Annotated in this window: 116 protein-coding genes, 1 tRNA gene and 1 riboswitch (2 of these 118 only partly in view); of the genes, 77 read left to right on the top strand and 40 right to left on the bottom strand. The window is 57.9% G+C overall.

Annotation, left to right across the window (positions count from 1 at the left end):
* Positions 1-538, bottom strand: partial view of an FAD-dependent oxidoreductase gene (locus tag H8S11_RS07870; protein WP_186852836.1) — the start only. It extends 890 nt beyond the left edge of the window; 538 of the gene's 1,428 nt are visible here — the first part of the coding sequence; the start codon lies at positions 536-538; the stop codon falls past the left edge of the window.
* A gap of 216 nt (positions 539-754) precedes the next feature.
* Between H8S11_RS07870 and H8S11_RS07865 the strand changes: the two genes are divergently transcribed.
* The 13 genes from H8S11_RS07865 (at position 755) to H8S11_RS07805 (ending at position 11,457) form a co-directional block, all read left to right on the top strand.
* A complete protein-coding gene (locus tag H8S11_RS07865; protein WP_147570749.1) occupies positions 755-985 on the top strand; it encodes an acyl carrier protein in 231 nt (76 codons plus the stop codon).
* A 63-nt stretch (positions 986-1,048) separates the two neighbouring features.
* Entirely contained in the window at positions 1,049-1,480 is a 432-nt protein-coding gene (locus H8S11_RS07860; protein ID WP_186852759.1) for an acetyl-CoA carboxylase biotin carboxyl carrier protein, read from the top strand.
* Positions 1,474-2,865, top strand: a complete 1,392-nt coding sequence (gene accC / locus H8S11_RS07855; RefSeq protein WP_186852758.1) for an acetyl-CoA carboxylase biotin carboxylase subunit — start codon at positions 1,474-1,476, stop codon at positions 2,863-2,865. The genes H8S11_RS07860 and accC overlap by 7 nt, the downstream gene beginning before the upstream one ends.
* A complete protein-coding gene (gene accD / locus H8S11_RS07850; protein WP_240287043.1) occupies positions 2,862-3,716 on the top strand; it encodes an acetyl-CoA carboxylase, carboxyltransferase subunit beta in 855 nt (284 codons plus the stop codon). Before accC ends, accD begins: the two co-directional genes overlap by 4 nt.
* Entirely contained in the window at positions 3,713-4,534 is an 822-nt protein-coding gene (locus tag H8S11_RS07845) for an acetyl-CoA carboxylase carboxyltransferase subunit alpha (protein ID WP_186852757.1), read from the top strand. The genes accD and H8S11_RS07845 overlap by 4 nt, the downstream gene beginning before the upstream one ends.
* Positions 4,531-5,478, top strand: coding sequence for a beta-ketoacyl-ACP synthase III (locus tag H8S11_RS07840; protein WP_186852756.1), 948 nt, complete (start codon positions 4,531-4,533; stop codon positions 5,476-5,478). Before H8S11_RS07845 ends, H8S11_RS07840 begins: the two co-directional genes overlap by 4 nt.
* An 11-nt stretch (positions 5,479-5,489) precedes the next feature.
* Positions 5,490-6,431, top strand: coding sequence for a nitronate monooxygenase (locus H8S11_RS07835; protein ID WP_186852755.1), 942 nt, complete (start codon positions 5,490-5,492; stop codon positions 6,429-6,431).
* Positions 6,422-7,510 (top strand): NAD(P)H-dependent flavin oxidoreductase, encoded by a 1,089-nt coding sequence (locus tag H8S11_RS07830; RefSeq protein WP_147570742.1) that lies wholly within the window; start codon positions 6,422-6,424, stop codon positions 7,508-7,510. Before H8S11_RS07835 ends, H8S11_RS07830 begins: the two co-directional genes overlap by 10 nt.
* The gene (gene fabD, locus H8S11_RS07825) at positions 7,507-8,457 is read left to right on the top strand and encodes an ACP S-malonyltransferase (RefSeq protein ID WP_186852754.1); all 951 of its coding nucleotides are present in this window, start codon (positions 7,507-7,509) and stop codon (positions 8,455-8,457) included. The genes H8S11_RS07830 and fabD overlap by 4 nt, the downstream gene beginning before the upstream one ends.
* Positions 8,454-9,197: a 3-oxoacyl-[acyl-carrier-protein] reductase gene (gene fabG, locus H8S11_RS07820; RefSeq protein ID WP_186852753.1), complete on the top strand. Its 744-nt coding sequence runs from the start codon at positions 8,454-8,456 to the stop codon at positions 9,195-9,197. Before fabD ends, fabG begins: the two co-directional genes overlap by 4 nt.
* Before the next feature lie 14 nt (positions 9,198-9,211).
* A complete protein-coding gene (gene fabF / locus H8S11_RS07815; RefSeq protein ID WP_147570739.1) occupies positions 9,212-10,453 on the top strand; it encodes a beta-ketoacyl-ACP synthase II in 1,242 nt (413 codons plus the stop codon).
* Positions 10,454-10,456: 3 nt separating this feature from the next.
* Positions 10,457-10,894: a 3-hydroxyacyl-ACP dehydratase FabZ gene (gene fabZ / locus H8S11_RS07810; RefSeq protein ID WP_147570738.1), complete on the top strand. Its 438-nt coding sequence runs from the start codon at positions 10,457-10,459 to the stop codon at positions 10,892-10,894.
* 104 nt (positions 10,895-10,998) lie between these two features.
* Positions 10,999-11,457, top strand: a complete 459-nt coding sequence (locus H8S11_RS07805; RefSeq protein WP_186852752.1) for a MarR family transcriptional regulator — start codon at positions 10,999-11,001, stop codon at positions 11,455-11,457.
* Between the two features lie 76 nt (positions 11,458-11,533).
* On the opposite strand, the gene H8S11_RS07800 is transcribed toward H8S11_RS07805, so the two are convergent.
* The 5 genes from H8S11_RS07800 to H8S11_RS07780 form a co-directional block, all read right to left on the bottom strand.
* Positions 11,534-11,878 (bottom strand): GIY-YIG nuclease family protein, encoded by a 345-nt coding sequence (locus H8S11_RS07800; protein ID WP_186852751.1) that lies wholly within the window; start codon positions 11,876-11,878, stop codon positions 11,534-11,536.
* Between the two features lie 46 nt (positions 11,879-11,924).
* Complete coding sequence (locus H8S11_RS07795; protein ID WP_147570737.1) at positions 11,925-12,779, bottom strand: radical SAM/SPASM domain-containing protein; 855 nt, start codon at positions 12,777-12,779, stop codon at positions 11,925-11,927.
* A gap of 221 nt (positions 12,780-13,000) precedes the next feature.
* Positions 13,001-13,510, bottom strand: a complete 510-nt coding sequence (locus tag H8S11_RS07790) for a helix-turn-helix domain-containing protein (RefSeq protein WP_186852750.1) — start codon at positions 13,508-13,510, stop codon at positions 13,001-13,003.
* Positions 13,511-13,986: 476 nt separating this feature from the next.
* Positions 13,987-15,357, bottom strand: a complete 1,371-nt coding sequence (gene murC / locus H8S11_RS07785; RefSeq protein ID WP_186852749.1) for a UDP-N-acetylmuramate--L-alanine ligase — start codon at positions 15,355-15,357, stop codon at positions 13,987-13,989.
* A 172-nt stretch (positions 15,358-15,529) separates the two neighbouring features.
* Complete coding sequence (locus tag H8S11_RS07780) at positions 15,530-16,162, bottom strand: hypothetical protein (protein WP_147570734.1); 633 nt, start codon at positions 16,160-16,162, stop codon at positions 15,530-15,532.
* Between the two features lie 370 nt (positions 16,163-16,532).
* Between H8S11_RS07780 and H8S11_RS07775 the strand changes: the two genes are divergently transcribed.
* The 5 genes from H8S11_RS07775 to H8S11_RS07755 all read left to right on the top strand — a co-directional run bounded on the left by H8S11_RS07775 (position 16,533) and on the right by H8S11_RS07755 (position 25,544).
* On the top strand, positions 16,533-19,106 hold the full coding sequence (locus tag H8S11_RS07775; protein ID WP_186852748.1) for an ATP-dependent helicase: 2,574 nt from the start codon (positions 16,533-16,535) through the stop codon (positions 19,104-19,106).
* Positions 19,107-19,406: 300 nt separating this feature from the next.
* Positions 19,407-21,107 (top strand): RND family efflux transporter, encoded by a 1,701-nt coding sequence (locus H8S11_RS07770; RefSeq protein ID WP_186852747.1) that lies wholly within the window; start codon positions 19,407-19,409, stop codon positions 21,105-21,107.
* A gap of 13 nt (positions 21,108-21,120) precedes the next feature.
* Positions 21,121-21,816 carry an ABC transporter ATP-binding protein gene (locus H8S11_RS07765; protein WP_186852834.1) on the top strand — a complete coding sequence of 232 codons (696 nt, stop codon included), beginning with the start codon at positions 21,121-21,123 and terminating at the stop codon, positions 21,814-21,816.
* Complete coding sequence (locus tag H8S11_RS07760) at positions 21,813-23,072, top strand: ABC transporter permease (RefSeq protein WP_147570731.1); 1,260 nt, start codon at positions 21,813-21,815, stop codon at positions 23,070-23,072. The genes H8S11_RS07765 and H8S11_RS07760 overlap by 4 nt, the downstream gene beginning before the upstream one ends.
* Positions 23,073-23,204: 132 nt before the next feature.
* Positions 23,205-25,544, top strand: a complete 2,340-nt coding sequence (locus H8S11_RS07755) for an S-layer homology domain-containing protein (RefSeq protein ID WP_186852746.1) — start codon at positions 23,205-23,207, stop codon at positions 25,542-25,544.
* A 57-nt stretch (positions 25,545-25,601) separates the two neighbouring features.
* Here the strand turns inward: H8S11_RS07755 and H8S11_RS07750 are convergent, their stop codons facing one another.
* The gene (locus tag H8S11_RS07750) at positions 25,602-26,249 is read right to left on the bottom strand and encodes an HAD family hydrolase (RefSeq protein ID WP_186852745.1); all 648 of its coding nucleotides are present in this window, start codon (positions 26,247-26,249) and stop codon (positions 25,602-25,604) included.
* 198 nt (positions 26,250-26,447) lie between these two features.
* On the opposite strand from H8S11_RS07750, the gene H8S11_RS07745 reads away from it, so the two are divergent.
* The 5 genes from H8S11_RS07745 (at position 26,448) to H8S11_RS07725 (ending at position 30,271) form a co-directional block, all read left to right on the top strand.
* Complete coding sequence (locus H8S11_RS07745) at positions 26,448-27,344, top strand: DMT family transporter (RefSeq protein WP_240287068.1); 897 nt, start codon at positions 26,448-26,450, stop codon at positions 27,342-27,344.
* A 139-nt stretch (positions 27,345-27,483) separates the two neighbouring features.
* Complete coding sequence (locus H8S11_RS07740; protein WP_147570728.1) at positions 27,484-27,789, top strand: DUF2089 family protein; 306 nt, start codon at positions 27,484-27,486, stop codon at positions 27,787-27,789.
* A gap of 26 nt (positions 27,790-27,815) precedes the next feature.
* Positions 27,816-28,340 carry a hypothetical protein gene (locus H8S11_RS07735; RefSeq protein WP_147570727.1) on the top strand — a complete coding sequence of 175 codons (525 nt, stop codon included), beginning with the start codon at positions 27,816-27,818 and terminating at the stop codon, positions 28,338-28,340.
* Positions 28,341-28,440: 100 nt separating this feature from the next.
* Positions 28,441-28,926 (top strand): RNA polymerase sigma factor, encoded by a 486-nt coding sequence (locus tag H8S11_RS07730; RefSeq protein WP_147570726.1) that lies wholly within the window; start codon positions 28,441-28,443, stop codon positions 28,924-28,926.
* Positions 28,919-30,271 (top strand): dihydrofolate reductase family protein, encoded by a 1,353-nt coding sequence (locus H8S11_RS07725; protein ID WP_186852744.1) that lies wholly within the window; start codon positions 28,919-28,921, stop codon positions 30,269-30,271. The genes H8S11_RS07730 and H8S11_RS07725 overlap by 8 nt, the downstream gene beginning before the upstream one ends.
* A 57-nt stretch (positions 30,272-30,328) precedes the next feature.
* Here H8S11_RS07725 and H8S11_RS07720 read toward each other — a convergent pair whose 3' ends face one another.
* A complete protein-coding gene (locus H8S11_RS07720) occupies positions 30,329-30,862 on the bottom strand; it encodes a hypothetical protein (RefSeq protein WP_147570724.1) in 534 nt (177 codons plus the stop codon).
* Positions 30,863-31,116: 254 nt separating this feature from the next.
* Here H8S11_RS07720 and smc point away from each other — a divergent pair, with 254 nt between their 5' ends.
* From smc to H8S11_RS07675, 10 genes are all read left to right on the top strand, one after another.
* The gene (gene smc, locus H8S11_RS07715) at positions 31,117-34,698 is read left to right on the top strand and encodes a chromosome segregation protein SMC (RefSeq protein WP_186852743.1); all 3,582 of its coding nucleotides are present in this window, start codon (positions 31,117-31,119) and stop codon (positions 34,696-34,698) included.
* A gap of 81 nt (positions 34,699-34,779) precedes the next feature.
* Positions 34,780-34,902, top strand: a complete 123-nt coding sequence (locus H8S11_RS14070) for a hypothetical protein (protein WP_279287563.1) — start codon at positions 34,780-34,782, stop codon at positions 34,900-34,902.
* Between the two features lie 156 nt (positions 34,903-35,058).
* Positions 35,059-35,400 carry a transposase gene (locus H8S11_RS07710; protein WP_186852742.1) on the top strand — a complete coding sequence of 114 codons (342 nt, stop codon included), beginning with the start codon at positions 35,059-35,061 and terminating at the stop codon, positions 35,398-35,400.
* Positions 35,397-35,675, top strand: a complete 279-nt coding sequence (locus H8S11_RS07705; RefSeq protein ID WP_186852741.1) for a hypothetical protein — start codon at positions 35,397-35,399, stop codon at positions 35,673-35,675. Before H8S11_RS07710 ends, H8S11_RS07705 begins: the two co-directional genes overlap by 4 nt.
* Position 35,676: 1 nt before the next feature.
* Positions 35,677-35,985 carry a hypothetical protein gene (locus H8S11_RS07700; protein ID WP_147570721.1) on the top strand — a complete coding sequence of 103 codons (309 nt, stop codon included), beginning with the start codon at positions 35,677-35,679 and terminating at the stop codon, positions 35,983-35,985.
* Positions 35,986-36,003: 18 nt separating this feature from the next.
* Complete coding sequence (gene ftsY, locus H8S11_RS07695; RefSeq protein WP_186852740.1) at positions 36,004-36,873, top strand: signal recognition particle-docking protein FtsY; 870 nt, start codon at positions 36,004-36,006, stop codon at positions 36,871-36,873.
* Positions 36,874-36,903: 30 nt separating this feature from the next.
* Positions 36,904-37,104, top strand: coding sequence for a hypothetical protein (locus H8S11_RS07690; RefSeq protein WP_147570719.1), 201 nt, complete (start codon positions 36,904-36,906; stop codon positions 37,102-37,104).
* Between the two features lie 92 nt (positions 37,105-37,196).
* A complete protein-coding gene (gene rph / locus H8S11_RS07685; protein WP_147570718.1) occupies positions 37,197-37,913 on the top strand; it encodes a ribonuclease PH in 717 nt (238 codons plus the stop codon).
* Between the two features lie 18 nt (positions 37,914-37,931).
* Entirely contained in the window at positions 37,932-38,522 is a 591-nt protein-coding gene (locus H8S11_RS07680; protein WP_147570717.1) for an XTP/dITP diphosphatase, read from the top strand.
* Positions 38,523-38,555: 33 nt separating this feature from the next.
* Positions 38,556-38,879 carry a YhbY family RNA-binding protein gene (locus tag H8S11_RS07675; protein WP_186852739.1) on the top strand — a complete coding sequence of 108 codons (324 nt, stop codon included), beginning with the start codon at positions 38,556-38,558 and terminating at the stop codon, positions 38,877-38,879.
* 6 nt (positions 38,880-38,885) lie between these two features.
* On the opposite strand, the gene H8S11_RS07670 is transcribed toward H8S11_RS07675, so the two are convergent.
* Positions 38,886-39,038, bottom strand: coding sequence for a hypothetical protein (locus H8S11_RS07670; RefSeq protein WP_186852738.1), 153 nt, complete (start codon positions 39,036-39,038; stop codon positions 38,886-38,888).
* Between H8S11_RS07670 and nadD the strand changes: the two genes are divergently transcribed.
* The 4 genes from nadD (at position 39,037) to H8S11_RS07650 (ending at position 43,272) form a co-directional block, all read left to right on the top strand.
* Positions 39,037-40,254, top strand: coding sequence for a nicotinate (nicotinamide) nucleotide adenylyltransferase (gene nadD / locus H8S11_RS07665; RefSeq protein WP_186852737.1), 1,218 nt, complete (start codon positions 39,037-39,039; stop codon positions 40,252-40,254). The two genes, H8S11_RS07670 and nadD, sit on opposite strands and share 2 nt — an antisense overlap.
* Positions 40,251-41,801, top strand: a complete 1,551-nt coding sequence (locus H8S11_RS07660; RefSeq protein WP_186852736.1) for an LCP family protein — start codon at positions 40,251-40,253, stop codon at positions 41,799-41,801. Before nadD ends, H8S11_RS07660 begins: the two co-directional genes overlap by 4 nt.
* A 54-nt stretch (positions 41,802-41,855) precedes the next feature.
* Positions 41,856-42,215: a ribosome silencing factor gene (gene rsfS, locus H8S11_RS07655; RefSeq protein ID WP_147570713.1), complete on the top strand. Its 360-nt coding sequence runs from the start codon at positions 41,856-41,858 to the stop codon at positions 42,213-42,215.
* A 124-nt stretch (positions 42,216-42,339) separates the two neighbouring features.
* The gene (locus H8S11_RS07650; protein WP_186852735.1) at positions 42,340-43,272 is read left to right on the top strand and encodes an AEC family transporter; all 933 of its coding nucleotides are present in this window, start codon (positions 42,340-42,342) and stop codon (positions 43,270-43,272) included.
* A 35-nt stretch (positions 43,273-43,307) separates the two neighbouring features.
* Here the strand turns inward: H8S11_RS07650 and H8S11_RS07645 are convergent, their stop codons facing one another.
* Complete coding sequence (locus H8S11_RS07645; protein WP_147570711.1) at positions 43,308-44,198, bottom strand: diacylglycerol/lipid kinase family protein; 891 nt, start codon at positions 44,196-44,198, stop codon at positions 43,308-43,310.
* A 249-nt stretch (positions 44,199-44,447) separates the two neighbouring features.
* Between H8S11_RS07645 and H8S11_RS07640 the strand changes: the two genes are divergently transcribed.
* The 15 genes from H8S11_RS07640 to H8S11_RS07570 all read left to right on the top strand — a co-directional run bounded on the left by H8S11_RS07640 (position 44,448) and on the right by H8S11_RS07570 (position 58,198).
* Positions 44,448-45,173, top strand: coding sequence for an AzlC family ABC transporter permease (locus H8S11_RS07640; RefSeq protein ID WP_147570710.1), 726 nt, complete (start codon positions 44,448-44,450; stop codon positions 45,171-45,173).
* Positions 45,170-45,508, top strand: a complete 339-nt coding sequence (locus H8S11_RS07635; protein WP_186852734.1) for an AzlD domain-containing protein — start codon at positions 45,170-45,172, stop codon at positions 45,506-45,508. Before H8S11_RS07640 ends, H8S11_RS07635 begins: the two co-directional genes overlap by 4 nt.
* A 32-nt stretch (positions 45,509-45,540) precedes the next feature.
* Positions 45,541-46,518 (top strand): prephenate dehydratase, encoded by a 978-nt coding sequence (locus H8S11_RS07630; RefSeq protein ID WP_186852733.1) that lies wholly within the window; start codon positions 45,541-45,543, stop codon positions 46,516-46,518.
* Positions 46,519-46,537: 19 nt separating this feature from the next.
* A complete protein-coding gene (ymfI, locus tag H8S11_RS07625; protein WP_147570708.1) occupies positions 46,538-47,275 on the top strand; it encodes an elongation factor P 5-aminopentanone reductase in 738 nt (245 codons plus the stop codon).
* A 211-nt stretch (positions 47,276-47,486) separates the two neighbouring features.
* A complete protein-coding gene (locus H8S11_RS07620; RefSeq protein WP_186852732.1) occupies positions 47,487-48,548 on the top strand; it encodes a putative glycoside hydrolase in 1,062 nt (353 codons plus the stop codon).
* Between the two features lie 289 nt (positions 48,549-48,837).
* A complete protein-coding gene (locus H8S11_RS07615) occupies positions 48,838-49,152 on the top strand; it encodes a hypothetical protein (protein WP_186852731.1) in 315 nt (104 codons plus the stop codon).
* An 8-nt stretch (positions 49,153-49,160) separates the two neighbouring features.
* Positions 49,161-51,125, top strand: a complete 1,965-nt coding sequence (locus tag H8S11_RS07610; RefSeq protein ID WP_243200983.1) for a V-type ATP synthase subunit I — start codon at positions 49,161-49,163, stop codon at positions 51,123-51,125.
* Between the two features lie 19 nt (positions 51,126-51,144).
* Entirely contained in the window at positions 51,145-51,648 is a 504-nt protein-coding gene (locus tag H8S11_RS07605) for a V-type ATP synthase subunit K (RefSeq protein ID WP_186852729.1), read from the top strand.
* 24 nt (positions 51,649-51,672) lie between these two features.
* Positions 51,673-52,359: a V-type ATP synthase subunit E gene (locus tag H8S11_RS07600; RefSeq protein WP_147570703.1), complete on the top strand. Its 687-nt coding sequence runs from the start codon at positions 51,673-51,675 to the stop codon at positions 52,357-52,359.
* A 110-nt stretch (positions 52,360-52,469) separates the two neighbouring features.
* Positions 52,470-53,462, top strand: coding sequence for a V-type ATPase subunit (locus tag H8S11_RS07595; protein ID WP_147570702.1), 993 nt, complete (start codon positions 52,470-52,472; stop codon positions 53,460-53,462).
* 15 nt (positions 53,463-53,477) lie between these two features.
* Positions 53,478-53,786: a V-type ATP synthase subunit F gene (locus H8S11_RS07590; protein WP_186852727.1), complete on the top strand. Its 309-nt coding sequence runs from the start codon at positions 53,478-53,480 to the stop codon at positions 53,784-53,786.
* Entirely contained in the window at positions 53,783-54,283 is a 501-nt protein-coding gene (locus H8S11_RS07585) for a GNAT family N-acetyltransferase (RefSeq protein WP_186852726.1), read from the top strand. The genes H8S11_RS07590 and H8S11_RS07585 overlap by 4 nt, the downstream gene beginning before the upstream one ends.
* A 40-nt stretch (positions 54,284-54,323) precedes the next feature.
* Complete coding sequence (locus H8S11_RS07580; protein ID WP_186852725.1) at positions 54,324-56,099, top strand: V-type ATP synthase subunit A; 1,776 nt, start codon at positions 54,324-54,326, stop codon at positions 56,097-56,099.
* Positions 56,096-57,472 carry a V-type ATP synthase subunit B gene (locus H8S11_RS07575; RefSeq protein WP_147570698.1) on the top strand — a complete coding sequence of 459 codons (1,377 nt, stop codon included), beginning with the start codon at positions 56,096-56,098 and terminating at the stop codon, positions 57,470-57,472. Before H8S11_RS07580 ends, H8S11_RS07575 begins: the two co-directional genes overlap by 4 nt.
* 12 nt (positions 57,473-57,484) lie before the next feature.
* Positions 57,485-58,198: a V-type ATP synthase subunit D gene (locus tag H8S11_RS07570; protein WP_147570697.1), complete on the top strand. Its 714-nt coding sequence runs from the start codon at positions 57,485-57,487 to the stop codon at positions 58,196-58,198.
* A 130-nt stretch (positions 58,199-58,328) separates the two neighbouring features.
* Here the strand turns inward: H8S11_RS07570 and sstT are convergent, their stop codons facing one another.
* Both sstT and H8S11_RS07560 read right to left on the bottom strand, forming a co-directional pair.
* A complete protein-coding gene (sstT, locus tag H8S11_RS07565; RefSeq protein ID WP_186852724.1) occupies positions 58,329-59,546 on the bottom strand; it encodes a serine/threonine transporter SstT in 1,218 nt (405 codons plus the stop codon).
* Between the two features lie 149 nt (positions 59,547-59,695).
* Positions 59,696-59,771 (bottom strand) — tRNA-Gly (locus H8S11_RS07560).
* A gap of 409 nt (positions 59,772-60,180) precedes the next feature.
* On the opposite strand from H8S11_RS07560, the gene H8S11_RS07555 reads away from it, so the two are divergent.
* The 6 genes from H8S11_RS07555 (at position 60,181) to H8S11_RS07530 (ending at position 65,590) form a co-directional block, all read left to right on the top strand.
* Positions 60,181-60,915, top strand: coding sequence for a GntR family transcriptional regulator (locus tag H8S11_RS07555; protein ID WP_186852723.1), 735 nt, complete (start codon positions 60,181-60,183; stop codon positions 60,913-60,915).
* Between the two features lie 208 nt (positions 60,916-61,123).
* A complete protein-coding gene (locus H8S11_RS07550) occupies positions 61,124-62,143 on the top strand; it encodes a TRAP transporter substrate-binding protein (protein ID WP_186852722.1) in 1,020 nt (339 codons plus the stop codon).
* A 73-nt stretch (positions 62,144-62,216) separates the two neighbouring features.
* A complete protein-coding gene (locus H8S11_RS07545; protein WP_366460922.1) occupies positions 62,217-62,693 on the top strand; it encodes a TRAP transporter small permease in 477 nt (158 codons plus the stop codon).
* A gap of 2 nt (positions 62,694-62,695) precedes the next feature.
* Positions 62,696-63,988 (top strand): TRAP transporter large permease, encoded by a 1,293-nt coding sequence (locus tag H8S11_RS07540; protein ID WP_207721954.1) that lies wholly within the window; start codon positions 62,696-62,698, stop codon positions 63,986-63,988.
* 81 nt (positions 63,989-64,069) lie between these two features.
* The gene (locus H8S11_RS07535) at positions 64,070-64,735 is read left to right on the top strand and encodes an RraA family protein (RefSeq protein WP_186852719.1); all 666 of its coding nucleotides are present in this window, start codon (positions 64,070-64,072) and stop codon (positions 64,733-64,735) included.
* 36 nt (positions 64,736-64,771) lie between these two features.
* Complete coding sequence (locus tag H8S11_RS07530) at positions 64,772-65,590, top strand: carbon-nitrogen hydrolase family protein (protein WP_186852718.1); 819 nt, start codon at positions 64,772-64,774, stop codon at positions 65,588-65,590.
* Positions 65,591-66,689: 1,099 nt separating this feature from the next.
* Here the strand turns inward: H8S11_RS07530 and H8S11_RS07525 are convergent.
* The 8 genes from H8S11_RS07525 to H8S11_RS07490 all read right to left on the bottom strand — a co-directional run bounded on the left by H8S11_RS07525 (position 66,690) and on the right by H8S11_RS07490 (position 75,844).
* The gene (locus tag H8S11_RS07525) at positions 66,690-67,769 is read right to left on the bottom strand and encodes a hypothetical protein (RefSeq protein WP_186852717.1); all 1,080 of its coding nucleotides are present in this window, start codon (positions 67,767-67,769) and stop codon (positions 66,690-66,692) included.
* 30 nt (positions 67,770-67,799) lie between these two features.
* Positions 67,800-68,390 (bottom strand): lactate utilization protein, encoded by a 591-nt coding sequence (locus H8S11_RS07520; protein WP_147570694.1) that lies wholly within the window; start codon positions 68,388-68,390, stop codon positions 67,800-67,802.
* Between the two features lie 20 nt (positions 68,391-68,410).
* Positions 68,411-69,283 (bottom strand): YitT family protein, encoded by an 873-nt coding sequence (locus tag H8S11_RS07515; protein ID WP_186852716.1) that lies wholly within the window; start codon positions 69,281-69,283, stop codon positions 68,411-68,413.
* 33 nt (positions 69,284-69,316) lie between these two features.
* Positions 69,317-71,560 carry a DNA gyrase subunit A gene (locus H8S11_RS07510; protein WP_186852715.1) on the bottom strand — a complete coding sequence of 748 codons (2,244 nt, stop codon included), beginning with the start codon at positions 71,558-71,560 and terminating at the stop codon, positions 69,317-69,319.
* A gap of 11 nt (positions 71,561-71,571) precedes the next feature.
* Positions 71,572-72,000 carry a hypothetical protein gene (locus H8S11_RS07505; RefSeq protein ID WP_186852714.1) on the bottom strand — a complete coding sequence of 143 codons (429 nt, stop codon included), beginning with the start codon at positions 71,998-72,000 and terminating at the stop codon, positions 71,572-71,574.
* Positions 71,997-72,872: an L-serine ammonia-lyase, iron-sulfur-dependent, subunit alpha gene (sdaAA, locus tag H8S11_RS07500; RefSeq protein ID WP_366460984.1), complete on the bottom strand. Its 876-nt coding sequence runs from the start codon at positions 72,870-72,872 to the stop codon at positions 71,997-71,999. Before sdaAA ends, H8S11_RS07505 begins: the two co-directional genes overlap by 4 nt.
* The gene (gene sdaAB, locus H8S11_RS07495; protein ID WP_147570690.1) at positions 72,872-73,546 is read right to left on the bottom strand and encodes an L-serine ammonia-lyase, iron-sulfur-dependent subunit beta; all 675 of its coding nucleotides are present in this window, start codon (positions 73,544-73,546) and stop codon (positions 72,872-72,874) included. The genes sdaAA and sdaAB overlap by 1 nt, the downstream gene beginning before the upstream one ends.
* A 312-nt stretch (positions 73,547-73,858) precedes the next feature.
* Positions 73,859-75,844, bottom strand: a complete 1,986-nt coding sequence (locus H8S11_RS07490; RefSeq protein WP_186852712.1) for a DNA gyrase/topoisomerase IV subunit B — start codon at positions 75,842-75,844, stop codon at positions 73,859-73,861.
* A 202-nt stretch (positions 75,845-76,046) separates the two neighbouring features.
* Here H8S11_RS07490 and H8S11_RS07485 point away from each other — a divergent pair, with 202 nt between their 5' ends.
* A complete protein-coding gene (locus tag H8S11_RS07485; RefSeq protein ID WP_147570688.1) occupies positions 76,047-76,526 on the top strand; it encodes a hypothetical protein in 480 nt (159 codons plus the stop codon).
* Between the two features lie 112 nt (positions 76,527-76,638).
* The gene (locus H8S11_RS07480; protein ID WP_186852711.1) at positions 76,639-77,181 is read left to right on the top strand and encodes a stage V sporulation T C-terminal domain-containing protein; all 543 of its coding nucleotides are present in this window, start codon (positions 76,639-76,641) and stop codon (positions 77,179-77,181) included.
* 59 nt (positions 77,182-77,240) lie between these two features.
* Here H8S11_RS07480 and H8S11_RS07475 read toward each other — a convergent pair whose 3' ends face one another.
* The 4 genes from H8S11_RS07475 to H8S11_RS07460 are packed head-to-tail and all read right to left on the bottom strand — an operon-like array spanning position 77,241 to position 81,057.
* Positions 77,241-78,185, bottom strand: coding sequence for a dipeptidase (locus tag H8S11_RS07475; RefSeq protein WP_186852710.1), 945 nt, complete (start codon positions 78,183-78,185; stop codon positions 77,241-77,243).
* A gap of 27 nt (positions 78,186-78,212) precedes the next feature.
* A complete protein-coding gene (locus H8S11_RS07470; protein ID WP_147570671.1) occupies positions 78,213-78,527 on the bottom strand; it encodes a DUF4491 family protein in 315 nt (104 codons plus the stop codon).
* Positions 78,528-78,537: 10 nt separating this feature from the next.
* Positions 78,538-80,688 carry a Tex family protein gene (locus H8S11_RS07465; RefSeq protein WP_186852709.1) on the bottom strand — a complete coding sequence of 717 codons (2,151 nt, stop codon included), beginning with the start codon at positions 80,686-80,688 and terminating at the stop codon, positions 78,538-78,540.
* Between the two features lie 39 nt (positions 80,689-80,727).
* Positions 80,728-81,057, bottom strand: coding sequence for a winged helix-turn-helix transcriptional regulator (locus H8S11_RS07460; protein ID WP_147570669.1), 330 nt, complete (start codon positions 81,055-81,057; stop codon positions 80,728-80,730).
* 144 nt (positions 81,058-81,201) lie between these two features.
* Here H8S11_RS07460 and H8S11_RS07455 point away from each other — a divergent pair, with 144 nt between their 5' ends.
* From H8S11_RS07455 to H8S11_RS07440, 4 genes are all read left to right on the top strand, one after another.
* Positions 81,202-81,555, top strand: coding sequence for a cupin domain-containing protein (locus H8S11_RS07455; RefSeq protein WP_186852708.1), 354 nt, complete (start codon positions 81,202-81,204; stop codon positions 81,553-81,555).
* Positions 81,556-81,694: 139 nt separating this feature from the next.
* Positions 81,695-81,873, top strand: a riboswitch (cobalamin riboswitch).
* Between the two features lie 37 nt (positions 81,874-81,910).
* On the top strand, positions 81,911-82,300 hold the full coding sequence (locus H8S11_RS07450) for a DUF4430 domain-containing protein (protein ID WP_186852707.1): 390 nt from the start codon (positions 81,911-81,913) through the stop codon (positions 82,298-82,300).
* Between the two features lie 2 nt (positions 82,301-82,302).
* Positions 82,303-82,818 carry a hypothetical protein gene (locus tag H8S11_RS07445; protein ID WP_186852706.1) on the top strand — a complete coding sequence of 172 codons (516 nt, stop codon included), beginning with the start codon at positions 82,303-82,305 and terminating at the stop codon, positions 82,816-82,818.
* A 25-nt stretch (positions 82,819-82,843) separates the two neighbouring features.
* Complete coding sequence (locus tag H8S11_RS07440; protein ID WP_186852705.1) at positions 82,844-83,572, top strand: NAD-dependent protein deacylase; 729 nt, start codon at positions 82,844-82,846, stop codon at positions 83,570-83,572.
* A 41-nt stretch (positions 83,573-83,613) separates the two neighbouring features.
* Here the strand turns inward: H8S11_RS07440 and H8S11_RS07435 are convergent, their stop codons facing one another.
* Complete coding sequence (locus tag H8S11_RS07435) at positions 83,614-83,799, bottom strand: ferredoxin (RefSeq protein WP_147570664.1); 186 nt, start codon at positions 83,797-83,799, stop codon at positions 83,614-83,616.
* Between the two features lie 359 nt (positions 83,800-84,158).
* Here H8S11_RS07435 and H8S11_RS07430 point away from each other — a divergent pair, with 359 nt between their 5' ends.
* The 12 genes from H8S11_RS07430 (at position 84,159) to H8S11_RS07375 (ending at position 94,920) form a co-directional block, all read left to right on the top strand.
* A complete protein-coding gene (locus H8S11_RS07430) occupies positions 84,159-84,398 on the top strand; it encodes a L7Ae/L30e/S12e/Gadd45 family ribosomal protein (RefSeq protein ID WP_147570663.1) in 240 nt (79 codons plus the stop codon).
* 86 nt (positions 84,399-84,484) lie between these two features.
* Positions 84,485-84,907 (top strand): 30S ribosomal protein S12, encoded by a 423-nt coding sequence (gene rpsL / locus H8S11_RS07425; protein WP_147570662.1) that lies wholly within the window; start codon positions 84,485-84,487, stop codon positions 84,905-84,907.
* Positions 84,908-85,078: 171 nt separating this feature from the next.
* On the top strand, positions 85,079-85,549 hold the full coding sequence (rpsG, locus tag H8S11_RS07420; RefSeq protein WP_147570661.1) for a 30S ribosomal protein S7: 471 nt from the start codon (positions 85,079-85,081) through the stop codon (positions 85,547-85,549).
* Between the two features lie 18 nt (positions 85,550-85,567).
* Complete coding sequence (gene fusA, locus H8S11_RS07415) at positions 85,568-87,676, top strand: elongation factor G (protein ID WP_147570660.1); 2,109 nt, start codon at positions 85,568-85,570, stop codon at positions 87,674-87,676.
* Positions 87,677-87,793: 117 nt separating this feature from the next.
* Entirely contained in the window at positions 87,794-88,996 is a 1,203-nt protein-coding gene (tuf, locus tag H8S11_RS07410; protein ID WP_147570659.1) for an elongation factor Tu, read from the top strand.
* Positions 88,997-89,067: 71 nt separating this feature from the next.
* Complete coding sequence (locus H8S11_RS07405; RefSeq protein ID WP_186852704.1) at positions 89,068-89,667, top strand: hypothetical protein; 600 nt, start codon at positions 89,068-89,070, stop codon at positions 89,665-89,667.
* Positions 89,668-90,178: 511 nt separating this feature from the next.
* Complete coding sequence (locus H8S11_RS07400) at positions 90,179-91,288, top strand: ABC transporter substrate-binding protein (RefSeq protein WP_147570657.1); 1,110 nt, start codon at positions 90,179-90,181, stop codon at positions 91,286-91,288.
* A gap of 76 nt (positions 91,289-91,364) precedes the next feature.
* Entirely contained in the window at positions 91,365-92,306 is a 942-nt protein-coding gene (locus H8S11_RS07395) for an ABC transporter permease (protein WP_186852703.1), read from the top strand.
* Positions 92,300-93,085, top strand: coding sequence for an ABC transporter ATP-binding protein (locus H8S11_RS07390; protein ID WP_186852702.1), 786 nt, complete (start codon positions 92,300-92,302; stop codon positions 93,083-93,085). Before H8S11_RS07395 ends, H8S11_RS07390 begins: the two co-directional genes overlap by 7 nt.
* Positions 93,086-93,177: 92 nt before the next feature.
* Entirely contained in the window at positions 93,178-93,609 is a 432-nt protein-coding gene (locus H8S11_RS07385; protein ID WP_243200982.1) for a CBS domain-containing protein, read from the top strand.
* Positions 93,610-93,755: 146 nt separating this feature from the next.
* On the top strand, positions 93,756-94,271 hold the full coding sequence (locus H8S11_RS07380) for an RNA polymerase sigma factor (protein ID WP_186852701.1): 516 nt from the start codon (positions 93,756-93,758) through the stop codon (positions 94,269-94,271).
* Positions 94,246-94,920: a hypothetical protein gene (locus H8S11_RS07375; protein WP_186852700.1), complete on the top strand. Its 675-nt coding sequence runs from the start codon at positions 94,246-94,248 to the stop codon at positions 94,918-94,920. The genes H8S11_RS07380 and H8S11_RS07375 overlap by 26 nt, the downstream gene beginning before the upstream one ends.
* Before the next feature lie 324 nt (positions 94,921-95,244).
* On the opposite strand, the gene H8S11_RS07370 is transcribed toward H8S11_RS07375, so the two are convergent.
* The 6 genes from H8S11_RS07370 to H8S11_RS07345 form a co-directional block, all read right to left on the bottom strand.
* Positions 95,245-96,492 carry an Nramp family divalent metal transporter gene (locus tag H8S11_RS07370; RefSeq protein WP_186852699.1) on the bottom strand — a complete coding sequence of 416 codons (1,248 nt, stop codon included), beginning with the start codon at positions 96,490-96,492 and terminating at the stop codon, positions 95,245-95,247.
* Between the two features lie 47 nt (positions 96,493-96,539).
* Entirely contained in the window at positions 96,540-97,322 is a 783-nt protein-coding gene (locus H8S11_RS07365) for a putative hydro-lyase (RefSeq protein ID WP_186852698.1), read from the bottom strand.
* A gap of 39 nt (positions 97,323-97,361) precedes the next feature.
* On the bottom strand, positions 97,362-98,123 hold the full coding sequence (locus tag H8S11_RS07360; RefSeq protein ID WP_186852697.1) for a LamB/YcsF family protein: 762 nt from the start codon (positions 98,121-98,123) through the stop codon (positions 97,362-97,364).
* 250 nt (positions 98,124-98,373) lie between these two features.
* Positions 98,374-99,387, bottom strand: coding sequence for a 5-oxoprolinase subunit C family protein (locus H8S11_RS07355; RefSeq protein WP_186852696.1), 1,014 nt, complete (start codon positions 99,385-99,387; stop codon positions 98,374-98,376).
* A gap of 1 nt (position 99,388) precedes the next feature.
* On the bottom strand, positions 99,389-100,174 hold the full coding sequence (locus H8S11_RS07350) for a 5-oxoprolinase subunit B family protein (protein ID WP_186852695.1): 786 nt from the start codon (positions 100,172-100,174) through the stop codon (positions 99,389-99,391).
* A 1,350-nt stretch (positions 100,175-101,524) separates the two neighbouring features.
* The gene (locus H8S11_RS07345; RefSeq protein WP_186852694.1) at positions 101,525-102,538 is read right to left on the bottom strand and encodes an aldo/keto reductase; all 1,014 of its coding nucleotides are present in this window, start codon (positions 102,536-102,538) and stop codon (positions 101,525-101,527) included.
* 170 nt (positions 102,539-102,708) lie between these two features.
* Between H8S11_RS07345 and H8S11_RS07340 the strand changes: the two genes are divergently transcribed.
* Positions 102,709-103,020 carry an MGMT family protein gene (locus tag H8S11_RS07340; RefSeq protein ID WP_186852693.1) on the top strand — a complete coding sequence of 104 codons (312 nt, stop codon included), beginning with the start codon at positions 102,709-102,711 and terminating at the stop codon, positions 103,018-103,020.
* A 441-nt stretch (positions 103,021-103,461) separates the two neighbouring features.
* Here the strand turns inward: H8S11_RS07340 and H8S11_RS07335 are convergent, their stop codons facing one another.
* From H8S11_RS07335 to H8S11_RS07295, 9 genes are all read right to left on the bottom strand, one after another.
* A complete protein-coding gene (locus tag H8S11_RS07335) occupies positions 103,462-104,208 on the bottom strand; it encodes a sulfite exporter TauE/SafE family protein (protein WP_186852692.1) in 747 nt (248 codons plus the stop codon).
* A 70-nt stretch (positions 104,209-104,278) separates the two neighbouring features.
* Positions 104,279-105,025 (bottom strand): ABC transporter ATP-binding protein, encoded by a 747-nt coding sequence (locus H8S11_RS07330; RefSeq protein WP_147570649.1) that lies wholly within the window; start codon positions 105,023-105,025, stop codon positions 104,279-104,281.
* A 15-nt stretch (positions 105,026-105,040) separates the two neighbouring features.
* A complete protein-coding gene (locus H8S11_RS07325; protein WP_147570648.1) occupies positions 105,041-105,808 on the bottom strand; it encodes an ABC transporter ATP-binding protein in 768 nt (255 codons plus the stop codon).
* Positions 105,787-106,599: an ABC transporter permease gene (locus tag H8S11_RS07320; RefSeq protein WP_243200981.1), complete on the bottom strand. Its 813-nt coding sequence runs from the start codon at positions 106,597-106,599 to the stop codon at positions 105,787-105,789. Before H8S11_RS07320 ends, H8S11_RS07325 begins: the two co-directional genes overlap by 22 nt.
* 1 nt (position 106,600) lies before the next feature.
* Entirely contained in the window at positions 106,601-107,437 is an 837-nt protein-coding gene (locus tag H8S11_RS07315) for an ABC transporter permease (protein WP_240287136.1), read from the bottom strand.
* Positions 107,438-107,612: 175 nt separating this feature from the next.
* On the bottom strand, positions 107,613-108,821 hold the full coding sequence (locus H8S11_RS07310; RefSeq protein ID WP_186852691.1) for an ABC transporter substrate-binding protein: 1,209 nt from the start codon (positions 108,819-108,821) through the stop codon (positions 107,613-107,615).
* Between the two features lie 97 nt (positions 108,822-108,918).
* Entirely contained in the window at positions 108,919-110,400 is a 1,482-nt protein-coding gene (locus H8S11_RS07305) for a lactate racemase domain-containing protein (RefSeq protein WP_147570645.1), read from the bottom strand.
* A 45-nt stretch (positions 110,401-110,445) separates the two neighbouring features.
* Positions 110,446-111,360: an NAD(P)-dependent oxidoreductase gene (locus H8S11_RS07300; protein ID WP_186852690.1), complete on the bottom strand. Its 915-nt coding sequence runs from the start codon at positions 111,358-111,360 to the stop codon at positions 110,446-110,448.
* A protein-coding gene (locus tag H8S11_RS07295; RefSeq protein WP_147570643.1) for an alkaline phosphatase family protein crosses the window boundary here: on the bottom strand, positions 111,335-113,140 show its 3' portion. Its footprint extends 150 nt past the window's final position; 1,806 of the gene's 1,956 nt are visible here — the last part of the coding sequence; its start codon lies off the right edge, out of view; its stop codon occupies positions 111,335-111,337. Before H8S11_RS07295 ends, H8S11_RS07300 begins: the two co-directional genes overlap by 26 nt.

The raw sequence follows: 113,140 nt of genomic DNA, 5'->3' as shown, positions 1-113,140 counted from the left end.
CGGCGGCCCAGTGGAGAAATTTTAGCGGATGGAACAGGGCCTGCCCCTCCATCCGCAGCGCTGCCTTTACTGGGAAAGGGAGAGTCGTTTGGGTTGTAAATCCCACTGACAGGCCCAGCCGGCGGCAGGCTTCCTCCTCCCGCTCCAGCGGTTCCGCCGCCAAACGGGAGTAGAGATAGGCCGGACAGGTCTGAAAATCACAGAGCACACCTGCCTGCTCTATCATCCCCCGGTATCGCTCCACCGCCCGCTGGTTGGCCAGGGCATACTGCCTAGCCTTTTCCTTTCCAAAATGGAGGATCAGGCCCTGATATATCATGCCATGCTGGGCGGTGATCTTGGCGGTGGTCCTGCCGGTCTGACCGCCGCCCAGCCGTCCAGCCTCCAACACTACGGTGTGCACTCCCCGCCCAGCCAGCTCTTTGGCAGTCAGGATACCTGCCATCCCGCCCCCGATCACTACCGCCTGGACCTGGATATCTCCCGCCAGGGGAGGCCGCTCTTCTCTCCGGACGGTCTGCTCCCAAATGGACGACATCACGCCACCCCTCTCTTTTTGTTTCTTACCCTTGTATAGATGCGCCAAAAAAGCCTTCTTTATCCCCAGATGGATTTTCCGCATAGATGGAAATATTTTTTCCCCGACAAAATTTTGCTTGACAATCGCCCCTTCTCTGCATACAATGTGTTTAAATTATTTTAGTTAAAATTTTTTAAATAAAATAATTGAATTTCAAGAATGAGGAGAATCCGTATGGACTTTGAGCAGGTACGTAATATCATCGCCGAATCTCTGGGCTGCGACGTGGAGCAGGTGACCCTGGAGGCCGCCTTGGTGGATGACCTGGGCGCCGACTCTCTGGCCTCTGTGGAGCTGGCCATGGCGCTGGAGGAGGCCACCGGCGTTTCCATCGACGACGACTCCCTGGCCCAGATGAAGGTCGTCGGCGACATCATGAACTACCTCAAGGACCACAGCAACTGACAGGCTCCCGCCGGAAGACAATCTCTTTTCCGGCGGGACCACTTTCTATGAAAGGGAATTTTCATGACCAACCAAGAAATTTTTGATCTGATCTCCCGGTTTGAGGACAGCTCTCTCCACACCTTAAAGCTGTCCACCCAGGACTTTTCCATAGAGTTGAGCCGGGGAGGGGCACCTGTCTCCACCGCCTCTGCAGTCCCCTCTGCCCCCGCGCCCCGTCCCACCGGGGGGGAGTCTCGCCCCGACCGGAACAGCGGGCCCACTGTCAAGGCCCCCCTGGTGGGCACCTACTACGCCGCGCCGGCTCCCGGCCAGCCCCCCTTTGTATCCGTGGGCGACCGGGTGAAGAAGGGCCAGCCCCTGTGCCTCATCGAGGCTATGAAGATGATGAGCGAGATCCCCGCTCCCTGTGACTGTGTCATTGAGGAGGTGCTGAAGGCCGACGGACAGCTGGCGGCCTTTGACGAGCCCCTCTTCCGCTATCAGCCATGCTGAAGCGGGTGCTCATCGCCAACCGGGGAGAGATCGCCCTGCGCATCCTCCGGGCCTGCCGGGAGGCGGGTATTGAAACCGTAGCCGTCTATTCCAAGGCGGATCAAGAGGCCCTCCATGTCCAGCTGGCCACCCAGTCCCTCTGCATTGGACCGGCTAAGGCCGCGGACAGCTACCTTAACCAGTCCGCCCTGCTCACCGCCGCCAAAGCCACGGGGTGCGATGGCATCCATCCCGGCTATGGCTTCCTGTCAGAAAACGCCGACTTCGCCGACCTGTGTATCAGGGAGGGGATCACCTTTATTGGGCCCTCTGGTGACACCATCCGTAAGGCCGGCTCCAAGTCCGCCGCGCGGGATCTTATGCGGCGGGCCGGCGTGCCGGTGACGCCCGGCTCTGATGGGCCGGTAGATACGGTGGAACAGGCCCTGATCTGGGCGGAGCGGGTTGGCTACCCGGTACTGCTGAAGGCCTCCGCTGGCGGGGGCGGCCGGGGCATCCGCCGATGCAACTCTCCGGAGGAGCTGCCCGCCGCCTTTCAGGCTGCCAAGGCGGAGGCCCGGGCCTGCTTCGGCGACGACCAGATGTATCTGGAAAAGCTGATCCTGCGGCCCCGCCACATTGAGTTCCAGATCCTGGCTGACCGTCAGGGAAATGTGATCCACTTGGGGGACCGGGACTGCTCGGTCCAGCGCCGCAACCAGAAGCTGATCGAGGAGGCCCCCGCCTGGTGCCTCACCCCTGAACTGCGGGCAGAGATGGGAGCCGCCGCCGTCCGGGCCGCCCAGGCGGTGGGCTATGAGAACGCGGGTACGGTGGAATTTCTGCTGGACTCGGACGGGACTCACTTTTATTTTATGGAGATGAACACCCGCATCCAGGTGGAGCACGGCATCACTGAGCTGATCACCGGGGTAGACCTGGTCCGTCAGCAGCTGCGAATCGCCTCCGGCCTGCCCCTGGATGTGAACCAGCGGGAGGTGTGCCTCACCGGGCATTCCATCGAATGCCGCATTAACGCTGAGGACCCTGGGAAAAACTTTCAGCCCTGTCCTGGAACTGTGGAGTTCCTCCACTTCCCCGGCGGGCCGGGCGTCAGGGTGGACTCCTGCCTGTATAACGGATGTACCCTGTCTCCCTACTACGACTCCATGGCGGCCAAGCTGCTGGTCCACGCCCCCACCCGGCTGGAGGCAATCAAGCGGATGCGCCGCTGTCTGGAGGAGTTTGCCCTGGAGGGCTTTGCCACCAACGCGGAGCTGTCCTATCAGATCCTGTACCACCCGGCCTTTGTTCGGGGAAGCTGCACCACAGCGTTTTTAGACGAGAATCTGGCCGAGCTGCTGGACTTCAGCCGCCGGCTGGAAGAAAGTGAGGGGGCCCAGTGAACAACATCTTTGCCCAGCGCCGGTCCCGCCTGCTGGCCATGAAGGCCCTGCGGGAACGCTATGTGCCCAATGAGAAGGCCATGACCTGCCCCAAATGTTCCCAGATCAGCGAGCGGCAGGCCGTGTCCCAGAATCTCTTTGTCTGTCCTCTGTGCGGTTACCACTTCCCCATCGGAGCCTATTACCGCCTCAGCACCATTTTGGACTCCGGCTCCTTTCGGGAGCTGTTTGAAAAGCTGCCCGCCGGCGATCCCTTATCCTTCCCCGGCTACAAGTCCAAGCTGGAGGAGAGCCGGCGCAAAACCGGCCTCAATGAAGCTGCCGTCATCGCCACCGGCACTGTGGATGGCCGCAAGTGCGTGGTAGGGGTGTTGGACAGCCGGTTTCTGATGGGCTCCATGAGCGCCGCTGTGGGAGAAAAAATCACTTTGGGCATCGAGTATGCAACTAAAAACAAGCTGCCCCTCATCCTCTTTGCCGCCAGCGGCGGCGCTCGGATGCAGGAGGGCATCCTGTCTCTGATGCAGATGGCCAAGACTAGCGCGGCTCTGGCTCGCTTTTCACAAAAGGGCCTGCTTTATATCTCCATCCTCACCGACCCCACCACCGGCGGGGTCACCGCCAGCTTTGCCTCCCTGGGGGACATCATTCTGGCGGAGCCCGGAGCCCTCATTGGCTTTGCCGGTCCCCGGGTTATCCAGCAGACCATTGGCCAAACTCTGCCTGAGGGCTTCCAACGGGCGGAGTACCAGGAGGAGCATGGCTTTGTGGACCAGGTGGTCCCCCGGTCGAAGCTGAGGGACACCATCTCCCAACTGCTCCTTCTCCACCAGAAGGGAGGCCGCCCATGAGCGATACCTTGACCGCCGCCCAGCGGGTCGCCATCGCCCGGCACCCCCAGCGGCCCAATATCAACGACTATATCCAGGCTCTGTTCACCGACTTTTTTGAGCAGAAAGGGGACCGGCTGTGCGGTGAGGACCCGGCCATTCTGGGCGGTATCGCCCTGTACCACGGCCGGCCCGTCACGGTCATCGGCACCCGGAAGGGGAAGGACCTGGAGGAAAACCTGAAGTGTAACTTTGGCATGCCCAACCCGGAGGGCTACCGTAAGGCCCTGCGCCTGATGAGGCAGGCGGAAAAATTTGGCCGCCCCATCCTCACCTTTATTGATACCTCCGGGGCCTACCCCGGTTTGGAGGCCGAGGCCAGAGGGCAGGGGGAGGCTATCGCCCGGAACCTGATGGAGATGAGCCAGCTCACTGTCCCGGTCATCGCCCTGATCACCGGCGAGGGGAACAGCGGCGGCGCTCTGGCTTTAGGGGTGGCCGACCGGGTCCTTATGTTGGAGAACGCGGTGTACGCCATCCTGTCCCCTGAGGGATTTGCCTCCATCCTGTGGAAAGACGCCGCCCGCCATGAGGAGGCCTGCCAGCTGATGAAGCTCACCGCCCCGGACCTGCTGGAGCTGGGGGTGGTGGACAGCGTCATCCCCGAGCCCCAGGGCGGCGCCCATCTGGCCCCTGCCATCACTTTTGAGCAGGTGGACCAGGCTATCAGCCGCCATCTGGGGGAGCTTTTGAAGAAAAAGCCCGCCGATCTGGCCGCCAACCGCTATCAGAAATTCAGAAAAATGGGGGCGGCCGCTCCCCAGAAGGAGAGCCAATGAACGGGATCAAGATCAAAGGCATGGGCCGGTGTGTCCCGGCCCATGTAGTGACCAATGATGATCTGTCCAAGATCATGGATACCAACGACGCGTGGATCAGCAGCCGTACCGGCATCCGCCGGCGGCACCACTGTGAGACCGAGAGCCACAACAGCCTGTGCGCCGCCGCCGCCCGGCAGGCGCTGGACAAAGCGGGGGTGGCCCCGGAGGAAATCGGGGCCTGCATCGTGGCCACCGTCAGCCCGGATACCATCGTGCCCTCCGCTGCCTGCGCCCTTCAGCGGGAGCTGGGGCTGCCCAACGACATCATCTGCTTTGACCTGAACGCCGCCTGCACCGGATTCCTCTTTGCCCTGCACACCATGGAGTGCCTGCTCAATTCCTCCCCCAGAAAATACGGCCTGGTGGTGGGAGCCGAGGTACTCAGCCGCATGGTGGACTGGAATGACCGGAGCACCTGTATCCTCTTTGGGGACGGGGCTGGAGCCGCTGTGGTAGAGTGCCGGCAGGACTGGCCCTCTATCAGCGCAGTTTTGGGCTGCCACGGGGATGAGCATATCCTGCGTATCGCCGGCCCAGGTACTGGGGAGCCCTCGGTTATCCAAATGGAGGGGACCCGAGTCTTTAAATTCGCCGTGGAGGCGGTGCCCTGGTGCGTGGACCAGGTACTAGCCAGGACTGGAAAGACTATGGACTATGTGGATTTCTTCGTCTTTCACCAGGCCAACGCCCGGATCATCGACCTGGTGGTCCGGAAATACCATATTCCGCCGAAAAAATACTATAAAAATATCGCCGAATACGGCAACACCTCCGCGGCCAGCATCCCCCTGGTCCTCAGCGAGCTGGAGGAGGCGGGCACCGTCGGCCCCGGCAGCCGGGTCCTGGTGGTCGGCTTCGGCGGCGGACTTACCTGGGGCGGAGCCCTGGTGGAATTTGCTTGAGGAGAAGGACTATGAAAAAGCTGAACGAGATCCTGGGAACGGAGTTTCCCTTTATCCAGGGGGGTATGGCCAACATCGCCACTCCCCAGTTCGCCGCCGCCTGCTCCAACGCGGGCGCCCTGGGCGTCATCGCCGCCGGCGGCATCCGGGAGCCGGAGGAATTGCGGGAGCAGATCCGCCTGTGCCGCTCCCTCACGGACAAGCCCTTCGGCGTCAACCTGATGCTGATGAATCCTGCCGCCGATCAGATGGCTCAGATCATCGCCCAGGAGAAGGTACAGGTAGTGACCACCGGAGCGGGCAACCCCGGCAAGTATATCCCCGCCTGGAAGGAGGCCGGGGTCAAGGTGTTCCCCGTGGTAGCGGCCACCATCCTGGCCCGACGGCTGTCCCGGTACGGGGTGGACGGCATCATCGCCGAGGGCACGGAATCCGGCGGCCATGTGGGAGAGATGACCACCATGGCCCTGGTCCCCCAGGTGATCGACGCGGTGGACGTGCCTGTGATCGCCGCCGGCGGCGTGGCCGACGGCCGCCAGTTGGCCGCCGCCTTCGCCCTTGGGGCCTGCGGCGTCCAGATCGGCACCTGCCTTCTGGTCAGCGAGGAGTGTCCCATTCACGACAACTACAAGCAGGCTCTGCTCAAGGCCAAGGACAGCGACACCACCGTCACCGGCCGGTCCATCGGAGGCCCGGTCCGGGTGCTGAAGAACAAGATGGCCAGACAGTATCTGCTTCTGGAAAAGAGGGGAGCCTCTCTGGAGGAGCTGGAGAAGGTTACCCTGGGCGGCCTGCGCCGGGCGGTCTTTGACGGCGACGTAGAGACCGGCAGCGTCATGTCCGGCCAAGTGGCGGGTATGCTCCATGAGATCCGGCCCCTGCGCCAGATCTTTGAGGAGCTGTATGCCGGCGGAAAGGCCGTTCTGGAAGCGACAGGTCAGCAATGGCGGTAACGATCCGAGGGAGGACCCTCTCTCTACCCATCCTTCAAGGCGGGATGGGCATTGGAGTCAGCCTGGACCGGCTGGCCGGGGCGGTGGCCGCCAAAGGCGGGATGGGCACTATCTCTACAGCGGCCTGCGGCTTCCAGGAGCCTGATTTTTACCGCAATACCCAGGAGGCCAATCTTCGGGCCCTGGCACGCCAGGTCAAGCGGGCCAAAGAGCTGGCCCGCGGAGCCGGCATGGTGGCTATCAACGCCATGGTCGCTACTACCCAGTACGCCGACAGCGTCCGCACCGCCCTGAAGGCCGGGGTGGACGCTGTGGTCTGCGGGGCCGGCCTGCCCAGGGACCTGCCAGCCATCGCCGCCGAGGTTCCGGAGAGCGACGCCGCCCTGGCCCCTGTGGTCAGCGGCGGGCGTTCAGCCTCGGTCATCAGCCGGCTCTGGGACCGCCACTTCCAGCGTATTCCCGACTTCGTGGTGCTGGAGGGCCCCCTCGCCGGCGGGCATCTGGGCTTCACCAAGGAGGAGGCCCTTCAGGCACAGGAGGGAAGCCCCAGGCCGCTCTCCGAGCTGCTTCGGGAGGTGCTGGAGGCGCTGGCCCCCTTCCGGGAGAAATACCAGCGGGACATCCCGGTCTTTGTGGCCGGCGGGGTGAAGGACGGGGCAGAGATGGCCCGCTATATGAGAGAGGGGGCCGCCGGGGCCCAGTTCGCCACCCGTTTTATCGCCACCCAGGAATGTGATGCCAGTCAGGGCTATAAGGAGGCCCTCCTGCGGGCCAGACCGGAGGACATCACCATCGTCCAGAGCCCTGTGGGGATGCCGGGCCGCGCCCTGCACAGTCCTTTGATCCGCCGGGTGGAGGCAGGGCTTCAGCCCAGCCCAAAGCGGTGTATCGACTGCCTGGTGCCCTGCAACCCCAAGACCACCCCTTACTGTATCTCCGGAGCCCTGATCGCCGCCGTCCAGGGGGATTGGGAAAACGGGCTGTTTTTTTGCGGCTCCAACGCCGGAGAAATCACACAACTGTCCACTGTCAGTCAGCAGATGGACCAAATCATGGAAGAATGGAGGGCCGCTCAATGAAGCTTGGCTTTCTTTACGCCGGACAGGGCAGCCAGCACCCAGGAATGGGTGCTGACCTCTATGAGGCATATCCCGCCTTTCGCGCTGTCTTTGACAGCGCCCCCGTAGAATTTGACTTAAAGCAGGTCTGCTTTCAGGACCCCGACGGAGTGCTGAACCAGACCCAGTACACCCAGCCCTGCATGGTGGCCTTCGCGGCCGGTCTGACGGCGGTATTGCGGGAGCGGGGTATCCTCCCCGAACTGGCCGCCGGCCTCTCACTGGGAGAATACTCCGCCCTCCACGCCGCCGGAGTCTTTGATGCCGCTGCCGCCATCCGGCTGGTGGCCTTCCGGGGCAAGGCCATGGAGCGGGCGGCAGGCGGTCGAGAGAGCGCCATGGTCGCGGTCCTGGGCCTGGACCGCGCGCCCCTCCAGGATGCCTGCCAGCGGGCCTCCGCCCTGGGCACGGTGGTCATCGCCAACTACAACTGTCCCGGCCAGATGGTCATCGGCGGCAACCGGGCCGCAGTGGAACAGGCAGCCCTCATTGCCAAGGAGTTGGGGGCCAAGCGGACCATGCCTCTCAAGGTAAGCGGTCCCTTCCACACCCCCCTGATGGCCCCCGCCGGGGAGGAGCTGGCAGACTATTTCCAAACGATCACCTTCGGCCAGCCCCAGTTCCCAGTTCTGTTCAACTGTCTGGGCCGGGCCCGCCGGGAGGACGATCCCTCTATCCCCGAACTGCTGGTCCGACAGGTCCAGAGCAGCGTTTGGATGGAGGATTCCATCCGATCCATGGCCGACCAGGGCGTGGATGCCATCGTGGAGATCGGTCCGGGCAAAGCCCTCAGCGGCTTTGTCCGCAAGACAGTACCTGGACTCCCTGTCTGCGCCGTAGAGAGTACAGCGGACGTGGAAGGACTGAAAAACACTCTGGAACAGCTGATGAAGGAGAAAGATCAATGAATTTTACCGGAAAGACCGCCGTCGTCACAGGCGGCAGCCGCGGCATCGGCCGGGCCATTTGTCTGGAGCTGGCCCGGGGCGGGGCCAATGTCATGCTGTGCTACGCCGGCAACGAGGAGGCCGCCCTGGATACGGCAGCCGCCTGCGAGGCTCTGGGCGCTAAGGCGGCCGCCATGCGCTGCGACGTATCTAAGACGGATGAGGTCAAGGCCCTTGTGGATGCCGCCCTACAGCAATTTGGAGCTGTCCACATCCTGGTCAACAACGCCGGCATCACCCGGGACGGCCTGCTCATGACTATGAAGGAGGACGCCTGGGACCAGGTGCTGGATACCAATTTGAAGGGAGCCTTCCTGACCATGAAGGCGGTGGCCAGGACCATGATGAAGCAGCGCTATGGGCGCATTGTCAACCTCAGCTCGGTGGTGGGGCTCCACGGCAACGCCGGACAGGTAAACTACGCTGCCAGCAAAGCCGGCGTGATCGGCATGACCAAATCCCTGGCCAAGGAGTTGGCCTCTAGAGGCGTCACAGTCAACGCCGTTGCCCCCGGATTTATTGACACGGATATGACCGCCGCCCTGCCCCAGGCGGCCCGCGACGCTCTGCTGTCCACCATTCCTACCCAGCGTCTGGGCGCGGCGGAGGAAGTGGCTCAGGCGGTCGCCTTCCTGGCCAGCGACCAGGCCGCCTATATCACCGGCCAGGTCCTGGCGGTGGACGGCGGCATGTCCATGTGAGAGGGGGAGATAACATGGAACGACGTAGAGTAGTCATCACTGGAATGGGGGCCGTTACCCCCTTGGGCCTTACCTGTCCCGACAGCTGGCAGGCGGTCCGGGAGGGCGTGTGCGGCATCGCCCCCATCACACAATTCGACGCCTCGGAGCTGAAGGTGAAGCTGGCCGCCGAGGTCAAGGGCTTCGCCCCGGAGGAGCTGCTGGGAAAGGCGGACGCCAAACGGATGGGCCGCTTTACCCAGTTTGCCGCCGTGGCGGCCCAGGAGGCGCTGGCCGATGCTGGCTTTGATGTCTCCTCCGCCGACCCGGACCGCTGCGGCGTCAGTGTGTCCAGCGGTATCGGCGGGCTGTCCATCACCGAGGCGGAGCACAGCCGCGGGCTGGAGCGGGGGTGGGACCGCGTGTCCCCCTTCTACATTCCCACCGGCATCTGCAACATGGCCGCCGGCCAGGTAGCTATCCGATCCGGCTTCCGGGGGATGTGCACCTGTCCCGTCACCGCCTGCGCGGGCGGCACCAATGCTGTGGGCGACGCCTTCCACTATATCCGGGACGGCTACGCCGAGGTCATGCTCTGCGGCGGCACAGAGGCGTCCATCACCCCCCTGGCCGTAGGCGGCTTTACCTCTATGAAGGCCCTGAGCCAGAACGGAGACCCCAACCGGGCCTCCATCCCCTTTGACCAGGAGAGGGGCGGTTTCGTTATGGGGGAGGGCTGCGGCATCCTCCTGCTGGAGGAGCTGGACCACGCCTTAGCGCGGGGCGCTAAGATCTACGCTGAAGTATTGGGCTATGGAGCCACCTGTGACGCCTATCACATGACTGCCCCCCGGCCCGACGGCTCTGGCGGGGCCAGGGCCATGGCGCTGGCCCTGGCCGATGGAGGGGTATCCCCGGAACAGGTAGACTATATCAATGCCCACGGCACCTCTACCCATCTCAATGACTCCGGTGAGACCACCGCCGTCAAGACGGTGTTTGGGGACCACGCCTACCATCTGATGATGAGTTCTACCAAGTCGATGACCGGCCATACCTTGGGGGCGGCGGGGGCTATCGAGGCCATCTTCACCGCCCTGTCCCTCCATCATGGCTTCGTCCCCGCCACCATCAACTACCAGGTCCCCGATCCCGAGTGTGACCTGGATGTAGTGCCCAATACCGGCCGGACGGCAGACATTCGGTACGCCCTGTCCAACTCTCTGGGCTTCGGCGGGCACAACGGCAGCATTCTCTTCAAAAAGTGGGAGGAATAAGAGATGGAACTTAATTCTGATCAGATCGCCCAGCTTCTGCCCCACAGGTACCCTTTCGCCCTGGTAGACCGCATCCTGGACTGTGAGCCGGGCCAGTGGGCCAAAGGCCGCAAGTGCGTCAGCGTAGGGGAGCCCTATTTTTGCGGCCACTTCCCCCAGGAGCATGTGATGCCCGGTGTCCTCATTCTGGAGGCTATGGCCCAGGTGGGGGCGGTGGCCATCCTCGCTCTGCCGGAGAACCGAGGCAAGCTGGCCCTCTTCGGCGGGATCAAAAACGCCCGCTTTAAGCGGAAGGTGGTCCCCGGCGATGTGCTGGAGATGGAGTGTGTTCTGACCAAGCGGCGGGGGCCTGTTGGCATCGGGGAATGTAAAGCACTGGTGGATGGACAGGTGGCCTGTGTGGCGGAGCTCACCTTTGCCATCACCGATGCGGCGCGATAGATCAGCGAAACTGTTGCCCTTTTCTCCTATCTGGTATATAGTAATAGTGGTTTTTAGAGCCCAAAAATGATTGATACGCTCATTGCGGGAAAGCGGGCGATGTTGTGCTGGACCAAGCTTTTTTTAACGTGTATACCAAATTCAAGCTCCATTTTTACCAGGAGATCTTTCGGCGCTTTCAGGACCGGGAGGCCAGTTTGACCACGGTGGAGACCTTCGCCATGGAGACTATCCAGGCCCTGGGCCGTCCCACCATCAACGAGTTTGCTACCTTTATGCGCATCTCGCCTCCAAATGCGGCCTATAAGATTAACAGCCTGGTCAAGAAGGGGTATATCCGCAAGGTTCAGTCCCCCGAGGACCGGCGGGAGTATCACCTGGAGGTCACCCAGAAGTATATCGACTATTACAACATCAGCTCCGCCTATATCACGGAGGTTATGGACCGCATCCGGCATCGGTTCTCTCCCGAGGACTGCTCCAAGCTGGAGGAGATGATCTCTATTGTCAGCCGGGAACTGATGCCCGAGGTCCAGATTCCCGAACTTCAAGGGCCAGTCTGACCTCCTCTCAATGCGGCAAAACGCGGCAGCACTCTGACAGTGCTGCCGCGTTTTTTATCTCTCTCCGCCCCGGCCGCTACTTCCACAGCTTGGCGGCTCCGGGGACCTCCTCCAGGCACAGCTCCCGAAGCAGCTCTAGCTCCTCTGTATGGTCCTCCCCAGGGTCTTCATAGTCCAGCGTCCTCAGGACTGATATCTCAAATTCCTCTGGCCCGTGGAGCTTCCACAGCTCTTGAAGGCGGCGGTTTGGATACAGTCCGCCGTTCAGCTTGACCCGGATGCCGTTCATGGTGGCCCTGGTATCAGAGGAGGTCCCCAGAAAGGACTCCCCAGTGGCCAGACAGCGGACAGACACCACCCCCATCTCCGGGCGGCGGTTCTTATATGCCTCCATCAGTTCTTTTTTCCTGTTTATGTCCATGTTTTCACCTCAATCTATGCTCCTGCCCCGTAGAGGCCCAATCCCCTCACCGGAAGCGGCGCATGTAGCCGCACCGGCGGCATAGCGCCTCCCTGACCCTGCCCTGGGAAAATCCCTGGTAGATGGCCTGGGCTCTGGGACTGCTCAAGATCTCCTCTAGGGGCTGATCGTACAAATTCCCCAGAGAGATATCCCCCTCATGGTCCAGACAGCAGGGGACCACGGTCCCGTCCCATAGCACACCCACCTGGTCCCGCAGGCCATAGCAGAAGCCGGCGCCGTCCCCCTCCGGGGCGCCTAGGTCCGGCCAGTCAAATTTTTCTCCCCACTCCAGAAAAACGCCAGGAGCTAGGGTAGTCCCCCGACGCCCCTCTCTCCAGGGACGCGGAAAGTCCCTCTCCAGAGCGGCTAAAATGTCTCCATTCCGGGCGTTCGCTCCTCTGGTGTCCTCCCCGTCCAGATTCCACAGCCGCAAGGCACACTTCTTTCCAGCTCCGGCGCTCCGCCGGGCGAAGGCAAGGCACCCGGCCAGATAGTCCTCCAGCGTTCCCACGCCCTCGTTCCCCTCAAAGGAGTGAAGAGAAATGCTGACCTTCTCCACCGCCGGACTGGAACAGAGCAGGTCCTCCCGCTCCCCCAACAGGGTGCCGTTGGTGGTGATCATCACCCGAAACTTCAGCTTTTCCGCCCGCTCCAGTATCTCCGCCAAGTGGGGGTGGAGGAGGGGCTCCCCCATCAGATGAAGATAGAGATAGTCGGTGTGAGGACGTAGACGCTCTCCCAATGTCTGGAATCCCTCCGGCGAGAGAACGCCCTTAGTCCGTCTGGTGCCTGGACAGAATTGGCAGTCCAAGTTGCACATGTTGGTGATCTCAAGATAGGCCTTCTTCAAACGCCGCACGGCTACCCCTCCTCTGACGTTTCCTCCTCATTGTACAGGCGGACAGTGTAAAACGCAACCGTTTCTTTTCCCTGTCCCCTCCTGCGTGGTGGGTGATGAGTCATGAGATAAACTCCGCCGGTTCCAACAAAGGGAGATAACCCGGAGTGCTGGTCTTGCAATGGTTAGACAGATATTGCGCTATAAAAATAGCTGTACTGTGTTCCAAAAGCGGAGCGGACCTATCCTTTCTTCCGTGTTAAAAAAACTCCCGCGATTGCTCCCACCAGGATAATCGGTGCCACTCTAACAAACAGCCATTCAAACGAATGAAATGCCACTCCGAGAACAGCGGTTTCAGGATCGCTATAATCCCAGTCCAAGTAAAGGCTTTTTTGCATCAATAAGAATGCAAAGACCACTGCTATAACCGCACACAACGAGATGAGAAGCCCGTGCAGGACCCTTCGCCTTGTGGTTTTTCTCTGTGCGAGCTGTAAGTTTATCACCTCCAGCTTTGCGGAAATCGCCTTTAAGTCATCTGCTTCTGCCGCGATAACCTTTTCTCCAAGCAACGTACTTACAGGTGTTTCCAGCACCTCTGATATGGCGATCAACATATCAGAGTCGGGAACCGACAATCCCTGCTCCCATTTTGAAATAGTTTGCCGCACCACATTCAGCTTGATAGCGAGCTCTTGTTGCGAAAGCCCTTTTGATTTCCTGATTGCTTTCATATTTTCATTGAGCATTCGAAATGATCTCCTTCCTTGCGGTATTTGTGAAAATTATAGGAGGAATTGCCCGTTGCTGCAAGCAACGCATTTTAACATTCATTGAAAGAGGCTGTTTTTGCTTCGTTATCTGATCATTACCCGGAAAAATATCCAAGCCCTTCTAGTTAGAAACGTAAAAGAGAATCGGAAGATATATAAATTGTGCGGGGGTAGGTGAATTGGCCTGTGCCTGACGGGACCGGTCATTTTAAAATAAAGCATTAGCAAGTCTGTACCAAGAAACTATAATAGCGCCAAATCGGAATTTAAATGCTGACAAAGAGAAGTAACTTTGGGCCAGTCCACTTCAGAGGACCATAGGTGGTGGGATCACGGCGGGCATGCGCCGGATGAGCTTTGATTCTCTGCCTGATATCCCGCAAAACTAGGCGTATGTGAGGCAAATAGCAGTAAAATATGCCCCGGACACCGTCAGATGTCCGGGGCATATTTTATTGCAGCAGGGCCTCTCCTGCCAGATAGATGTCCCCCGCCCCCACGGTGAGGAGCAGGTCTCCAGGCTGGGCCAGCTCCCGAAGCTTTGCGGTGACCTCATCCAACGTGGGACAGTATACCGCTCCCGGAATTTGGTCCGCCAGGTCTTTGGAGGAGATGCCCAAGTCATTTTTCTCCCGGGCGGCATAGATCTCTGCCAAAATGGCCACATCTGCCAGCTTTAGCTCCTGGACGAACCGTTGGAACAGGGCGGCGGTACGGGTATAAGTGTGAGGCTGGAAGGCACACACCACACGGGCGTAGCCCAGGCTCTTTGCCATGGTGAGCAGGGCGTGGAGCTCATCGGGGTGGTGGGCGTAGTCGTCGTACACCATGGCGCCGTGGAACTCTCCCTTCTTCTCGAAGCGGCGTCCGGCCCCGGTAAAGGAGGCAAGGCCCTCCTCCACGGCACTGCCAGGAACACCAAGCACATAGGCGGCACAGGCGGCGGCCAGAGCATTGGAGATATTATGGCTTCCCCCCACGTTGAGAGCGGCGTGGGCATACTTCACGCCGTGGACCACAATATCAAATTCGGGAAGCCCCTTGTTCCAGAAGATATGATCCGCGCGGCAGTCAGCGGAGCTGTCCCGAAGGCTGAATCGCATGGTCTGGCGGCCGCAGTTCTGGATGGCCTGGAGGGCGTTGGGATTATCCCCGTTGACCACCACCCAGCCCCGGTCGGGGACCAGCTGGGCGAAGGAGCGGAAGGAGTGCTGGATGTCCGCCAGGTCCCGGAAAAAATCCAGGTGGTCCTCTTCCACATTCAGAATCACTGCTACCGTGGGGCAGAAGGAGAGAAAAGAGTTGCAGTACTCGCAGGCCTCGGCGATAATGGTGTCGCCGTGACCGACCCGGTGGCCCGCCCCCAGGATGGGCAGCACGCCGCCGACCATAACGGAGGGGTCCCGACCGGCGGCGAGAAAGATGTGGGCGCACATAGAGGTGGTGGTGGTCTTGCCGTGGGTGCCGGAGACGCACAGGGCATTCTGGTAGTGGGTCATGATGGCCCCCCAGGCCTGGGCACGCTCAAAGACTGGAATACCGGCCTGCAGGGCCGCGGCAATCTCCGGATTATCGTCGTGGACGGCGGCGGTGCGAATGACGCAGTCGGCTCCCTCCACGCTCTGGGGCAGATGGCCGATGGTCACCGGAATGGACAGGGAGCGCAGATGGTCTACCGCCTCGCCTTCACGCATGTCGGAGCCGGTGACCAGGACGCCCCGCCCCTTCAGGACCTCTGCCAGCGGGGCCATGGATACCCCGCCGATACCTACCAGATGGGCCCGGCGGCCGGGCTTGATGTAGTCTTGTATGTTCTGTTCCATGGGATGACACCTCAAACTTAGATTCTTCTCTATTCACCATATTATAAACATTGGGCGGGAGAAGTGCAAGGTTTCCTGAAAAATATGGACGGAAGAGAAGAAAAATATACTGGAAGAGAAAAAAGAAAGGCACATCGTTTCCGATGTGCCTTCTTAAGGAGGAATATGGGTTTTACCCCAGAGTCAGATTAGTGATAACATAGCCGAACATATTGTCCTGCCGCGCGAATTGAGCGTGGAACTGGGCTAGGGAAGAACCGTCTACCAGATAGACTAGGGAGCCATCCACAGAGAGGGAACCGCCTAATTCTCGAATGGAGGTGAGCTGGATCTCGGCCAGGCTGTCGTCGCCGCAGGTAAGCAGATAGCTGTCCAGCTTTCCATCGTAGCGAATCCGGTCGGAAAGAGCCTCGGGGATGGGGCTCAAAGGGGCTGTGCCGGTAAAGAGGGCGGAGGCATAGTCCATCACCGTTTCAGAAGGGAGGACCAGTTCCTCGTCCAGATACTCAGAGCGGTCATCCATCTGCCCGTACAGACTGAGCATATTATATAAGGTTTCCCAAGCGGCCACCGGGTCGGAGAGATCCAACTCCCTTTGGCCCAGATTGACCATGGCCAGGATGGCCGCGTGGAGAGCGGGGGTCATGGAATCCAGAGCGCCGGTCTCGGCGGGGACGTTGCCGGGGGCGTAGTCCAGCTGCTCTGCCTGGGTGTCAGGGGCCTCCGTCATGTCGGCCATAGCCACAGTTCCAAAGGGCAGGATGAGCAGGGAAGCGATTATTGTGGTCAACAGCAGTTTTTTCATGGGAAGACCTCCTTTCCTATTCTTGTTTTAAGTATAGCACTGAGAGCTGTTACCATCGTATCGAAGGTGTTACGAGAAGGTGAAAAAATGGTTACAGAACGGTTGCAATTTCTTTGGAGTCAACACAAAATAGAGGGAAAAGAGAGGGACGAAGGGACAATATCTTGCTTTTGCACGAAGGAGCGGGACGGGCCTGGGGCTGTCCCACGGGGTATCTTATGCGGGGCGGCGGGACAGTATGCCAGGAAGCTGGGAAAGGGGACAGGCTGAGAATATTTTGAAGGAGCGGGGGCGTCTTCTGGTTGACCACCAGACCAGTTTGGGCTACAATGAAAAAGATAATTTTAAAGAGAAAAAGGATGTTTGCCCCATGCTGAATCACGACCTGGAACTGAGATTTTGTAAGGCCCGCCGGGGGGCTATTGCCCGGGAATTTTCACATTTGAACCCAGAGCAGCAAAAGGCCGCCCTGACCACGGAGGGTCCGCTCCTGCTGCTGGCCGGAGCGGGCAGCGGCAAGACCACCGTGCTCATCCACCGCGTCGCCAACCTGATGAAGTATGGCCGCGGCTCGGACAGCACAGAGGTGCCGGAGTGGGTGACAGAGGATGATCTGACCTTCCTGGAGGAGTATGTCCGGACCGGGGCGGGGGACAAGGCCCGGCAGGAGCGGCTGTGTGCCCTGGACCCGGCGGCCCCTTGGACCATTTTGGCCATCACCTTTACCAATAAGGCGGCGGGTGAGCTGAAGGACCGTCTGGCCAGAATGCTGGGCCCGGCTGCCAACGATATCTGGGCCAGCACCTTTCACTCCGCCTGTGTTCGCATCCTCCGCCGGGATATTGAGAAGCTGGGCTTCGCCTCCTCCTTTACCATCTATGACACTGACGACTCCCTGCGGGTGGTGAAGGATATTCTGAAGGACCTGGGAATCGATGATAAGCAGTTTCCGCCCCGGTCGGTGCTGGGCTACATCTCTAGGGCAAAGGATGCCATGAAGCTGGCCGACCAGTATCTGGCCGAGTGCGAGAGGTCTGGGGACTTCCGGCTAACCAAGATCGCCAAGATATACGCAGAGTACCAGCGCCGGCTGTGGGAGGCAAGCGCCCTGGACTTTGACGACATCATTTTCCACACCGTCCGTCTGCTCCAGCAGTTTGACGAGGTGCGGGAGTTCTATCAGCGGAAGTTCCGCTATGTGCTCATCGACGAGTACCAGGACACCAACAACCTGCAGTATCTGCTGGCCTCCACCCTGGCCGGAGGCTATGAGAACTTCTGCGTGGTGGGGGACGACGACCAGTCCATCTACCGCTTCCGGGGAGCGACCATTGAGAACATCCTCTCCTTTGAAAAACAGTACAAGGGCTGCCGGGTCATCCGCCTGGAGGAGAACTACCGCTCCACCAAACATATTTTGGAGGCGTCCAACGCCGTGATCCGCAACAACCAGGGAAGAAAGGGCAAGGAGCTGTGGACGAAGGCGGGGGAGGGGGACAAGCTGACCCTTTACGCCGCCATGAATGAGAACGATGAGGCCCAATATGTAGCTGCCCGTATTCTGGAGGGGTACAGCCAGGGCAGAAAGTGGAAGGACCACGCCATCCTCTACCGGATGAACGCCCAGTCTAACCAGATAGAGAACGCCTGCAAGCGCAACGGGATTCCCTACCGCATCATCGGGGGTACTCGGTTCTTTGACCGGGCGGAGGTGAAGGACATGGTGGCCTATCTGGCCGTCCTCAACAACCCGGAGGACGACCTGCGCCTCACCCGCATCATCAACAATCCGCCACGGGGCATCGGTGCCAAGACGATTGAGACCGCCCAGGAGATCGCCCGGCGGGAGGAGAGCTCACTCTACGCCGTCATCGACAATGCCCGGATGTACCCGGAGCTGGAGCGGTCGGCGGCCAAGCTGGCCGGCTTCACCGCCCTGATGGGGGAGCTGGCCGGGCTGCTGGACGAGCTGCCCCTGGATCAGTTTTATGAGGAGCTGATCCTCCGCACCGGGTATGCCACCATGCTGGAGAGCAAGAACACCGTGGAGGACCGCACCCGGCTGGAGAACGTGCGGGAGCTGCTCACCTCCATTCACGGCTATCTGGAGAACGCCGGGGAGGAGCCCTCGCTGGCGGGTTTTCTGGACGAGATAGCCCTGTACACCGACTTAGACAGCCACGACCCGGACCAGGACTGCGTGGTGATGATGACCATGCACTCGGCCAAGGGGCTGGAGTTCCCTGTGGTCTTTGTGGTGGGGGCCGAGGAGGGCATCTTCCCCGGCATCCGGGCCATTGGGGAAACGGAGGAGATGGAGGAGGAGCGGCGGCTGTGCTATGTGGCCATGACACGGGCCAAGGAGAAGCTGTACCTCACCTGCGCCAATCAGCGGATGCTCTTTGGACGGACCAGCTCCAACCGCCCCTCCCGCTTTGTGGAGGAGATCCCCCCGGAGCACCTGGAGCGGCTAGGCAGGAGCTGCCTGCCCAATCTGGGCGGGGGAGAGGAGGGCTGGAGCGGTATGCCCAGCCGCTCCTCCGGCTATGGGGGCTACGGCTCCTATCAGCGCCCGACTTACGGAGGTGGCCGCTCCGCCCAGGCTGGACAGGGCGGGAGCCGGACGGATCGAGACCCACGGCCCCAACCCTCCTATGGAGGCTTTGTCCGGGCCATGTCGGGCGCTGGTGGCGGTGCCACCGGCAGCGCCCGGACCAGACAGCCTCTGGCCTCCTCCCCTGTGGGGGCTGGAGCGCCGGGGGGAGGCGGCAGCCTCCCTGCCTTCCAGAAGGGGGATACGGTCCGGCACAAGGCATTCGGACAGGGAATGGTCCTGTCCGTCCAGAAGATGGGGGGCGACGCCCTGTTGGAGATTGCCTTTGACCAGGTGGGGACCAAGCGTCTGATGCTGAAGTCCGCGGCGGCGCACATGGAAAAACTGTAAAGCGGCAGAAAAGAGGCATGTCGGGGATGGCGATGTGCCTCTTTTTTACAAACAGGAAAAAAGTATGAGAGGAAAGGCAACATTTACGGAGAAAATACGTCTAACATTATATAGGGATTTACCGGAGCGGGAGAGAGCCTTAATAGAATTTTAAGGATTTGTAATCGCCTTGTAATTGCTTCCGGCGGAGACAGCCCCTATAATGGGGATGATATCTGCGGACTGGTCTATCCCGTCCCCGGGCCTTTGGCCCGCCGACATTTCACTTTATCATTACCGCTTACAGGAGGAAAAGCTGCCATGTCAGAAGTCATAACTCCCCAGCCTGCCGTACCAACCCAGACACCCCCCGCGCCCCCAGAGATGAAACCGGTGAAAAAAGGAAAAAAGAAAGCGGTCAAAAATGCTATCATACTGGCTATCGTGGCTGGGGTGCTGGCGATTGGAGGCTTTTTGCTCTACAAATTCCTCCACTCCGGCGGGGAAGAGCAGGGAGAGATCATGGCCCAGCCCGCCCAGATTGGTACTATCCAGAGCAAGGTGTCCGGCTCAGGTACGGCCAAGGCCAAGGAATCGGCTGCCATTACCCTGACCCAGAGCGGTACGGTGCAGGAGGTCTTTGTCACTGGCGGCCAGACTGTCATGGCCGGCGATCCCTTGTACACCATTTACAGTCAGGCAGCCCAGGATGCTGTGACGGACGCCAAGGAGGAACTGAATAATCTGCTGGAGGATATGGCCGACCTGCAGGAAGAGGCCGCCAACTTGACGGTGCGGGCCCCCTTCGCCGGGAAGCTTCAGGAGGTCAAGGAGTTCCATATCGACGACGAGGTGAGTAAGTCCGCCCCAGTGGCTACTCTGGTGAACGATAAGAAGCTGAAGCTGTCCCTTTACTTCAGCTACGCCTATGAGAAAGAGATCCACACCGGCCAGTCGGTCCAGGTGTCCATCCCCGCTGTTATGGGCTCCTTTGAGGGACGGGTGGAGAAGATCAACAAGGTCAGCTACATATCCCCGGAAGGAGCCGTCCACTTTGAGGCGGTCATCGTCTTTGACAACCCCGGTACTCTGACTGCCGAAATGGACGCCTCCGCTGTCCTGACTGCCGCTGACGGCACCGCGATTTATCCCTACGAGAACGGAAAGACCGAATACTACGAGTCACGGGACATCATTGCCAAGGCCAGCGGCCCAGTGACCGCCATCGGCAATCTGCTCGACCACGCCAACGTCCAGGCCGGGGAGGCCCTGCTCTATCTGGGCTCCTCCACCATTGATTCCCAGATCCGCTCCAAGCAGGAGGAAATCAACAGCGCCCAGACCAAGCTGGACGAGGCCCAGAAAGCCCTCAATGACTTTAACGCCGTAGCTCCCATCGACGGGACCGTCACCTCCTGCAACCTGACTCCCGGCCAGGAGGTCAAGAGCGGCGACACCGTTGTTATGATCTCCAATAACGTGACCATGCTGGTCACCATTACCGTAGATGACCGGAACATCTCCTTTATCAAGCCGGGCAACTATGTGGACCTGGATTGGAACGGACAGGTATATCAGGGATTAGTCACCTCCATTGACATGGGCGGCGCCCAGGCCGGTCAAGGCATGACCAGCTACCCCGTCACTTTGACGGTGGACAACGTGGATGGAAGCCTGATGGACGGTGCCTGGCTCCAATACTCCTTTGTCACCAGCGAGTCAGCCGACTGTATTCTGGTCCCCACTACCTCGGTCAAGTATTTCAGCGACATGGACGGCACCCGCCAGAGTGTGGTCTTTGTCAAGCGGGACAGCCGGCCGGACGACGTGCCCGAACTGGAGCTGCCTGAAGTGGCACCGGGCGAGAAGCGCACCTTCCCCAGCGAGGAGGAGGGCTACTACCCAGTCATCGTGGAGACCGGCATCTCTGACACCCAGAATGTGGAGATTGTCTCCGGCATTCAGGATGGGGACGAGGTGTTCGTCAACTATACCGTGACAGACGGCAGCTATGGCTATTAAGCGGGGTGGAAAGATGCTCATTGACATCAGAAACCTCTATAAAATATACAACGAGGGCAAGGAGAGCGAGGTCCGGGCCCTGGACGGGGTATCCCTCCAAATCGACAAGGGGGAGTTTGTGGCCATTGTGGGTCAGTCTGGTTCCGGCAAGTCCACGCTGATGAATGTGCTGGGCTGTCTGGATATCCCTACCTACGGAGAATACTACCTGGAGGGGACCGACGTGACTGCTCTGTCCGACAAGCAGTTGGCCCATATCCGGAATAAGGAGATCGGCTTTATCTTTCAGGGCTACAACCTGATTCAGGAGCTGGACGCTCTGGAGAATGTGACCCTGCCCCTGATTTACCGGGGGGTGTCTATCTTTGACCGGGAGGATCTGGCCATGGAGGCCCTGGCCAAGGTGGGCATGGATTCTCGAGCCCACCACCGCCCTTCCGAGATGTCCGGCGGCCAGCAGCAGCGGGTGGCCATCGCCAGGGCGATTGCCACCAAGCCCCCCATCATCATGGCCGACGAGCCCACGGGCGCCCTAGACTCCAAGACGGGCCGCCACGTGCTGGAGATCCTGCGGGACCTGTACCGGGGAGGCACCACTGTCATCCTCATCACCCACGACGACGGCATCGCCGCCACCGCCAAGCGGGTGGTTCGTCTGTCCGACGGCAGGATCACCTCGGACCATCCTCAGGAGGTGGACTGGGAATGAATCTTTGGCAGGCATTCAAAATGGCCTTTAAATCCATCGCCATGAAAAAGGGCCGCTCCTTCCTGACCATGCTGGGCATCATTATTGGTGTGGCCTCAGTGGTCATTATGGTGTCCGTGGTCCAGGGGCAGAATAAAAAGAACATGGAATACTTCGAGAAGATGGGGGACAACAAGATCACAGTCCAGGCCTACTCCTGGTATGACACGAACAACGAAACCGGGCAGAAGCTCTATGACTACTGCCTGTCCCTCAGTAACCTGGTGGATGGCATTACCCCGGATGTAGAGCTTGGGGATAAAATCACTGTCCAGTACGGGGCCAAGACCCTGTCGATCAACGACTGGGAGAACGGCAATATGGACTGGGAAAAGATGATGCATATTAAGCTGGGCTCTGATCAGTATGGTGTGTGCAACAATTACCAGCTGGCAAATGGCCGAGAGATCTCCTATCTGGATGTGGAAAAGACCAATGCCGTCTGTGTTTTGGGCTCCGGAGCCAAGGAGGCTCTGTTTGACTACACCGACCCGGTGGGGGAGACCATCACTCTCAACGGGCAGCCCTTCCTGGTGGTTGGCTACTACAAGCCCATGGACATCCAATATTGGCCGGAGATGGACAATGTCATTATCATCCCCTACACCTTCAACCGGACCATGAACAAGAACAATACCATCGACTCCTACGTGGTCAAGGCAAAGAGTGCCGCTGCTACCACCCAGGCCATGACCCTGCTGGACGCCTATCTGTCCGGGATGTTCCCCAAGGACGAGAACGGCAACATGGCAAACGGGAGTTACTATATCAACAGCGACAACAGCTCGGCCGAGGAGATGGAAAACGCCAGCCTGATGCAGTCCCTGGTGCTGGGGGCCATCGCCGGCATCTCCCTGCTGGTGGGCGGCATCGGCATCATGAACATCATGCTGGTTACGGTCACAGAACGTACCAGGGAAATCGGTATCCGAAAGGCCATCGGTGCCGAGCGCAGCAGTATCATCACCCAATTCCTTATTGAAGCGGCGGTGATCTGCGGCATCGGAGGCCTCATTGGTATTGGCATTGGCTATGTGGGTACTATGATCGCGGGAAAACTGATGGAGAACGTGTTTGAGGGGATGATCCTGACTCCGGACCCCATGATCGCCATTGGGGCCTTCCTGTTCTCCGTGGTGCTGGGCATCCTCTTTGGTATGTTCCCAGCCATTAAGGCCTCTGGCCTGCAGCCTGTGGAGGCTCTGCGGGCGGACTAGCCTGCGGCAAAGTCCGCTTTATTTGGGAACCCCGGCCGGGCCGGGCCCTCATTACACGTCCTGCCTCTCGTTTCTGACCGTGCCCTCTCAGCTGAGACCACGGCCGGGGGGCGGATGAAAAGGAGAGATAACATGAAATTCAAACGACTGATTTCTTGGCTGCTAGCCTCTGCCCTGGCCGCCTCTCTGGCAGTTATGCCCATCGGGGCGGCCGGCACCTCCTCCTTCGGCGATATCTCCGACCGGGAGACCGCCGTCAACGCTGACATCCTGCGCCTGATGGGCGTGGTCAGCGGCACTGGAGGCAACCAGTTCAATCCAAACGGCACCCTGACCAGGGCTGAGTTTTGCACCATGGTAGTCAAGTTTATGCAGCAGGGGGATCAGGTCCCCATCCACGCCACCCGCACTATCTTCTCCGACGTTACCTCCAAGCACTGGGCCCAGGGCTATGTGAACCTGGCCGCCAGCCTGACGGTCAAGGACGGGGAGCGGGAGGTCCCCCTGATCTCCGGTGTGGGTGATGGACGCTTTCAGCCGGACGAGAAGATCACCCAGGCCCAGGCGGCCACCATTTTGATTCGGGTGCTGGGCTACTCCAGCGAGCAGGCGGGAGCCGTCTGGCCCCAGAGCTATATGAACCTGGCTGAGTCCATCGGGTTGAGCGACGGCCTGCCCAGCGACTATAACGCCGCTCTGACCCGTGGCCAGGCCGCCCAGTTGTTTGTCAACGCCCTGAGCTGCAAGAATGGAGAGGGCAGCGACTACTATACGACACTGGGCAAGGCCCAGGAGGACACCATCATCCTGGCGGTCAATGTGGAAACGGACGACGGAACCTCGGACGGGGCCATCCGGACCACAGCCAACAAGGAGTCTGAGGCATACCTGCCCGCCGAGGGAGAGGGCAACCCCTACGCCCTCCAGGGCAAGCGGGGGGCCCTGGTGCTCAATGACAAGGATGAGATCGTCACCTTTGTCCCTGACGACAGCAGCGCCACCACCATCATCCTGTCTGGCGACGCCCAGCCCAGCTATGTGAAAGCCAGCGGCGGCAGCCAGTACACCATGTCCAAGGATACCCTGCTCTATACCGCCGACGCCACAGAGGGAAAGAGCTATATGGAGGGCTACTCCGTCCTGAAGTCGGGCACCCAGATTACCATGTATTCCGAGCGGGGCAAGATCGTGGCGGTTTACGCCAGCGGCAGCGCCTCCTCCATCGACTCCGACGCCGTGGTGGTCATGGGCAGCCCCAGCACCGCCATGTTCCACCAGCTCACCGGCGGCGCCACTAACTTCAACATCCAAAAGGGCCGTCAAACCATCACCATGTCCCAGATCCAGCCCTACGATGTGGTGACCTATGACAGCATGAGCAATACCCTGATCGTATCTGACCTGAGGCTGACCTGCATCTATGAGAACGCCAGTCCCAACTCCAAGGCGCCTACGGAGATCGAGGTGCTGGGCCATACCTTCGAGGTGCTGGACAGCGCCTGGGAGATGACCGGGGATTACAAGGTGGGCGACCAGGTCACCCTGCTCCTCACCGCCGACGGCAAGGTGGCTGGTATGGCTGCCCCCAGCGGAAAGACACGCTCTACCGCCATCGGCATGGTGGACAGCGGCAAGGCCACGGTGTTCCTCCCCAACGGCGGCACCCTGGAGCTGTCCGGCACCATCAGCAACGCCGACAACTTGGCCGACCAGCTGGTCACCATCTCCTCTGGCGCCAAGGGTAAGATCAGCGCCAGCAAACTGTCCTCCAAGTCCACCTCCGGCCAGTTCCTGGTGGAGGAGGGGAAGCTGGGCAGCTATACCGTCAGCGCCGGCGTCCAGATTTATGAGCAGGTCAACGGCGGCGCTATGGTAAAGCTGGACCCCACCAGCCTGAATATGGCCTCCATCCCCGGAGAAAAGATTGCCACCTATCACCTGAATACCTCCAACTATGTGGACTACATCGTGCTGGACCGGGTGACGGGCAACGCCTATGAGTATGGTATCCTTATCTCCACGACCACGTCTACCCCTGTCTTGGATGGCGATGGAGAAGATACTGGAGAGGAAAAGGAATCCAAGAAGTGGAACCTGGTCAACGGAAGTGGAACGATTGACCTGAAAAACACTGGATTTGCCGGAAAGAACGGCACTATGGCCGGTGTAGCTGTGGGTTCCAATGGTCGGATTGTGTCCATCATCGAACTGGAGGAGATCAAGAGCGTGTCCCCCAGCGACTTCTTCGAGAGCCAGGGGGTCCAGTACGTCAACGCGGGTGGCCGCACCTATCGGGTGGCCGATGATGTGGAGTGCTGCCGGGATACCGGGAGCATCCGGGACGCGAAAGACAGTTGGTTCAGCCAGGACAGCGGCGAGGAGCGTCTGGCGGCCATCAAGGCATTCTCCAGCGACCTGACCATCTATGTGGACCCCATCGGGGACCAGGTCCGGGTCATCTCCGCCAAGTGAGCTTCAATTCCCTCTTTTGAAACAGGAGGCCGGCACCCTTTGGGCGCCGGCCTCCTGTCATAGATGAAGGGGCAGAGGAGAACGCAGGTCAAAGGGAAAGCGGCCTGGCCCGCACACCTCCCGCATCTCCTCCGCCCGGTCGTCAAAGACCGGGTCAGATACTCCATAGACCTGCCAGCCCGCCTCTCTGGCGGCCCGGCAGTAGACGGGGGAATCGTCAAAGAGGACGCAATCTCCCGCTTCCAGGCGGCACAGCCGGGCCACCAGGCGGTATAGTTCCGGGTCACGCTTCTCCAGCCCCAGCTCTGCGGCCGTAAAGACCCGGTCCAGCAGAGGGAGGAGGCAGTGGTGTTCCAGAGCGGCCGAGCACAGGCTGGGGATGCAGGAGGTGAGGAGGGCGCGGGGGATGCCGGACGCCCTGGCCCGCTCCAGAAATCCGCGTGCCCCCGGCTTCAGCTCCAACTGGCCGGCATAGGCCGACCGGGCCATCTCCCGCCAGGCAGAAATGATTTCCTCCGGAGTCAGGGGCAGGCGGAAATAGTCCCGGGTGTATCGGGCCGAGTCATCAAAGCCGTGGTGGGTCACATAGTCGGTGTAGTCCTCCGGCACCGAGCCGATGCCGAAGCGGCCCAGAAATTCCACGTCGATGTCGAGCCACACTCCGTTGGAGTCCAGTAGGGTGCCGTCCAGATCAAAAAAGTACATAAGAGACCTCCAGAAGCGGAAATGGGGAAAAAGGATGCGATTTGACAGGTTGGCGGCCTACACAGGGGCGCTCATCTTTTTTACTTGCGCCCGGCGGGGTTTTTTGCTATAATATCCCCGTTTTTGACCCGCTTCGGCGGCCCATCCCGCCTATGATACCACAGCGGGCCCTGATCCTGCAATTGGGAGTTGATATCCATGTCCCCAAAGACAATGAAACTGCTGGCCAAGCCCATGCTCTTTGCCGCCGCCATCATCTGGGGCACCTCCTTCTTCATCATGAAGAACGCCCTGGACGCCCTGCCTCCCTTCTATCTGCTGGCCATCCGCTTTACCGCCGGGGCAGTGCTGCTGGCCCTGATTGCCTGGAAAAAGTGGCAGATCTTCACCTGGGACCACCTGTGGCGGGGGGCGGTGATGGGCGCCTTCCTCTTTTTGGCCTACTCTATCCAGACCTTCGGCCTGACTTTGACCACTCCCTCAAAAAACGCCTTTCTCACCGCCGTCTACTGCGTCCTGGTCCCCTTCCTCTCCTGGGCGGTGATTCGGGTCCGGCCAGACCGGTTCAACATTGCGGCGGCCCTGCTGTGCGTGACCGGAGTTGGCTTTGTCTCGCTGACAGAGGAGCTGACCATTAACGCCGGCGACCTGCTGACCCTGGTGGCCGCCTTTTTTTATGCCAGCCATATTGTGGCGGTGGCCAAGGTCTCACCGGGAAAGGATATCACTTTGCTCACTGTATTCCAGTTCGCCTTCGCCGGGCTGTATGCCTGGATTGGCGGCCTGCTGACCGAGACATTTCCCGCCCAGGCGCTGACTGACCCGGCGGTAGTCCTGCCTATGGCCTATCTCTGTGTCATGGCCACCACCGTGGCCCTCCTGTTTCAGAACGTGGGCCAGGTCTGGTCCGACCCCGCCTCCGCCTCGGTCATTTTATCCCTGGAGTCGGTGTTCGGCGTGCTGTTCTCCGTGCTGTTTTATGGCGACCCGGTGACCGGCCGGCTCCTGATCGGATTTGGACTGATATTCGTGGCCGTGGTGTGCTCGGAAACCAAGTTTTCATTTCTGAGTAAGAAAGAAGAGAATACAATCTGACGGGACCGTGCCCCGTCTCATTCCCCCGCCCTATGGCGGGGGATTTTACTATTATAAAAGAAAATAAAAAATTAAATTAAAGATTGACTTTAATAAAATTAAAGTATATAATGAGAACACAGAGAAAGGAGGTGGCCCCGTGGCCATAGAACTGCTGCCCGACTGGATGACCGGCTTGGAAGAGGAGGATGTGTCCTTTATCAAAAAGTTCATCCTCGCCTCCGGTTCCTTGAAGGAGGTGGCCGCCCAGTACGGGGTGACTTATCCAACGGTCCGGCTCCGTCTGGACCGCCTGATCCAGAAAATCAGGATCGGGGAGGATACCGCCGCCGACCCCTATATCGCCACCATCAAGCGGCTGGTGGTCAATGATAAGCTGGACTTTGACACCGCCAAACTGCTCATCGCTGAATATAAGAGAACGAAGGGAACGGACCTCGGATAGCCGAGGGCGTGAAAGGAGATAATATTATGATGATTGCGTCTGTAATGGGGATATTTGGGCTGCTCATATGGCTGGCGTTTCTGCTGGTGCCCATCGCCCTGTTGATTGTACTCCAGGTCTGGCTGTGTAAAAAGAGCTTAAAGCTGGGGCTCATTCTGCCAGCGCTGTCCCTGTGCCTGTCCCTGCTGATGGTGTTCAGTCTGGCCTCTTTTACTAGTTTCTCTGGCGGCGGGTCCCTCGTATTGGAGGGAGGGACCAACGCTGGACTGGAGAGCGGCCAGGACAGGGAAACGGTCCAGCGATGGGAAAGCAGGGGCGGCACTGTCACCGTCTATGACGGGGAGGGGAATATCATCGACCAGTACCCGGACCCCAACTATGACCCGGACCGGGCCAGGGCGGACGCCGTCCAGACCGTCGTCACCTTAGTAGTCATGCTTCTGGTATCCAACATCCCCACCGTGGTCTTCGGCGGCATCTGGCTCCACTATAAGGGCCGTCGGGATACCCAGGACGACCTGAAGCGGATGAGGGTGGAGGACCTGGGATAAGATAAAAAGAGGGCGGCAGCCCTCTTTTTATTTTGTCTGTAACCTTTTTGGAAGCTGGACCGTGTACTGGATAGAAAGAACGAGAGAAGGGGGGAGGACCATGGAACGGGAGGAGGCGGAATGGGTGGTTCAACGCCACGGGCAGACCGTGTACCGGCTGGCCTATGCCCGGACCGGGAATCGGGAGGACGCGGAAGACGTGACCCAGGAGACATTCCTCCGTCTGGTCCGGGCCGCCCCGAAGTTCCGGGACGAGGACCACTGCCGGGCCTGGCTGCTGCGGGTGGCGGCCAACTGTGCCCAGGACCTGTTCCGCGCCCCGTGGAGGAAGCGGGAGCGGCCCATAGAGGAGGCGGAGCGCGTCCCTGCCCCCGGCCAGGTCCCGGAGCCGGGCGGGGTGCTGGAGGCGGTGCTGTCCCTTCCGGAGAGCTACCGGCTGCCGGTCCACCTGTTTTACTACGAGGGGCTGTCCATTCGGGAGATCGCCGGGGTGCTGGGCAAGAGAGAGGGAGCCGTGCGGACCAGCCTCACCCGGGCCCGGGCCCTGCTGCGGGACAAGTTGAAAGAGGAGGGGGACTATGTTTGAGCGGGAATACCGGCGGGAGATGGACCAGGTGAAACTGTCACAGGTGGAGCTGGACCGCTTGGTGAACGCCATGGCCGAGGAGAAACGGCGTCATAAGAGAGGAAATCTGGGGGTTCGGGTGCTCCTGACCGCGGCGGCGGTGTTTCTTTTGACCGCCTCGGCCCTGGCCCTGTCCCCGACCTTGCGGTCCCAGCTGACCCAGGTCCTTGGGAACTTTGGGCCGTACAGCCAAAGGATAGAGGCCGGGACGGCTGCCGACCAGGGGTATGAGGTCCAGGTCCTGTCGGCGGTGACCGACCAGTACCGCCTGAAGCTCTATGTCCAGGTGCGGGACTTGACCGGACAGCGGATGACCGATGGGGAGATCCGGCTTGTATGCAGGATCGGGCGGGAAACACAGACTCTGACCACACACGGCCGCTGTGTGGGATACGATCCGGATTCCCACACGGCCCTGTTTGAGGTGAGCGAATTTTGGGAGGAGGCCAGCGGCCTGGAGGAGGAGCTGACCCTGGAGGTGATCTCCATGTGGCCCAGATACTATTCTTTCGGCGGTGAGCCCCTGCCCCTGGAGGAGGTTACCGGGCGGACCCTGGACTGCATGACCCTGGAGAACGGCCAGGTGGTGGTGGCCCCCGGGCAGACGCCGGCGCCGCTGGAGGACTTTGAATGGGCGGAGCTGTCCTCCATGGGCTTTGCGGAAGACGGCACCTTCCAGGTGCTGTTCCGTCTGGCGGAGGGGGCGGACCCGGAGGAGTCGGACATCCTGGCAGACATTCTTGTGGACGGAGAGCCCCCGTGCAGACATCTGGGTGATATCAACTACACATTGGATGGGCGGACTTATGTGGGGGTTTCCTATGAGAATATCAGCCCGGCGGACCTGGGGCATTTCACCAGGGCCACGGCGGGGGGAGATGTGGTCATGGGCCGGAAGACCAAGGGGGATTGGGCACTGTCCTTCCGGGTGGACAACCTGCCGGTGCGGGAATATGTCCTCTCCGGGCTGACGGACCAATATCAACTCCCCTGCAAATTGACGCTCACCCCCCTGGGGGCCATGCTCACCGGGGATTATGAGGCGGGCTGGAGGGGGATGCACCCCTTCTCCCTGATCCTGGAGGACGGCAGCCGGCTGGAGGAGGTATACATCCGGCATGGGTGCATGACACCCGGCAAGGAGAGCGTCTTGGGCAACTGGGACTTTGGACAGTTTTTGGATTTGGACCAGGCTGTGGGCCTGGAGCTGGGCAGCTGGTATATCTCCCTGTCCGGGGAAGACACCGGCACGGTCTATCCCGTGGAGGGAAGGGAAGCGTGGGAACAGGGGATGATGGCCCCTTAACAAATCAAAAGAGCGGGGAGCGGCCATCGCCGCTCCCCACTCTTTTGCCATTCTTTTTTACAGGGCGGGCTGGACCAGAATGCCCTCCAACAGGCCCCGGTGGACGGGCCGGAGCCCCTTGAGGGAGCAGAAGTCGGCGGGCCGGAGCAGGGTGGGTGGCTTGGGCAGTTCCACCGCCCCGCAATCCGCCAGAAGCCCAGCCACAAACTGGGAGCAGAAAAAGTGGTGCCGCCGCTGGAGGGACAGGTTAAAATAGCAGGCGAACGCCCCAAGCACACTGTAATGGTACTCCTCCCGCTGGGCGTACATGGCCTGAAGCTGGCGGCGGAGGGCTATGTAGGTGTCCTGGCTCACCCTCAGCTCATAGAGGCAGCAGGGTACTGCCCGCCGGCGGCCGGTGACCTGCTCCTCCACCAGTCCGGCGGGGAGGGCAAAGTGTTCGTATTTTCTGGCAAAGCTGTAAAAGGGTCCAGCGGGCCCATCCAGCCCAATCGAGGCGTGGGTATAGTCGTCCTGGGTGGCCAGGTGGATCAGCCGGGAGAACCAGGTGCCTGACCGGGTCAGCAGAATATGGATGGCGCGCTCCTCCATGACAGAGCCCTCCTTTGTTTCTTTTCTGGCCCTATCTTACCAGAATAGTTCTAAATCCCGCTGAAGGAAAGATTAAGATTTCCCTAAAATACAGAAAAAACGGCTCTGGGCGAATGAGGCCCGGAGAGGCCCGCCGGACCTGGAAATGGCGTTGCAATCTAGTGCGGATTTTGCTATAATATAACATCTATTGGTCTGTCCCTTTTTCAGAGCTTAGGAAGGATGGGAGCGGTCCCGCCTTCGAAAGATATGAGGTGGCCTTTTTGTACTTAAAAGCGCTTGAGATCCAGGGCTTCAAGTCCTTTCCCGACAAGACCGTGCTCACCTTCGGTGAGGATATCACCGCCATCGTGGGCCCCAATGGTTCGGGCAAATCCAATATCTCCGACGCCATCCGCTGGGTCATGGGGGAGCAGTCCACACGGGCCCTACGGGGAGGCAAGATGGAGGACGTCATCTTCGGCGGTACCGCCAAGCGCAAGCAGACGGGATATGCCGAGGTGTCTCTAGTGCTGGACAACACCTCACACATTTTCGACATGGAGGAGTCCGAGGTGATGGTCACCCGGCGGTACTACCGCTCCGGGGAGAGCGAGTATTACATCAACCGCCGCTCCGTCCGATTGAAGGATGTCAACGAGCTGTTCATGGACACGGGTCTGGGCCGGGAGGGCTACTCCATCATCGGTCAGGGTAAGATCGACGAGATTCTGTCTGTCAAATCCGCTGACCGCCGGGAGGTCTTTGAGGAGGCGGCCGGCATCTCCCGCTACCGCCACCGGAAGGAGGAGGCCGAGCGCCGCCTAGAGCGGACGGACGAGAACCTGGTGCGCATCAACGACAAGATATCGGAGCTGGAGCTTCAGGTGGAGCCGCTCCGGGAGCAGAGCGAGAAGGCCAAGAAGTATCTGGTCCTGCGGGATGAGCTGCGGGGGCTGGAGATCTCCGTGTGGCTGGACACGTTGGAACGTATTCGGGCCAGCAATATCAAGCTGGAGGCTGACTATCAGGAGACCGCCCGCCAGCGGGAGGAGGCTAGAACGGCCCAGGAGAAAGCCTATGCCGCCGCCGAGACCTATTCGGCCCAGATGCGGGAGAAGGACGTGGAGGCGGACCGCCTCCGCTTTGAGATGCAGGGCCGGGAGGCCCAGGCCAACGAGCTGGAGTCGGCCATCGCCGTACTGAAGAGCAGCATCCAGCACAACCTGGAGTCCGCCGCCCGGTTGAAGGCCGATCTGGAGCAGCAGGAGGGCCGGGAGGGCTCCCTGTCCGCCCAGATCGAGCAGCGCCGGGAGCGGCTGGAGGAGATCGAGGGCCAGTTGGCCCGAACCCAGTCAGACCTGAAGGTCAAGGGTCAGGAGGCGGAGGAGACCGCTCGCTCGGCGGGCACTCTGGCCCGGGAGCTGGAGGAGCTGCGGAACCGGGCTGACCTGGGCACCGCCGGCGCTGCCGAGGCCAAGGCTCTGCTGTCCGCCCTGGCCGCCGCGGCCCAGGAAGTGCTGGACCGGGATGAGACCGTCCGCCGGGAGGCCAATGAGCTGGAGGAACGCCTGGAGGAGGGACAGAAGGAAGTGCGCTCCGCCAAGCGCAGATATGATGACGCGGTGGAGGAGCGGGACGGGGTCCAAAACGTCATCAACGGCTATCAACTGCGGATGGAGGCCCGCCGGAAAAAGGCCGAGGGCGCGAAGGACGCCCACATGAAGCTCCAGATGGAGGAGAGCGCCCTCACCTCCCGGATCAAGCTGCTCACAGAGATGGAACAGATGCATGAGGGCTACTCCAAGGCGGTCAAGCTGGTGATGGGAGAGGCCCAGCGGGGGGCGCTGAAGAATATCCACGGTCCGGTGGCCGACCTGCTGAAGGTGCCCGACCGATATACCGTGGCCATTGAGACCGCCCTGGGCGGGGCCATGCAGAACCTCGTGGTGGACCGGGAGGAGGACGGCAAGGCCGTCATCAACTACTTAAAGCGGAGAGATGGGGGCCGGGCCACCATTCTGCCCATCAGCTCCATCCGACCGGGAGAGCTCCGGGAGGGAGCGAGCCTGAGCAAAGAGCCCGGCTTCGTGGGAGTGGGGGACCAGTTGGTCCGCTTCGACCCCAAATATCAAAATGTATTTTCCAACCTGCTGGGACGGGTGGCGGTCATGGAGGATCTGGACGCCGCTATCGCCGCGGCCCGAAAATACGGCTATAAATTTCGTATCGTCACCCTGGACGGCCAGGTGCTCAACCCCGGCGGCTCTATGACGGGCGGCTCCGCCAGCCGAAGCGCCGGTATCTTGAGCAGGGCCAACGAGCTGGAGCGGCTGAACCAACAGCTGGCTGACATCCGGGCACGGGTAGCCGATGGGGCCAAGGCACTGGCAGAGGCGGAGCGGGAGCAAACTGCCGCCGCCTATGAGCTGGACGCCGCCCAGAGCCAGCTGCGTCAGTGGGAGGACGCTATTTTGAAGGCGGAGGGAGAGCTGTCCCATGCCCGCAGCGTGGTCTCCGAGCTGGAGCGCCAACGGGAGAGCCAGGAGAGTGAGCTGGAGGGCTTGAAGAACCGCTCTGTCCAGATTGAAACAGACACTGCGGCGGCCCGTGTCCGCATCCAGGAGCTGGAGGGGGAGACCGCCGCTCTAAAGAGCGAGGCCGAAGGCAAGGCCAAGGGGCAGACCGACCTGCAGGAGCGCACTGCCCGCATCGCCCAGGAGGTGGCCCAGCTCACTGCCGCCCAGGCCGCTCTGGAGGCGGAGCGGGAGGCCACCCGCTCCGGCCTGGAGGAGCTGGAGCGCCTGAAGGCATCCATGGCCGGGGACCGGGACCAGGGCCGGGCCCTGATGGCGGACTATGAGGAGAAAAACCAGGGCTTTGCCCAGGAGATCGCCCAGAAGGAGGAGACTTTGACTTCCCTCCGCCTGGAGAACCAGAGCCGGACCGACGCCATCGACCGCATGAACCAGGAGAAGCTGGAGCTGGAGGGGGAGCGTATCAAGGCCACCCGGGAGAGCCAGAGCAAAAACGAGGAGCTGCTCCGTCTGGAGGGAGAAGTGTCCCGCCTGGAGCAGAAGAAGGTTTCCGCCTCCATGGAGGAGAAGCAGCTTCTGGACAAGCTGTGGGAGAACTATGAGCTGTCCCACGAGGCCGCCCGCCAGCAGCGGGTGGAGATTGAGTCTGTTCCCAGGGCCAGCCGCCGCATTGGAGAGCTGAAGCGGGCCATTTCCGGCTTGGGGAACGTCAATGTAGGCGCCATCGAGGAGTTCCAGCGGGTCAATGAACGGTATACCTATCTCACAGACCAGCGGGACGACGTGGACCGGGCGAAAAGGGAACTGGAGGAGATTATCGCCAATATTACTGGCGAGATGAAGACCATCTTCGAACGGGAGTTTAAGACCATCAACGAGGCATTCGGCCAGACCTTCCTGGAGCTTTTTGGCGGGGGTAAGGCCACCCTGGAGCTGGAGGACCCGGAGGATATCCTCAACTGCGGCATCGAGATCAAGGTTCAGCCCCCTGGTAAGGCGCTGAAGATCATCACCCTGCTGTCCGGCGGGGAGAAGGCCTTTGTGGCCATCGCCCTGTACTTTGCCATTTTGAAGGTCCGGCCCACCCCCTTTGTGGTGATGGACGAGATCGAGGCCGCTCTGGACGACAACAATGTGGTACGGTTTGCCCGCTATATGCGCTCCATGGCCGAGCGCACTCAGTTCATCGTCATCACCCACCGCCGTGGCACCATGGAGGAGGCCGACGTGCTCTACGGCGTCACCATGCAGGAGCAGGGAGTGTCGAGGATGCTGACCATCAACCTGAATGATGTGGAAAAGGAATTGAATATCCGATAGCGCCTCCCTGTGGCTGCATGACGGGGCCCCCGCCTGGCCCCCGTCATGGGCCGGGTGGGGAGAGGACGAGCAGCGGAGTGAGTGAGCTCTGCCCGCCAGGGCGAAGCGAAGGATACGAAGCTTGCGAGGACGAAAAAGCGGGGCGTGAGCCGGATGCCGACCATCGACCTGAATGACGTGGAGAAAGAACGGAATACCCGGTGATGATATGGAATACCCAAAGCGCAAGCATATCCGACTAAAGGATTATGATTACAGCCGTGCGGGAAGCTACTTTGTTACAGTCTGTGTCCAGGACAGACTAAGGTCGTAGGGCGGGGGCTTGCCCCCGTCGAGATCAGGCTGACCGCCTGTGGCCGTGTGGCGGAGGAAGAACTGCTGGCTCTGATGGAGCGTTACCCCATGATTCGCCTGGATAAGTATGTTATCATGCCCAACCATATCCATGTGCTGCTTCGAATCACCCAGGAGACGGCGGAGGCAAGCCCCCGCCCTACCTTGATGCAGGCAATGGCCGCATGGAAGTCTCTTTCCACCAGAAGGTGGAATAGGATGACGGGAAACGCCGGAGAGAAGCTGTGGCAGCAGGGCTACTATGAACACATCATCCGGGATGACAATGACTTTATGGCCCACTGGACCTACATCGACCAGAACCCCGCCAGATGGAGCGAGGATGAATATTTTGGAGGTACACCGTGAACGAAAGCGGAAAGAAAAAAAGCGACGGGCTGTTTATCGCCGGCGGCATCGCCCTGATCGCCGTGCTGGTCATCGCCATCAAGCTGATATTCGCCTGGCTGGGGGCGGCGGTCCCACCGGAGCGGCTGAATCCGGACCTGGCGCAGAGTCAGGGGGTGACAGAGCAGATAGAAACAGACGCCCCAGTCTTCTGCCCGTTCTGCGGTGAAACGCTCCACGACAGCTTCCGTTGGGGGCAGTTCTGTCCCTGGTGCGGGGAGAAGATAGAGCAGTGATATGAGAAAGCTGAAGTGCCTGCGATGCGGCCGGAGCATGAGCCGCATCAAGAGGGAACACCTGTTTATGGGCCAAATTGGTTTACAGTGGGGAGGTATGCATTATCAGCCCAGCAGGGGGCTGGATGTGGATGTTTACTGCTGCCCGGACTGCGGGAAACTAGAATTTTACCGGGGAGAAAAGGACCAGGACAAGCGGGTGGCCGGACAATCCATAGCCCAGGTGAAATGTTCCAGGTGCGGAGGCCGCTATGACCTGGACAGCTGCAAGTGCCCCTTCTGCGGAGAAGAGAATGACAAGCTGTTTTAAGAAAGGAACGAATTGCCCATGGGCTTTTTTGATAAACTGAAAAAAATCAACATTTTTGCCAGCTTCGGCTCGGAGCTGACGGACGACTTCTACGACGAGCTGGAGGAGTCCCTCATCCTGGCCGATACCGGGATGGACGTGACCTTGGAGCTGGTGGAGGCGCTGCGCCGCCGGGTGCGGGAGGAGCGGATCAAGACCATGGAGGAGGCCCGCTCCGCCATGGTCCAGATCATCGCTGAGGCCATGAACACCGGGGGTGCGGCTCTGGACCTGTCCACCACCCCCTCTGTGGTACTGTTTATTGGAGTGAATGGGGTGGGTAAGACTACCACCATCGGCAAGATCGGCCATCAGCTCCGAAAGGAGGGAAAGAAGGTCCTCTTCTGCGCCGCGGATACCTTCCGGGCCGCCGCCGCCGAGCAGCTGACCATCTGGTCCGACCGGGCTGGGGTGGATATCATCAAGCAACACGAGGGGGCCGACCCCGCCGCCGTAGTCTTTGACGCTATGAGTGCCGCCAAGGCCAGGAAGAGCGACGTGGTGCTTGTGGACACCGCCGGGCGGCTGCACAACAAGCAGAACCTGATGAACGAGCTGAACAAGATTTCCCGGGTCATTGACCGGGAGCTGCCCGGATGCGCCCGAGAGACTTTGCTGGTGCTGGACGCCACCACCGGTCAGAACGGTCTGATCCAGGCCAAGCAGTTTCAGGAGGCCGCCGGTATCACGGGCATCGTCCTCACCAAGCTGGACGGCACCGCCAAGGGGGGCATCGCCATCGCCATCGCCAAGGAGCTGGGCGTGCCGGTCAAGTACGCCGGTGTGGGCGAGAGTGTAGACGACTTGAAGCCCTTTAACGCCGCGGACTTTGCCCAGGCACTGATTTGAGATAGGCGCCAGATACTGGGGGGCGGGAAGATGGAGTTTAACTGGAGCCTGTTTGGCGCGTTGTTTGGGTTTGGGCTTATCGCCGCGTGGAAGCGTGATGGGTTCACCTGGAAAGATATGCGCCTGTGGGGCGAGAGAGTCACGCCCAAGCAGAGCCGGGAGAATCTGATTGGACTGGGCGTGCTGGGCGCCGTGCTGCTTACCGCCGTCCTGTTTTGGCTGGTGGATTAAGAAAATTTAAGAGATCAATTTACACACTATCCAAACATTTCTGGCCTGACCTGTGGTACAATAAAGAAAAAACGTGAGAGGAAGAAATTACCATGTCCCGAATCGACGGAAGAAAAAACGATGAGCTCCGCCCGGTGGAGATCATCCCTAATATCAACAAATTTGCCGAGGGCTCCTGCCTCATCCGCTGCGGCAACACCCATGTGCTGTGCACCGCCAGCGTGGAGGACCGGCCGCCCCGCCACGTCCCCGAGGGGGAGGGATGGGTGACCGCCGAATACTCCATGCTCCCCCGTGCCAACCGGGAGCGGTCCCGCCGGGACATCTCCAAGCTGAAGCTGAACGGCCGCTCCGCCGAGATCCAGCGGCTCATCGGCCGGGCCCTGCGCTCGGTAGTGGACATGAAAAAGCTGGGCCCCTGGAACATCACCATCGACTGCGACGTGCTCCAGGGGGATGGGGGTACCCGCACCGCCTCCATTACTGGGGGCTTTGTGGCTATGATGCTGGCCTTCCGAAAAATGATAGAGGCCGGTCAGCTGGCGGAGTACCCCGTCAGCGGCTATGTGGCCGCCGTGTCCGCCGGTATCGTGGATGATGTGCCCCTGCTGGATCTGTGCTATGAAGAGGATTCCTCCGCTATGGTGGATCTGAACTGCGTTATGGACGACCAGGGCCGCCTCATCGAGATCCAGGGAACTGGGGAGGAGCGTCCCTTTACCCTGGATGAGCAGCGGCAGCTGGTGGAGCTGTGTGAGAAGGGCATCCTGCGGCTCCAGGCCCTTCAAAAAGAGATATTGGGGCTATAAAAGACGGGAGGGAAGGACATGAAACTGGTGCTGGCCAGCAAAAATAAAAAGAAGCTGGTGGAGATGAACGATATCCTGTCCCAGCTTGGAATCGAGGTCTGCTCCGAGGCTGAGGCGGGGGTGGATGTGGAGGTGGAGGAGACTGGAACTACCTTTGAGGAGAACTCTCTGCTCAAGGCCAGGGCTGTTATGGAGGCCAGCGGCCTGCCCGCCATCGCCGACGACTCCGGCCTGTGTGTGGATGCGCTGGGTGGGGCGCCCGGCGTGTACTCTGCCCGTTATGGGGGCGAGGGACTGGACGACATTCAGCGGTACCGCCTGCTGTTGGAGAACATGAGGGGGCAGATGCCCCGGACAGCTCGCTTTGTCAGCGTCATCACCTGCTGTTTCCCCAACGGAGATGTGATTTCCGCACGGGGAGAGTGCCCCGGCACCATCGCCTTCGCCCCCATGGGGGAGGGCGGCTTCGGCTATGATCCGGTGTTTTTCGTTCCCACGCTGAAAAAGACCTTCGCCCAGCTTACCGCCGAGGAGAAGAATGCCATCTCCCACCGGGGAAAGGCGCTGGAGGCATTTCAGGTCAAACTGAAGGAGTACCTGTCCAAATGACAGAAATCAAAAGATAGGAGATCATAACATAATATGGCAGAACTGACAAGCAAGCAGCGGGCCCAGCTGCGGGGGCTGGCCAACGGCATCGATACCATCCTCATCGTGGGCAAGGACGGCATTGGGGACAACCTGGTGAAGCAGGCCAACGACGCCCTGGAGGCCCGGGAGCTTATCAAGGGCCGTGTGCTGGAAAACTCAATGCTCTCCCCCCGGGAGGCAGCCGAGCAGTTGGCCCCCCTGACCCGGAGCGAGGTCGTCCAGGTCATCGGAACAAAATTTGTTCTCTATCGTCCAAGCCATAATAAAGAGAAAAAGGACAGAATCGTGCTGGTGACGGACAAGAAACAGAGGTAATCAATTTTATTCCTGCCAGCCGCTGACGCTTGGCGTGTTCTGGGCGGCGATGGGCTGTGGGCCGAGCTTCAGCCCCATCCTTCGGCCGAATTTGACAAAGCGGGACTGCCCCTTTTTGGGGCCGTCCACCCTGATAAAAGTGAGAGAGGTGTCTGGCATGAAGATCGGAATCTACGGCGGGACCTTCAATCCCCCCCATCTGGGACACCTGGCCGCGGCAAAGACGGCCATTGAGGTGCTTGGCCTGGACCGGCTGCTGCTGATCCCGGCGGCGATCCCGCCCCACAAGGTCCTGCCCGAGGGTACGCCCCCGCCGGAGCACCGTCTGTCCATGGCGGAGAAAATGGCGGACGCACTGCTGCGGCCCAAGGTGGTCCAGGTGTCCACACTGGAGCTGGAGCGGGAGGGCAAGAGCTACACCTCTGACACGCTGGAGGAGCTCCATCGTCAGTATCCGGAGGCGGAGCTGTGGCTGCTCATGGGAACGGATATGTTCCTGACGCTCCACCTGTGGCATGATCCCGATTCCATTTTGAGACTGGCCGGGGTGTGCGCCTTTGGCCGTACTGAACAGGACGGGGAGGAGCTCTTTGCCCCACAGCGGGACTTCCTCTGTGAGAGATATGGCGCAAAAGTGACCACCATCACTCTGCCCGGTCTGGTTGACATCTCCTCCACCCGCCTGCGGAAGCTGCTGGGCCAGGGGGAGGGGAGAGAGTACCTACTCCCCGCTGTCTATGGGCACATTCTGATGAATGGGCTCTATGGTACCCACGCCGACCTGAAACATCTGGACATTCCAGAGCTGCGGGCCTGCTCCTGCTCCATGGTCCGACAGAAGCGGGTGGCCCACATCCGCGGCACTGAGGAGGAGGCGGTCCGTCTGGCACGGCGCTGGGGGGCCGACCAGACGCTGGCCCGACGGGCAGGCATCTTACATGACTGCACCAAGTATTTAAACCTGGAGGAGCAGTTGGCCCTGTGTGAGAAATACGGGGTCGCGCTGGACGAGCTGGAGCGGTCAGCGGTCAAACTGCTTCACTCCAAGACCGGGGCGTGTATCGCCAAGGCGGCTTTTGGGGAACCTGATGAGGTGTACTCGGCCATCTTCTGGCATACGACAGCCAAGGAAAACATGACGACACTGGAAAAGATCCTGTATGTGGCTGATTACATAGAGCCCAACCGGGATTTTGAAGGGGTGGAGCGCCTGCGGTCGCTGGCCTATCAGGATCTGGACAAGGCCCTTCTCCTGGGGGTGGAGACTACCATTCAGGAGATGGAAGAGAGAAAGCTGCCTGTCCACAGCAGGACGTTCAAGGCCCGGGACTGGCTGAGGTCCCACGGAGTAACGATAGAGGAAGGAACCGAATGAGCGAACACACCAGAAGACACGGAAAACGACAGGTCCAGACCGAGCGCGCTTCCTTGGGGGAATATTGGGTGCGGTACCGGGCTTGGGTCCATGGGATGAGCCGGGGAGAGAAGATCCGCTACCGCGCCTTACAGACCGCGGTGTTCCTCTCCATCCTGATCATTGTGGGCTATCTGATTCTAAGCGCCTGGATCAAGCTGCCCGATACGTCGGACCTGCCCGGCCAGACCACAGGAGGACAGACTCAGGGAGACACCTCTGATTTGAGTTATGACGGGGCGGAACTGCCCCAGGTGGCCATGAGCGGCCGAAGAGAGGGAGTGTATACCTTCCTGGTAGCTGGCTTAGACCAGGTGAGCAATTCCACAGACACAATGCTGCTGGTGACCTATGACACTAAGAATAAGACTATCGATGCCATCAGCCTGCTCCGGGACACGATGATCAACACCAGCGCCACAAGGGGCGCACAGAAGCGGCTCAATGTGGTGTACACCCGGAATCGGGGGTCCAGCGACCTGCCAGAGAAGGAGCGGGTGGAAAAGGGAATGACCGCCTTGAAGCAGGAGGTGAGCCACCTTACTGGAATCTACCCGGACTTCTATGTCCTGGTGGAGTGGGAGGCTGTCGGGGAACTGGTGGACGCCATTGGCGGAGTCTATTTCGAGGTGCCCTTTGATATGGACTATGACGACCCAACCCCTGGCCAGGACCTGCACATCCACCAGGAGGCAGGGTACCGCCTGTTGAACGGCCAGGACGCCATGGAGGTTATCCGCTTCCGCAAGAACAACGATGGCACCCACGCCCTGGGGGACAGCGGCCGGACCGCTATCCAGCGGGACTTCCTCACAGCGGTGATCAAGGAGTGCCTCCAGCCGGATATTCTCCTCAAGCTGCCGACGCTGGCCCAGATATTCACTGAAAACGTGTCTACCGATTTAAGTGTGGGTAATATTCTGGCCTTTGCCCAACTGGCCATTGGGATGAACGTAGAAGAGAACGTGACGTTTGTCTCCCTGCCCTGGACAGGCGTCAGCTATGACGGGGCATCTCTGGTGCTGGCCAATGAGAAGGAGCTGCTGCCCTTGCTCAACGACGGCCTCAATCCCTATGTGGGGGAGATCCAGTCCAGCGACCTTCAGCTGATGTATAAGAAGAGTGGAGGGGGCTACGGTGTGACCAACGGTACACTGTTGGACTCTAGAATGGCCAAGCCTGTAGTGGCGCAGAAGCCTCAGGAGGAAGAGAAGGAGCCCACAGAAGAGGAAGAAACGCCTGATGTTCCCCCGGTGGAGGAACCCAGCGGAGGGGCCGAGAACCCTGGTGAGGAAACAGGGATCGGTCAGGAAGGTGACTCTTCTCAGGGAGAAGGAGGAAATGGCAGTACCGGCCAGCCCCCTGACGAAGAGGGGGAAACGGGTACTGATACGCCGCCCATCGTGACCATCGACCCGGACGACGTGCTCCCCGACCCGGAGAGCGGTTCCACCAGTCAGGAGACGGATGAGGAACCGCCGCCCTCCCAGGATATCAGGCCTTCATAGAAGGGGAGGCAGCGGCTTCAAGCAACAATATATAAGCAGAAAGGGGAAAGAAGATTGACTTCTTATGAGATGGCCATCGCGCTGGCCAAGGCCCTGGACGGGAAAAAGGGGCAGGATATCAAGGTGCTCAAGACCGAGGAGCTGACCACGCTGGCGGATTACTTCGTGCTGTGTACCGCCACCTCCAGCACCCAGGTGAAAGCGATGTCAGACGCCTGTGAGGAGGCCATGGAGAAAAATGGCGAGCAGGTCCACCACATTGAGGGACACCGGGGCGGCACCTGGCTGCTGATGGATTTCTCATCCGTTGTGGTCCATGTGTTTACCGACGAAGCTCGAAAGTTTTATGACCTGGAGCGGCTGTGGGGCGACGCTCAGGAGATAGACTTGGCTCAGGCGCTAAAGTCGGAATAAATGTATAAAACAGAGGGGTGTTCCGGTCGTTATATCCGGAACGCCCCTCTTGAATTTCCTCTTGACGGAAGGGAAAAGACTTCCTAGAATAAAACGGACAGGGAAAAGAGGAGATGGGATAAGCATGGAACTAAGCCTGATGCTGATGGAGCAGATATTGGCCATGGTGCTCATGGCCGCCGCTGGCTTTTTGGCCGCCAAAGCGGGGGTCCTGACTGGGGACCAGAGTCGGGTGCTCTCCAAGGCGGTGCTCTATATTGCCCTGCCCTGTACCTTGGTGAATGCTTTTCAGACAGACTATGATCCAAATATCCTGGGGGCGTTTTTAGTGACGCTGGCCATCGCGGTTCTGATACATGGAATATTTTGGCTTGTCTGCTGGCTGTTAGATAGGACTGGGCGCCAGCTTACCCCAGCAGAAAAGGCCTCGGTCATATACAGCAACGCCGGAAACCTGATTATTCCCATTGTATTGAATACGCTGGGGCAGGAATATGTCATTTATACCTGCTCCTACATGGCCTTTCAGGGATTCTTAGTCTGGACCCATGGGCAGAAGCTTATGGGGGGCGAAGGCCGGCTCACACTAAAAAAAGTGGTGAAAAACCCCTGCCTCTGTGCCATACTGATGGGCATGGCACTGTTTTTCTTACATATCCGTCTGCCTGATGTGTTGGGTACCGCTGTTTCCTCTATGGGGAGCTGTGTGGGCCCCCTATCTATGGTGGTGGTGGGTGTTCTGCTGGCGGAAACAGACTTGAAGGCCGCTTTTTCCTCGCGGGGGATATACCGGGTCGTTTTCCTAAGGTTGATCATTCTGCCATTGCTGGTAGTGGCTCTATTGTGGGGAGTAGAGCGGGTCTGGGGACATAGCCAGATCCTACTGGTCAGCCTGCTGTGCGCGATAGGTCCGGCAGCCGCTACGTTGACCCAGATGGCCCAGCTCTATAAGAGCGCGGAGAGCCGGTACACCTCCTCTATAAACGTGGTGACCTCGGTATTGTGTGCCGCCACTATGCCGCCGATGATCGTTTTATTCCAAATGCTGACAACGTAAGAAGCTGCCTCCGATTTTTAATCGGAGGCAGCTTCTTATTTCCCTCGGATAACAGTCAAAGCCTGACGGCAGTTGACCACCTGGTTGACCAGCTGGTCGCCGCCGTACTCCCCGTCAATGGTCCAGGGAATGGGCTGGTCAGAGGAAAAGGTAAGCTGGGAAGCCTGGAAATGGATGCGGGAGCCGGCCCCCACCGGATTCTGAGCGAACAGAGTCTGGAAGCCATCGGTGACATCGGCCAGACTGACCGGCTTTTTGACCAGATCTACCTCGAACAGTCCGTCATCCAGCTCTACGTCCTGTTGAGGCAGCTTGATGCCGCCGATGGACAGGGCGTTGCGCACCATGCCGAAGTAAAAGTCATCCTCCAGAACCTGACCATCGTATTCTACTTTAAGATGGTAGGGGGAGATGGTGGGCAGAGAGGCAATGCCCTCTACCACATAGGCCAGATGGCCAAATGTGTTTTTCAGATCCTGGGGAGTGGCGTAGGCCACATGGGTAAACGCGCCGAAGGCGGCCACATAGACGAAGGGCTGCCCATTGAGTTTTCCAATGTCAATGTGAAAGGGCTCGCCTTCGCCGGCGGCGACGGCAGCGGATTTAATCGGGGAGCGGGGGAGATTTAGGGTGGTAGCGCAGTCATTGGTGGAGCCGGAAGGAATATATCCCAGCATGGGTGGGGCGGACAACTCCATCAGCCCGGTTACAGTTTCGCTTAAAGTGCCGTCGCCGCCGGCACATACCACCCGTTGGAAACGGGGACCCAGCTCTTTGGCGGCTCGGACAGCGTCCCCCTTGCACTGGGTGGGGTAGACAGTGACCAGCCACCCAGCCTTGGTAAAGACGTCTAAGACCGGAGAAAGACTGCCGGGCAGCTGTCCTTTCCCGGATGTGGGGTTATAGATCAAGAGAGCTTCCTTCAAAACGATCCCTCCTTGCCTGTCAGATTTTATAGGAAAACAGCCTGGGCTTGGTGGACCAGCCTGATTAATATTAATAGTAGTATTATTATAGAAAGAGAAAAGAAAAAATCAAGAGAGATGTTGTAAATCTTTACATAAAATTAAGGCGCAAAAATAGAGGTTTCTTGTGCCACACTGGGGCTTGCGCCCATGGGGCAAAACGGTTAAAATACCTAAGATAGTATGTCGTAACGAGGTGGATTAACGACGATGGACCGAAAAACGTTAAAAGCGGCTTTCCCCGCCACGGTACCGGTGTTGATGGGGTATCTGGCTATCGGGATGGCCTTCGGGCTGATGCTCCAGTCAGAGGGCTATGGCGTAGGCTGGGCCATTCTGATGAGCATGACCATATACGCAGGCTCTGGGCAGTATTTGGGGGTTTCCCTGTTGGCTACGGGGGCGACTCTAGGCCAGACGGCCTTTCTGACTCTGATGGTCAATTTCCGGCATCTGGTCTATGGCCTGTCCATGCTGGAGAAATTTCGGGGCATGGGCCGCCGGAAGCTTTATATGATTTTTTCCCTGACGGATGAGACCTATGCGTTGCTTAGTTCGGCCAAGGTGCCCCAGGGGGTGAAGGAGCACGATTACTACTTTGCTGTCGCCCTGCTGGACCAGAGCTACTGGGTGCTGGGTTCTGTGATCGGCTCTCTGTTGGGGGCCGCGCTGGGCTTTGACACCACGGGAGTGGATTTTGCCATGACCGCCCTATTCCTGGTCATCGCCGTGGGCCAATGGAGGACCGCCGGCAGCCATCTGCCTGCTCTGCTGGGCGGAGCGGCCACTCTGGTCAGCCTGCTGGCTGTGGGGGCGGAGGAGATGCTGCTGCCTGCCTTGGGAATTATGGTGGCCGTCCTGGTGCTTCTCCGTCCCACTCTGGAGGAGCAGGGGCGGAGAAGGCCTGCCGCGGTGAGAGAGGAGGGGGCCCGATGACCACGATGACAACGGGACAGACCCTGGCCGCCATCGCGGTGATGGCGGTGGTCACCTTTTTGACCAGGGCTCTGCCCTTCCTCCTGTTTGACCGGGGAGGAGAGCCTCCAAAGGTGGTGCTCTATCTGGGGCGGGTGTTACCCCCGGCAGTCATCGCCATGCTCATCGTATATTGTTTGAAGGGAGTATCCTTTGCCACACCAGCGGGCTGGGTCCCCGCCCTGCTGGCCAGCGCCGCGGCAGTGCTCCTCCATCTGTGGAAGGGGAATGACCTGCTGTCCATTTTTGGGGCGACGGTGCTGTATATGGTGCTGGTGCAGGGCGTGTTCAACTGATGTTGACGATGTGAGGAACGAGAGGAAACGATATGAGAGAGACAGAAGAACTGGCCCATTTGGACCGGGAGATAGAGCGGCTGCTCCGCCGGCGCCTGGAACTGGTGGCCGGGCCGGAATCTGGGAGTACCGGCTACGACCAGTGCAGGCGGGCTATGGAGGCCGCCCGCTGCCCGGTATCCCAGCCCAGAGTGGTCTATCAGGGAGTAGCCGGAGCGTACAGCGAGATGGCCGCCCTCACCTTCTTTGGGAAGGAGGCCCGCTGTCAGGGGCTGGCCCGCTTTGAGGATGTCTTTGAAGCTGTCCATCGGGGGGAAGCGGACTATGCTGTCCTCCCCATCGAGAACAGCTCCACCGGCGCTATCCGCCAGGTATATGAGCTGCTGACCCAATATCAGCACTATATCGTAGGGGAGGACACCGTTAGGGTGGAGCACTGTCTGATGGCGCCCAGGGGAGCGAGTCTGGACACCATTACCCAGATCTACTCCCATGAGCAGGGCCTGTTCCAGAGCGACCGTTTTCTGTCCCGCCACCCGGAATGGGAACAGATCCCTTTTGGGGACACGGCGGGCAGCGCCCAGTATGTGGCCCAGACCGGAGACATTACCAAGGCCGCCATCGGCTCGGCACGGGCGGCAGAGCTCTATGGGCTGGATATCCTGTACCGGGGCACCAACCACAACAGCGGAAATACTACCCGCTTCGTAGTCACCTCCCCGGTGATGGAACTGCGCCCCGGAGCGGACAAGATCGCCGTCCTGCTTTCCGTCCCCCACCAGGTGGGAAGTTTGCAGCGTATTTTGACGGTGTTCCTGCTCCACGGGCTCAACCTGATGAAGATCGAGTCCAGACCCATGCCGGACAAGCGGTGGGAGTACCTTTTTTTCATGGAGTTCTCCGGCTCCCTTACCGGACCGGGGATGGAGGAGGCCCTGGAGGAACTGTCCCGATCCACCTCCTATCTCCGGGTACTGGGCAACTTCAAAAACAGCCTGACAGAGGGATAACGAACAAGGAGGAGAGCAGATGGCCAACACTGTGCTGATTACCGGGGCCTCACGGGGCATCGGAGCCGCCACCGCCCGGTACTTTGGAGAACAGGGCTGGCAGGTGGCGGTCCACTACCACGAGCGGGAGGACCTTGCCCTGGAGCTGGTGCGGGAGCTGCGGGAGATGGGGACCTGTGCCGTAGCCCTGGGCGCGGATCTGGCCTGCCCGGATCAGGCCTCTGCCCTTCCTGCTCGGGCGGAAGAAGCTCTCGCCACTCTGGACGCTCTGGTGTGCGGCGCTGGGATCGCCCTGCCCCAGCAGCTCGTCACGGATACCAGCGGCGATGAATGGCGGCGCCTGATGGGGATAGATCTGGACGGCGTCTTTTATACCATACGGGGGGCCGTCCCCTCCTTTGTCCGGCGGCGGCAGGGCGCGATTGTCACCATTTCCTCCATGTGGGGAACCACGGGAGCGTCCTGTGAGGCACCCTATTCTGCCGCTAAGGCGGGGGTCATTGGTCTGACGAAGGCTCTGGCCAAGGAACTGGGGCCCTCCAACATTCGGGTCAACTGTGTGGCCCCTGGTGTTATCCGAACGGATATGAACCGGCATCTGTCCCAGGCGGATATGGACGCTCTGGCAGATCAGACACCTCTGTGCCGGACCGGTGATCCGGAGGAGGTGGCTCGGGCAATTTTCTTTCTGGCCTCCGAGCAGTCTTCCTTTGTCACGGGCCAGGTCCTGGGCGTGGATGGCGGCATGGCGGTCTAAAGAGCGGGAGGAGAGGCAGAAAAGTCTCTCCTCCCGCCTGGCTTTTTACGAAAAGCATAAAAGGGCGGACCAAGCCCAGCCCCCTGACAAATAACAACAAAAAGAACCCGGTTGTCAAAGAAACAAAAAGTTGCTATAATAAGAAACAAAGTGGGTATTTTTTCCCCAAAAGGGAATAAATGTCACCTACCCCCGAGAGGAGGACGGCTCCATGTCCCGACAAAAGGGCGGTTTTGGCGGCTATCGCGGCCGCAGAACGCTGACCGATATATTGAGATTGATCGCGGTCGTCCTGACCGTGTTGGTGATTTTGGTGCTGGCGGGACTATTTTTCGGTCAGAAATATATTGTCCAGACGGACCGGGGCCTTCAGTTTCAACTGCCTCAGGCCCTCCGCCCAGGGAAGGAGGAGCCCGATATTGGAGACATCAGCGTGGTGATCCAACCCTCGGATTCAGAGCGGCGGGAGGAGCCTGAGCAGGAGCCGGAGCGCGCCCTTACGGCGGCCCTTCAACTGCCCTTGTCCGCCGTGCTGGACGGCACCGCGGTCGGAAGCATGGAGGAGGCCGGAGCTAATGCCCTGATCCTACAGATGAAGGGCAGGGAGGGCCAGCTGAACTGGGTGTCCCAGCAGCCCTTGGCCGTAGCTGCCGGAGTCAGCGGGCAGGACCAGTCGGTCAACGATGCCCTGACCGCATGGAACCAGGGCGAGGTCTACACGGTGGCCAGGCTATGCTGTTTCCGGGATAATACTCTGCCCTATCAAAATAACGCAGTGGCCCTCCGGGCCAGCTACGGCAACTGGAGGGACGAGTTGGGACTGCGCTGGCTGGACCCGGCTAAGGCCGAAGGACAGGCCTATGTCGCCGGCCTGTGTGGGGAACTGGCTGCCCTGGGCTTTGATGAGATCGCGCTGGAGTGCTGGGCCTATCCCAGCCGGGGAAATCTGGATGTGATTACCGACGGCCCGGCGGGGGACAGGCAGGCTGTGACTGATTTGGCGTTGGCCTTGCTGGAGCAGATTGACGCGGAGACAGAGGGATACGATGTCAGGATCTCTTTGGTGGCGGACGGGGAACTGCTTGAGAGAACGGGCCTGGATCTCAACAGCCTCGACCAATGGGAAGGAAATATTTGGACAGTGGGAGAAGGAGAATATCTGGCAGGACTGGACAAAAATGCGGACGGCGGTCGAATCGTCCGGATCGTATCTGCGCTGGAAGGGAAAGAAGCGGGAGCGCAGGGTGTGCTCCCGGAGCCGGAACTGGGATAAACAGAAGCCGCTGGCTGCGTTATGCAGCTGGCGGCTGTTTTCCTTTCAGGGAGGGGCTGAAAATGCAGGAATAAAGATGACGGAATTGTAAACTATCGCAAAAGAGAGAGGGAATACCCCGCAAAAGATGTGCGATAGAGGGTGAAATAAAACGAAAAATGCCGCATTATAAAAAAGGTATACGAAAGATAGATAAAATAAAGCTTGCATTCCTAAGTGATTTCACATAGAATAAAAAGTACATAATTTCATCAGGAAGCGTGGATGAAGATGAAAAGGTGGTGAGGATATGGCAGTGGAAGCCATCCAAAAGGTGACGCAGGTCGAGGCGGAGGCCGACCGCCGCAAGGAGGAGGCCATGGCCGAGAGCAAGCAAAAGCTGCTGGTGGCGCAACGAGCTGCCCAGCGGCTATTGGCGGATAGCCGGACTGAAGCAGAGAATGAGGCCCGTCAGATGCTGGTTCAGACAGAGGAAGAAGCGGCTAAGGCTACCCAGAAGGTACTGGAACAGGCCAAATTAGACTGTGAGCAGTGGAAGCGGACAGCTCGGACCCGGCTGGACCAGGCCGCCCGCACAATCGTAGAAAAGGTTGTGAATCGCTGATGGCCATCATGAAAATGAAACGCCTGCGGTTGATCGCCATGGCGGAGGACCGGGAGACCATCCTCCGCACCCTCCAGCGCATGGGATGCGTGGAGGTCAGCGAGGCCGGGGTGGAGCCCTCGGAGGAGGGAGATGCCTCTGGGCGGGAACTGCTCCAGCACCTGCGGGACAAAGTGTCCCGGCTGGATGCCAGTGGGCTGGAGCGGGCCCGGGAGGAGCGGGGAGAGGCGGAGCGAGCTCTGGCCACGCTGAAGCGGTATGCCCCGGAAAAAGGGAAACTGCTCCAGCCCCGGCCCGACCTAAAGGAGGGAGAGCTCTTTGACCAAGGGCGGGCCCGACAGGCCCTGGATGGGGCCCAAGAGGTCAACGAGGTAGAGCGCCGCATGGCTGCCATCCACAGCGAGCAGTCCAAGCTGCTGGCCCAAAAGGACGCTTTGGCGCCCTGGCTGGAACTGGACCTGCCCCTGGAGACCCAGTCTACCCACCAGATTATGATCCAGCTGGGCACCCTGCCCGCCAATCGTCCCTTTGAGGAGGGGGAGCAGGCGGTTCAGGGGGCCGGAGAGCTGGTTCAGCTGACTCAGATATCGGCGGATCGGGAGCTGCGGTACTGCCTTCTAGTATGCCACACCAGTCAGGAGGAGGGCGCCCTAGAGGCGCTGAAGGCTCTGGGCTGGTCCCGTGCCAATCTGCGGGATTGGACGGGGACGGCGGCAGAAAACACGGTCCGGCTGGACCGGGAGCTGGAGGAGTTGGCCAAAGAGTTGGCCCAACTGGAGGAGAAACTGGCCTCCATGGGACACCTCCGGCCCCAGCTTCAACAGCTGGCTGACTTGGCCCAGGTGGAGAGTGACAGAGAGGAATCCCGGGGAAGGCTGCTGAATACCAGCCAGACCTTCTATCTGGAGGGCTGGGTGCCGGAGGAGAACTGGCCCCAGTTGGAAAAAGCCCTGGAGAAATATCCCTGTGCCTATGAGGCGGCCGATCCAGTGCGGGAGGAGTATCCGGATGTACCGGTGAAGCTGAAAAACAACTGGCTGACCCGGCCGTTGAGCATGGTCACAGATATGTACTCCCTGCCCGCTTACGGAACGGTGGACCCCAACCCCCTGATGGCCCCCTTCTTTATCCTGTTTTACGGGATGATGATGGCGGACATGGGGTATGGCCTGCTGATGATGGCCGTTGCCTGGGTGGTGGTGAAGCGGGCAAAGCCCGAAGGGGCGACGATGCGGCATATGTTCCCGCTGCTGGGGCTGTGCGGCGTGAGCACCTTTATCTGGGGAGCGGTGACGGGAAGCTTCTTTGGCGACTTCCTCACACAGCTGGTGGCGCTGACCACTGGAGGCCAGTTCGCCCTGCCCGCCCTATTCTCCCCGGTAGATGACGCCCTGGCGGTACTGGTAGGCTCGCTTGTGTTGGGCCTGGCTCAGATCTTTACTGGTATGGGGATCAGTATGTACCGCAAGATCAAGCGGGGGGCTGTGATGGAAGCTCTGTGCGGCGAGGGAGCCTGGTACCTGGTCTTTCTTCTGGCCGGCGTGGCCGCCCTCACCGGACAGATCAAGGCTTGTGCCATTGCCATCGTGGTCCTGCTGCTGTTGACCCAGGGCTATGGGAAGAAAGGCATAGTGGGCAAGCTGGTGGGGATCGGCGGGTCGCTATACAACAATATCACCGGCTATTTCAGCGACATCCTGTCCTATTCCCGGCTGATGGCCCTGATGCTGGCGGGGGCTGTGGTGGCCCAGGTGTTCAACACCCTCGGCTCGATCACCAATTTCCTGCCCACCTTCATCCTGATCTCTATGATCGGCAACGCCCTGAACTTCGCTCTGAATCTGCTGGGCTGCTATGTCCACGATATGCGGCTGCAGTGTCTGGAGTACTTCAAATACTACTACGAGGACGGGGGTAAACCCTTCCGTCCCCTGGAGTTCAAGACGAAATACTATCACATCGTGAAAGAATGAGAATAAGGAGGAAACAACAATGAGTTTTCTGGAATCTTTCGGCGGTTTGGCCCTGGCCCTTCTGGGCGCCAGCCTTGCGGTGGGATTGAGCTGCGTGGGCTCCGCCAAGGGCACCGGCATCGCTGGTGAAGCGGGTACCGGCCTTCTTAGCGAGGACCCCAGCAAGTCCGGTAAGGTCATGGTGCTCCAGCTGCTCCCCGGTACCCAGGGGCTGTACGGCATGGCCGTGTTCTTTGTGGCCCTGATCCGAATGGGCTTTATGGGCAACGCTCTGGCGGTGAGCGAGGCGATGTCCGTCCAGCTGGGCCTGCAATTTTTCGCAGCCTGTATGCCTATGGCGATCGGCGGCCTGCTGTCCGCTATCGCCCAGGGCCGCGTGGCTGCCGGTTCTATCAATATCCTGGCCAAGAAGCCGGATGACTGGTCCAAGGGCCTGATCCTGTGCGGTATCGTGGAGTTCTACGCCATTTTGTCCCTGCTGTGCTCTATGATTATGCTGTTCTCCCTGAGTGTGCCGCTTTAATTTCCACCGAGAGGGGACGAACATATGGAAGGAATCGAAAAGATCACGGCCAAGATCATTCAGGACTCTGAGGCGGAAGTGACCCGCATTCTGGAGGAAACGGAGCGAAAGGCCCGCTCCATCGGCGAGGAGGCCCAGGCCCAGGCCGACCGAGAGCGGGAGGAGATTTTGGCCCGTGGCCGCCGGACCGCCGACGAGCGGCTGGAGCGTCTGAAATCCGCCGCCCAGATGGAGCGGCGCAAGCTGGAGTTGGCCGCCAAGCAGGAGGTGCTGGCCGAGGCATTTGACCTGGCCCTGGAGAAGCTGTGCGCCATGCCTGAGCAGGAGTATGTGGCGCTGTTGACCAAGCTGGCCCTGGAGGCGTCTTCCACTGGCCGGGAGCAGCTCATCTTCTCCCCCCAGGACCGCAGTCGGGTGGGCAAACAGGTGGTGGTGGCAGCCAACGAGGCCCTGGTAAAAGGGGTGGCCCCCGAACTGCCCGAAGCGATCACCGAATCCAAGGTAGGAGCCTTCCTGGGCAAGGTGGTCAACACCACTGCCGCCATGGTTACAGGTACCGGCCTGCTTACCCTGAGCGAGGAGACCCGGCCTATCAAGGGTGGCTTCATCATGGTGGACGGGGACATCGAGGTAAACTGCGCCTTTGAGACACTGGTTCGCCTCCAGCGGGAGAAGCTGGAGAAGGAAGTGGCCGGCGTGCTGTTCCCCTGAGAGTTGGGACAGAGTGAAGAGTCAGGGGGAAGAGCGGAGAAATGCCCTTTCCCGCGGGATCTTCACTCTCCACGCCCAACTCTCCACTCTCAAGTAAGGGAGGGAATATTTTGTCCCACCAGATAAAGGATATAGACTACCTGTCCATTTCTACCAGGATCCGGGCCATGGAGAACCGCCTGCTGACAAGGGAGAGGATGGACCGGATGATTGACGCCAGGGAGAACGGGGAGGCTATGAAGATCCTCACCGAGTGCGGTTACCCGGAGGATAGAGGAGGCGGGCTGGAGGGCGTGCTTGCCCAGGCCCGGGCCGATACCTTCCGAGACATCGCCGGGGCGGTACCAGATCCCCGCCTGGCGGAGATATTCCAATTGAAATATGATTATCACAACGCCAAGGTTATTCTGAAGGCCCAGGCTGTGGGCGCCGACCCAGAGCGCCTGCTGCTGGCCGGTGGGCGGTATGACCCCAGAGAGCTGCTGGAGGGATGGCGGCGGGAGGAGCTCCAGGGCTGTTCAGAGGAGTTCCAGCGGGCTATGGCCCAAGCATGGACCCTTCTAAGGGAGAGCCGGGATCCCCAGCAGGCCGATCTGCTTCTGGACCGAAGCTGCTATCAGGAGATGGAACGACTGGCCAAGGCGCTGGGCAGCCCCTTCCTCCTGGGCTATGTCCGGCTGAGTGTGGATGTGGCCAATCTTCGGACCGCTGTCCGGGCGGCCCGAATGGGCAAAGAGGGAGACTTCCTGCGCCGGGTGCTGCTGCCAGGAGGAAATGTGTCTCAGCAGACAGTAGCTTCCGCCCGGGCAGACACACTGGGCGAGGTGTTCCAGTCGGGACCCCTGGCCCAGGCCGCCCAGCTGGGGGCCAAGGTAGCCCTGCCCGGTGGAGGATCTCTGACCGCCTTTGAAAAGGCTTGTGACGATGCGCTTACAGCCTATTTGGCCGCCGCCCGCATGGTCCCCTTTGGGGAGCAGACGGTCATCGGCTACCTCTATGCCAAGGAGCTGGAGTTTACGGCAGTCCGCACCATCTTTGCCGGGCGGGCAGCTGGACTGGACGGAGATACCATCCGGGCCCGGCTTCGGCAGACCTATGTATAAGGGGGGTGGCTGGAGATGTATAAGATCGCGGTGATGGGCGACGTAGCCAGCGTCCTGGGCTTTAAGGCCCTGGGGCTGGATGTATACCCTGTGGCTGGCCCGGAGGAGGGGCACGAGACGCTCCACCGGCTGGCCAGGGAGAATTACGCCATTATCTATATGACCGAGCAGCTGGCCGCCAAACTGACGACTGACATCGCGCGGTATAAGGACGCGCTGACCCCGGCGATCATTTTAATTCCCGGAAAGGAGGGTCCCCTGGGTATCGGCATGGCCAATATTAAGACCGCGGTAGAGCGGGCGGTGGGCGCTGATATCCTATGACGGACCAGGGAGAGGTCCTCCGTCTTGCCTCGCTGGAGGAGGCACCGCGGCTTTTCCAGCTGATCCTCCGACGGATCACTTGGCTGGAGGAGCGGGGGATACGTCAGTGGGAGCGGGACGACTATCTTACCTATTACCCCTTGACCTATTTCCAGGAGCGGGCCCGAAATGGGGCGCTCTATGGCCTGTGGAGGCCCGACGGGGCGCCCAATGTGGTGGCGGTGCTGCTGGAAGAGGATGATCGCTGGCCTGCTGGTGGGTCCGCACTCTATATCCATAACCTGGCCGCGAACCCGGATGCCCCAGGCGCCGGGGAGCGGATGCTAAGGCAGTGTATGGCACTGGCCAAAGCCATGGGGAAGGACTATCTGCGTCTGGACTGTGGACGGAACAATCCAGCGCTGAATGACTACTATGAACGACTTGGCTTCTCCTATGTGGGCCCAATGGAAGTGGGCAGCTACCAGGGTAACCTGCGGCAGCGCCCCCTCCTTTGAAGGCCAGTGGAACAGAGCCAGAAGAAAGAAGGTTTAGCCTATGGGAAAGATCGTCAAGGTCTCCGGCCCGCTGGTGGTGGCCACCGGTATGGAGGAGGCCAATATGGCCGACGTGGTCCGTGTGGGCGAACAGCGCCTCATCGGCGAGATCCTCACCATGACTGGAGACTCTGCCTCCATTCAAGTCTATGAGGAGACCTCCGGACTGGGCCCTGGGGCCGAGGTGGTCACCACCGGCGCCCCCCTGTCTGTGGAGCTGGGCCCCGGTCTGGTGGAAAATATTTACGACGGCATCCAGCGCCCCCTGGAGGAAATCATGAAAAAGGTCCAGGGGAACAACCTGCCCCGCGGTGTGGAGGTCCCTGCCCTGGATCGGGAAAAGAAGTGGGAGTTTGTCCCCACAGTCCAACCGGGGGCCCAGGTGGTGGGCGGTGATGTCATCGGCACTGTCCAGGAGACGTCCTCTATCCTCCATAAGATTATGATCCCCCCGAAAATGAAGGGGAAAATCCTGTCCATTCAGTCCGGCACCTTCACCGTTACGGAGACGGTAGCTGTTCTGGAGCGGGAGGACGGCTCCCAGGTGGAGCTGCCTATGATGCAAAAATGGCCCGTCCGTGTGGGCCGGCCCTATAAGCGTAAGTATCCCCCCGTCATTCCCCTCCAATCTGGCCAGCGTATTGTAGATACCTTCTTCCCTGTGGCCAAGGGGGGCACCGCCGCCATCCCCGGCCCATTTGGTTCTGGTAAAACGGTGATGCAGCACGCCCTGGCCAAGTGGTCCGATGTGGACTTGGTGGTCTATATCGGCTGCGGCGAGCGGGGCAACGAGATGACCGACGTGCTCCGGGAGTTTCCCGAACTGGTGGACCCCCGCACTGGAGAGTCCCTGATGAAGCGGACTGTCCTCATCGCCAACACCTCTGATATGCCGGTGGCCGCCCGTGAGGCGTCTATTTATACTGGTATCACTATCGCAGAATACTTCCGGGATATGGGCTACGCCGTGGCCGTCATCGCTGACTCCACCTCCCGCTGGGCCGAGGCTTTGCGTGAGATGTCCGGCCGTCTGGAGGAGATGCCCGGCGAGGAGGGCTACCCAGCCTATCTGTCTTCCCGTCTGGCTCAGTTCTATGAGCGGGCCGGCTCCGTGGCCTGTCTGGGGTCCGATGGGGACCGCCGGGGCAGTCTGACCGCCGTGGGCGCCGTGTCCCCACCGGGCGGCGACCTGTCCGAGCCCGTGTCCCAGGCCACCATGCGTATCGTCAAGGTGTTCTGGGCCCTGGACTCCTCCTTGGCCTATCGCCGCCACTTCCCGGCCATCAACTGGTTGACCTCCCACTCCCTGTATCTGGATTCCCTGAAGCCCTGGTATGACGAAAACCTGGGCAAGGAGTTCCTGCAGAACCGGGAATGGGCCATGGCCATCCTCCAGGAAGAGGCCAGCCTGAACGAGATCGTCCAGCTGGTGGGCAAGGACTCTCTGTCCCCCAAGGACCAGATCACTTTGGAGACTGCCAAGATGATCCGGGAGGACTTCCTCCAGCAGAACTCCTTCGCGGACATCGACTCCTACTCGGAGTATGACCGCCAGGCCCGCCTGCTGGCTATGATCCACCAGTACGACCAGGAGTGCCGGGGCGCGTCAGAGCGGGGAGGCGATTTGAACGCTCTGTTCTCCATCCCCGCACGGGAAAAGATCGGCCGGGCCAAGTCCGTCCCCGCTGATCTGTATAAAGACTCCTACGCCAACCTGTTGGTGGAGATGGAGGAAGAGATCAGCGCCATTGCCGAGAAGGGAGAGGATGCACTGTGATCCGAGAGTATAAGACGATACAGGAGATATCCGGCCCCCTGATGGTGGTGGACCGGGTACAGGGCGTCACCTATGACGAGCTGGGAGAGATCGAACTGACCGACGGCACCGTCCGCCGCTGTCAGGTGTTGGAAGTAAACGGGAATACCGCAGTGGTCCAGCTGTTTGAAAACTCAGCCGGTATCAATCTGGCGGACTCCAAAATCAGGTTCCTGGGACACCCTCTTCAACTGGGGGTGTCCGGAGATATGCTGGGCCGGGTGTTCAACGGCATGGGGGAGCCTATTGACGGCGGCCCAGCCATCCTGGCCGACGAGTATCGGGATATCAACGGTCTGGCCATGAATCCCGCCGCCCGCAACTACCCCAATGAGTTCATTCAGACGGGTATCTCTACCATTGACGGGCTGAACACCCTGGTCCGCGGCCAAAAGCTGCCTATCTTCTCCGGGTCCGGCCTGCCTCACGCCGCTTTGGCGGCCCAAATCGCCCGGCAGGCCAAGGTGCTGGATGGGGAATCCAACTTCGCCGTGGTTTTCGCCGCCATTGGCATCACCTTTGAGGAGTCGGAGTTCTTCGTCCAGGAGTTCCGGCGTACCGGCGCCATCGACCGTACGGTGCTGTTTACCAATCTGGCCAACGACCCGGCAGTGGAGCGTATCGCCACGCCCCGCATGGCCCTGACAGCGGCGGAATATCTGGCCTTTGAGAAGAATATGCACGTACTGGTCATCATGACCGACATCACCAACTATGCCGAGGCGCTACGGGAGGTCTCCGCCGCCAAGAAGGAGGTCCCAGGCCGCCGGGGCTACCCCGGTTACCTGTATACCAACCTGGCGACCCTGTATGAGCGGGCAGGCCGCCAGCTGGGCAAGGAGGGATCCATTACCCTGATCCCTATCCTGACTATGCCGGAGGACGACAAGACCCACCCCATTCCCGACCTGACCGGCTATATTACCGAGGGGCAGATCATTCTTTCCAGGGAGCTGTACCGTAGGGGCATCAATCCCCCGGTGGACGTACTGCCATCCCTGTCCCGTCTGAAGGACAAGGGCACCGGAGCGGGCAAGACCCGGGAGGACCACTCAGGCACCATGAATCAGCTCTTTTCTGCCTACGCCACCGGAAAGGAGAACAAGGAGCTCATGTCCATCCTGGGCGAGGCGGCGTTGAGCCCCACCGACCTGCTCTATGCTAAATTTGCGGATGAATTTGAAAAGCGGTACGTTTCTCAGGGGACAGATGAGAACCGCTCGATTGAGGAGACGCTGGATTTGGGCTGGGAGCTGCTATCTATCCTGCCCCGGAGTGAGTTGAAGCGGATCAAGCCGGAGTATATCGACAAGTATTTGCCCAAGAAGGACTAAGGGGGGAGTGAAATGCCTTCCACGACCATCAATCCCACCCGTATGGAGCTCACCCGGCTCAAGGGCCGGCTAAAGACCGCCCAGCGGGGCCATAAGCTGCTCAAGGATAAGCGAGATGAGCTGATGAAGCAGTTTATGGACGTGATTCGAGAGAATCGTTCCCTGCGCCGCCGGGTGGAGGAGGGGCTTATGCGGGCCCACGGCTCCTTCACTGTGGCCGCGGCTCTGATGTCTCCAGAGATGCTGGAGCAGTCCCTGCTCTACCCCAAGCAGTCTGTGGAGCTGGATATGACCTTCCAGAACATCATGTCAGTGGACGTGCCCAAATATGAATTCCGCACCAGCAGCCAGGACCCAGGGGAGATCTATCCCTATGGCTTTGCCCAGACCAGCGGCGAGCTGGACGACGCGGTGGACGCTATGTCACAGGTGTTCCAGGATATGCTGAAGCTGGCGGAGATCGAAAAGACCTCACAGCTTTTGGCGGAGGAGATCGAGAAGACCCGCCGACGGGTCAACGCTTTGGAGTATGTGAAGATCCCGGAGATGCAGGAAAATATCAAGTATATCACCATGAAGCTGGATGAAAACGAGCGGGCCAACACCATTCGACTGATGAAGGTGAAGGATATGCTTCTGAAGGAGGCCATCGAGGATCGGAGAGCCGAGAACGCTAGAGCCGCAAAGGTTTTCAGGGCTTCAGGTGAGGCACCGCAAGAGGTTTAAGGCGTATGTTTCCTCACTTTGTCAATGGGACAAGATAAAAAAGGAGGCACTGCCCGGAAAATCCAGGGCAGTGCCTCCTTATTATATTTAACCCACTGTTTTAGACGTATGGAGGAATGGCTCCCCTCCATCAATACCCCATATCCAGTCCGGCTTTCCTGCGGCTGCGGAACTCGGCCGCGGCAGTGAACAGCACATCGGAGGAGGAGTTAAGTGCGGTTTCACAGGAGTCCTGAATGACACCGATGATAAAGCCGATGCCGACCACCTGCATGGCTATGTCGCTGGAGATACCGAACATACTGCAGGCCATTGGGATGAGGAGCAGCGAGCCTCCCGCCACACCGGAGGAGCCACAGGCGGCCACAGAGGAAACCAAACTCAGCAGGAGGGCAGTGGGAAAGTCCACAGAGATACCCAGCGTGTTGGCGGCGGCCAGGGTAAGGATGGTGATAGTGATGGCAGCGCCAGCCATGTTAATAGTAGCTCCCAGGGGAATGGAAACGGAGTACTTCTCCTTATCCAGACCCAAGTCTTCACACAGCTTCATATTCACCGGGATATTAGCCGCCGAGCTGCGGGTAAAGAAAGCCATGATGCCGCTGTCCTTCAGACATCGAAAGACCAGGGGATAGGGATTTTTCCGAATAGCCAGGTAGACGATGATGGGGTTGACGACCAGAGCTACCAGGAGCATACAGCCTACTAAGACCAGAATTAGCCGGCCATAATTCAGAAAGGACTCAAAGCCGGTATCGGATACGGTGGTATAGACAAGCCCTAGGATGCCGAAGGGGGCGCAGCTAATGACCCATCGGATTGCGGAGGACAGCATATTGGAGATGTCGCCCAGTACGGTCTTGGTGCCCTCGCCGGCCTCACGCATGGCTAGTCCAAAGACAACGGCCCACAGCAGCACGCCAATATAGTTTGCTTCAGCGATGGCGGAGATGGGGTTGCTTACGGCGCTGTTCAGCAGATTCTGGAGCACGTCAGCGATGCCGCCAGGGGCAGCCTGCTCGGCCTGCTCGGCCAAAATCAGAGTGGATGGAAAGAGAAAGCTGGTCACCACGGCGCACAGCGCGGCCAGAAAGGTGCCAATCAGATAAAAGACGATCACAGCGGACATGTTGCTCTTAGCTCCCTTTTTATGCTGTGAGAGGGAGTGAAGGACGAGGAAAAAGACCAGCAGAGGGGCCAGAGCCTTCAAGGCATTGACGAACAGAGTGCCCAGGATACCGATGACGGAGGCCTGAGGCAGGAGGGCGCCTAGAGCGGCGCCCAGAATAAGTCCCACGATGATCCGTTTGACTAGGCTGATATGGTTCCACTTGTGTAAGAGTTCCATACTTCCGATTCCTTTCTTTGGTGAAGTAAAGGGGAGCGTAACCCTTTACCACAGGGCTGAATAAGGGACCGCTGACCTGCCCTGAAGGGACAGTGGCTGGGCACGAAAATTCAAAAAGAAAGACACGACATATGTCGTGTCTTTCCACTTGGAGCGAGTGACGAGGCTCGAACTCGCTACCTCCACCTTGGCAAGGTGGCGCTCTACCAGATGAGCTACACTCGCAGCGACAAATGGTATTATAACAGAAAACAGAGCGATGTCAACCCCGAAATTTAAATTTTGAAAAAATATAAAAATGTCTTTGTCATGATTGGTTGACAAATTTGCAACAAAATTTAGTTGAGGAAATTATATTGCCTTTTATTCTGTTCATTGTGACCGCCAAAGGCTGCTTAGAGAATTTTCCATTTTTTGATATAATTGGCTTGCTTTTGTGTAAAGGTAAGGAAAATTTTGATGCGTTACCGCATTCATGGGATCAAGTGAGAAGCCGCCGGAAATATCCTGGAATTGACATATTATAGAGAACGTGATATAAAAAATATAATAATTGGCATGAGAAATGCAGGATTTGCCGCTGGGTACAGCAGAATATTTTTGGGATTGAGCCAGAAGCATGGAGAAGTAGGATATGGTACAGTATTTAGAAAAAATCGAAAAGAACAAAAGCTACAGCACGAAAATCTATCAGCAGATCAAATCGCTGATCATTACAGGCAAGCTGAAAGCGGGAAGCAACGTCAACGAACGGGAATTTGCCTCCATGCTGGGGGTGAGCCGGACTCCGCTGCGAGATGCGCTGACCCTTTTGGAGAAGGAAGGCTGGGTGGAGCAGAACGGAAAAATACGCATGGTTGCTCCTCTGTTGTGGCGGAACATTCTGGAACTGCTGGAGATTCGGGAGCCCATCGACATGCTCGGCTTTGAGCTGGCCTTTTATAAATATACACCGGAGGACTTTGCCCACCTGCATGGCATCCTCCAGGAGATGATGGACGTTACCAAGCAGGATCACGGTTCCTATTACAGCATCATGGCGCTGGATACCAGCTTTCACCGCTATATCAATCGAAAATCCGGGAATAGCATCTTATTTACCTTTTCGGAGGAGATCAACGAAAAGGTGACCCGAGCTTCTATCCTTAGCATGAAATACAGTGGAAAGGACGGCAATGCTTTTGCTCAGGAGCACCTTGCCATTCTGAAGTGCATGGAGAGCGGGGACTATGAAAATGCGTGCCGGTACCTGTCGGAACACTACAGCGCATGGAGGCAGCGAATGCTCTCGTTGCCGGGACACCTTGGCTTTGATCCGGCGAATCTGGATACCAAGCTTCAAGAGGAGTTCGTTACAATAGACAAATAATATCGATAATATTTGGATAATATAGAAAATTCGCATGATTTGGGTTGACTTTTTGGTGTACTTGATGTATAAATAGATTGCTATTTTTGGTATGCCAAACGCCAAATGCCAAATACCAAGTGCCAAGATAAGCAGAAATTGGATTAGATGGTGTAGGGGAAAGAAATGTTTCCGCCATCATAATTAATGTAAGAAAGGAGAATCAAAAATGAAACTAAAAAGGAACCTTGCATCCCTGCTTTCTGCCGTCTTGTTGCTCCCAGTGCTGGCCGGTTGCGGAAGCGGGGACTCCGGCAGCAACAACGAGCCCCGGGTATTAAAATTTACCGATCAGAACTCCGCATCCTCCGACGCCGGCATCTGGGAACAGCTTTTTGCCGACAAGGTATATGAGTACACAAAAGGCGAGCTGGAAGTTCAATGCTACTTTGACAACACCCTGTGCGGCTACGATATGCAGCCGCTCCAAGCTGGCATTGTGGACTTCATTCAGTATGTTCCCTCCTCTGCTGGCGACCTGGATCCCAGGCTGGGAGCCTTTGACGCCCCCTATGTCTATCGGGACGCGGCGCACCAGGAGGCGGTGTTCAACCCCTTCACCTCTGAGCCCCTGCGGGCCATTAACGAGGCGCTGGAGGACGACCATGTCATGCTCCTCACCGCCTTCAACTCTGGTGACCGCCAACTGACCTGCAACTTCCCCATTTACGACCTGAGTGATATGAAGGGTGCCAAAATCCGCGTGGTCGCCTCCGACCTCTATCAGGTGCTGTTTGCCAACGCCTTCGGTGCGGCCGCTACGCCAATGGCCTTCAGTGAAGTGGCGACCGCCCTGATTACCAATGTCATTGACGGACAGGAGAATCCTTACTCGACCCTGGTGAGCTCCGCCCTGTATGAAGTTCAGGCCTACTGCATGGAGACCCGCCACCTGCCCACAAACCTGGGTCTGTGGATCAACCGTGAAACCTTTGACAGCCTGACTGAGGATCAGCAACAGGCCGTGATGCAGGCTGCGGTAGATGCCACCCACGAGATGAATCAGCGCATCGTGGAAAAGGAAGAGGGCTACAAACAGATCTGCATCGATGGCGGCATGACGGTCATCACCGAGGAGAACGGTCTGGACTTGGCTAGCTTCCATGAGGCCGCTGAGACAGTCTACGACTATTTTTCCGACGACTGGGGTGACATGATTGAACTGATTCAGAACGTCGAGAGCCAGTAGACGATTCTTCATCCGCACGTCCGTCGGGCATTCCCTGCTAATTTGTACGAAAGGAGATATTGCCATGTCTGCTTTGGGAAAAATCTGGGACGGGTTCCGCAGCCTTGTTAATTCTGTCTGTGGGATCTTCCTTATCGTCGTCATCGCGGCGCTTGACATTCAAGTTCTCTGCCGGTCTTTTCTGGGCTTTTCCACTACATGGAGCGAGGAAGTGGCTATGATGTGCTTTACCGGCCTGATCTTCTGCTATCTCGCTCAGGCGGAGAAGGAGGAGGCGCACCTGCAACTGGAGATTATCTATCAGATCTGGCCCAGAACTAAATTTTGGCTAATGGTAATCGGCAAGGTGATCTGCTGCATGTACTGCGCTTTTGTCATCTACAGCGAATACCTTCTGATTCCGCCCATTTCAAAGCTGACTACCGCTGCCACTCACATTCCCATCGTTGCGATTCATGCGCTGATCGTTCTGGGATCCGCCATGTGGATTATCCAGAATCTAATTAGTATTTCTGCCCTGATCAAAGAGAGGAGGGCTGAGAGAGCGTGAACATGCTGTTGCTGTTGCTTGGCTTTGTGGCCTTGCTGGGGGTCGGCGCCCCCATCGTGGTGGCTATGGGTCTGCCTGCCATCGCATACTATATCCTGACCGACACGTCGCTGGCACTGGTGGGCTACTCTTTTTATCAGTCCTGTATGTCCTTTTCCCTGCTGGCGGTTCCAGCCTTCATCCTTATGGGCAATCTGGTCAGCGAGCTGGGAGAGACCACCCGCGGCTTTGATTTTGCCCGGGCGCTGGCAAAGGGAAAACGGGGTTACTCCTCCCGCGTAGCGGTTGTGTTGAGCCTAATCTTTGCTGGTATGTCCGGCGCGGCCATCGCTGGTGTGTGCGGCTTGGGCCCTATCTTCGTGGATTCTATGGAGGAGGAGGGCTACGAGCGGGAATACGGCGCGGCGCTGACTATCGCGTCTTCCACCGTAGGTCCCATTTTCCCGCCCAGCATTCCACTGGTGCTTTACGCCACTGTGGCTCAGATTTCCAGCGTGAAATCCCTTCTGGGCGGCGTAGTTCCCGCCATTGTGATGTCTGCCAGCCTGTTTATCTATGTCCTACTGGTGGACAAGAGAAAGCTGGTCAACCCGCCCAAGCCTTCCGTCACGAAGAAGGACGAGCGGCCGCTGGGGATCCTGTTCCTGCGTGCCCTTCCCATCATGATGGCTCCCGTTCTGATTCTGATTACTATGCTCTCCGGTATATTCAGCCCCGGCGAGACCGGCGGTATGGCGGTCTTGTATATGCTGATCCTGGGCTTGTGTCATCACTCCCTCACCTGGAGAGGCTTCCTCAACTGTGTAAAGGAAACCTGCAAGTCTGTGGCATCAATTATGGTCATCATGACGGCTGGCGGCATCTTCACCAAGGCGCTGATGTTGGAGCAGTTGCCAGAAAAAATCATGTCCCTGATGGGCCCCATCGCCCATATGCCCATGGTGGTCATCATCATGATCAACATTATCTTGCTGATTATGGGTATGTTCATGGAGAGCAACTGTGCGCTGATCCTCACCGCTCCCATCGTATTGCAGATCACCGCCAGCTTTGGCATGGACCCCGTCTACATCGGCGTGATGATGGTTATGAACCTGATGATCGGCCTAAGCACTCCGCCTTTTGGCCTGTGCATCTATGCGGTCGCCCGGGTGGCCAACGTGCCCTCTGAAAAGGTCATCAAAAGCGTGGTGCCCATGTATATCCCACTAGGCATCGCCCTGATTCTGACAACATTTTTCCCAGCTCTGTCCACCTTTGTCCCCAATACCGTGATGGCGATGCTGGGGGCATGATGGGGACGGCCGCGCCGTCCTTCCCGACTTTCCCCGAACCAGAAAACATATATCAAAAATTTGAAAAGGAGTATCACAACTATGACACAAGAAGAACTGTTTCAACTGGCACTGACCACTGACCCGGCCCAAATTGGGCACAGTGTCCAGGGCGGATATATGACCGGCATCTTCCCAATCAGCGACCACTTGAAGGTAATCGGTCCTGCCTTTACCATCCGTTTGCCCGGTACAGACAACGCCATGCTGTATTATGCGATGAAGCAGGCCCCAAAGGGCTCCGTTATCGTGATTGACCGAATGGGGGATAAGCGGATTGCCTGTCTGGGAGAGATGGTCGCCCGTTCCGCTAAGGTGCTAGGTATGGCCGGCATTGTGGTGGACGGCCCCAACACGGATACCCGCGCCATCCGCGAGATGGACTTCCCCGTCTTTTCCACTGGCCGCGCCTGCGTAACCAACACCTTTAAAGGGCTGGATGGAGAATATGGCATTCCTGTGAACTGTGGCGGCTGCGTAGTCCGCCCCGGCGACATCGTCTACGGTGACCTAGACGGCGTCGTCTGTGCCCCTGCGGACCAGTTCGAGGAGCTGGTCCTGCACGCCAAGCAGCAGGACGAGAACGAGGTTCTCTGGCGGCAGAATTTTGAGGCCGGTGGCTATGTCGACAAGTTCATCAATCTGGAAAAGCTTGTCAAGATTGGCGCCCAGGGCGCGATTGCGGACCTATGTAAGGTTGACAAGTAATCATCTGCCATGAATTGCAAGAAGGAGGCACCAGAAATGAAGCGGCAGAGCACCTTTGTCCTGGCCCAACTGGCGTCAGACGGAGATCCCACAGTCAATTTTGAGAAGGCTAAAAGGGCGGTTGCCGAGGCAAACGAGAAGTACAAGCCGGATCTGATGGTATTCCCCGAGTGTTTTATGAGCTACTTTTCAGACCACCCGCCCCGTGCGGTATCGCTGGCGACTGCCCAGCATCTGGATGGCGCCTTTGTCACCGGTATGCGTGAGCTGGCCAGGCAGTACGGGCACTGGATCATCTTTGGCATGAACGAGGCGGTGGAGGACCCTGAAGATGACCGCAATTACAATACCATTGTGGTAGTGGACGACAGCGGCGAAATTGTATCCTGCTACCGCAAAACTCATCTGTATGACGCCTTTGGGTATAAGGAATCTGATAACATGAAACCAGGCGACAAATTTTTTGAGCCCATTGACACGCCGTTCGGTAGGATCGGGTTGTTTGTCTGCTATGAGGTCCGGTTCCCTGAAGTAGCCCGTTATCAGCGTTCCAGGGGCGCGGACATTATTATCATGCCAACCGCCTGGGTGCGCGGCGATCTGAAAAGCCAGCATTTCAATACATTGATCGCCGCCCGGGCGATTGAGAATACGGTCTATATGGTGGCCTGCGACAACTGCGGCCCAATGTTCATCGGGGAAAGCGTTGTTATGGACCCGATGGGCGTCACTATAGCAGCCGCTGGCGAGGAGGAAGGGCTGATGTGTGCCCATATCGACCTAGACCGTGTGGAGCGCGTGCGCGCCAAGCTTCCCGCCTATAAAGACCGCCGCCCCGAACTCTATACCATCTGACCCAACCATCCGTATACAAAGGCGGAACCTAAAGTCTTTTGATCATCGTAATATGGCCCTTTGAATATTCAGTTTGGGAAACGTGCTGCGCTAGGTTTCCCAAACTGTTTATTTTATTGGGACGAAAAATCGCAAGAAGAAGCCGAAATGACACACTTGCTTTCCGGGCTTATGCTTGGCCTTTCTGATCATCAGCGTAGCTGATTCATTCTGAGTGAGGAGCTTACAATGGGATTTTTGACTGGCAGTTGGTTGCTACTGTCAGAGGCTTCGTGGTGCTTACCCCTGTGATGGCCCAGTCCATGAGCCCGGTTAGTACCTCCTTGTTACACACATTTAGATTCCTCGGAAATCTTCTGACTAACGATTCCGGCAGAGAGGTGTTCCTTGGAAAAGTAGTGAGTCGCCTAACCGCAACAGGGGCCAGTATGTTGCGTTCCGGTGGGCTTCTGATGCCGGATACGAGTCCTACCCGCAGTTAAATCTGGGATGAAAGAAGTACTGTTCTGTCATCGGACAGGAAAACAGCATGGATAGACCAGCCAATTAACCTTTTAATAGACACATCTGGCATAGTGTAGATGCCCAGTAAAACGAACAGTAAAAAAAGGCCCCTGATGTAGGAAAATAGACTACATCAGGGGGTATTGCTATAAGAAAACGGAATTATACACATATGCAGGAATGTTACCTGCAATAGAAGCGATGGTCCAGGCAGGGAAGACGAAACGAAAAATAAATGAACACTTTGGCTTCAAAGATAATGAATGGAGAAAAAATCAAGGAATGTCTCAGTATATTCCTGGTGACAAAACAGTAGTGAGCCGAAAATGTATTAATATGATGGAATGCCATGAGCACATGCCAAAGATTTGTACATAAGGCGAAGCAGAATGGTAACATGAGAAAAGGAAGGTACACATTCTTGATGTATCTCCCCTGCTCTTTCCCTGGTATGTCAAGTCTCATTCAATCATCGTAAATTCGTGGTAAAATAGTTGCTTTTTACTTGATGAACAGTCCCTAAATACTGTATTTATGAGATTATCAAATTTACTATATTACTATATTTGATTTTGCAATCGTTAATGGGGGACCCTCAGCGCGGCAGAATATCCTCTGGGTCCCAGAGATATCCCCTTTGCTCCATCTCCGCGCTGGACAACAGGGAGAAGCCGTGCTCGCCATATTGGGACAGGTCCAGGTGGTACTGGCTCTCCGGGAGTTGAATGACATTCCAAAAATGGGGGGCGCCGTCCAACGAGCCCTCAATCACCTGACAGGAAATATCCAGCCGGTTATAGACCATAGCTGCCGCCAGGGCGAGCCCCTGGTCGTCGGCCCCCCTCTCCAGCAGGGCATGGTAGGCGGTGGACCCACCCTCTGGATTATATCCGCCGGCGGCATGGATGGCCTGGGCGGCTGCAGGGAGTAATTCCTCCGTAGTGAAGAACTGAGATTGGAGAATCGCCGTCATTTTTTGAACGGTCTGGTCTAGAACTTCCCTGCGGTGAACCAGCTCCTGCTCGTCCAGGTGGTAGTGCAGGCTGATCTCCACCACGCGCTGACTGCCGCTGTCTGGATAGAAGGCCACCGTGGCCTCAGGGAGATCCAGGGCGGTAGCCGGCGTAGCAAAATAGGCTTCCCGGACCAGATCCAAAATGTAGGCCTCATCCCCGTCAAAATAGCTAAGGCGAAGCACAGATTCTGGAGCGAAGGACGCCAGACTCTCCTCCAGTTCGCCACGGATGGCGGCAGCCCCGGTGGCCGAAACGATGGAGGCCACCTGTTCTTTGGTACGGCGATAGATAATCTGGACCTGGGCCTCGGAGTAGGTGACGATAGAGTCCACGCTGTGTTTGATGTACTCCACGGCATAGGCGCCCAAGGGGTCCTCCTGAACCACCTCACGGCAGGCATCCTCCAGGTCTTTGGCCACATCCTCAGAGTCGATATACAGACGGATGGTGCCGTTCTCCGCCCCGGTGCTGACCATGTAGATGAGCACATTGACCAGCTCCTGATAGCTGTCCGCCCGTAGAATGGAGGTATCCCCTTCTGTGGTAGGAGCCGCGTTGTGGGTCGTGATGTCCAGATACTCCCGGTCCAGCATGGAGGAGCACCCGGACAACAGCAGGGCGGCAGAGATGGCCAGACAGGCCAGAGATCGTTGCTTCATCAGTACACAGCCTTTCTTTGGCGGCCGGTTTTACATACCGAGCTCCTGGCCGATCAGTATGACCTCCATATGGGGATGGTTTAGGGGCGGCGCCCACAGGACAGTGAGGACCCGGCAGATTCGATCCGGGCTCTGGCAATCATAGCAGCGGTCGGCCTTCACCGCGCATGGGGTCCTTCTGCCCATACTCTGTGCCCTCTTGGGGGCCGCTACATTCCTAGCCCGCCACAGAGCGGAGTCCAAATCAGGGGCGATTTTATTGGTCCCTGCCACAAAGTAGACCTCCTGGTGTCCAAAGGCGGTAGAGGCTACCCGGTTCCCGTTTCCGTCAATGTTGATGAGCTCCCCGGTTTCTGCCACCGCGTTGACAGAGGTGAGGTACACCTGGGTGGACATGGCGTCCGTCAGGTCGCCCCCCTCCCAGTGCCAGACAACTTGGTTATGAGAGGACAGCTTGGGGTATAGCTCCATGCTTTTCAATGTCATGGAGCCGCCAAAGGCCACTGTTTTGCCGTTGATCCTGCTGTCCAGATAGTCGGCCGCCTCTTGCGGGGTATCAAAGTACCGGACGATGTAGCCCTTTTTTTCCAAATTCGCGGTCAGCTTTTTTAAATCTGTCATCGCAATATTCCTTCCTTTTTCTATATTTCATTTGGATGATAGAGCCGGAAGCCGTGGCCCAGGACCTCATGGGCATCACAGACGATCAGGAAGGCTTCGGGGTCCAGCTCCTTTACCGTCTGTTTGATGGCCACGATCTGCCGCTGCTTGAAGGCGCACATGAGTACCTGCTTCTCCTCGCCGCTCCAGGCGCCCTGACCATGGAGGACGGTCACCCCGCGCTCCAGCTGGTGGACGAGACCGTCCAATACGGGGCTGGACTTTTCAGTAATGATATAGGCGACCTTGGCGCTGTCCATGCCATAGAGTACCTTGTCGATTACTACGGTAGACAGGTAGAGGGAGATGATGCCATACAGGGCACTGTTCAGGCTGCGGAAGGCCAGAGCCACCGCCGCGATGACTGCCAGGTCCACCGCCATCAGCAGCCGACCCATGGGCAGGTGACCGAAGGGCAGCTTCAAGAGCCGGGCAATCAGGTCCGTGCCTCCAGTGGTGGCCCCCTGGAGCAGAATGATGCCTAGGGACAGGCCTATTAGGACACCGCCGAAGACACTGGCCAACATAGGGTCCATGGGCTGGAATGAGTGGATAGCAGCCACGATGTCCACGCCCAGGGAGGTGGCGGCCATGGCGAAGAGAGAGGACAGCAACAGACGGCCGCCCAGGTACTTCCAGCTCAGAAGAAACAGGGGGATGTTCAGCGCTATGACCGCAATACCGATTGGGATAGCCGGGACTGCAGCGTTGATGATCTGGCCGAGACCAGTGATGCCGCCTAGACTGATTTGGTTGGGGACATAGCACCAATTGAAGCCAAAAGAGAAAATGGCGGAGGCAGCGACGATCCAGAAACAGCTTTTTATCGCGGAACCAAGTCCTTTTTTACCCATTCAGATACCTCGTTTGGATTCAGATGAGCTGGATCACAGCAGCGTCAACTGCTCCTCGCCCCGGTCCTCCTCCTTGAGCAAGGCGCCGGAGACAGGCAGGGAGCGGGCACGATACCGGGCGGCATTGACGATGGCAGTGCGATCCAGCGGCAGCACTTTCTCCACCCGGTATTTGGGCTTCAGCGTCATGACATTGACGCCCTGGGTGCTCCTGGTGGTCTTGGGGTTTAGGCTGGCGGTGTGGAAGACCACACACCGCCCCTCGGTGGAGATCACCGCCGCCTCAAAGTCCTCGATGAGCAGGAAGGCAGCCACCAGGGGGGACTTGTCGGAATAGGCGCCTGTGAGCTTCTTGCGGCGGGTCTGAGTTTGATAGGCGGACAGCTCCACCCGCGCGGCCTTGCCGTTTTCGAAGAAGAACAGTAGCTGGCCGGAGTAGTCCCCTGGAATACAGGCCCAGACTGCCCGCTCCTCCGGGTCCATCCCCAGCTTGGTGGGAAGATAGTCCCCTAACACGCTGGCCTTGGTGTCATCAAAGTCGGACAGGCGGGTCTTGTAGCACTGCTGCCGGTCAGTAAAGACCAGCAGCTCGTCCCGGTTGGAGGCCTCCCATTGGAGATATGGGCCGTCCCCTTCCTTGTATTTCTGCTCGCTGGACATCCGCAGGGACTGGGGAGTGATCTTCTTCAGATAGCCCTCCTGAGAGAAGAACAGGTGGACGGGGTAGTCAGGGATCTCCTCCTCCACCGCCATCACCTCATCTGCCTCATGGTCAAAGACGATGTCGGTCCGCCGAGGGACAGCGTACTTTTTCTTTACCTCCTCCAGCTCCCCAATGATGAGAGTCTGGATCCGCTTGGGGGAGTTGACAGTGTCCTCCAGGTCGGCGATCTCGTCAGAGAGTGTGTCCACCTCCTGGGTGCGTTTGAGGATGTACTCCTTGTTGATGTTACGCAGACGGATATCGGCCACATACTCCGCCTGTACCTGGTCGATGCCAAAGCCGATCATCAGGTTTGGGACGACCTCGGCGTCCTCCTCGGTGTCCCGGATGATCTGAATAGCCCGGTCGATATCCAAAAGGATACGCCGCAGACCCTTCAACAGATGCAGCTTCTCCTTTTTCTTGTTCATGGCGTAGTATACACGACGGCGGACCGAGTCCATGCGCCAGGCGGTCCACTCCTCCAGGATCTCCCGCACCCCCATGACCCGTGGCATCCCGGCGATGAGGATATTGAAGTTGCAGGACTGGCTGTCCAGCAGGGGGGTGAAGCGGAACAGCTTGGCCATCAGCTTGTCCGGATCAGCTCCCCGCTTTAAATCGATAGTCAGCTTTAGTCCGGACAGGTCGGTTTCGTCCCGCATATCGGCGATCTCCTTCACCTTACCGGCCTTGACCAGCTCGGTGACCTTGTCCATGATGGCCTCTGAGGTGGTGGAGTAGGGAATTTCGTAAATTTCGATCAGGTTCTCCGCCTTGTTATAGCGCCATTTGGACCTCACCTTAAAGGAGCCCCGGCCAGTGCGGTAGATCTCACCCAGAGCCGCCTCGTCATAGAGCAGCTCACCCCCCGTAGGCAGGTCAGGGGCTTTCAGGGTGGACATGATATCGTGGTCCGGGTTTTTCAAAAAGGCGATGGTGGTGTCGCACACCTCGCCCAGATTGAAGCCGCACAGGTTGGAGGCCATACCCACGGCGATGCCCTGGTTAGCGGAAACCAGCACGTTGGGGAAGGTAGTGGGGAGCAGGGTGGGCTCCTTCAGCTTCCCGTCATAGTTGTCCACAAAATCCACGGTGTCCTGGTCAATGTCCCGGAACAGCTCGGCGCAGATGGGGTCCAGCCGCACCTCGGTATACCGGCTGGCGGCCCAGGCCATATCCCGGGAGTAGACCTTGCCGAAGTTGCCCTTGCTGTCCACCAGGGGGTGGAGCAGGGCTCCATAGCCCCTGGATAGGCGGACCATGGTGTCATAGATGGCCGCATCCCCGTGGGGATTCAACTTCATCGTCTGCCCCACCACGTTGGCGCTCTTGGTCCGGGCACCGCCCAGCAGATGCATCTGGTACATGGTGTACAGCAGCTTCCGGTGGGAGGGCTTGAAGCCGTCGATCTCCGGGATGGCACGGGATACGATGACAGACATGGCGTAGGGCATATAGTTGACTTCCAAAGTCTGAGTGATGGGCTGTTCCAACACCTCGGCCCGCAGACCCATGACGTTGGGATTATTTACTTTTTTTGCCCCCTCATCGGGGACTTTCTTTTTCGCCATTGGTATCAGTCCTATCTTACACTCTTGTTAAGAGGATATTGTGATTGGGAGCTGGAACGCTTCCCGGCCGCCTGCCGCACTGGGATCAGGCTGGCCAGACAGAGGAGAAAAAAGCTCAAAATTTGAGCCAATAGAATAAGATCCTGATCAAACCGAAGGATGTTCCACAGAAGAAACCCCAGGGGGGCCAGGGCAGCGTTGGTCAGAAACAGGATGCCAAGTACCCGGCACCAGCGCCGCCGTACATCCTCGGGCACAGCTTGGGCGGCCTGGGTGGCGGGGAGGCGCTGTGAAACTAGACAGTGGTGACCAAGCAGAGCGGAAGCAGCTGTGATACAGCCGTCCAGGACAGGCAGCATGGGAAACCCGTCCCAGAAAACGAGAAAAGGAAAGAGTCCGGCGGCCAGAGCGACGACCAGGAAGTGGGACGAACGGTTCATCGTTTATCTGCCTCCTTTGGCGTGTATCTCAAGCCAAAGGGGGTGGCGGCTAGACCGCCTTTGCCTGTTTCCCGCAGGGTGTGTGGGAGGGACTGGCCCACCTCACGCATAGCGTCCAGCACTTGGTCGGGAGGCACCCGGCTCTCAATACCCGCCAGGGCCATCTGGGCGGCAGACAGGGCATCCATAGCCCCGATGACGTTGCGCTTAACACAAGGGACCTCCACCAGCCCGCCCACCGGATCACATACTAGTCCCAGCAGGTTCTTCACCGCCATGGCGCAGGCGTTTGCCATCTGCTCCGGGGTACCGCCCTGGAGGTGGACCAGGGCGGGGGCGGCCATGGCGGCCGCGGAACCGATCTCTGCCTGACAGCCACCCTCCGCTCCGGAGATGGAGGCCCGGGCGGCGATGACCATGCCAAAGCCGGAGGCCACATACAGAGCCTCTACCAGCCTGTCCGCTCCCGCTTGAAACTGTCTGGCATAGGGGAGTAGAACAGCGGGCAGCACCCCACAGGCCCCGGCGGTGGGGGCGGCCACGATGCGCTTCATACAGGCGTTGCACTCCCCCATACGCAGGGCTCCGGCCATTACCTCAGACAGGAAGGGGCCGCAGAGGGGTTTGCCTGCCCGAATATAGCGGGCCATTTTGCCCCCGTCGCCGCCGGACAGTCCGCTGTGGGAGCGGTCCGTTTCCTGATAGCTTCTGTCCGCGTCCTCCATGGCCTGAAGCATGGCGGCCATTTTGTCCCAGGACTGTTGTGGGGAGATGCCCTGACGCTGACAGTCTGCCTGACGGATTGCGTCCCAGAGAGGGAGACCGGAAGAACTGGTCTCCTCCAGCATCTGTTGGATAGAAGTAAACTCGATCATTGACGTTCCTCCGACTCAGGCGTATATCGGGTGACCCGCAGGATACCGGGCAGCGCGCGGACCGCCTGGGCAGCCTCCTTAGGAATGGGCTGGTCGCATTCGATGACCATGACTGCGCTACCACCCCGCCCACCCCGGTTGAGCTGAAGGGTGGCCACGTTGATGCCCCGCTGTGCCAGCGCTCCGGTGACTTGGCTGACGCAGCCGGGCTGGTCGGAGTTGTGGACCACCAGGGTAGGCAGGGCCCCGGTAAAGGAGGTGTCCAGCCCGTCCACCTGGAACACCAGGATGCGGCCGCCGCCGGGGGAGGAGGCACCTACTTCCAGTTGTCCCCCCTGGTCCCCCTCCAGACGGATCAGGACGCTGTTGGGGTGGACGTCCCGGAGGTCCCGGGTGGAGAAGGTGAAGGACAGGCCCCGCTCCTCCGCCAAGGCAAAGCTGCCCGGCACTCGGTCGTCGTCCGGGGACAGCCCCAGCAGGCCGGCGATGAGGGCCTGGTGGGTGCCGTGCCCCTCGCCGGTAGAGGCGAAGGAGCCGTGGAGAAACAGCTCGGCCCTCACGGGCTCCTGACCTAACAGTGACCGTGCCATCCGCCCGATGCGTACCGCTCCGGCGGTGTGGGAGCTGGAGGGGCCCACCATGACAGGCCCCAGGATGTCAAACAGGTTCATAGATGATTCCTCCGCTATGAGGTGGCGTGGGAAAGACAGAACAGAATAAGAAGCGGGGTAGATGTTTCGGAAAGAGCCGGAATAAAATACCCAAGCCGTTTAGAAAGACGGCGGCGGTTTTCTGGAGTGTCATCCGCCGTTCTTCGCCAGATATATGCCGCCATTGTTCAAAATAGCAGGGTGCTTGAACAGCGGTGTCAGCTTTGGATAATAGGATGCCCAATAGGAGCAGCCAGATACAAATGATGGCAGCACTCAATGGGATTGCCTCATTTTCTGATACTGCGCCCGCCTCCGCATATCCAGAAAGGCTTAGGAGATATCCGCCAGCTCCAAATATTTATGCCCATTGTCCGCAATGTGACTTTTCCGGCCCGCCAGGTCGTCGCCCAACAGCAGATCAAAGATATAGGCGGTGCGCTCCACATCTTCGGGCATGACCTTGATAAGCCGCCTGGTCTCTGGGTTCATGGTGGTCAGCCACATCATGTCAGGCTCGTTCTCGCCAAGGCCCTTGGAACGCTGGACTTCGCACTTTTTCCCCTCCAAAGAGGCCACAATGTCATTTTTCTCCTTGTCAGAATAGGCAAACCAGGTTTTTTCCTTACATGTGATCTCGTACAGGGGAGATTCGGCGATGTACACATACCCCTCCTGGATGAGGGTGGGGGTGAGGCGGTACAGCATGGTAAGGATCAGGGTCCTGATCTGGAAGCCATCCACATCGGCATCGGTACAGATGACGACCTTGTTCCATCGCAGGGCAGACAGGTCAAAGGCCGCCATGTCCTTGGCGTGCCTGTCCTTTACCTCCACGCCGCAGCCCAGCACCTTCAGCAGGTCGGTGATAATCTCACTTTTGAAGATCTTGCCATAGTCGGCTTTCAGGCAGTTGAGGATCTTGCCCCGGACCGGCATGATCCCCTGATACTCGGCGTCCCGGCTCATCTTGACGCTGCCCATGGCGGAGTCGCCCTCCACGATATACAGCTCCCGCTTGGAGATGTCCTTGGTGCGGCAGTCCACGAATTTCTGTACTCGGTTGGCCAGGTCCATGGTGCCGGTCAGCTTCTTTTTGATGTTCAGCCGGGTCTTTTCCGCGTTCTCTCGGGCCCGCTTGTTGATAAGCACCTGTTCACCGATCTTCTGGGCCTCCTGAGGGTTTTCAATGAAGTAGACCTCCAGCTGGGACCGGAGAAAGTCGGTCATGGCCTCCTGGACAAATTTGTTGTTGATAGCTTTCTTGGTCTGGTTTTCGTAGCTGGTCTGGGTAGAGAAGTCATTGGAGACCAGTACCAGGGCGTCCTGGATGTCGTTAAAGGTGATCTTGCTCTCACTCTTGGTATATTTGTTCTGCCCCTTCAGCCAGCCGTCGATAGCGGAGACAAAGGCGGAGCGCACCGCCTTGTCCGGGGAGCCGCCGTACTCCAGCCAGGAGGAGTTGTGGTAATGCTCGATGACCTGGACCCGATTGGAAAAACAGAAGGACACGGACAGCTTCACCTTGTACTCCGGCTTGTCAGCCCGGTCCCGGCCTTTTCGCTCCGTCTGCCAGAACACAGGCTGGGTCAGTGCATCCTCCCCCACCAGCTCTGACACATAGTCCTGGATTCCGTTGTCATATCGGAAGTCGGTAGTCTCGAACCTGCTGCCCACCTGGTTTTTGAAGCGGAAGGTGACGCCGGCGTTGACCACCGCCTGACGCTTCATGGTGTCCAGATAGTAGTCCACGGGAACATTGATGTCGGTGAACACCTCCAGGTCGGGCTTCCAGCGGAAGGTGGAGCCGGTCTTCCGGCCCCGGTCAGTGGGCTCCTTTTTCAGCCCGCCAATATTTTCCCCCTTTTCAAAGTGGAGGGTGTATTTGAAGCCGTCCCGCCAGATGACAGCGTCAAAATATTCGCTGGCGTACTGAGTGGCGCAGGCGCCCAGGCCATTGAGGCCCAGGGAATATTCATAGTTGTCCCCGTCAAGGTTGTTGTATTTGCCGCCGGCATACAGCTCGCAGAAGACCAGCTCCCAGTTGAACTTCTGCTCTGTCTCGTTCCAGTCCACCGGGCAGCCCCGGCCCTGGTCCTCCACCTGGATCGAGCCGTCCTCAAACCGGGTGACCGTGATAAGGTCGCCGTGGCCCTCCCGGGCCTCGTCGATGGCGTTGGACATGATTTCAAAAACGGCGTGCTCGCAGCCCTCCAGCCCATCGGAGCCAAAGATAACACTGGGGCGTTTACGCACCCGGTCGGCCCCCTTCAGGGAGGAAATGGATTGGTTGCCGTAACTGTTATTTTTCTGGGCCATAGTATTCTGTTCCTCACATTTCAAAGCCCGCCGGTTGTGCCGGCGTCTGGGATTTCATTTTTATAGAAAAGGGCGCAATCATACACTATATATAATATTACCAAAAATTGCGGTGGAAAGTCAAGGAAAGGGGAGGTCATCCTGTGCTCCGGGTGCATAAAGGACATAAGAACGCCAAAGACTGTGAGAAAGGGGGATGGGTATGGAGTGTTTTCAGGTCATCGAGTCGGGAGAGGGCATCGAAGGACGTATCTTGCGAGCCCTCTCGCGGAGAGGCGGTATGACAGAGCGGTATGCGGCGCTGGAGCACCCGGCCCTGCTGGTGGTATCACCCCAGGCGGCGGCCGAAGGCGCCGAGCTCCCAGGCGCCTGTCGGACCATCCTGCTGCCAGGGGACGCGGGAAGGATGCTGGAGGGGCTTCGGGCGGCGAGCGCGGTGAGCTATGGAAGCTCGCCCCGGGACAGCCTGACCATTTCCAGCCGGGAGGGGGACAGGCTGTGGGCTGCCCTCCAGCGGGAACTGGTGACCCTGGGCGGCCAGGTGGTGGAGCGGCAGGAGTTTCCGCTGCCTCTGGGACCAGACGGGAGAGCTATGTCCGACCTGGCGGTGGCCGGTGCGCTGCTGCTGCTGGGCGTGCCTCCGGAAGAACTAGAGGGAGAGGATCGGGGCGAGCGGCTCTGACGCAATTTTTTCTTTTGCCAAACAAACCCAGCCAAAATTCTGCATATCTGACCTGTTCCAGCAGATACTATGCCTGTCACAGTAAATTGAACCGCAGGAGGCAAAATCATAGATGAAAGCGACTGGAATCGTGCGCCGGATCGACGACCTGGGCCGCGTTGTCATACCCAAGGAGATCCGCCGCACCATGAGGATCCGCGAAGGCGATCCGCTGGAGATCTACACAGATAAGGATGGCGGAGTGATCTTCAAAAAATACTCCCTGATGGGCGGGCTGGTGGACTTTGCTGGCCAGCTGTGTGAGACCTTGAACCGGACCACGGGCCGGGTGACAGTCATCACCGACCGGGACAGCTGTATCGCGGTAGCCGGGGCACCCAAGCGCGAGCTGATGGAAAAGCAGGTATCCTCTGAACTGGAACGGCTCATGGAGGGGCGGCAGATCTACCAGCACAAGGGGGGAGAGGCGCCGCTGCCCCTGTGTACCGGAGAAGATAAATTCTGCCTGGACACCGTGGCCCCCATCCTTTCAGAGGGGGACGTGCTGGGCAGCGTAGTATTTGTCGGCCGGCCGGAGGAGCTGGAGGGCGGCGAGGTGGAATACAAGCTGGCCCAATCCATCGCCGGCTTCCTTGGCCGCCATATGGAGGGATAAGGAAAACCGGGAGCGAGAAGCTCCCGGTTTTTTGCGCCTGTCTGATAGAAAAAGAGGGGTTACAACCCGGCCCGGAAGAAATTCAGAGCGTTTTGGTACATGATCTTCTGGACCAGAGTGGGGGGGATGCGCCGTCCGGTCAGATAGTCCCACAGTCCCGCCGCCTTAATGGGACTGTCCAGACAGGGGGGCAGGTCGGCTCCGTCGAAGTCGGAGCCTAGAGCCAGACAGTTCTCCGCGCCAAGGTCCAGAAAGTGGGCCGCATGGCGGTACAGATCTTCCAGGCCGGCGGGGCAGCCGTCAGAGCGAAGGAAGGGGGAGTAGTAGTTCAGCCCGATCAGACACCCGCGGGCGGCCATCTCCCTGATCTGCCAGTCAGTGAGGTTGCGCCGGTGACCGCACACCGACCGGGCGTTGGAGTGGCTGGCCACAAAGGGCTTTTCCGAAATATCCAGCAGGTCTTCAAAGCCCTGGTCGTTCAGATGGGAAACATCCACCAGAATGCCCTGCCGCTCCAACTCCTGAACGGCGGCCTTCCCAAAGGAGGACAGGCCCCGGTCCGTCTCATGGCCGGAGCCCAGCTCGTTTTCTCCGTTCCAGGTGAGGGTCATCATCCGCACTCCGTCCCGGGCCAGCCGCTCTATGCGCTCCAGCCGTCCACCCAGGGCTGCTCCATTCTCCACAGTGAGGATAACCGCCGCCTTTCCACAGTCCCAAGCCTGACAGATATCGTCGGCGGTGCGGCAGGAAAGGACTTGGGAGGACAGGCAGCCCATCTGGCGGATAAAACTGCGCTGGTGGAAGGCGTAGTAGCCCTCGGCCTCCTTTGGGGTCAGACCGTCGGGGATAAAGATGGCGCAGCACTGGCACCAGCTTACCCCCTGGGGAATCTTGGACAGGGCAAAGGAGGAGAGGGGGTCGTCCAGCGTGTCCCGGCAGCGGGTGGGGTCCATAAACGCGGTGAGAGTGTCACAGTGAAGGTCGAACACGGCAGAAGCGGGCATGGGGAACCTCCTTTTGTTTTTTTCATTCTATGCGTGGGACCTGGAGTTATTCTGCTTAGAAACCCGCTTGGGGTTGGAGGGGAACCAGCCCTTAGCCACCCGTTTTTCCTGCTGCTTCAGCTCCAAGATGCTCCAAAGACAGCTGCACCCCAGCACCCCCAGGGCAGAGGCACCTATGGAGTTGTCTACCAGCAGACTGCACCCAAGAAAAACCAGTCCGGCCAACAGAAAGAAGGGCCAACATCGGGCGGACCAGTGGTACTCGGCACGAATGACAATAGGGTGGAACAGGCCGATACAGGCAAAGCACAATACAGCGGTGATGATACCTTCCAGATTCATATCGATCGATTCACCCCGGCTTTTTCATGGTTAGGCTGATCCGCTTTTTCTTCTCGTCTACCTCCAGGACCCAAACGGTGATGATATCCCCTACGGTGAGCAGTTCGGAGGGGTGCTTCACTCGCCGGGGCAGCTTAGAGATGTGGACCAGGCCATCCTGATGTACACCGATATCCACAAAGACGCCGAAATCAATAACGTTGCGCACGGTGCCCTGAAGCTCCATGCCCGGCTTTAGGTCTTTGGCCTCCATAACATCAGTGCGGAGGATGGGGGGCGGCAGCTCGTCCCGGGGATCCCGGCCCGGCTTCATCAGCTCTTTGATGATGTCGGACAGGGTAGGAAGTCCTGCTCCGCATCTCTCTGCCAGTTGGGCAAGCCCGATGGCCTCCGCCCTGGCCTTCAATTCCGACAGTTCCCCTGCCTTCACGTCGTCCAGCGTATAGCCGCACTCCGCCAGCAGCTTTTCCGCGGCTCCATAGCTCTCCGGATGGACGCCGGTGTTGTCCAGCACGCTGCCGCTCTCCGGCACCCGGAGAAAGCCGGCGCACTGCTCAAAGGCCTTGGGGCCCAGCTTTGGCACCTTCAAAAGCTGCTTCCGGGCGGTAAAGGGGCCATTTTCTTCCCGGTAGGCCACTAGATTCTTGGCGGTGGCGGCGGTCAGGCCGGACACCCGCTGGAGCAGGGAGGGGGAGGCGGTATTGGCGTCCACTCCCACCGCGTTGACACAGTCCTCCACCACACCGTCCAACGTTTCACCCAGCCTGGCCTGGGGCATGTCGTGCTGGTACTGGCCTACGCCGATGGCCTTGGGGTCGATCTTCACCAGCTCGGCCAGGGGGTCCTGGAGCCGCCGGGCAATGGATACGGCGCTGCGCAGGTTTACATCGAACTGGGGAAACTCCTCGGCGGCCAGTTTGCTGGCCGAGTAGACGGAGGCCCCCGCCTCGCTGACAATCATGTAGGACACTCCACCGCCTATCTTTTTGATGAGCTCTACCGTCATCTGCTCGGTTTCACGGCTGGCGGTACCGTTTCCGATGGCGATATGCTCCACCCCATATCTCTTGATGAGAGCGGCCAGCTTGGCGATGCACTCCTGCTTCTGCCGCTCCCCGTGGGTGGGATAGACCACCGCCGTGTCCAGCACTTTTCCGGTGCCGTCCACCACCGCCACCTTGCAGCCCATCCGGTAGCCAGGATCCAGCCCCATGGTGACCTTGCCCTTGACTGGGGGCTGCATGAGTAATGGCTTCAAATTTAGGGCAAACATATGGATGGCTCCCTCGTTGGCCTGGTCAGAGAGGGTACTGCGGATCTCCCGCTCCATAGAGGGCTGGATGAGTCGGTCGTAGGCGTCGTCCGCCGCGTTGCGGACGAACTCCATAGCGGCGGCCCCAGGGACAGTGAGGCGGCGGACAGCGACATGGGCGGTCTCCGGGTCCAGTTCCACCGATACCTTCAAAATACCCTCCCGCTCTCCACGGTTGACGGCTAGCACCTGATAGCCTTGGAGGCGCCCTACGGGACACTTAAAGTCATAATAAAGCCGGTACACACTATCCTCCGGCTCCTTGTCCGCCGCCCGTGAGACCAGCACGCCCCGTCGGAGATACAGGTCCCGGAGCTCCTTGCGAATCTCCGCGTCGTCCGAGATAAGCTCGGCGATGATATCGCTTGCCCCCTGAAGGGCGTCCTCCAAAGTTTCCACGCCTTTCTCCAGATCGACAAAATCTGCTGCCGCCTCCTCCGGTGTCACGGCAGGCCCTTTGCCAAACAGCAGCAGAGCCAGGGGCTCCAGCCCCCGTTCTCTGGCTGCGGTGGCCCGGGTGCGCCGCTTTTGTTTATAGGGACGGTAAAGGTCCTCCACCTCGGCCAGAGTTATCGCCCTATCGACGGCAGCCGCCAGGTCTTCGGTGAGTTTGCCCTGGTTCTCGATAGATGCCTTTACCTCCGACTTTCTGGCTTCCAGATTGCGCAAATACTGGAGCCGGTCCGCTAATTGGCGGAGCAGCTGGTCGTCCATGGAGCCGTGGAGCTCTTTTCGATACCGGGCGATAAAGGGGATGGTGGCTCCCTCGTCGATAAGGTTGACCACATTTTTTATGTGTGCTTCGCTGCGGCCCAGCTCACGGGCTAGGGCCTGAATGATAGCGTCCATAGCATTCTCCTTGGTGAAAAATTTTGGGGTGGCGGGGCGTTACGGCTGGAGCGTCGATTTGTAATAGGTCCCAAAATCGGCCAGGGCGTCGATAATGGGCAGCATCTCTTTTCCCAGCTCGGTTAGGCCATACTCCACCCGCGGGGGCATGGTCTGATAGTCCCGGCGATAGGCGAGGCCGTCATCGATCATCTGGCGCAGGCTGTCCGTCAGCACCTTCTGGGAGATCCCGTCCAGATCCCGCTGCAGCTCGTTGAAGCGCCACGGGCGCGCCTTCAAATTGCGCAGGATCAGCAGCTTCCACTTCCCGCCAATTAAGGATACCGCGGTGGCCACTGGACAGGCCGGAAGTTCCTCCTTCGTTTTCATGGCGATACACCTCCGGGCACAGTATAGCACATCGTTTTTCGCGTGTACAGTTATAAAAAGGTGCGTACTTGTAGCCGAGTATGCGGTGGCTGTACACTAAAGGCACGCAAGGCGACTTGCAAACAAGATTTGGAGGTCAAAACCATGACAAACTACACGAAAATCAACATTGGGACTGAGGACCGCGCCGAACTACATGATAAGCTGGGCCTGACCGGCGCGGAGGTCAGCGTCAACCGGCTCCCCGCTGGGGCGGGGGTGCCCTTTGTACATTCCCACAGGCGAAACGAGGAGATCTACGGTATCCTGGCGGGAGCGGGCAGGGCGATCATCGACGGAGAGAACGTCTCCCTCGCCGCTGGGGACTGGCTGCGGGTCGCCCCGGCTGCCAAGCGACAGTTCTCCGCGGCGGAGGATTCCGGCGTCACCTATGTCTGCATTCAAGTCAAGGAGGGCTCCCTGGGCGGCTTCACCGCGGAGGACGCCGTCGTGCACTGAATCAAAGAAGCGGTCAAGGTGGCACAGGGACTGCCCTGACCGCCCCCCTTGACGGGAAGTGATGCGCCTGTGGGCATCCAGTATGGTGCAACAACTCGGCACGCCACAAGTCCTGCTTTCCTTTTCTAAGACGCTGTGCTATAATATTCCCGCCTCAGGTGCCCGGTTTCCGGGAGAATAGGGAAGAGACGTATGTCCACGGTCACGCCGCTGTGAGAGGGGAGCCTACCCCCGATGTGCCGCCGGCATCTGCCGGGAAGGCGGGGGAGCGGGTGGAGAGCCTTGAGTCAGAAGACCTGCCTGGGAGCTTGCTTGCCCGCGCCGCGAGTGACGGCAAGGGCGGAAGGAAAATATTATGAGAAACAGGAAAACCCTGCTGGCGGCCGCAGCGCTGATGATCGTCGCCGCCCTCATGGCCGGCCTCTGGTACTTCACCAGGCCCCAGACCCAGGTGGGCGACAAGACTGTGGTGGTGGAGGTGGTCCACGGGGACGAGAGCGCTAAGGAGTTTACTTACCACACTGACGCCGAGTATCTGGGTCAGGTGCTGGTCGAGGAAAAGCTTGTGAAGGGCGAGAGCAGCCAGTTCGGCTTATATATTACTACAGTAGACGGGGAGACCGCCCAGGAGAGTGAGAACCAGTGGTGGCGCGTCACCCAGGACGGCGAGATGGTGAACACCGGAGTGGACACCACCCCGGTCCAGGACGGCGACCACTTTGAGCTGACTTTGTCTACCTATTGACCATGGGAGAGAGGAGACCCCTCAACGGGGCGAAAAAAGTGGTGCTCTGTGGACTGATGGCCTCCACGCTGACGGTGTTGAAGATGGTCCTGTCCCCTCTGCCCAACATCGAGCCGGTCTCCCTGCTCATCCTGGTGTACGCTCTTGTTTTTGGAAGGCAAGTCCTCTCGATCATCCTTCCCTTTGTGGTGGTAGAGGGACTGCTGTACGGCTTCAACCCTATGTGGTGGTTAGGCTATCTCTATGTCTGGCCCCTGTGGGGCCTGATCTGTACCAAGCTGCCTCCGGGCCGCCCGCTGTTACTCGCAATGGCAAGCGGCACCTTTGGACTGGCCTTCGGGGCGCTGATGTCGGTCCCCTATTGGGTCACCGGCGGCCCCTGGGCGGCCCTGTCCTGGTGGATATCCGGTATCCCGGCGGACCTGCTCCACTGTGGGGGAAATTTTGTCCTGGCCCTGGTGTTGGCCGACCCGCTGTATCAGGTCCTGTGTAAGTTGCGGGACAAAGTGTTCCGCTGAATCATGCCGAAGAAGGAGAACGACCATGGAGGAACAGATCAAAAGGCTTCAGGAGTGGATCGACGGGAGCGAGTCCATTGTCTTTTTCGGCGGGGCTGGAGTGTCCACCGAGAGCGGCATTCCTGACTTCCGAAGCGTAGACGGCCTGTACAACCAGAAGTATGACTATCCCCCGGAGGAGATTTTGAGCCGCACCTTCTTTGACCGAAGGCCGGAGGAATTTTACCGCTTCTACCGGGACAAAATGCTCTGCCTGGATGCCCGGCCCAATACGGCCCACCGGAAGCTGGCCCAGCTGGAGCGAGTGGGTAAGCTCCGCTCAGTGGTCACCCAGAACATTGACGGGCTGCACCAGATGGCCGGGTCAAAGCGGGTGTGGGAGCTGCATGGCTCGGTCCACCGGAATTTCTGTATGCGCTGTAAAAAGCCCTATCCCGTGGAATTTATACGTGACAGCCAGGGGATACCCACCTGTTCCTGTGGGGGGACGGTGAAGCCTGATGTGGTCCTCTATGAGGAGTCGCTGGACAGCCGGGTGCTGGAGGGAGCTCTGGCCGATATCCAGCAGGCGGACCTGCTCATCATAGGGGGCACTTCGCTGGCGGTCTACCCGGCGGCCAGTCTGGTGAACTACTACCGGGGAGACCGGCTGGTCCTCATTAACAAGAGCCCCACGCCATACGACAGGCGGGCGGACCTAGCCATCGCCGGACCCATTGGAAGGATATTGGAACAGATACAGGCAGAAGGATAGAGCACAGAGGGGGCGGGCCCATGGGCCCGCCCCCTCTGTGTTCAATGTGATATCTCAATGGCGCTGGTGGGGCAGCTCTCGGCGGCCTCCTGGACCTGGCCTTCCCACTCTGGCAGGATCTCGTCCCGGGCGGCGGCCACCCCCTCGTCCGTCATAAGAAAGGCGGTGGGGCAGATACCGGTGCACAGGCCGCAGCCGATACAGTTTTCATTTACATGGGCGGTCATACAGGCTCCTCCTTATCATAGAGTTTCCATAGTATGGCGCTATCCCCGTGTTTTATTCTTGATTTGCCTGAAGATCGATTCAAAGAATCCATCATCTTAGCAGCGTATTTGGCCCCTGTGAACAGATCCCTCTGCCTGCATAGACGCAATATCTTTACGGAGGGCGTGGCCTCCAAGGGAAAAAATTTTGCCATTTGCCGAAAAAACAGGGACGGGGAGAGAAAATTTGTGGATTTCACGGCGGATTTTCCTTGACGGGAGGGAGAGAAAATGCTATAATCTCAACTTGCGGTGGTAGGGGCTATTGCGCCCTTTTACCCGATGACTGCTTCTGAAACAGGAGGGAGGAGGGCACCGGAATGCTGAGTGAACTGAACAGCGCCGATAAGGTGGCAGGGGCCAAGCAGGTCAAGCGCGCCCTCAACGACGGGCGGGCTAAAAAGCTGTTCCTGGCCGCCGACGCAGACCCCCGGGTCACCGAGCCGCTGGCGAGGCTGGCCAAAGAAAAGGAAGTCCCGGTGGAGGAGGTCTCCACCATGAAAGAGCTGGGCGCCGCCTGCTCCATTGCAGTGGGCAGTGCAGTGGCTGTCCTGCTGTGATTTGATTTTAATGGAATAAGATTTCCTTATTCTGTTAAAATATATTACGCCCCCTCAGGGGCAGATTTTCAGAAAGGAGGAAAACCATGCCTACTTTTAACCAACTGGTACGCAAGGGACGCCAGCAGGTGACTTACAAGTCCACCTCTCCCGCCCTGCAGCACGGTCTGAACACCCTGAAGAACAAGAGCACTGATCTGCCTTCTCCCCAGAAGAGAGGTGTGTGCACCGCGGTCCGTACTTCTACTCCTAAGAAGCCGAACTCCGCTCTGCGTAAGATCGCCCGTGTGCGTCTGACCAACGGCTACGAGGTCACCGCCTATATCCCCGGTGTTGGCCACAACCTGCAGGAGCACTCCGTGGTCATGATCCGCGGCGGCCGTGTCAAGGACCTTCCCGGTGTGCGTTACCACATCATCCGCGGCACTCTGGATACCCAGGGCGTCAACGGCCGTATGCAGGCCCGTTCCAAGTACGGCGCCAAGCGTCCCAAGGCCGGCAAGAAGTAAGAGGGTTACTTCACACTGAAATTGCATTGTGCGTTTGCGCAAGGCAACCCCGCCTTGCCGAGCGTTTACCTATATATTGTTAGGCAGACCTCGGACAGGCATTACACGGATCGTTTGCGAAACGGTTCGAGTACCTATGATTTCTAATTTTATAAGAAGGAGGGAAGCAAAGTGCCCAGAAGAGGAAATGTACCCAAGCGGGAGGTTCTGCCTGATCCGCTTTACAACTCCGTCCTGGTTACCAAGCTCACCAACAGCATCATGCTGGATGGCAAGAAGGGCGTGGCTCAGAAGGTGGTCTACGGCGCCTTTGACATCATCAAGGAGAAGACCGAGAAGGACCCCATGGAGGTCTACACCCAGGCTCTCGAGAACATCATGCCCTCCCTGGAGGTCAAGGCCCGCCGTGTAGGCGGCGCTACCTACCAGGTGCCCATCGAGGTCCGGCCTGAGCGTCGTCAGACCCTGGGTCTGCGGTGGCTGACCGCCTATGCCCGCAACCGCGGCGAGAAGACCATGAAGGAGCGGCTGGCCGGCGAGATTATGGACGCTGCCAACAACACCGGCGGCGCCGTGAAGAAGCGTGAGGACACCCACAAGATGGCCGAGTCCAACAAGGCTTTCGCTCACTATCGCTGGTAATCTAAGAGGAGACAAAGTATGCCTAGAAAAGTTTCTTTGGAGAATACCCGTAATATTGGTATCATGGCCCACATTGACGCGGGTAAGACTACCACTACCGAGCGTATTCTCTACTACACCGGCGTCAACTACAAAATTGGCGAGACCCATGAGGGTACCGCCACCATGGACTGGATGGCCCAGGAGCAGGAGCGCGGCATTACCATCACCTCCGCCGCCACCACCTGCTACTGGAAGGGAACCAAGGATCAGTTCCCCCAGACTCGTATCAACATCATCGACACCCCGGGCCACGTGGACTTCACCGTGGAGGTGGAGCGCTCCCTGCGCGTGCTGGACGGCTCTGTGACCGTCATGTGCGCCAAGGGTGGTGTGGAGCCTCAGTCTGAGACTGTCTGGCGCCAGGCCGACCATTATAAGGTCCCCCGTATGATCTACGTCAACAAGATGGACATTATGGGCGCCGACTTCTACAACGTGCTCAACATGATCCACGACCGTCTGAAGTGCAACGCCGTGCCCATCCAGCTCCCCATCGGCAAGGAGGAGACCTTCAAGGGCATCATCGACCTGGTGGAGATGAAGGCTGACGTCTACTACGACGAGGTAGGCAAGGATATGCGGGTGGAGGAGATCCCCGACGATATGATGGAGCTGGCCCAGGAGTACCGCACCAAGCTGCTGGACTCTTGTGCCGACATTGATGAGGAGATCATGGAACTTGTCCTGGAGGAGCAGCCTGTTCCTGAGGATATGATCCGTCGCGCCATCCGTAAGGGCACCATCGATAACCTGATGGTCCCCGTGGTGTGCGGCACCTCCTACAAAAACAAGGGTGTGCAGAAGCTGCTGGATGCCATTGTGGACTATATGCCCTCTCCCATCGACATCCCCGCCATTAAAGGTGTCAACCCTGATACTGAGGAGGAGGATGAGCGTCCCGCTGACGACAACGCCCCCTTCTCCGCTCTGGCCTTCAAGATCGCCACCGATCCCTTTGTGGGCCGCCTGTCCTTTGTGCGTGTTTACTCCGGCGTGCTGAACACCGGCACCACCGTTTTGAATTCCACTAAGAGGCAGAAAGAGCGCATTGGCCGCATCCTGCAGATGCACGCCAACCACCGGGAGGACATTGAGTGCTGCTACTCCGGCGACATCGCCGCCGTGATCGGCCTGAAGAATTCCACCACCGGCGACACCCTCTGCGACGAGAAGGCTCCCATCATTCTGGAGTCCATGGAGTTCCCCGAACCCGTGATTCGTGTGGCTATTGAGCCCAAGACCAAGGCCGGTCAGGAGAAGATGGGCATTGCCCTGATGAAGCTGGCCGAGGAGGACCCCACCTTCAAGACCTACACCGACGAGGAGACCGGCCAGACTATTATCGCCGGTATGGGCGAGCTCCATCTGGAGATCATCGTGGACCGTCTGCTCCGGGAGTACAAGGTGGAAGCCAATGTAGGCGCTCCCCAGGTGGCCTATAAGGAGACCATCAAGAAGAGCGTGGAGCAGGATACCAAGTATGCCCGTCAGTCCGGCGGTAAGGGCCAGTACGGCCACGTCCGCATCACGGTGGAGCCCAACGAGTCCGGCAAGGGCTATGAGTTCCTGAACGAGATCACCGGCGGCGTCATCCCCAAGGAGTATATCCCCGCCGTTGACGCTGGTATCCAGGGAGCCATGCAGGCCGGTGTTCTGGCCGGCTACCCGGTAGTGGATGTGAAGGTACACCTGACCTTCGGCTCCTACCACGAGGTGGACTCCTCTGAGATGGCATTTAAGATTGCCGGCTCCATGGCCTTCAAAGAGGCCTGCCGCAAGGCCACACCCATTCTGCTGGAGCCCATCATGAAGGTTTCCGTCATCGTGCCCGACGACTATTTGGGCAATGTCATCGGTGACCTGAACAGCCGCCGCGGCCAGATCCAGGGCCAGGAGAGCCGTCCCGGCGCCACCCAGATCGACGCCCTGGTGCCTCTGGCCAATATGTTTGGCTATGCTACCGACCTGCGTTCCAGCACCCAGGGCCGTGGCCAGTACTCTATGGAGCCCCACAGCTATGTGGAGATCCCCAAGAGCATCGCCGACAAGATCATTGCCGAGCGCGGCCGCAACACCCAGGATTAATTCCGGGTGTGTTGGAAAATAGGGTTGCATTTGCGCTCAGAATAGGATAAAATGTCCCTGATGCGATGGAACCCACGCAAGTTACGTCTATAACTGTAATATAAGGAGGAAATTCCAATGGCTAAGGCAAAATTTGAGCGTACTAAGCCCCATGTAAACATCGGCACCATCGGTCACGTTGACCACGGCAAGACCACCCTGACTGCCGCCATCACCAAGTACCTGGCTCTGCAGGGCAAGGCCCAGTATGAGGATTACTCCAGCATCGACAAGGCTCCTGAGGAGCGCGAGCGCGGCATCACCATCAACACTGCCCACGTGGAGTATGAGACTGACAAGCGTCACTACGCCCACGTCGACTGCCCCGGCCACGCCGACTATATCAAGAACATGATCACCGGCGCTGCTCAGATGGACGGCGCTATCCTGGTTATTGCCGCTACCGACGGCCCCATGGCTCAGACCAAGGAGCACATCCTGCTGGCCCGTCAGGTAGGCGTGCCCGCTATTGTTGTCTTCCTGAACAAGTGTGACCAGGTGGACGACGAGGAGCTGCTGGAGCTGGTGGAGATGGAGGTCCGTGAGACCCTGTCCTCCTATGAGTTCCCCGGCGACGAGATCCCCATCATTAAGGGTTCCGCTCTGAACGCTCTGACCTGCGAGTCTGGCGATGTGAATGATCCCGACTTCGCCTGCATCAAGGAGCTGATGGATGCTGTCGACGAGTATATCCCCACTCCTCCCCGTGATGACTCTCTGCCCTTCCTGATGCCCGTCGAGGACGTGTTCACCATCTCCGGCCGCGGCACTGTGGCTACCGGCCGTGTGGAGCGTGGCCAGCTGAAGGCCGGCGAGACCGTCGAGATTGTGGGCCTGTCCGAGGAGAAGAAGAGCACCGTGGTCACCTCCATGGAGATGTTCCGCAAGACTCTGGACTTCATCGAGGCTGGCGACAACGCTGGCTGCCTGCTGCGCGGTATCGCTAAGACCGACATCGAGCGTGGCCAGGTGCTGTGCAAGCCCGGCTCCATCCATCCCCACACCAAGTTCAAGGGCCAGGTTTACGTCCTGTCCAAGGACGAGGGCGGCCGTCACACCCCCTTCTTCAACAACTACCGGCCCCAGTTCTACTTCCGTACCACCGACGTGACCGGCATCATCACTCTGCCCGAGGGCACTGAGATGTGCATGCCCGGCGACAACGTGGACATGGACGTGGAGCTGATCACCCCCATCGCCATCGAGCAGGGCCTGCGTTTCGCCATCCGTGAGGGCGGCCGTACCGTGGGTTCCGGCGTCGTCATCGGCATCAACGAGTAAGTTTCCTATCAAAAGAGCGGACTTCTGAAGAGGCCCGCTCTTTTTCTATTATGAAACAGGAGGCGAGCGGTGTGGAATATAACTACGAAAAAGTGGCCCAGTCCCTGAGGCTGATGTATGTGGGCAATATGATTATAATTGCCAGTATTCTATGTACGATCCTTGCGTGGATTATCCCGCCCTTGATATTTTTAGTGTCAATGGCGGTCTTGGGGGGGACGGTCATTTCGTTAGTGGGCTTGGTGAAGCTGCGCAATGAGCACCAGGCATATAGGAACGCGGTGATCACTCTGGTCATCGTGTTTGTAGTCGGCCTGTTCGCGAATGATGAAACAATTTTCGGTGCCCTGATGAGCATGGCCCAGGATATCTGCAACCTGCTCATGACTTATTTTGTAATTAAGGGGACCAATGCGGTTTTACAGTCAAGGGGCGCTGCCGGCCAGATGGAGCTGGGAAAAAAGGCATGGAGATGGCAGCTCATTTCCTTTGGGGCAGCGTTCCTGTCCGGGGGGATTACGCTGTTGTGCCTGCTGCTTTCTGGCAGTCTCTTGGATTCTCCGTCACTCATCTTGCCCTTAATCTCGGTGTTTGCAAGTTTGGCAATATCCCTGGTGGCGTTGGTGTATTATCTGCGTTATCTCAAGCAGAGCAGCGAATTTCTTATCTGACCTGGTTTGGGGGCGTTTGACCTGAGGGGAGAACGCCCCCATTATTCGTATGGATGGATAGGACGTTGAAAGCTCCCACAATATTTTTTCAAGAGGGGGGTTGACAAGGAGACGGGGAGCGGCTATAATAATCCCAACAATTAGACAGCGGTAAACCTTTGAGAAAGAGGAGTAGCCGGTGCGGCAAACCTGAAGAGAGTCCCGGAGGGTGAGATCGGGGCGGGGAGCGGCCGAGTGAATGGACTTTCGAGGGCGGCTTGAACGGGAGACCTAGTAGATGCCGACGGGGACCCACCCGTTATCCATCGGGCACGCGTGATGGCGCGTGAAGCGAGCGGACGTGCAAACGTCAATTTGGGTGGTATCGCAGGAGTACAGCTCTTGTCCCATATTATGTGGGATAGGGGGCTGTTTTTTTATACTCTGAAACAAAGGCCGCCGGCAACGGCCCCTCCATCACCCACCCAAACCAATCTAAGCCCAAACCGGGCAAATAATGGAGGTAAATACCATGAAAAAGAACAGCACTTTGAAGAAGCTCCTGGCTGCGGCCCTGTCCCTGTCCCTGGCGCTGACCCTGGCCGCCTGCACAGGAGCCGGAAATGACTCCGGCAGCTCTGGCGCTTCCAGTTCCGATGGGACCGCCGCGGGAGGAAGTTCCGCCTCTGCTGCAAAGACGGAGTATAAGATCGGCTTGGTCAAGTATATGGACCACGCCTCTCTGGATCAGATCGAGAAGAACGTCCAGAAGGAGCTGGATGCCAAGAGCGCCGAGCTGGGAGTGACCTTCAATTACGCCGACTATACCTATAATGGGCAGGGGGACGGCACCACACTCAATCAGATCGCCGCCCAACTGGTGGCTGACGGGGTAGATGTGGTCGTGCCCATCGCTACGCCGGCCGCCCAGGTGATGCAGTCTGTAGTCACCGATGAGGACATCCCAATCATCTTCGCTGCGGTGTCCGATCCTGTCACCGCTAATCTGGTCCAGGACATGGACGCTCCTGGCGGTACCATCACCGGCGTCAGCGACGCCCTGAACACCGAGATGATCATGAAGATGATGCTGGCCGTAGACCCCGACATCCAGACCGTGGGCCTGCTCTACTCCAAGTCTGAGGATTCCTCCAAGAAGCCTATCGAGGAGGCTAAGGCCTTCCTGGATGCCAGCGGTATCTCCTATGTGGAAAAAACCGGCACCAATACTGACGAGGTCAACTCCGCTGTGGACGCCTTGATCAGCGCCGGTGTGGAGGCCATCTTCACCCCAACGGATAACACCGTGATGCAGGCCGAACTGTCTATTTTTGAGAAGCTGAACGAGGCTAAGATCCCTCACTATACCGGTGCCAACTCTTTCGCCCTGAATGGCGCTTTCTTTGGGTACGGCGTTGACTATGACGATTTGGGGGCCGAGACCGCCGATATGGTGGTGGACCTGCTGGTGAACGGGGCTGACCCCGCCACCACTCCTGTGGTCATCCTGGCCCACGAAGCGGCCACCATCAACACAGAAACCTGTGAGGCCATCGGTCTGAGCCTAGATGATGTGAAGGCTGCCTTTGCCACCCTTGGTATCGGCGTGGTGGAGATTACCACCGCCCAGAGCTTCAGCTGAGTCCATTCTGTAAAACCTCGGTCTGGGGACGCCGCCCAGTGCGGCGTCCCCAGTACCGCCATAAGGAGGAATCCCTGTGCCCGCTATTTTATCCCTGCCAGCCCTCCAGACTGCACTAGAGGTGGGGGCGATTTACTCCCTGGTGGCCATGGCCCTGTTCATTAGCTTCTCGATTCTTAATATTGCCGACCTGTCCACAGATGGCTGCTATACTCTGGGGTTTGCCGTAGGGGCAACTGTCACTTTGGCCGGGCATCCCCTGCTGGCCCTGCCCGCCGCCATGCTGGCTGGAGCCTGCTCCGGCTTTGTCACCGCCTTTCTCCAGACCAAGCTTGGGGTGGAGAGCATCCTGGCTGGCATCATCGTCAACACAGGGCTTTACACCGTCAACCTGGCGGTGATGGGCTGGTCCTCCAACCTGTCTATCTACGGCAGTGATTCCCTATTTACGCTGTGCAAGGAGCTTTTTCCCTGGGAGTGGTGGGCTAAGTGGCATGAGCTGGTGGTGCTGGCGGTGATCCTTCTGGTGGCCGCCCTGTTGGTAGTCCTTTTTTTCCGCACCCGGCTGGGCCTGTCTATCCGGGCCACAGGGGACAACGCGGACATGGTCCGGGCTTCCTCCATCAACCCCTCCTTTACCATTACTGTGGGACTGTGTCTGTCCAATTCCCTCACAGGGCTGGCGGGCTGCCTGATTGGACTTCTAAACAAGAGCTGTGACATCAATCTGGGTACCGGAATGGTGACAGTTGCCCTGGCCTCCCTGATCATCGGGGAAAGCTTAATGGGCCGGGGCTCCATTCCCCGCCGGGTGTTCGGAGTCATTCTGGGGGCCTGTCTGTACCGCATCATCATCGCCGTCGCTATCAGTACCAGCATCGTGCCTACCGAGGGCTTCAAGCTGGTGTCTGCCCTGATTGTGGCCGTGGCCATCGCCGCCCCACAGGGAAGAAAGCTGATCGCGTTGCAGCGGCAGAAGCTGGCCGCCAGAAAGAGAGGGGGCGGAGTCAAATGCTGAAGCTGGACCACATCTCCAAGACCTTCAATCCAGGAACGCTGAATGAGAAGAAGGCCTTAGACCAGGTGGACCTCCACCTGGAGCGGGGAGACTTCGTCACAATCGTAGGCTCCAACGGGGCGGGCAAGTCCACCCTGTTCAACGCCATCGCCGGCAGCTTTCTCGTGGATAGCGGCTGCATTCTCGTGGACGGCCAGGATATCACTTTCATGGCCGAGCACAAGCGATCCAAGCATATTGGACGGCTGTTCCAGGACCCCATGCGGGGGACTGCGCCCCACATGACGATTGAAGAAAACCTGACCCTGGCCGCCGGGAGCGGCGGCTGGTTCGCCCCCCTGACACAGAAGGACAGACAGCGATTCCGGGACCAGCTGGCTCTGCTGGATATGGGATTGGAGGACCGAATCAAGCAGCCGGTGGGGCTGTTGTCCGGCGGACAGCGCCAGGCCCTGACCCTGCTCATGGCTACCATGAATCCGCCATGGCTTCTCTTATTGGATGAGCACACCGCCGCCCTGGATCCTGCCACGGCGGAGAAGGTGTTGAAGATCACACGGGAGGTTGTGGCGGAAAACAGGATCACCACCCTGATGGTCACCCACAATATGCAGCAGGCACTGGAGCTGGGCAATCGCACCCTGATGATGGACTCCGGCCGCGTCGTGCTGGACATCCAGGGGGAGGAGCGGAAGGGAATGACAGTGTCTGACCTGCTGGCACGCTTCAAGGCAGGGGTGGGCAGGGGCCTGGACAACGACCGTATTTTGCTCTCCTGAGAGGGCAGATTTCACAGTTTTTTTACAGACTTTTGCCTCAATCTGTGCTATCCTGTCCATAGAGATATAGGGGGCCTCCCCGCCGGAAAGGATTGAGAGTATTGAATGTGATATCTCTGCTGACACCAAAGACAAACGTGGCCTGGCTCTATGAGGACTGGACCATCCGCCAGGGGCTGGAGAAGCTCCGTTTCCACGGCTATACCGCTATCCCAGTGCTGGCCAAGGATGGGAGCTATGTGGGTACAGTCAGCGAGGGGGATTTCCTCTGGTGCCTGTTGGACCAGGGGAGCGGGGATATCCAAACTCAGGAGAAGCAGCCCCTCCGCAGGGTAATCCGCCCCGGCTTCAATCCGGCGGTACGCATCGATGTGGCCCTGGAGGAACTGGTGGAGCGCGCTCTGCGCCAGAGCTTTATCCCCGTGGTGGACGACCGAGGCGCTTTTGTGGGCATTGTGACCCGCCAAAATATCATCAAAAGACTTACTGTCCTGAACGTGGAGCAGCCCGCTGCCCATATGTAACAGGATCTGCTACTGAACCTTCACAGGGCCGCCACAGATGTGGCGGCCCCAAATTTTTTCTTTTGTGGTGAGATTTTTACCGCCTCTGGCGGATATTACTGAATGAAAGGCCTTTCAAACAGAGACTTCCAAGGAGGTGAGCGGCTTTGACCCAGGAAGAGTTCAGCCGGGCGGCTCAGACCTATGGCGACATGATCTATCGGGTGGCCTACCACGCTCTGGGCTGCCGGGAAGACGCCGAGGACGTGATGCAGACGGTCCTGCTTCGGCTTTTTGAGCAGAAAGCAGAGTTTGAGAGCGAGGACCATATGAAGCATTGGCTCCTGCGGGTATCGGTGAACGAGAGCCGCAAAATGCTCCGCTCTTTTTGGCGGCGCACTGCCGTCCCGCTGGAGGAATGGCATGAGCTGACCGCACCCGAGGACCGGGAGCGGGCGGAGCTGATGGGGGCGGTGATGGCCCTGGAGCCGAAATACAGGCTGGTCATATATCTCTACTACTACGAGGGGCTGAGTGTGGCCGAGACGGCCGCCGCCCTGCGTGCCAATCCATCCACGGTGCAGACCTGGCTGCTCCGGGCCCGGGCCCGGCTGCGAAAGGAATTGTCCGAGGAGGAAGAGAAGGAGGGAAGTGTCTATGTTCGACCCCAAAGTGTACCGTAACGCATGCCGGGAGCTCAACGCTTCCGAGGAAAAGATCAAGGAGATCATCGCCATGACTGAAAACAAGGACCGTAAGAACTCCCGCCGAACTATGCGGACCATATTGGTGGCCTGCGCCGCCATCACTATGATGGTAGTGGGGGTGGGGGCAGCCAACCCAGAGGCCGCCCAGGAGATATTCGGACAGATCGTGTCCGTCATCAAGGTGGACCAATACCGACAGGACATGATCATGGATACCGGCGAGCATATTACCACCTTAGAAGTACCCCAGGCCACGGTAGAAAACAGGGATGGACAGGCTATTCTGGTAGTAAACGGGGAGGAAGTGGATATCACAGAGGAGCTTGAGGCAGACGGCAGCTATGTGTACGACAGGACTACATTCGGAACTCATTTGAGAGTCACGGTGGAGGGTAACGTGGAGAAGTGGGAGATGGCCGTGTCCATCGGGGAGGCCGATGGAGAGGAGTACGGGACCGTCTACTATGACAGTGAAACCGTAGAGGACGCACTGGGCGGCTCCTTTATGAACGGGCTTCCTTTTGAACAGGTCGAGGCGGAGCAGGAAGAGGGCATGGTTACCATTATCGGGAACGGTGAGAATGACGCCAGCCCACGGACATCGGGAACACTGAACCAGAAATGACAAACAGCGAGGGCGTGTCCAGTGGGAGAGATAGGGTTCCAAGAAGTTTTTCTGTCTCATATCTTCCAGATGTCGCTTTATCATAGCACTTCCTCTAGGACTTTTCATGTCGGGCTGGTAAGCCTGTGGCGTCAGTCGTGCCAATGAAACCAGCAACTACACAGTTCCATCCATAAATCTTACCCTTGAAATGAGAATGAAGGGGGACATAGTCCCCCTTCATTCCAATTTTTATGCGCCAGATCTCTATATGTATTCTTTTATCTTGTGGCACATAAGATTCCAGACCCTAGATTCAGCTCTTCAGACGACAGTGGCAGCAGATTAACCAATCAGATTGATGAATACACGGATAGCCAACAGAACTGTGACCACAAAGATGACAGCAAAGATGATGTTTAGGTAAAGTCGATTAGCGTGGTCACCCATGAACTTCTTATCCGAGGTGATTCTCCAGATAATGCCGCAGATAATAGGCAGCAACAGACCGTTCAAGGCCTGGGCCATGATGACCAGTTCCGCGGGGGAGGCTCCGAATAGGAAGATGAAAATCAGGGGAATACCGGCACCTAGGATCATCCAGAGACGGCTGCGAGGAGCCTTCATATCCTCTTCCTGATCGGTGGCCTGATTATACAACATAGGTAACAACTCAATGCGGAACAGACCGGAGGAGAAGGCGGCGGCCCATAGGCCCAGAGAGAACAGAATACCGGCATAGCGGCCCAGAATAGGAGTCAGTTGAGCGGCCATGTCGGAGGCGCTGCTGACAGTGATACCTAGGGGGAACAGGTTAGTGGCTGAACAGACAACGATAGCGCTGGTGATTAGGGCGGTGACAATGCAGCCAAACACCAGATCGAAGTGGGCCATCTTCATTTTAGTTTCCTGAGGCAGACCGGCCTCGAAGGAGCCCTTCTTGAAGTAGCGCTGCTTGTGCAAGGCGGACAGGGAAACCGGAATGTCCGGTACCATGGTGGTAGCCAGCATAGCCAGGACTAGCATGTAGTCACCATTAGGAATCTGGAAGGAGAAGCCCTCGGACACCAGGTCAGACATATTGGGCTGAGAACCAATAGCGGTGGCGACGAAGGCGACGACCATCAGAATGACCAGTACCTTGGTAAAGCTTTCCAGAATGCCGTAGCGGGAGGTCCAGGCCAGCACAAACGCCAGCCCAATCATGATAGCCGCCCATGCGATCAGAGAGATTTGAGGGACAAAGTAGTTCATAGCCATAGCGGCGCCGGTGAAGTTGCCCGCCTGGAAAATCAGGCAGCCGAACATGATGCAGTAGTACAGGACCATTGCCCATATTTTACCGAAGCGCATACGCACCGCTTCCATGATGGTGACTTCCTTGGCCAGAGCCACGCGGATAGCGGGCAACTGGTAAAAGAAAGAGGCTAGGGCGGCCAGGATAATGACCCACAGGAGCTTGTAGCCATAGCTGGCGCCCATGGAAGAAGCGGTGGTGACACTGCCGGGTCCGACCACAACGGCTGAGATGACGATGGCGGGGCCAACGGCTTTCAAATAGTCCATCGCGCTGGGCTTTTTCGCTTCGTTCATACGTTGTACTCCATTTCCTTTTAGATTTTGGGGGGCTGATGTTCTCCTTACAACTTGCTGCTGTCTATGTCGCTGATGAGCATATAGCCTGGGGAATGAGAGATCAGAAGGTCAGGTTTAGCCTGAGTGGCTACGTTCTGGGGTGTGACACCGCAGGCCCAAAAGACTGGAACCTCGTCAGGACCGATATCCAGCGGATCACCATAATCAGGGTGGAGCACATCCTTGATACCGATGGCATCAGGATCGCCAATCTGGACGGGAGCGCCGTGGGCGTAGTCCATGGGTTCTGTGATTTTGACAGCCAAGTCCACCAGTTCCTTCTTGACCGGGCGCATGGACACCACATAATTGCCGTGGAACAGCTTACTAGGCTTGCAGGCGATATTGGTATCAAACATAGGAACCCGCTTATTCTCTTCGTAGTGCTTTAGCGGGATACCGGCTTCCACCAGCCTGGATTCAAAGGTGAGGCTGCAGCCAATGAGGAAGCCTACCATGTCCTCATTCCAATAGCCGCTGACATCCTTGACTTCCTCCTCGAATACACCGTTACGGTAGATGCGGTAGAGAGGGATATCCGTAGTGATATCAGCCCCCTCCGCCATCTTGTGAGAGATGGGAGAGCCTTGGTCAAAGACCTCTAAGATGGGGCAGGGCTTAGGATTCTGCTTCATAAATTGGAGGAAATCTTCGCCATAGCGGCGGTGCAGGATAACCAAGTTGCCCTGGATGTAACCAGGGCACAGCCCGGCGGTGGGGAGCACTAACTCCCCAGTGCGGAATTTCGCCCGCAACTCAGCGGGAGAGAGGGAACTGTAGTCTTGCATGATATCCGTCCTTTCTGCCATATCTCTGCTCCGCAGTCATCATTGGGCAAAGTTTTTGATCTGGATGCCTTCACGATGGAAAGCGGCTTTCAAGGCTAACACAAATTCCACTGCGTGGGCTCCGTCACCATGGACCAGAATGCTCTCTGCCTTGATGCCGATATCCTTCCCAGCAGAGGTGGTGACCTTCCCCTCCTTGACCATCCGGATCACCCGGGCCACGGCTTGGTCCGCATCTTTGATCATATCGCCGGGCTGTCCCCGGGGGACTAGTGAGCCATCCTCCATATAACCCCGGTCCGCAAAGGCCAAGGATACAGTTGGAAGCCCCATGTGGTCCGCTACATCCTTCAGGCAGGAGTTGCCGTAGTACAGAATACGGATAGAATCGTCGAAGCTGGCGGTGGCCTCACATACCGCACGGGCGGTATCCATATCGGCCTGGGCTACGTTTCCCAGGGCGCCGTGGGCACTAATGTGGAGCAGAGGGACACCGGCAGCCTTGGTAAAGGCGTAAAGGGCACCGATCTGGTAAGTAATAAAGTCCCGTAACTCTTCCTTTTTCATAATCATCCGCCGCCGTCCGAAACCCTGCAGATCAGGGTAACTGGGGTGTGCACCCACGCCCACGCCGTACTCTTTGGCCAGAGCCACCGTGTGAGCCATAACCACTGGATCACCGGCATGGAGGCCGCAGGCCACATTGGCTGAAGACACATGGCGCATGATCTCGTCATTTGCTTCCAGGGTATAGTTGCCGAAGCTTTCACCCAGGTCGCTGTTCAGATCTACTTGGTACATATGGTTCCTCCTTGCTTCTGTTTTCAGATGAAAATACAAAAAGGCAAAGACATCTTGTCAGGATATATCCCGAAAGACGTCTTTGCCTTTGCCGCCTACAGTATAGACCTGTATCCAAAGATAGTCAATGGGATTTGTGATATCTCAAATGATTCTGTAGCACATTCTAAAAGCCGAGGTCTTACTTATACCTATTTCTATAAGAATCCTAAAACTTTTCAGCTGGAATCTGTGGATCCAAGCGGCCTTTTCATTTTGCTGGGGAAATGCCTACACAGTAAGTGTTGCCATTGACGCTTACCCGGTAGATGGACTTAAAGTCCTGGTCATAGACCTGACGTAACCGCTCATACTGGGCCCTCTGAGCCAGATAAAGTTCCTGCGCCAGATCCAACTTGATCGCTTGGAACCGAATTTTATCACCGGGAGCGCACTGAGCGACCAGGGGGATATCCACCGAGATGATATTGGCGATCTTGGTATAGCCGCCGGAGCCCTGGTGCTCACTCATCATGATGATGGGCTGTCCGCTGCCGGGTATCTGGACTGCGCCCAAGGGAATGCCGTCGCTGATGATGTTGGCATCCGTGCTGTGCTCTACCTTGGGTCCGTTGAGTCGGTATCCCATACGGTCAGATTTCTCATCCACGGTAAAGGTGCTGTTTAAAAAGGTATCCAGTCCTTCCTTAGTAAAGCGGTCGTCCTGGGGACCTAATATGACCCGGACAGTAATTTCTTTGGAAATAGGGGGTTGAGGTGGCAGACGGCGGACCGCCAGATTTGGAATCTGGGCCCTAGGAGAGGCAAAGGGAATGGTATCTCCGGCAGCCAGCTTTCTGCCCTGAAATCCGCCAAGTCCAGATCGGAGCAAGGTGGATTTACTTCCATAGAGAACCGGGACATCCAATCCCCCAGCCACAGCCAGATAACCTCGGCAGCCTGCGCGGGCTGGCCCTATCTGGAGTACGCTGCCTGCCTTAGCTGGCCAGGCCTGCCCTAGTGGGACAGGAACTCCATCCAATGTAGCGCCCATATCAGCGCCAGTTAACGCGAACACATTGTCCTGGGTAAACTGGAGCTTAGGGCCCAAAAAAGTCATTTCAAGAACGCCCTCACCCAGGTCATTGCCTACCAGCAGGTTAGCCAGGCGCATTGAGTGGAGGTCCATAGCTCCCGCGGGGGACATTCCAATGCGCTGGTGGCCAAAGCGGCCTTCATCCTGAACGCTGGTCAGAGGACCAGGAGAGATCACTTTGAGTCCCATGTTACTCACCTACCTTTCTTTCGTAGGTAACCGGTTGATATTCACCGGCCAGGGACAGTTTCCGGATCCTGGCGTATTCCACCTGGTCAATAGGTACGAACTTGAGCCACTGCCCGGACAGGCAAAATGAGGCCGGATCTTTTTTATCATCATAGAGCATTACGGGTGTACGGCCCACCACCTGCCAGCCACAGGGAAGATCGAAGCCATTGAGCACCGTCTGGTCCGCCCAGATGGCAATAGAGCCCTGAGGTATCTTGGTCCGCGGAGTGGTCCGACGAGGAACGGTGAAGGTCTTGACCGGATTGCCCACATAGGAGTGACCGATGGCAAAGGCCTGGAAATAGATGTAGCACAAATTAGCTGAGTGGCGGTGAACAAACTCGTCCCAGGTGATCTTCTCATGAGCCAGCACATCCTCTCGGTCTGGGGCCGTTTCCCGTCCGTCCCAGCCATCATAGTGTGGGGCGTTTGGATCCAGATCCACTTCTCCTCCATAAAGCACCGGCAGTTCGATGACTTGGCCACCAACGCTGGCCTTGCTTTCTGAGAAGTCAGTCAAGGCTAAGATACAGGCCTTCAATTCCTCATATCGCACCACTTCAGGCCTGTAATAGACGATCAGCGTCCGGTATGCAGGCACTGTTTCCACCACACCCGGAATATGGGCGGTGGACAGTGCTCTATCCAGTGCATGGACCTGCTGGTTGACGGCTACACTGATCTCATTTTTAAACTCAGCGCACAGGGCACAGTCGCCTACAGGCTTGATCACAAATTCAGCCATAACTTCAGCATTCTCCCTTCCAATAACAGGGCAGGGGCTCATAACACGCAACCCAACACAATCTCATGGGCACCAGAGTTGCGTCAAGATTGCTAGGCCCAGCAAAATAACTTCCTAATAAACTAATTAGAATGTTAATCCAGGCTCATTTTACTATCTCTGCCACGTTAAAGTAAAATACGAATAAGATTATAGAGTTATCTCAAAAAATATATAATGAATAAACAAAAAATTTTCACTTTCTTTAAGACTGTTTGTGAGTATTTAAGAAATACTTTAATTTGCTAACTTTTACTATTTTATCTTTGCGGCCTATTTTTTAACCGATAAAAAAAGGGCTGCTTCTCTCTAATGAATAAGTCTCATATTTTTGCGCCTCCCTACTTTTCTATCTGCCATGCGGCACATGCCCTTCACATACGCTGTATAGGATCGCCAAAAATAATCGTATCTCAGCCTGATAAGAGTCCTCTTTAAAATGATCTGTCATCCTAAATGGATGCCGGAACAGTCCGTGCAAATGGTAGAGAATGTGCGCTGCGTTTGGCTGTTGTGGGAGAATGTCAACGATGAGAACTTCAATATAATTAATCAACATGAGCTGCTCCGAAGATATCCCAAGGCACCTCTCAGGCGAATAGGTACTAGTAGGGGAATATGTGGGTAATGGGGTTACAGATTCTAACCACAGTCAGCCCAATTCCAGCTATTTCTACACCGTCTCAAACAGGGCGCGGTTAACTGTAAGGTATACAGAGACCCTGAATCTGACCTTCTGCAACTATGGCGATCAAGGTTGTGTTCTAAACCGCTTTTTCCCCTGCCTGGAACCCGGATCATCACCTTTGGTGTTCCCAAGGTGGGCAGTTCCTTTTCCTTGAGATCATCATACCGGGTGAGCGGATTTTTCTCTGTCATAAGTTCCCGAGGAAAGATAAATTGTGAAAATGCTTTCAGGTATATTTGCCCATAGCTTTAAAACACACAATTTTGTGTACAAAACAAGGCATGGGGTAACTGCAGTACAGTTTGCCAACGACTGGGATTTCAGTGTTTCATGATCCATTGCTTATGTACCGGATTGTTAAGTGGACACTGCGGACAAAAGATACAGATTGTCTAGAACTTTATCAGGGAAGTGAAACAAGAAGATGGCAAGCGGACCATTAGAGGCGGAGAAAAAGCAGGACAGCATAGCAATCCACTATGCTGTCCTGTAACCGAATAATTATGTTCTTATGGGTGTACCGCTAAGTCCCAAGCCGCCTATACAAGCTGCTGTGATTCATTTTAGGTCCAACTGAGAGACAACTTTTGATATGAAAACTTGCTCCGTGGCCCCCCTTGTTGTTACCGAGCCAGGTAGGTCTTATAATCCTGATAGTTTTCCGCCAGCAGCCTGGGTGTATCCAGACCGTAGGGACACTTTGATTTACATTGATTACAGTGTAGGCAGTTCTCTATCTTCTTCATCTCCGCCTGCCACTGGTCAGACAGCCAGCTGGCCTCCGGAGCCCGGCGGAGCATCAGAGACATCCGGGCACACTGGTTGATTTCGATACCAGCAGGGCAGGGCATACAGTAGCCGCAGCCTCGGCAGAAGTCGCCGGCCAGCTCCTTGCGGTCGTGGTCGATGATCTGCTGGTACTCCTCGGTCATGGCTGGTGTTTCCCGGACAGCGGACAGGAACTGATCCAGCTCCCACTTATGCTGAACACCCCAGATAGGAACCACAGTGGGCTGCAGAGCCATCCAGGCGGCGGCGGCCGGCCCGCTTCGGATCAGGCCACCGGCCATTCCTTTCATGGCGATAAAGCCCATCCCGACCTTTTGGCACTTGTCCACCAGCTCCTGCTCCTGGGGCCCGGCCAGATAGCTGTATGGGAACTGGAGCGTGGCGTACAGCCCGGAGTCAATGGCCTCATGGGCCACGGCCAGCCGGTGATTGGTGATGGAGATATGGCCGATCTTGCCCTGGGCCTTGGCCTCCAGGGCGGCATCATACAAGCCATCCTCGCCGCCGGGCTTGGGGCAGAAGGCGGGGTTATGGAACTGGTAAATGTCAATGTAGTCGGTGCGCAGGTTCCGCAGGCTGGTTTCCAGGTGCTCCTTTAGCTCCTGGCCAGTCTTGGCGTGGCTCTTGGTGGCGAGGATGACCTTGTCCCGAATCCCCTGAAAGGCGTAGCCGATCTTTTCCTCACTGTCGCTGTAAGAGCGGGCAGTGTCAAAATAATTCATGCCGCCGTCCACAGCCTTCCGCAGCAAATAGGCGGCCTCCTTCTGGGAGATACGCTGAATGGGCAGGCAGCCGAAGCCATTTTTCTCGATTTGGATGCCGGTACCGCCCAGAGTAATCGTAGTCATAGATATTCCTCCCTTTCCTTATGGATTATGCTCCCTGGCCTCTATTAAATGACGGTTTGTCCCCGATGTCAAGTAGGAGGCCCCATTTTATCGGAAAAAGAGACAACGGTAGACACCGACGGGGCCGGGTGCTATAATCGGGAAAAAGACACAGTACGGGAGGGAGCCGTTTGGACAACGTATTTCAGCGGGTCTATGAGATCACGGCCCGGATACCCTATGGCCGAGTAACGACTTATGGACAGATTGCCAGGTTGCTTGGCAATCCCAGGCTGTCTCGTATCGTGGGCTGTGCGCTGAATAGGGCGCCGGCGGACTTGCCCTGCCACCGGGTGGTCAACCGCCTTGGGGGACTGAGCGACGCTTTCTCCCCTTTGGGAAAGGAGAGTCAGCGCCTGCTGCTGGAGATGGAGGGGGTGCCCTTCCGGCTGGATGGCGGAGTGGACCTGACGGCCTGTATGTGGTACGGCGAAGAGGAATAGAAACCTGGTGCAGGGGCTCTCCCACAGGAACATTGACTGTTCAGTATAGGAAAGCAACCGGAGTTCATGCTGTTTCTCTGACTGGCTCGGTCTCTCCCAAAAAGTTGGATGAAAAAAGCAAAAGAGGGGATACCGAAAGCTGGATTGTCTGCTTTCTCAGAGACTATTGAAAAGAAGCTCTGCGGCAAAGTCTAAAAATATATAGGCAGATTTGTAGATACAGTCAGATTTTGTGAAGAGGGATGGCTAACAAAAGCAAAAAATCTGCTCAACTTATATGGCCGTAGAAGTGCGGTGCTCCGCCATGGTCATAGTAGACAGGAAAAGCGGTTCTGTTCACTGACCCTTGGACCGCACATAAGTAGGGAGGGACCACAGCCACGCACCCAGAAAGACCACCCCAAGAGCCAAGTACGCTTGGGTTCCTCTTTACAAAAGGGATCAGACACTCAGTCCGGTGATGATTAGATTGACGGCCATGAGGGGCAACAGGATATAGGCCACCAGTGAGATTTTGTTCTTGTCGATCTTCCGGAACACTTTCAACCCAAGTACGCCGGCTAGCAGTGCTGCCGCTGCGGAGGTGGCTAACATAGGTGCCGCCTCCAACGTGATGTTGTGATAGACAAACAGATGCATGGCGCTCGAATAGAGCCCGGAGAGAAGGAAGCTGAACTCTAGGCTGGCTTTCATATTCAAGGGGGTTTCGCACACATTCATATAATAGACCAAAAAGAAAGGCCCCACAATATTGAACATGCCGGTGGAAATTCCGGTAATCAGCCCGGCACCAACAGCTGTATACCAGCGGTTGGGCAGCACCAGTTGACGGCGGCGCATGATGAAAAAAATAGCGGTTACCAACAGAAGCAGACAGGCTAGGATGATGCGCAGAAGAAGTTCATCAAACTGGTCCAGTAGATACAGGCCCAGATTGATGGTGGTCAGACAGGAGAACACGGGCAACACAATCAGCCGCCACTGCAGTTCCCGACAGAGGGCTAGGGTCATCTGGAGACCAATGACAACCACAGTCACCGCGGAAATGGCGGAACATACAGACATGGGTAGAAAGAGGGGCATCAGGGCCATGGCCATTAGAGCGTAGCCAAAGCCGGCAGCTCCTTGAAAAAAAGCGGCGGCAAAGTTGATGACTGCTACAAGAAGCATAATCTGGGGCTGATTCATGTTACCCTCCTTTTCGTCGAGTTTGGCATTTAAGAAAAGCGGGGCGGCCCAAGGGCTTCCCCGCTTTATCTTACCACCATTTGATCTGTTCGGTCACATGATTTCGAATTGCAATGAAGTCAGGAGCGGTAACATCCCGCGGACGTGGTAGGTCTACCTGCACTTCCTCCTTGATGTGGGCCGGCTTGTTGGTCAGGATTAGGATGCGTTCAGCTAGATACACGGCCTCCTCGATGTTGTGGGTAATGAAAACCACGGTGGTACCGATTTCCTTCCACAAGCGGATAACCTCATCCTCCAGATAGAAGCGCAGTTTGATGTCCATCTGTCCATATGGCTCATCCATCAGCAACAGGTCAGGCTGGAGGGCAAAAGCGCGTCCGATAATGATGCGTTGGGCGGTAGAAACGGACAACTGGTGAGGGTAGCGGTTACGAAACTCTTCTAGGCCTAACAGCTTGATGATATTTTCTACTCGACGATCAATCTCATTTTTGGGCAGCTTCTTGATTTCCAAGCCGAAACGCAGGTTCTGTTCTACCGTGAGCCAAGGCATGGAGGAAGGCTCCTGGAACACCACTGCCAAACTGTGTTTTTTGGGATCGGCGGGCTCACCGTCGATATAGAGTTCTCCCTTTGTGGGCATATAGATGCGGGTGAGCAGATTGAGGAAGGTGGTCTTACCACAGCCTGTGGGGCCTACCACACACAGGAATTCTCCCTTTTTGATATTGAAGGACACATCGTCCAGCACATGTAGGTCCCCGAAGTATTTGGTCAGGTGCTCCACCCGTACTTTATATTCTTGCTCGCTCATAGAGTACCTCCCATATCAAAGCGCCAGATCCGTATTATCGGAAATCTCGGACCGGATGCGCAGAAAATCCGGAGACGTAGTGTTCCGGGGACGCCCCAGTGAAGCCAGATCATAAACCTGCTTTACCCGGGCGGGGCAGTTGCTCAACAGCACAATTCGGTCTGCCAGATAGACAGCCTCCTCAATGTTGTTGGTGACAAAGAGGATGGTGCGCCTTTCTTGCTCCCAGATACGCAGGATCTCTTCCTCCATGGCATACCGGGTTTGGGCATCCAGCTGGCCAAAGGGTTCATCCATCAGGAGAATCTGAGGATTGTTGGTATAGGCACGGGCAATTCCTACACGCTGCTTCATACCGCCGGAGAGCTCATGGGGATAGGACTTTTCAAAGCCTTTCAACCCCACAAGATCGATGTACTTCTGGGCGGTGGCCCGGCGCTCCTCCTTGGATACGCCAGCTACCTCTAGACCAAATTCCACATTGCCCATGACAGTGCGCCAGGGCATCAAATTCAAAGACTGAAACACCATGCCGATACGCTTATCGCTGCCGTGAACTTCCTCGCCGTCCAGATAGATTTTGCCACCGATAGGTTTCTCCAATCCGGCGATCATGTTCATCAGTACGGTTTTACCGCAGTGGCCTGGGCCTAGGATGACCAGAAATTCATTGTCGTAGACCTCGAGGGAAACATTTTCCACTGCATCCTTGACTGACTCGCCCACGACGTAGCTCTGACAGATGTTGTCCAGTTTCAGAATTACTTTCTTTTTCTCGTCCATGGGCAAATCAACCTTTCTGCAATTTGCGTGATAATGGCCAGCATAGCGCCCACGATACCAATGGCGATCATGCCGGTCAGGACCAGGGGCATATCGATAGAGTCCATGCCGCGGGAGATCAGGAAGCCCACGCCTGCGTCAGCACCCAGCATCTCGGCAGCCAAAACCACCATCCAGGCGGCACTGGTAGAGGTACGCACGCCGGCAAAGATGGCGTCCAGAGAAGATGGAATAGCGATCTTGAACAGGCGCTGTCTGGGTGTGGCATTAAAAACGGTACCTACGTCCAGATACATTTTATCCACAGAACTAAGACCGGCCTGAGTGTTGACCACAATAGAGGCCAGAGAACCAAAGATAACGATGAGGACCTTGGGGAACTCACCAGCACCAAACCACAGTGTGATTAGAGGAATCCAGGCTAGCGGAGGGACGGCACGGAAGGCGTTGAATAGAGGGCCAAAGAAGGCACGGGCCCTGGGGCACCAGCCCAGCAGTACGCCAAAGGCGATACCAGCAGTCCAATCGAAGACGAGAGCCAGACCGATGCGCCGTAGACTGACCAAAGCGTGACCGACCAAAGTCAGTTTCTTTACCGGATTGGTGAACAGGCGAACTGTACGATCCCACACTGCCTGGGGAGTTGGGAAGTTGGAATTGGCGCCGGAGGAGGCTAACAGCCAAAGGGCCACCAACAGGAGAAGAGAGACAATAGGGAGGATACGGTAAAGAACCTTAAGCCGTTGTTCCCGAATCTCTGCTGCGCTCATATGCGCGGTTTTCTTTTCCATACTACACATACCTCCATCCTAGGAAGATACGCTCCAGCCTGTTGATGATAGCGGAGATGATGACGCCCAGCACGCCGATGACAACAATCCCCAGGATGATCAGATCTACGCGGGCATAGGAACGGCCCATCAGGATCATGTAGCCCAGTCCGCTGGAAGCGGCCAGCATCTCAGCGGCCACCAGAGTGGCCCAGGCGTTGCCGATAGCAACCTTGATGCCGGCGAAAGTCATGACCAAAGAGGAAGGAATCCCCACTTTTACGAAGACAGTGAAGTAAGAAGCGCCAAAGGTCTTACCTACGTTTTTCAGGACCTCCTTGGTCTGCCGGATGCCGGTATAGGCGTTGATTAGACAGGGGACAAAGGCGGCAAAGAATACGATGAAGGACTTGGCCGGCAGGCCGATGCCCAGCCACACAATGGTCAGCGGAATCCAGGACACTGGGGGAATAGGGCGAATAATCTCAAAGATGGGGCGAAGAAAGCTGTCGGCTCCCCGGTACCAGCCCATCAACCAGCCTAGAGGCACACCGATGACTACAGCCAGCAGGAAGCCCAGAAGGGCCACCTGTAAACTGGACCAGATATGGACCGTCAGCACCGCGCCGTCTGGATTGGGATCAGACAGTTTGGTGACGAAAAGACGAAGGACTTCCAAAACGTCACACAGAATTCTGGAGTCTACAATGCCGGACAGGGCTAACCCTTCCCAAATGAGCAGGAAGAGAAGGATACCGGCGAAAGACAGGGTGATGTTGCGGTAGGTTATCCGGTGTTTTTCACGCTCGACCAGCGCGACACGCTCAGCCGCAGTCATCTCATGAATGGGTTCGCTCAAAAGACATCCCTACTTTCCGAGCTTTGTGTCTCAAATATCAGATATGCAGAGGCGGAGATGCACTCTGAGAACGTTTGGACTGATCTGTAGACAGAAGCCAAATTCAGTTTTCACGTCCGCAAAGCGAATCTTCCTCCCGCCTCCCATGGGGCGGGAGGAAGACTATCGAAGGCATTTATCGACCCAGCATTTCTTTGACAGCCAGAGCGATGGAATTGTCCACCCGCTGATCGTCCAGGAACTGGGTGCGTTGGGCCTCGGTGTAGCTGCCTACGCTGGTGAAGAAGTCAAATCCGGAGAGGATGTCGTTCTCAATTTGCAGTAGGTCACGAGAAGTATACAGGCCAGCTTCGTCGGGTTCAGTTTCAGTAAAGAGTGCGATATACTCATCTACCGTGGGACAGCGCCACCAGTTAATGGTGCGTTCAGCGATGCTCTCGTCACACAGGAAGCCTTCTTCGTCGCAGTGCTCCAGATACCAGGCGGCGGCCTGAGCGGCATTGCCCTCGGACTCGGTAACCCACTCATAGGTCAGATGGAAAACAGCGACTGCAGCAGCCACTAGGTCGGGATTACTCTCCATGATCTCGGTCTGGGCGAAGGTACAGCAAGGGAAGGGCAGGTTCAGCTGGCCAGAGTCAGTGACACGAACATACCCTCTGTCCTCAGCGGACAGGGCGATAGCGTTCCAACACACCAGAGCGTCACCAGTGCCGCCGTTAAAGCCGGTCAGACCGTTGGCATTGTCCATGTTGACACTTTCCACGTCGGAGAGGGTCAGGCCCATGGTCTCGAGATACTGAGCTAGGACCGCCTGACCGGTGGTGCCAGCAGGGTAGACCACGGTAGCTCCCTTCCATAAATCGGGGTTAGTAGGGTCATTAGCCAACTCAGAGTCGGGCCGTACGAAAATGGCCATGTTCTCCTCGTAGTCAGTAACATCTACGAGGGTAAAGTCATAACCAGCCAAGGCAGTGCATACACCGCCCAAACCGCAGGATGCCATGTCCCATTCGGAGTTGGCCTCCATCATGGCGGGGCCACCGGTGAAGCAGCTATACTCCACATCGATGTTTAGCGCGTCGAAGACGCCCAGATTATCGGCAAAGAGGAAGGCATAGGAGAGGGGAGAGCCGGTAAAGAAGCCGATGCGCAGAGTCTGGCGGTCTTCAAAGGGGGTTAGACCAAAGGTCAAATCCTCAGGGGCGGTGGCGCCGTCTATCAGCTCCACTTCGTGGCCGCCACCGGAGGAAGTGCCACCGCTGTTGGCGGAGTTGTTGCCTCCGCTACTGCCATTTTCGTTGCCAGAACAGGCGACCAGAGCGAACATCATGGCAAAAGAGAGGAGCGTTGCAAGGAGTCTTTTTGTGGTTGCTTTTTTCATCTTTACTTCCATCCTTTCTAAACATATATCGACCGGGCGGACTACCGGACGGTCACTATCCAGCCAAACCCTGTGTGATTCCAAAGGGAAGGGCTTTTTAGTCAGCGCAGGGATGGCCACAGGTGCCATCATAGCCCTCGTTCTTCATGCATAGATGAACAGCGCCGATCTTATAGGTCTTAGGCAGAGCCAAGATATTGGGGTTGGGGCCGACAAATTTCTTTTTGGCGTCCTCCAGGGCTTCCTCGAAGGTGGACCGGGTCTTCAGCCCCATAGAGCGGGCAATACCCGGTTCTTGGGCACCCACAATATAGATGGCGGAAGTGTTCATCTCGGCAATGTGACCGCAGCTCATCATGGAGAAGCCGTGGAAGGGGTGGAAGGCGTTGCAGAAGCGGTACTTGCGAATATACTCCTCATTGGTAGCGAAGTACTCGCCATAACGGTCCATGTCGGGGAGAACGTTCATGTAATCATGCTGGAACATCTCGTATAACTCCCTCAGATAGGGCCAACGTTCGTCGTGAAAATAGCCGTTACAGATGCTAGAAACGATGAATACACAGTGATCACTCATGACTCTCTTGTGGCGGATGACCTGAGCTGACAAGGCCTGCATCATCTGGATAGGGTTGGTACCCATGCCATTGCCATAGTGGAAGTCTTGGGGCATGCCGAACACCACTACATCATACTTCTTTTCTGCCCAGGGCACATAAGTCCGTTTGTCGGCGACATCCCAGGACACAGGTTGCATCTCCTTAGCATAGCCGGAGAAGATAGCGATCTGACGGGAGTAGGTGTCTAGTACCGCGTCACAGCAGAAGAAGGAGTGGCCCATCTTCTCTTCCATATGCATACCGATCTCATCGAACTTGGTACGCATCAGATTGTGGCCGGACACGGGGGTGAAGTCATCCCGGTGCATGACCTTGGGGACGTGATGACTAGCAATAGAGCGCCAGTGGGTGATGCCGGTAGTACAGTGCTTATAGCCGCCAGAGTATCCGCCGTAGGGATTGCCTTGGGTGTGTCCGATAAGAATGGGGATATCGCAGTCAAAGACATACTTGTTCATCAGCACCGGATCACCCCGCTGGGTGGTACCTAGATCCACCATGTGGTCGGGATCCTCACTGTCGTGACTGGTGATCTGGTTGGTGTAATAGAACTCATTGAACAGATCATCACCCAGAATCTTCTTCATCTCGGCCACTGTGGCTCGGGGATGAAGGCCGTTAGAAAACAGCAGAAGAATGTCCTCTTTTGCTACTCCAGCAGCGTACAGCTCATCCAGACAGGCCCGGATGGCCACACGACGATGGGAGGTAGGCTGGGTGCCTCCCTTCACAATGTCAGGAATGACGAAGACCACTGTCTTGCCGGGGCCAGCCAACTCCCGCAGAGGCTTCATGCCGATGGGGTGCTGGATAGACTCCAGGGTGGCAGCATACAGGCTGTCCCAGTCTTGGGGCAGACAAGGGGGATCGGGCACGGTTTCACCGGGGATAAAGATATCGGTGCTGTCAGGCAATTCGGCGCTCATAAGGCCTTGGCCGTATTCAAAATCCAGTTTCATGCAGGGAACATCCTTTCTAAACATAAAGTTTGGGTCAAAGCCTGGTCAAGAGATTTTGTCGTAGTGACGACTAAATACCTTATATAGGGCACTGGTATCCTGAGTACCCAAGCCCTGACCATGGGCGATCTCATTGTACATTTGAGCAGTGCCGGCGATCAGAGAGGGGGCGTCGGCATCCTTGGCCATCTGGAGGGCTAGCTTGGTGTCCTTAATCAGTAGGTCCACCGTAAAGGCAGGGGAGTCGTAGGCTTCATTGACGATGCACTTGCCCACTTCACGAAACAGACCGCTGACAGTGGCCGCGGTGGATGAGGCTACAGTATCGTAGAAGACCTCCTTTTTGATCCCTACATGGTCACAGATGGCCATGACCTCGGAGGAGATGGCGTTGATGCAGGAAAACATCATCTGGTTCAGCAGCTTTAAAGCGTTGCCGGCCCCGGAGTCCCCCACCAGTACAGCGTTGGCTGCAAAGCACAGCAACACAGGCTTCACCTTCTCTAACGCTTCACCAGAGCCACCAGTAGGCAGCATCCACTTGCCTGCCGCCGAGGGACGACCCAGGATGGGACAGTCCAGATAGGCTGCGCCGCACTCACCTACCCGGGCGGCCAGCCCCCGGGTAGTCTGGGGATCTACAGTGCTGGTGTCGATGACCACATGGTCAGAGGTAAGGGATGACATCATACCGCCCTCGCCGAAAAGAACATCCTCCAACTGGACTGGGCTGGGCAGGGACATGAGGATGACTGAAGCCTGTTCAGCCACCTCTTTAGGAGTGGGAACCGCCTGGGCACCCAGAGCGGAAGCGGACTGGGCGGCTGTGGGAAATTTATCGTAGACTACAACGCTGTAGCCTTTGGCCAGCATTCCTTCCAGCATACAGCGGCCCATGCGGCCACAACCGATTAGACCGACCTTTTTGATGGGTTTATTGGCACCGGTCCAGGATATCATACAAAACTCCTCCTTCGGCATCTTTGGGTACGTCGATGTTCAATAGCTTACTCAGTGTAGGCGCTACGTCAATGATCTTTGCGGGGAACTTTCGTTCGTACTGGGGCACACCTGGACCAGTCATAATCATGACCGCATGCATATCGTGGAGCGAGGGGAGAGCTAGGTGAACACCAGTGAAGTTGCGGCACAAGCCAGCGGCTTCGTAAAGTTCGGGGTTAGCGATGACCCTTTCGGTACCATCCCGATACTGAATCTTGCTGCGGTAAATGAAGGGGTGGGACATATAACCGGGCTTCCAGGCGTATAGCACGTCGCCCACGCGGTCATAGCCGGGCCCCTCATAGATGCCCAGAGTGCCAGCCTCCTTCTTCTTAATGGCCAGAGCGACCACCTGATCTCCGGTTTCCGGATCCCGCATATTCATCAGGCAACGGATGATTTCCTCCTGGACTTTTTCATAGTCCTCAGGCTCCACGATGCCGTGAGGGTCTCGCCCCTTCAGGTTAATGAAGATGTGGGCGTGACAGGGCTCCAGGGGATGGCACTTGGTGTGCTCCCAGTTGATAGTAAGGTTGCTGGGATCGTCAGTGGTCAGATCCAACACATACTCCAACAGACCGGCACGGGCCAGGTGCTCTTTTACATAAGGGTTCCAGTCCAAATGGGTCATGCCGTGGTCGGAGATCAGGATCACATATGTATTGTCCAAGTCCACAGCATCCAGGATCCTTCCGATGTTCTCGTCCACCTGTCGGTAAGTCTCCCGGATCATGTGCCAGCAGAAATCAGCCTTGTCCGGGTCATATACCCGTGCCTTGGGCTCAATGCCAGCGTAAAGGACATGCTCGATGTGGTCGATAGTGCCTACCCAGGAGAAGGCCATGTCCCACTGCTGATGCTCAAGCACATACTTTGTGGCGTTGCCCCACCAGTTGGCGTGCATCTGCAGCTGGTCCAGGTAGAGTTCTGGAGCCATCCAGCCATCCATGAAGGCCCAGGGATCGTCAACCTCCATATAGGTACCGGCCACGGCCTCTACCTCCTTGCTCAGGGAGGAGGGAACGGAATAAGGCTCGGCCATGTTGATGGCGCTCTGGTACAGTTTGAAGTTCTTCCCGTCTGGGGTGAGTTGGAGGATCTGGAAACGGAAGCGGCCGTCCCGTTCATAGTCCCGAGCCTTGAAGTTTTTGGTAATCCAGGGACCTAGTTCCCCGTGGGTGATGTCGGTGATGGCCTGAGCGGCGTCCTTGGACTCAGAGATCAGCATACGATCATAGCCCGCGTCGGTGGAGGCGTACATCAACACATGCATGGGGTAACCTTCCACATAGGTGGGGGGGACCACAATGTCGAATTCTAGTGGCGGGCGCTTGCTTTCGGGCAGATTAGTCCAACCTTCAGCAGGTCGGGCTTCTAGCTGGACCGCCCGGCCGGGGATCTGGTTGCAGCGCAGCTTCTGGTTGGAGAAGCAGGCGCTGGAAGCCACGTCCCACAGGGGCATGAAAAAGTAGCGGAATGGTGGATTCAAAGAGCCGGCCAGCTGGCAGCCGTCTTCCTCCGAGATAGCGCCCATGGGGAAAGTGACCGGCCAGTTTATGAGGGCCACCTTTTTACCCAAACGCTTGCCCACGTCCCACATGGTTTCGCACAGTACCTCGTTGCGGTCGAAGGAAGTGTGCCAGTGATCTAGGTCCTCGCCCAGGTGTTTCACCATCAAGCTGGGCACTCCGTTGGTGCCGGATCCGGCACCGCTGACGATGGCAGTCCAGGCTGCGGC

Origin of the sequence: Flintibacter hominis, assembly GCF_014287965.1 — a bacterium.
GTDB lineage: Bacteria > Bacillota > Clostridia > Oscillospirales > Oscillospiraceae > Lawsonibacter > Lawsonibacter aceti.
The sequence above is the reverse complement of the archived record's forward strand: the minus strand, read 5'-3'. Positions and strand labels throughout refer to the sequence as shown.

Excerpts from the sequence above, each read along its gene's own strand:
- H8S11_RS07865 (WP_147570749.1), top strand. The coding sequence starts at position 755 with ATGGACTTTGAGCAGGTACGTAATATCATCGCCGAATCTCTGGGCTGC.
- H8S11_RS07860 (WP_186852759.1), top strand. The coding sequence starts at position 1,049 with ATGACCAACCAAGAAATTTTTGATCTGATCTCCCGGTTTGAGGACAGC.
- accC (WP_186852758.1), top strand. The coding sequence starts at position 1,474 with ATGCTGAAGCGGGTGCTCATCGCCAACCGGGGAGAGATCGCCCTGCGC.
- H8S11_RS07845 (WP_186852757.1), top strand. The coding sequence starts at position 3,713 with ATGAGCGATACCTTGACCGCCGCCCAGCGGGTCGCCATCGCCCGGCAC.
- H8S11_RS07840 (WP_186852756.1), top strand. The coding sequence starts at position 4,531 with ATGAACGGGATCAAGATCAAAGGCATGGGCCGGTGTGTCCCGGCCCAT.
- H8S11_RS07835 (WP_186852755.1), top strand. The coding sequence starts at position 5,490 with ATGAAAAAGCTGAACGAGATCCTGGGAACGGAGTTTCCCTTTATCCAG.
- H8S11_RS07830 (WP_147570742.1), top strand. The coding sequence starts at position 6,422 with ATGGCGGTAACGATCCGAGGGAGGACCCTCTCTCTACCCATCCTTCAA.
- fabD (WP_186852754.1), top strand. The coding sequence starts at position 7,507 with ATGAAGCTTGGCTTTCTTTACGCCGGACAGGGCAGCCAGCACCCAGGA.
- fabG (WP_186852753.1), top strand. The coding sequence starts at position 8,454 with ATGAATTTTACCGGAAAGACCGCCGTCGTCACAGGCGGCAGCCGCGGC.
- fabF (WP_147570739.1), top strand. The coding sequence starts at position 9,212 with ATGGAACGACGTAGAGTAGTCATCACTGGAATGGGGGCCGTTACCCCC.
- fabZ (WP_147570738.1), top strand. The coding sequence starts at position 10,457 with ATGGAACTTAATTCTGATCAGATCGCCCAGCTTCTGCCCCACAGGTAC.
- H8S11_RS07800 (WP_186852751.1), bottom strand. The coding sequence starts at position 11,878 with ATGGACATAAACAGGAAAAAAGAACTGATGGAGGCATATAAGAACCGC.
- H8S11_RS07790 (WP_186852750.1), bottom strand. The coding sequence starts at position 13,510 with ATGCTCAATGAAAATATGAAAGCAATCAGGAAATCAAAAGGGCTTTCG.
- murC (WP_186852749.1), bottom strand. The coding sequence starts at position 15,357 with ATGGAACAGAACATACAAGACTACATCAAGCCCGGCCGCCGGGCCCAT.
- H8S11_RS07780 (WP_147570734.1), bottom strand. The coding sequence starts at position 16,162 with ATGAAAAAACTGCTGTTGACCACAATAATCGCTTCCCTGCTCATCCTG.
- H8S11_RS07775 (WP_186852748.1), top strand. The coding sequence starts at position 16,533 with ATGCTGAATCACGACCTGGAACTGAGATTTTGTAAGGCCCGCCGGGGG.
- H8S11_RS07770 (WP_186852747.1), top strand. The coding sequence starts at position 19,407 with ATGTCAGAAGTCATAACTCCCCAGCCTGCCGTACCAACCCAGACACCC.
- H8S11_RS07765 (WP_186852834.1), top strand. The coding sequence starts at position 21,121 with ATGCTCATTGACATCAGAAACCTCTATAAAATATACAACGAGGGCAAG.
- H8S11_RS07760 (WP_147570731.1), top strand. The coding sequence starts at position 21,813 with ATGAATCTTTGGCAGGCATTCAAAATGGCCTTTAAATCCATCGCCATG.
- H8S11_RS07755 (WP_186852746.1), top strand. The coding sequence starts at position 23,205 with ATGAAATTCAAACGACTGATTTCTTGGCTGCTAGCCTCTGCCCTGGCC.
- H8S11_RS07750 (WP_186852745.1), bottom strand. The coding sequence starts at position 26,249 with ATGTACTTTTTTGATCTGGACGGCACCCTACTGGACTCCAACGGAGTG.
- H8S11_RS07745 (WP_240287068.1), top strand. The coding sequence starts at position 26,448 with ATGTCCCCAAAGACAATGAAACTGCTGGCCAAGCCCATGCTCTTTGCC.
- H8S11_RS07735 (WP_147570727.1), top strand. The coding sequence starts at position 27,816 with ATGATGATTGCGTCTGTAATGGGGATATTTGGGCTGCTCATATGGCTG.
- H8S11_RS07730 (WP_147570726.1), top strand. The coding sequence starts at position 28,441 with ATGGAACGGGAGGAGGCGGAATGGGTGGTTCAACGCCACGGGCAGACC.
- H8S11_RS07725 (WP_186852744.1), top strand. The coding sequence starts at position 28,919 with ATGTTTGAGCGGGAATACCGGCGGGAGATGGACCAGGTGAAACTGTCA.
- H8S11_RS07720 (WP_147570724.1), bottom strand. The coding sequence starts at position 30,862 with ATGGAGGAGCGCGCCATCCATATTCTGCTGACCCGGTCAGGCACCTGG.
- H8S11_RS07700 (WP_147570721.1), top strand. The coding sequence starts at position 35,677 with ATGAGAAAGCTGAAGTGCCTGCGATGCGGCCGGAGCATGAGCCGCATC.
- ftsY (WP_186852740.1), top strand. The coding sequence starts at position 36,004 with ATGGGCTTTTTTGATAAACTGAAAAAAATCAACATTTTTGCCAGCTTC.
- H8S11_RS07690 (WP_147570719.1), top strand. The coding sequence starts at position 36,904 with ATGGAGTTTAACTGGAGCCTGTTTGGCGCGTTGTTTGGGTTTGGGCTT.
- rph (WP_147570718.1), top strand. The coding sequence starts at position 37,197 with ATGTCCCGAATCGACGGAAGAAAAAACGATGAGCTCCGCCCGGTGGAG.
- H8S11_RS07680 (WP_147570717.1), top strand. The coding sequence starts at position 37,932 with ATGAAACTGGTGCTGGCCAGCAAAAATAAAAAGAAGCTGGTGGAGATG.
- H8S11_RS07675 (WP_186852739.1), top strand. The coding sequence starts at position 38,556 with ATGGCAGAACTGACAAGCAAGCAGCGGGCCCAGCTGCGGGGGCTGGCC.
- nadD (WP_186852737.1), top strand. The coding sequence starts at position 39,037 with ATGAAGATCGGAATCTACGGCGGGACCTTCAATCCCCCCCATCTGGGA.
- H8S11_RS07670 (WP_186852738.1), bottom strand. The coding sequence starts at position 39,038 with ATGCCAGACACCTCTCTCACTTTTATCAGGGTGGACGGCCCCAAAAAG.
- H8S11_RS07660 (WP_186852736.1), top strand. The coding sequence starts at position 40,251 with ATGAGCGAACACACCAGAAGACACGGAAAACGACAGGTCCAGACCGAG.
- H8S11_RS07650 (WP_186852735.1), top strand. The coding sequence starts at position 42,340 with ATGGAACTAAGCCTGATGCTGATGGAGCAGATATTGGCCATGGTGCTC.
- H8S11_RS07640 (WP_147570710.1), top strand. The coding sequence starts at position 44,448 with ATGGACCGAAAAACGTTAAAAGCGGCTTTCCCCGCCACGGTACCGGTG.
- H8S11_RS07635 (WP_186852734.1), top strand. The coding sequence starts at position 45,170 with ATGACCACGATGACAACGGGACAGACCCTGGCCGCCATCGCGGTGATG.
- H8S11_RS07630 (WP_186852733.1), top strand. The coding sequence starts at position 45,541 with ATGAGAGAGACAGAAGAACTGGCCCATTTGGACCGGGAGATAGAGCGG.
- ymfI (WP_147570708.1), top strand. The coding sequence starts at position 46,538 with ATGGCCAACACTGTGCTGATTACCGGGGCCTCACGGGGCATCGGAGCC.
- H8S11_RS07620 (WP_186852732.1), top strand. The coding sequence starts at position 47,487 with ATGTCCCGACAAAAGGGCGGTTTTGGCGGCTATCGCGGCCGCAGAACG.
- H8S11_RS07615 (WP_186852731.1), top strand. The coding sequence starts at position 48,838 with ATGGCAGTGGAAGCCATCCAAAAGGTGACGCAGGTCGAGGCGGAGGCC.
- H8S11_RS07610 (WP_243200983.1), top strand. The coding sequence starts at position 49,161 with ATGAAAATGAAACGCCTGCGGTTGATCGCCATGGCGGAGGACCGGGAG.
- H8S11_RS07605 (WP_186852729.1), top strand. The coding sequence starts at position 51,145 with ATGAGTTTTCTGGAATCTTTCGGCGGTTTGGCCCTGGCCCTTCTGGGC.
- H8S11_RS07600 (WP_147570703.1), top strand. The coding sequence starts at position 51,673 with ATGGAAGGAATCGAAAAGATCACGGCCAAGATCATTCAGGACTCTGAG.
- H8S11_RS07590 (WP_186852727.1), top strand. The coding sequence starts at position 53,478 with ATGTATAAGATCGCGGTGATGGGCGACGTAGCCAGCGTCCTGGGCTTT.
- H8S11_RS07585 (WP_186852726.1), top strand. The coding sequence starts at position 53,783 with ATGACGGACCAGGGAGAGGTCCTCCGTCTTGCCTCGCTGGAGGAGGCA.
- H8S11_RS07580 (WP_186852725.1), top strand. The coding sequence starts at position 54,324 with ATGGGAAAGATCGTCAAGGTCTCCGGCCCGCTGGTGGTGGCCACCGGT.
- H8S11_RS07570 (WP_147570697.1), top strand. The coding sequence starts at position 57,485 with ATGCCTTCCACGACCATCAATCCCACCCGTATGGAGCTCACCCGGCTC.
- sstT (WP_186852724.1), bottom strand. The coding sequence starts at position 59,546 with ATGGAACTCTTACACAAGTGGAACCATATCAGCCTAGTCAAACGGATC.
- H8S11_RS07555 (WP_186852723.1), top strand. The coding sequence starts at position 60,181 with ATGGTACAGTATTTAGAAAAAATCGAAAAGAACAAAAGCTACAGCACG.
- H8S11_RS07550 (WP_186852722.1), top strand. The coding sequence starts at position 61,124 with ATGAAACTAAAAAGGAACCTTGCATCCCTGCTTTCTGCCGTCTTGTTG.
- H8S11_RS07540 (WP_207721954.1), top strand. The coding sequence starts at position 62,696 with ATGCTGTTGCTGTTGCTTGGCTTTGTGGCCTTGCTGGGGGTCGGCGCC.
- H8S11_RS07535 (WP_186852719.1), top strand. The coding sequence starts at position 64,070 with ATGACACAAGAAGAACTGTTTCAACTGGCACTGACCACTGACCCGGCC.
- H8S11_RS07530 (WP_186852718.1), top strand. The coding sequence starts at position 64,772 with ATGAAGCGGCAGAGCACCTTTGTCCTGGCCCAACTGGCGTCAGACGGA.
- H8S11_RS07525 (WP_186852717.1), bottom strand. The coding sequence starts at position 67,769 with ATGAAGCAACGATCTCTGGCCTGTCTGGCCATCTCTGCCGCCCTGCTG.
- H8S11_RS07520 (WP_147570694.1), bottom strand. The coding sequence starts at position 68,390 with ATGACAGATTTAAAAAAGCTGACCGCGAATTTGGAAAAAAAGGGCTAC.
- H8S11_RS07515 (WP_186852716.1), bottom strand. The coding sequence starts at position 69,283 with ATGGGTAAAAAAGGACTTGGTTCCGCGATAAAAAGCTGTTTCTGGATC.
- H8S11_RS07510 (WP_186852715.1), bottom strand. The coding sequence starts at position 71,560 with ATGGCGAAAAAGAAAGTCCCCGATGAGGGGGCAAAAAAAGTAAATAAT.
- H8S11_RS07505 (WP_186852714.1), bottom strand. The coding sequence starts at position 72,000 with ATGAACCGTTCGTCCCACTTCCTGGTCGTCGCTCTGGCCGCCGGACTC.
- sdaAB (WP_147570690.1), bottom strand. The coding sequence starts at position 73,546 with ATGAACCTGTTTGACATCCTGGGGCCTGTCATGGTGGGCCCCTCCAGC.
- H8S11_RS07490 (WP_186852712.1), bottom strand. The coding sequence starts at position 75,844 with ATGGCCCAGAAAAATAACAGTTACGGCAACCAATCCATTTCCTCCCTG.
- H8S11_RS07485 (WP_147570688.1), top strand. The coding sequence starts at position 76,047 with ATGGAGTGTTTTCAGGTCATCGAGTCGGGAGAGGGCATCGAAGGACGT.
- H8S11_RS07480 (WP_186852711.1), top strand. The coding sequence starts at position 76,639 with ATGAAAGCGACTGGAATCGTGCGCCGGATCGACGACCTGGGCCGCGTT.
- H8S11_RS07475 (WP_186852710.1), bottom strand. The coding sequence starts at position 78,185 with ATGCCCGCTTCTGCCGTGTTCGACCTTCACTGTGACACTCTCACCGCG.
- H8S11_RS07470 (WP_147570671.1), bottom strand. The coding sequence starts at position 78,527 with ATGAATCTGGAAGGTATCATCACCGCTGTATTGTGCTTTGCCTGTATC.
- H8S11_RS07465 (WP_186852709.1), bottom strand. The coding sequence starts at position 80,688 with ATGGACGCTATCATTCAGGCCCTAGCCCGTGAGCTGGGCCGCAGCGAA.
- H8S11_RS07460 (WP_147570669.1), bottom strand. The coding sequence starts at position 81,057 with ATGAAAACGAAGGAGGAACTTCCGGCCTGTCCAGTGGCCACCGCGGTA.
- H8S11_RS07455 (WP_186852708.1), top strand. The coding sequence starts at position 81,202 with ATGACAAACTACACGAAAATCAACATTGGGACTGAGGACCGCGCCGAA.
- H8S11_RS07450 (WP_186852707.1), top strand. The coding sequence starts at position 81,911 with ATGAGAAACAGGAAAACCCTGCTGGCGGCCGCAGCGCTGATGATCGTC.
- H8S11_RS07445 (WP_186852706.1), top strand. The coding sequence starts at position 82,303 with ATGGGAGAGAGGAGACCCCTCAACGGGGCGAAAAAAGTGGTGCTCTGT.
- H8S11_RS07440 (WP_186852705.1), top strand. The coding sequence starts at position 82,844 with ATGGAGGAACAGATCAAAAGGCTTCAGGAGTGGATCGACGGGAGCGAG.
- H8S11_RS07435 (WP_147570664.1), bottom strand. The coding sequence starts at position 83,799 with ATGACCGCCCATGTAAATGAAAACTGTATCGGCTGCGGCCTGTGCACC.
- H8S11_RS07430 (WP_147570663.1), top strand. The coding sequence starts at position 84,159 with ATGCTGAGTGAACTGAACAGCGCCGATAAGGTGGCAGGGGCCAAGCAG.
- rpsL (WP_147570662.1), top strand. The coding sequence starts at position 84,485 with ATGCCTACTTTTAACCAACTGGTACGCAAGGGACGCCAGCAGGTGACT.
- fusA (WP_147570660.1), top strand. The coding sequence starts at position 85,568 with ATGCCTAGAAAAGTTTCTTTGGAGAATACCCGTAATATTGGTATCATG.
- tuf (WP_147570659.1), top strand. The coding sequence starts at position 87,794 with ATGGCTAAGGCAAAATTTGAGCGTACTAAGCCCCATGTAAACATCGGC.
- H8S11_RS07400 (WP_147570657.1), top strand. The coding sequence starts at position 90,179 with ATGAAAAAGAACAGCACTTTGAAGAAGCTCCTGGCTGCGGCCCTGTCC.
- H8S11_RS07390 (WP_186852702.1), top strand. The coding sequence starts at position 92,300 with ATGCTGAAGCTGGACCACATCTCCAAGACCTTCAATCCAGGAACGCTG.
- H8S11_RS07375 (WP_186852700.1), top strand. The coding sequence starts at position 94,246 with ATGTTCGACCCCAAAGTGTACCGTAACGCATGCCGGGAGCTCAACGCT.
- H8S11_RS07370 (WP_186852699.1), bottom strand. The coding sequence starts at position 96,492 with ATGAACGAAGCGAAAAAGCCCAGCGCGATGGACTATTTGAAAGCCGTT.
- H8S11_RS07365 (WP_186852698.1), bottom strand. The coding sequence starts at position 97,322 with ATGCAAGACTACAGTTCCCTCTCTCCCGCTGAGTTGCGGGCGAAATTC.
- H8S11_RS07360 (WP_186852697.1), bottom strand. The coding sequence starts at position 98,123 with ATGTACCAAGTAGATCTGAACAGCGACCTGGGTGAAAGCTTCGGCAAC.
- H8S11_RS07355 (WP_186852696.1), bottom strand. The coding sequence starts at position 99,387 with ATGGGACTCAAAGTGATCTCTCCTGGTCCTCTGACCAGCGTTCAGGAT.
- H8S11_RS07350 (WP_186852695.1), bottom strand. The coding sequence starts at position 100,174 with ATGGCTGAATTTGTGATCAAGCCTGTAGGCGACTGTGCCCTGTGCGCT.
- H8S11_RS07345 (WP_186852694.1), bottom strand. The coding sequence starts at position 102,538 with ATGACTACGATTACTCTGGGCGGTACCGGCATCCAAATCGAGAAAAAT.
- H8S11_RS07335 (WP_186852692.1), bottom strand. The coding sequence starts at position 104,208 with ATGAATCAGCCCCAGATTATGCTTCTTGTAGCAGTCATCAACTTTGCC.
- H8S11_RS07330 (WP_147570649.1), bottom strand. The coding sequence starts at position 105,025 with ATGAGCGAGCAAGAATATAAAGTACGGGTGGAGCACCTGACCAAATAC.
- H8S11_RS07325 (WP_147570648.1), bottom strand. The coding sequence starts at position 105,808 with ATGGACGAGAAAAAGAAAGTAATTCTGAAACTGGACAACATCTGTCAG.
- H8S11_RS07320 (WP_243200981.1), bottom strand. The coding sequence starts at position 106,599 with ATGGAAAAGAAAACCGCGCATATGAGCGCAGCAGAGATTCGGGAACAA.
- H8S11_RS07310 (WP_186852691.1), bottom strand. The coding sequence starts at position 108,821 with ATGAAAAAAGCAACCACAAAAAGACTCCTTGCAACGCTCCTCTCTTTT.
- H8S11_RS07305 (WP_147570645.1), bottom strand. The coding sequence starts at position 110,400 with ATGAAACTGGATTTTGAATACGGCCAAGGCCTTATGAGCGCCGAATTG.
- H8S11_RS07300 (WP_186852690.1), bottom strand. The coding sequence starts at position 111,360 with ATGATATCCTGGACCGGTGCCAATAAACCCATCAAAAAGGTCGGTCTA.